Origin of the sequence: Vibrio albus (assembly GCF_003144035.1) — a bacterium.
In the GTDB taxonomy this organism is placed as follows: domain Bacteria; phylum Pseudomonadota; class Gammaproteobacteria; order Enterobacterales; family Vibrionaceae; genus Vibrio; species Vibrio albus.
The window spans coordinates 1-115,343 of sequence record NZ_QFWT01000010.1; the positions used below are offsets into that span (position 1 = coordinate 1).

Annotated in this window: 112 protein-coding genes, 1 pseudogene and 1 riboswitch (1 of these 114 running past the window's edge); of the genes and pseudogenes, 46 read left to right on the forward strand and 67 right to left on the reverse strand. The window is 43.6% G+C overall.

What is annotated here, in order from left to right:
* Nucleotides 1-284: 284 nt before the first annotated feature.
* Together DI392_RS15915 and mgrA are read left to right on the forward strand one after the other, a co-directional pair.
* Complete coding sequence (locus DI392_RS15915; RefSeq protein WP_109320692.1) at nucleotides 285-2,480, forward strand: AAA family ATPase; 2,196 nt, start codon at nucleotides 285-287, stop codon at nucleotides 2,478-2,480.
* 683 nt (nucleotides 2,481-3,163) lie between these two features.
* Entirely contained in the window at nucleotides 3,164-4,183 is a 1,020-nt protein-coding gene (mgrA, locus tag DI392_RS15920) for an L-glyceraldehyde 3-phosphate reductase (protein ID WP_109320693.1), read from the forward strand.
* A 126-nt stretch (nucleotides 4,184-4,309) separates the two neighbouring features.
* Here mgrA and DI392_RS15925 read toward each other — a convergent pair whose 3' ends face one another.
* The 6 genes from DI392_RS15925 to DI392_RS15950 all read right to left on the reverse strand — a co-directional run bounded on the left by DI392_RS15925 (nucleotide 4,310) and on the right by DI392_RS15950 (nucleotide 10,380).
* Nucleotides 4,310-4,642 (reverse strand): hypothetical protein, encoded by a 333-nt coding sequence (locus tag DI392_RS15925; protein WP_109320694.1) that lies wholly within the window; start codon nucleotides 4,640-4,642, stop codon nucleotides 4,310-4,312.
* A 245-nt stretch (nucleotides 4,643-4,887) separates the two neighbouring features.
* Nucleotides 4,888-5,277 (reverse strand): universal stress protein, encoded by a 390-nt coding sequence (locus DI392_RS15930; protein ID WP_109320695.1) that lies wholly within the window; start codon nucleotides 5,275-5,277, stop codon nucleotides 4,888-4,890.
* Between the two features lie 126 nt (nucleotides 5,278-5,403).
* Nucleotides 5,404-7,020 (reverse strand): GGDEF domain-containing protein, encoded by a 1,617-nt coding sequence (locus DI392_RS15935; RefSeq protein WP_109320696.1) that lies wholly within the window; start codon nucleotides 7,018-7,020, stop codon nucleotides 5,404-5,406.
* A 153-nt stretch (nucleotides 7,021-7,173) separates the two neighbouring features.
* The gene (locus DI392_RS15940) at nucleotides 7,174-7,899 is read right to left on the reverse strand and encodes a glycerophosphodiester phosphodiesterase family protein (protein ID WP_109320697.1); all 726 of its coding nucleotides are present in this window, start codon (nucleotides 7,897-7,899) and stop codon (nucleotides 7,174-7,176) included.
* A gap of 61 nt (nucleotides 7,900-7,960) precedes the next feature.
* Nucleotides 7,961-9,187, reverse strand: a complete 1,227-nt coding sequence (locus DI392_RS15945; RefSeq protein WP_109320698.1) for an HD-GYP domain-containing protein — start codon at nucleotides 9,185-9,187, stop codon at nucleotides 7,961-7,963.
* A 149-nt stretch (nucleotides 9,188-9,336) separates the two neighbouring features.
* Nucleotides 9,337-10,380, reverse strand: a complete 1,044-nt coding sequence (locus tag DI392_RS15950; RefSeq protein ID WP_245884118.1) for a GGDEF domain-containing protein — start codon at nucleotides 10,378-10,380, stop codon at nucleotides 9,337-9,339.
* Nucleotides 10,381-10,568: 188 nt separating this feature from the next.
* Here DI392_RS15950 and DI392_RS15955 point away from each other — a divergent pair, with 188 nt between their 5' ends.
* A complete protein-coding gene (locus tag DI392_RS15955) occupies nucleotides 10,569-11,675 on the forward strand; it encodes a methylated-DNA--[protein]-cysteine S-methyltransferase (RefSeq protein WP_109320700.1) in 1,107 nt (368 codons plus the stop codon).
* 14 nt (nucleotides 11,676-11,689) lie between these two features.
* On the opposite strand, the gene DI392_RS15960 is transcribed toward DI392_RS15955, so the two are convergent.
* Nucleotides 11,690-12,445 (reverse strand): PP2C family protein-serine/threonine phosphatase, encoded by a 756-nt coding sequence (locus DI392_RS15960; RefSeq protein ID WP_219930912.1) that lies wholly within the window; start codon nucleotides 12,443-12,445, stop codon nucleotides 11,690-11,692.
* A 155-nt stretch (nucleotides 12,446-12,600) separates the two neighbouring features.
* Here DI392_RS15960 and DI392_RS15965 point away from each other — a divergent pair, with 155 nt between their 5' ends.
* The 3 genes from DI392_RS15965 to DI392_RS15975 all read left to right on the forward strand — a co-directional run bounded on the left by DI392_RS15965 (nucleotide 12,601) and on the right by DI392_RS15975 (nucleotide 15,896).
* Nucleotides 12,601-12,789 carry a hypothetical protein gene (locus DI392_RS15965; RefSeq protein WP_109320701.1) on the forward strand — a complete coding sequence of 63 codons (189 nt, stop codon included), beginning with the start codon at nucleotides 12,601-12,603 and terminating at the stop codon, nucleotides 12,787-12,789.
* A 328-nt stretch (nucleotides 12,790-13,117) separates the two neighbouring features.
* On the forward strand, nucleotides 13,118-14,203 hold the full coding sequence (locus DI392_RS15970) for a hypothetical protein (protein WP_109320702.1): 1,086 nt from the start codon (nucleotides 13,118-13,120) through the stop codon (nucleotides 14,201-14,203).
* Nucleotides 14,204-14,576: 373 nt separating this feature from the next.
* Complete coding sequence (locus DI392_RS15975) at nucleotides 14,577-15,896, forward strand: tetratricopeptide repeat protein (RefSeq protein WP_109320703.1); 1,320 nt, start codon at nucleotides 14,577-14,579, stop codon at nucleotides 15,894-15,896.
* On the opposite strand, the gene DI392_RS15980 is transcribed toward DI392_RS15975, so the two are convergent.
* Together DI392_RS15980 and DI392_RS15985 are read right to left on the reverse strand one after the other, a co-directional pair.
* Nucleotides 15,893-17,617, reverse strand: coding sequence for an AMP-binding protein (locus tag DI392_RS15980; RefSeq protein ID WP_245884108.1), 1,725 nt, complete (start codon nucleotides 17,615-17,617; stop codon nucleotides 15,893-15,895). The two genes, DI392_RS15975 and DI392_RS15980, sit on opposite strands and share 4 nt — an antisense overlap.
* Nucleotides 17,618-17,695: 78 nt before the next feature.
* The gene (locus DI392_RS15985; protein ID WP_109320704.1) at nucleotides 17,696-19,066 is read right to left on the reverse strand and encodes an L-serine ammonia-lyase; all 1,371 of its coding nucleotides are present in this window, start codon (nucleotides 19,064-19,066) and stop codon (nucleotides 17,696-17,698) included.
* Nucleotides 19,067-19,205: 139 nt separating this feature from the next.
* Here DI392_RS15985 and DI392_RS15990 point away from each other — a divergent pair, with 139 nt between their 5' ends.
* Nucleotides 19,206-19,604, forward strand: a complete 399-nt coding sequence (locus DI392_RS15990; RefSeq protein ID WP_109320705.1) for a nitrous oxide-stimulated promoter family protein — start codon at nucleotides 19,206-19,208, stop codon at nucleotides 19,602-19,604.
* Nucleotides 19,605-19,664: 60 nt separating this feature from the next.
* On the opposite strand, the gene DI392_RS15995 is transcribed toward DI392_RS15990, so the two are convergent.
* Nucleotides 19,665-21,032: an MATE family efflux transporter gene (locus tag DI392_RS15995; protein ID WP_109320706.1), complete on the reverse strand. Its 1,368-nt coding sequence runs from the start codon at nucleotides 21,030-21,032 to the stop codon at nucleotides 19,665-19,667.
* A 53-nt stretch (nucleotides 21,033-21,085) separates the two neighbouring features.
* Here DI392_RS15995 and DI392_RS16000 point away from each other — a divergent pair, with 53 nt between their 5' ends.
* The 4 genes from DI392_RS16000 to DI392_RS16015 all read left to right on the forward strand — a co-directional run bounded on the left by DI392_RS16000 (nucleotide 21,086) and on the right by DI392_RS16015 (nucleotide 26,833).
* Entirely contained in the window at nucleotides 21,086-21,979 is an 894-nt protein-coding gene (locus DI392_RS16000; RefSeq protein WP_109320870.1) for a helix-turn-helix transcriptional regulator, read from the forward strand.
* A 201-nt stretch (nucleotides 21,980-22,180) separates the two neighbouring features.
* Nucleotides 22,181-24,235 (forward strand): TonB-dependent receptor plug domain-containing protein, encoded by a 2,055-nt coding sequence (locus DI392_RS16005; protein ID WP_109320707.1) that lies wholly within the window; start codon nucleotides 22,181-22,183, stop codon nucleotides 24,233-24,235.
* Nucleotides 24,236-24,242: 7 nt separating this feature from the next.
* Complete coding sequence (locus tag DI392_RS16010) at nucleotides 24,243-24,785, forward strand: YfiR family protein (protein WP_109320708.1); 543 nt, start codon at nucleotides 24,243-24,245, stop codon at nucleotides 24,783-24,785.
* The gene (locus DI392_RS16015) at nucleotides 24,782-26,833 is read left to right on the forward strand and encodes a bifunctional diguanylate cyclase/phosphodiesterase (protein WP_109320709.1); all 2,052 of its coding nucleotides are present in this window, start codon (nucleotides 24,782-24,784) and stop codon (nucleotides 26,831-26,833) included. Before DI392_RS16010 ends, DI392_RS16015 begins: the two co-directional genes overlap by 4 nt.
* 33 nt (nucleotides 26,834-26,866) lie before the next feature.
* Here DI392_RS16015 and DI392_RS16020 read toward each other — a convergent pair whose 3' ends face one another.
* The 3 genes from DI392_RS16020 to focA all read right to left on the reverse strand — a co-directional run bounded on the left by DI392_RS16020 (nucleotide 26,867) and on the right by focA (nucleotide 30,883).
* A complete protein-coding gene (locus DI392_RS16020) occupies nucleotides 26,867-27,505 on the reverse strand; it encodes a hypothetical protein (protein ID WP_109320710.1) in 639 nt (212 codons plus the stop codon).
* Nucleotides 27,506-27,688: 183 nt separating this feature from the next.
* Nucleotides 27,689-29,284 (reverse strand): Na(+)/H(+) antiporter NhaB, encoded by a 1,596-nt coding sequence (gene nhaB / locus DI392_RS16025; RefSeq protein WP_109320711.1) that lies wholly within the window; start codon nucleotides 29,282-29,284, stop codon nucleotides 27,689-27,691.
* A 141-nt stretch (nucleotides 29,285-29,425) separates the two neighbouring features.
* A complete protein-coding gene (gene focA, locus DI392_RS16030) occupies nucleotides 29,426-30,883 on the reverse strand; it encodes a formate transporter FocA (protein ID WP_109320712.1) in 1,458 nt (485 codons plus the stop codon).
* Between the two features lie 257 nt (nucleotides 30,884-31,140).
* On the opposite strand from focA, the gene DI392_RS16035 reads away from it, so the two are divergent.
* The gene (locus tag DI392_RS16035; RefSeq protein ID WP_109320713.1) at nucleotides 31,141-32,046 is read left to right on the forward strand and encodes a LysR substrate-binding domain-containing protein; all 906 of its coding nucleotides are present in this window, start codon (nucleotides 31,141-31,143) and stop codon (nucleotides 32,044-32,046) included.
* A 76-nt stretch (nucleotides 32,047-32,122) separates the two neighbouring features.
* On the opposite strand, the gene DI392_RS16040 is transcribed toward DI392_RS16035, so the two are convergent.
* Nucleotides 32,123-33,763, reverse strand: a complete 1,641-nt coding sequence (locus DI392_RS16040) for an ATP-dependent endonuclease (RefSeq protein WP_109320714.1) — start codon at nucleotides 33,761-33,763, stop codon at nucleotides 32,123-32,125.
* 222 nt (nucleotides 33,764-33,985) lie between these two features.
* On the opposite strand from DI392_RS16040, the gene DI392_RS16045 reads away from it, so the two are divergent.
* Together DI392_RS16045 and DI392_RS16050 are read left to right on the forward strand one after the other, a co-directional pair.
* Nucleotides 33,986-35,719 (forward strand): bifunctional metallophosphatase/5'-nucleotidase, encoded by a 1,734-nt coding sequence (locus tag DI392_RS16045; RefSeq protein ID WP_109320715.1) that lies wholly within the window; start codon nucleotides 33,986-33,988, stop codon nucleotides 35,717-35,719.
* Between the two features lie 633 nt (nucleotides 35,720-36,352).
* Complete coding sequence (locus tag DI392_RS16050) at nucleotides 36,353-36,544, forward strand: hypothetical protein (protein ID WP_109320871.1); 192 nt, start codon at nucleotides 36,353-36,355, stop codon at nucleotides 36,542-36,544.
* 75 nt (nucleotides 36,545-36,619) lie between these two features.
* On the opposite strand, the gene DI392_RS16055 is transcribed toward DI392_RS16050, so the two are convergent.
* Entirely contained in the window at nucleotides 36,620-36,823 is a 204-nt protein-coding gene (locus tag DI392_RS16055; protein WP_146194541.1) for a hypothetical protein, read from the reverse strand.
* A 367-nt stretch (nucleotides 36,824-37,190) separates the two neighbouring features.
* Here DI392_RS16055 and DI392_RS16060 point away from each other — a divergent pair, with 367 nt between their 5' ends.
* Nucleotides 37,191-37,544 carry a VOC family protein gene (locus DI392_RS16060; protein WP_109320717.1) on the forward strand — a complete coding sequence of 118 codons (354 nt, stop codon included), beginning with the start codon at nucleotides 37,191-37,193 and terminating at the stop codon, nucleotides 37,542-37,544.
* A gap of 30 nt (nucleotides 37,545-37,574) precedes the next feature.
* On the opposite strand, the pseudogene DI392_RS16065 reads toward DI392_RS16060, so the two are convergent.
* The 4 genes and pseudogenes from DI392_RS16065 to DI392_RS16080 all read right to left on the reverse strand — a co-directional run.
* Nucleotides 37,575-37,718, reverse strand: a pseudogene (locus DI392_RS16065) (alkylphosphonate utilization protein); the annotation flags it as partial.
* Between the two features lie 154 nt (nucleotides 37,719-37,872).
* Nucleotides 37,873-38,172, reverse strand: coding sequence for a HigA family addiction module antitoxin (locus DI392_RS16070; protein ID WP_109320718.1), 300 nt, complete (start codon nucleotides 38,170-38,172; stop codon nucleotides 37,873-37,875).
* Nucleotides 38,173-38,211: 39 nt separating this feature from the next.
* Nucleotides 38,212-38,520: a type II toxin-antitoxin system RelE/ParE family toxin gene (locus DI392_RS16075; protein ID WP_109320719.1), complete on the reverse strand. Its 309-nt coding sequence runs from the start codon at nucleotides 38,518-38,520 to the stop codon at nucleotides 38,212-38,214.
* Nucleotides 38,521-39,203: 683 nt separating this feature from the next.
* The gene (locus DI392_RS16080; protein WP_109320720.1) at nucleotides 39,204-39,770 is read right to left on the reverse strand and encodes a PhnA domain-containing protein; all 567 of its coding nucleotides are present in this window, start codon (nucleotides 39,768-39,770) and stop codon (nucleotides 39,204-39,206) included.
* Nucleotides 39,771-39,983: 213 nt separating this feature from the next.
* On the opposite strand from DI392_RS16080, the gene DI392_RS16085 reads away from it, so the two are divergent.
* The 3 genes from DI392_RS16085 to DI392_RS16095 all read left to right on the forward strand — a co-directional run bounded on the left by DI392_RS16085 (nucleotide 39,984) and on the right by DI392_RS16095 (nucleotide 42,406).
* Nucleotides 39,984-40,415 carry a hotdog fold thioesterase gene (locus DI392_RS16085; protein ID WP_109320721.1) on the forward strand — a complete coding sequence of 144 codons (432 nt, stop codon included), beginning with the start codon at nucleotides 39,984-39,986 and terminating at the stop codon, nucleotides 40,413-40,415.
* Complete coding sequence (locus DI392_RS19815) at nucleotides 40,415-40,645, forward strand: DUF3389 domain-containing protein (RefSeq protein ID WP_281259835.1); 231 nt, start codon at nucleotides 40,415-40,417, stop codon at nucleotides 40,643-40,645. The genes DI392_RS16085 and DI392_RS19815 overlap by 1 nt, the downstream gene beginning before the upstream one ends.
* Nucleotides 40,646-40,717: 72 nt before the next feature.
* Nucleotides 40,718-42,406: an SgrR family transcriptional regulator gene (locus DI392_RS16095; RefSeq protein ID WP_109320723.1), complete on the forward strand. Its 1,689-nt coding sequence runs from the start codon at nucleotides 40,718-40,720 to the stop codon at nucleotides 42,404-42,406.
* A 91-nt stretch (nucleotides 42,407-42,497) separates the two neighbouring features.
* Here DI392_RS16095 and DI392_RS16100 read toward each other — a convergent pair whose 3' ends face one another.
* Nucleotides 42,498-42,686 carry a hypothetical protein gene (locus DI392_RS16100; protein WP_245884110.1) on the reverse strand — a complete coding sequence of 63 codons (189 nt, stop codon included), beginning with the start codon at nucleotides 42,684-42,686 and terminating at the stop codon, nucleotides 42,498-42,500.
* A gap of 202 nt (nucleotides 42,687-42,888) precedes the next feature.
* On the opposite strand from DI392_RS16100, the gene DI392_RS16105 reads away from it, so the two are divergent.
* From DI392_RS16105 to DI392_RS16130, 6 genes are all read left to right on the forward strand, one after another.
* Complete coding sequence (locus DI392_RS16105) at nucleotides 42,889-43,626, forward strand: response regulator (protein ID WP_109320725.1); 738 nt, start codon at nucleotides 42,889-42,891, stop codon at nucleotides 43,624-43,626.
* Nucleotides 43,627-43,784: 158 nt separating this feature from the next.
* Nucleotides 43,785-45,335, forward strand: coding sequence for a sugar ABC transporter ATP-binding protein (locus DI392_RS16110; protein WP_109320726.1), 1,551 nt, complete (start codon nucleotides 43,785-43,787; stop codon nucleotides 45,333-45,335).
* 39 nt (nucleotides 45,336-45,374) lie between these two features.
* The gene (locus tag DI392_RS16115; protein ID WP_109320727.1) at nucleotides 45,375-46,370 is read left to right on the forward strand and encodes an ABC transporter permease subunit; all 996 of its coding nucleotides are present in this window, start codon (nucleotides 45,375-45,377) and stop codon (nucleotides 46,368-46,370) included.
* 128 nt (nucleotides 46,371-46,498) lie between these two features.
* Complete coding sequence (locus tag DI392_RS16120) at nucleotides 46,499-47,440, forward strand: ABC transporter substrate-binding protein (protein ID WP_109320728.1); 942 nt, start codon at nucleotides 46,499-46,501, stop codon at nucleotides 47,438-47,440.
* Nucleotides 47,441-47,613: 173 nt separating this feature from the next.
* Nucleotides 47,614-50,139 (forward strand): hybrid sensor histidine kinase/response regulator, encoded by a 2,526-nt coding sequence (locus DI392_RS16125; protein WP_109320729.1) that lies wholly within the window; start codon nucleotides 47,614-47,616, stop codon nucleotides 50,137-50,139.
* Nucleotides 50,129-51,100 (forward strand): substrate-binding domain-containing protein, encoded by a 972-nt coding sequence (locus tag DI392_RS16130; RefSeq protein WP_109320730.1) that lies wholly within the window; start codon nucleotides 50,129-50,131, stop codon nucleotides 51,098-51,100. Before DI392_RS16125 ends, DI392_RS16130 begins: the two co-directional genes overlap by 11 nt.
* Before the next feature lie 36 nt (nucleotides 51,101-51,136).
* Here DI392_RS16130 and trxC read toward each other — a convergent pair whose 3' ends face one another.
* Both trxC and DI392_RS16140 read right to left on the reverse strand, forming a co-directional pair.
* Nucleotides 51,137-51,571 carry a thioredoxin TrxC gene (gene trxC, locus DI392_RS16135; protein ID WP_109320731.1) on the reverse strand — a complete coding sequence of 145 codons (435 nt, stop codon included), beginning with the start codon at nucleotides 51,569-51,571 and terminating at the stop codon, nucleotides 51,137-51,139.
* A gap of 29 nt (nucleotides 51,572-51,600) precedes the next feature.
* On the reverse strand, nucleotides 51,601-51,789 hold the full coding sequence (locus DI392_RS16140; RefSeq protein WP_109320732.1) for a YgaP family membrane protein: 189 nt from the start codon (nucleotides 51,787-51,789) through the stop codon (nucleotides 51,601-51,603).
* A gap of 164 nt (nucleotides 51,790-51,953) precedes the next feature.
* On the opposite strand from DI392_RS16140, the gene DI392_RS16145 reads away from it, so the two are divergent.
* From DI392_RS16145 to DI392_RS16155, 3 genes are read left to right on the forward strand one after another with little or no spacing between them, the layout of a single operon-like run.
* Nucleotides 51,954-52,247 carry an ArsR/SmtB family transcription factor gene (locus DI392_RS16145; RefSeq protein ID WP_109320733.1) on the forward strand — a complete coding sequence of 98 codons (294 nt, stop codon included), beginning with the start codon at nucleotides 51,954-51,956 and terminating at the stop codon, nucleotides 52,245-52,247.
* A 26-nt stretch (nucleotides 52,248-52,273) separates the two neighbouring features.
* Nucleotides 52,274-52,693, forward strand: a complete 420-nt coding sequence (locus tag DI392_RS16150; protein WP_109320734.1) for a YeeE/YedE family protein — start codon at nucleotides 52,274-52,276, stop codon at nucleotides 52,691-52,693.
* 12 nt (nucleotides 52,694-52,705) lie between these two features.
* Nucleotides 52,706-53,179 carry a YeeE/YedE family protein gene (locus DI392_RS16155; RefSeq protein WP_109320735.1) on the forward strand — a complete coding sequence of 158 codons (474 nt, stop codon included), beginning with the start codon at nucleotides 52,706-52,708 and terminating at the stop codon, nucleotides 53,177-53,179.
* A gap of 10 nt (nucleotides 53,180-53,189) precedes the next feature.
* Here the strand turns inward: DI392_RS16155 and DI392_RS16160 are convergent, their stop codons facing one another.
* On the reverse strand, nucleotides 53,190-54,092 hold the full coding sequence (locus tag DI392_RS16160) for an endonuclease/exonuclease/phosphatase family protein (RefSeq protein WP_109320736.1): 903 nt from the start codon (nucleotides 54,090-54,092) through the stop codon (nucleotides 53,190-53,192).
* Between the two features lie 300 nt (nucleotides 54,093-54,392).
* On the opposite strand from DI392_RS16160, the gene nrdD reads away from it, so the two are divergent.
* From nrdD to DI392_RS16180, 4 genes are all read left to right on the forward strand, one after another.
* On the forward strand, nucleotides 54,393-56,513 hold the full coding sequence (gene nrdD, locus DI392_RS16165; RefSeq protein WP_109320737.1) for an anaerobic ribonucleoside-triphosphate reductase: 2,121 nt from the start codon (nucleotides 54,393-54,395) through the stop codon (nucleotides 56,511-56,513).
* Between the two features lie 91 nt (nucleotides 56,514-56,604).
* Nucleotides 56,605-57,075 (forward strand): anaerobic ribonucleoside-triphosphate reductase-activating protein, encoded by a 471-nt coding sequence (gene nrdG, locus DI392_RS16170; RefSeq protein ID WP_109320738.1) that lies wholly within the window; start codon nucleotides 56,605-56,607, stop codon nucleotides 57,073-57,075.
* A 74-nt stretch (nucleotides 57,076-57,149) separates the two neighbouring features.
* Nucleotides 57,150-58,334 (forward strand): amino acid aminotransferase, encoded by a 1,185-nt coding sequence (locus DI392_RS16175; RefSeq protein ID WP_109320739.1) that lies wholly within the window; start codon nucleotides 57,150-57,152, stop codon nucleotides 58,332-58,334.
* A 27-nt stretch (nucleotides 58,335-58,361) separates the two neighbouring features.
* Nucleotides 58,362-59,162 (forward strand): putative ATP-dependent zinc protease, encoded by an 801-nt coding sequence (locus DI392_RS16180; RefSeq protein ID WP_109320740.1) that lies wholly within the window; start codon nucleotides 58,362-58,364, stop codon nucleotides 59,160-59,162.
* 93 nt (nucleotides 59,163-59,255) lie between these two features.
* Here the strand turns inward: DI392_RS16180 and DI392_RS16185 are convergent, their stop codons facing one another.
* Nucleotides 59,256-59,882 carry a DUF2238 domain-containing protein gene (locus DI392_RS16185; protein WP_109320741.1) on the reverse strand — a complete coding sequence of 209 codons (627 nt, stop codon included), beginning with the start codon at nucleotides 59,880-59,882 and terminating at the stop codon, nucleotides 59,256-59,258.
* 208 nt (nucleotides 59,883-60,090) lie between these two features.
* Here DI392_RS16185 and DI392_RS16190 point away from each other — a divergent pair, with 208 nt between their 5' ends.
* Entirely contained in the window at nucleotides 60,091-60,723 is a 633-nt protein-coding gene (locus tag DI392_RS16190) for a DNA-J related domain-containing protein (RefSeq protein WP_109320872.1), read from the forward strand.
* A gap of 6 nt (nucleotides 60,724-60,729) precedes the next feature.
* Here the strand turns inward: DI392_RS16190 and DI392_RS16195 are convergent, their stop codons facing one another.
* Both DI392_RS16195 and DI392_RS16200 read right to left on the reverse strand, forming a co-directional pair.
* Entirely contained in the window at nucleotides 60,730-62,376 is a 1,647-nt protein-coding gene (locus DI392_RS16195) for an ABC-ATPase domain-containing protein (RefSeq protein ID WP_109320873.1), read from the reverse strand.
* Between the two features lie 110 nt (nucleotides 62,377-62,486).
* The gene (locus DI392_RS16200) at nucleotides 62,487-63,083 is read right to left on the reverse strand and encodes an arylesterase (protein WP_109320742.1); all 597 of its coding nucleotides are present in this window, start codon (nucleotides 63,081-63,083) and stop codon (nucleotides 62,487-62,489) included.
* Here DI392_RS16200 and DI392_RS16205 point away from each other — a divergent pair.
* From DI392_RS16205 to DI392_RS16225, 4 genes are all read left to right on the forward strand, one after another.
* Nucleotides 63,082-63,756, forward strand: coding sequence for an ABC transporter ATP-binding protein (locus tag DI392_RS16205; RefSeq protein ID WP_109320743.1), 675 nt, complete (start codon nucleotides 63,082-63,084; stop codon nucleotides 63,754-63,756). The genes DI392_RS16200 and DI392_RS16205 overlap by 2 nt on opposite strands.
* Complete coding sequence (locus DI392_RS16210) at nucleotides 63,753-66,209, forward strand: ABC transporter permease (RefSeq protein ID WP_109320744.1); 2,457 nt, start codon at nucleotides 63,753-63,755, stop codon at nucleotides 66,207-66,209. Before DI392_RS16205 ends, DI392_RS16210 begins: the two co-directional genes overlap by 4 nt.
* Nucleotides 66,210-66,765: 556 nt before the next feature.
* The gene (locus DI392_RS16220) at nucleotides 66,766-67,386 is read left to right on the forward strand and encodes an SPOR domain-containing protein (RefSeq protein WP_109320746.1); all 621 of its coding nucleotides are present in this window, start codon (nucleotides 66,766-66,768) and stop codon (nucleotides 67,384-67,386) included.
* Nucleotides 67,387-67,397: 11 nt separating this feature from the next.
* The gene (locus DI392_RS16225; RefSeq protein WP_109320747.1) at nucleotides 67,398-68,408 is read left to right on the forward strand and encodes a D-alanine--D-alanine ligase; all 1,011 of its coding nucleotides are present in this window, start codon (nucleotides 67,398-67,400) and stop codon (nucleotides 68,406-68,408) included.
* Here DI392_RS16225 and DI392_RS16230 read toward each other — a convergent pair.
* Nucleotides 68,392-69,354, reverse strand: a complete 963-nt coding sequence (locus tag DI392_RS16230) for a tyrosine-type recombinase/integrase (RefSeq protein WP_109320748.1) — start codon at nucleotides 69,352-69,354, stop codon at nucleotides 68,392-68,394. The two genes, DI392_RS16225 and DI392_RS16230, sit on opposite strands and share 17 nt — an antisense overlap.
* Before the next feature lie 102 nt (nucleotides 69,355-69,456).
* Between DI392_RS16230 and DI392_RS16235 the strand changes: the two genes are divergently transcribed.
* From DI392_RS16235 to DI392_RS16245, 3 genes are all read left to right on the forward strand, one after another.
* The gene (locus tag DI392_RS16235; protein WP_109320749.1) at nucleotides 69,457-69,813 is read left to right on the forward strand and encodes a DUF3319 domain-containing protein; all 357 of its coding nucleotides are present in this window, start codon (nucleotides 69,457-69,459) and stop codon (nucleotides 69,811-69,813) included.
* Nucleotides 69,810-70,121, forward strand: a complete 312-nt coding sequence (yciH, locus tag DI392_RS16240) for a stress response translation initiation inhibitor YciH (protein ID WP_109320750.1) — start codon at nucleotides 69,810-69,812, stop codon at nucleotides 70,119-70,121. The genes DI392_RS16235 and yciH overlap by 4 nt, the downstream gene beginning before the upstream one ends.
* A gap of 121 nt (nucleotides 70,122-70,242) precedes the next feature.
* The gene (locus tag DI392_RS16245) at nucleotides 70,243-70,863 is read left to right on the forward strand and encodes a TorD/DmsD family molecular chaperone (protein WP_109320751.1); all 621 of its coding nucleotides are present in this window, start codon (nucleotides 70,243-70,245) and stop codon (nucleotides 70,861-70,863) included.
* Between the two features lie 193 nt (nucleotides 70,864-71,056).
* Here the strand turns inward: DI392_RS16245 and DI392_RS16250 are convergent, their stop codons facing one another.
* The 11 genes from DI392_RS16250 to DI392_RS16300 all read right to left on the reverse strand — a co-directional run bounded on the left by DI392_RS16250 (nucleotide 71,057) and on the right by DI392_RS16300 (nucleotide 82,708).
* A complete protein-coding gene (locus DI392_RS16250; protein WP_109320752.1) occupies nucleotides 71,057-71,404 on the reverse strand; it encodes a DUF3024 domain-containing protein in 348 nt (115 codons plus the stop codon).
* A gap of 164 nt (nucleotides 71,405-71,568) precedes the next feature.
* Entirely contained in the window at nucleotides 71,569-73,449 is a 1,881-nt protein-coding gene (locus tag DI392_RS16255; RefSeq protein ID WP_109320753.1) for a methyl-accepting chemotaxis protein, read from the reverse strand.
* Between the two features lie 840 nt (nucleotides 73,450-74,289).
* The gene (locus tag DI392_RS16260) at nucleotides 74,290-74,439 is read right to left on the reverse strand and encodes a YoaH family protein (RefSeq protein ID WP_109320754.1); all 150 of its coding nucleotides are present in this window, start codon (nucleotides 74,437-74,439) and stop codon (nucleotides 74,290-74,292) included.
* A 59-nt stretch (nucleotides 74,440-74,498) separates the two neighbouring features.
* Complete coding sequence (locus DI392_RS16265) at nucleotides 74,499-75,623, reverse strand: conjugal transfer protein TraF (RefSeq protein ID WP_109320755.1); 1,125 nt, start codon at nucleotides 75,621-75,623, stop codon at nucleotides 74,499-74,501.
* A gap of 63 nt (nucleotides 75,624-75,686) precedes the next feature.
* Entirely contained in the window at nucleotides 75,687-76,496 is an 810-nt protein-coding gene (locus DI392_RS16270) for a DUF2861 family protein (RefSeq protein WP_245884112.1), read from the reverse strand.
* 56 nt (nucleotides 76,497-76,552) lie between these two features.
* Nucleotides 76,553-77,215: a response regulator transcription factor VxrB gene (vxrB, locus tag DI392_RS16275; protein WP_109320756.1), complete on the reverse strand. Its 663-nt coding sequence runs from the start codon at nucleotides 77,213-77,215 to the stop codon at nucleotides 76,553-76,555.
* Entirely contained in the window at nucleotides 77,190-78,635 is a 1,446-nt protein-coding gene (gene vxrA / locus DI392_RS16280) for a sensor histidine kinase VxrA (RefSeq protein WP_109320757.1), read from the reverse strand. The genes vxrB and vxrA overlap by 26 nt, the downstream gene beginning before the upstream one ends.
* A 167-nt stretch (nucleotides 78,636-78,802) precedes the next feature.
* The gene (pntB, locus tag DI392_RS16285; RefSeq protein WP_109320758.1) at nucleotides 78,803-80,179 is read right to left on the reverse strand and encodes a Re/Si-specific NAD(P)(+) transhydrogenase subunit beta; all 1,377 of its coding nucleotides are present in this window, start codon (nucleotides 80,177-80,179) and stop codon (nucleotides 78,803-78,805) included.
* A 10-nt stretch (nucleotides 80,180-80,189) separates the two neighbouring features.
* Nucleotides 80,190-81,725: a Re/Si-specific NAD(P)(+) transhydrogenase subunit alpha gene (gene pntA / locus DI392_RS16290; RefSeq protein WP_109320759.1), complete on the reverse strand. Its 1,536-nt coding sequence runs from the start codon at nucleotides 81,723-81,725 to the stop codon at nucleotides 80,190-80,192.
* Between the two features lie 292 nt (nucleotides 81,726-82,017).
* Complete coding sequence (locus DI392_RS16295; RefSeq protein WP_109320875.1) at nucleotides 82,018-82,296, reverse strand: HlyU family transcriptional regulator; 279 nt, start codon at nucleotides 82,294-82,296, stop codon at nucleotides 82,018-82,020.
* 43 nt (nucleotides 82,297-82,339) lie between these two features.
* Nucleotides 82,340-82,708, reverse strand: a complete 369-nt coding sequence (locus tag DI392_RS16300; protein WP_109320876.1) for a late competence development ComFB family protein — start codon at nucleotides 82,706-82,708, stop codon at nucleotides 82,340-82,342.
* A 223-nt stretch (nucleotides 82,709-82,931) separates the two neighbouring features.
* Here DI392_RS16300 and DI392_RS16305 point away from each other — a divergent pair, with 223 nt between their 5' ends.
* The 3 genes from DI392_RS16305 to DI392_RS16315 all read left to right on the forward strand — a co-directional run bounded on the left by DI392_RS16305 (nucleotide 82,932) and on the right by DI392_RS16315 (nucleotide 85,505).
* On the forward strand, nucleotides 82,932-84,158 hold the full coding sequence (locus DI392_RS16305; protein ID WP_109320760.1) for a GGDEF domain-containing protein: 1,227 nt from the start codon (nucleotides 82,932-82,934) through the stop codon (nucleotides 84,156-84,158).
* 94 nt (nucleotides 84,159-84,252) lie between these two features.
* Complete coding sequence (locus tag DI392_RS16310; RefSeq protein ID WP_109320761.1) at nucleotides 84,253-84,690, forward strand: DUF3069 domain-containing protein; 438 nt, start codon at nucleotides 84,253-84,255, stop codon at nucleotides 84,688-84,690.
* A 278-nt stretch (nucleotides 84,691-84,968) separates the two neighbouring features.
* The gene (locus DI392_RS16315) at nucleotides 84,969-85,505 is read left to right on the forward strand and encodes a hypothetical protein (protein ID WP_109320762.1); all 537 of its coding nucleotides are present in this window, start codon (nucleotides 84,969-84,971) and stop codon (nucleotides 85,503-85,505) included.
* A gap of 78 nt (nucleotides 85,506-85,583) precedes the next feature.
* Here DI392_RS16315 and DI392_RS16320 read toward each other — a convergent pair whose 3' ends face one another.
* The 19 genes from DI392_RS16320 to DI392_RS16410 form a co-directional block, all read right to left on the reverse strand.
* Nucleotides 85,584-85,979: a DUF2391 family protein gene (locus DI392_RS16320; protein WP_109320763.1), complete on the reverse strand. Its 396-nt coding sequence runs from the start codon at nucleotides 85,977-85,979 to the stop codon at nucleotides 85,584-85,586.
* Between the two features lie 38 nt (nucleotides 85,980-86,017).
* Complete coding sequence (gene cobT, locus DI392_RS16325; protein WP_109320764.1) at nucleotides 86,018-87,079, reverse strand: nicotinate-nucleotide--dimethylbenzimidazole phosphoribosyltransferase; 1,062 nt, start codon at nucleotides 87,077-87,079, stop codon at nucleotides 86,018-86,020.
* 72 nt (nucleotides 87,080-87,151) lie between these two features.
* A complete protein-coding gene (cobS, locus tag DI392_RS16330; protein ID WP_109320765.1) occupies nucleotides 87,152-87,913 on the reverse strand; it encodes an adenosylcobinamide-GDP ribazoletransferase in 762 nt (253 codons plus the stop codon).
* A 52-nt stretch (nucleotides 87,914-87,965) separates the two neighbouring features.
* Nucleotides 87,966-88,790 (reverse strand): ATP-binding cassette domain-containing protein, encoded by an 825-nt coding sequence (locus DI392_RS16335; protein WP_109320766.1) that lies wholly within the window; start codon nucleotides 88,788-88,790, stop codon nucleotides 87,966-87,968.
* Nucleotides 88,787-89,464, reverse strand: a complete 678-nt coding sequence (gene cbiQ / locus DI392_RS16340) for a cobalt ECF transporter T component CbiQ (RefSeq protein ID WP_109320767.1) — start codon at nucleotides 89,462-89,464, stop codon at nucleotides 88,787-88,789. The genes DI392_RS16335 and cbiQ overlap by 4 nt, the downstream gene beginning before the upstream one ends.
* Nucleotides 89,448-89,732, reverse strand: coding sequence for an energy-coupling factor ABC transporter substrate-binding protein (locus tag DI392_RS16345; RefSeq protein WP_109320768.1), 285 nt, complete (start codon nucleotides 89,730-89,732; stop codon nucleotides 89,448-89,450). Before DI392_RS16345 ends, cbiQ begins: the two co-directional genes overlap by 17 nt.
* On the reverse strand, nucleotides 89,729-90,409 hold the full coding sequence (locus DI392_RS16350; protein ID WP_219930913.1) for an energy-coupling factor ABC transporter permease: 681 nt from the start codon (nucleotides 90,407-90,409) through the stop codon (nucleotides 89,729-89,731). The genes DI392_RS16345 and DI392_RS16350 overlap by 4 nt, the downstream gene beginning before the upstream one ends.
* An 81-nt stretch (nucleotides 90,410-90,490) precedes the next feature.
* Complete coding sequence (locus DI392_RS16355; RefSeq protein ID WP_109320770.1) at nucleotides 90,491-91,201, reverse strand: cobalt-factor II C(20)-methyltransferase; 711 nt, start codon at nucleotides 91,199-91,201, stop codon at nucleotides 90,491-90,493.
* Complete coding sequence (gene cbiK, locus DI392_RS16360) at nucleotides 91,201-92,004, reverse strand: sirohydrochlorin cobaltochelatase (RefSeq protein ID WP_109320771.1); 804 nt, start codon at nucleotides 92,002-92,004, stop codon at nucleotides 91,201-91,203. Before cbiK ends, DI392_RS16355 begins: the two co-directional genes overlap by 1 nt.
* The gene (cobK, locus tag DI392_RS16365; protein ID WP_109320772.1) at nucleotides 92,001-92,801 is read right to left on the reverse strand and encodes a precorrin-6A reductase; all 801 of its coding nucleotides are present in this window, start codon (nucleotides 92,799-92,801) and stop codon (nucleotides 92,001-92,003) included. Before cobK ends, cbiK begins: the two co-directional genes overlap by 4 nt.
* Entirely contained in the window at nucleotides 92,798-93,523 is a 726-nt protein-coding gene (locus DI392_RS16370; protein ID WP_109320773.1) for a precorrin-3B C(17)-methyltransferase, read from the reverse strand. Before DI392_RS16370 ends, cobK begins: the two co-directional genes overlap by 4 nt.
* On the reverse strand, nucleotides 93,523-94,533 hold the full coding sequence (locus DI392_RS16375) for a cobalt-precorrin 5A hydrolase (protein WP_219930915.1): 1,011 nt from the start codon (nucleotides 94,531-94,533) through the stop codon (nucleotides 93,523-93,525). The genes DI392_RS16370 and DI392_RS16375 overlap by 1 nt, the downstream gene beginning before the upstream one ends.
* Nucleotides 94,534-94,579: 46 nt before the next feature.
* A complete protein-coding gene (locus tag DI392_RS16380) occupies nucleotides 94,580-95,344 on the reverse strand; it encodes a cobalt-precorrin-4 methyltransferase (RefSeq protein WP_109320775.1) in 765 nt (254 codons plus the stop codon).
* Between the two features lie 3 nt (nucleotides 95,345-95,347).
* Nucleotides 95,348-95,908 (reverse strand): decarboxylating cobalt-precorrin-6B (C(15))-methyltransferase, encoded by a 561-nt coding sequence (locus DI392_RS16385; protein WP_109320776.1) that lies wholly within the window; start codon nucleotides 95,906-95,908, stop codon nucleotides 95,348-95,350.
* Nucleotides 95,895-96,500 carry a precorrin-6y C5,15-methyltransferase (decarboxylating) subunit CbiE gene (gene cbiE / locus DI392_RS16390; protein WP_109320777.1) on the reverse strand — a complete coding sequence of 202 codons (606 nt, stop codon included), beginning with the start codon at nucleotides 96,498-96,500 and terminating at the stop codon, nucleotides 95,895-95,897. Before cbiE ends, DI392_RS16385 begins: the two co-directional genes overlap by 14 nt.
* A complete protein-coding gene (cbiD, locus tag DI392_RS16395; RefSeq protein ID WP_109320778.1) occupies nucleotides 96,497-97,633 on the reverse strand; it encodes a cobalt-precorrin-5B (C(1))-methyltransferase CbiD in 1,137 nt (378 codons plus the stop codon). The genes cbiE and cbiD overlap by 4 nt, the downstream gene beginning before the upstream one ends.
* Complete coding sequence (locus DI392_RS16400) at nucleotides 97,630-98,280, reverse strand: cobalt-precorrin-8 methylmutase (RefSeq protein WP_109320779.1); 651 nt, start codon at nucleotides 98,278-98,280, stop codon at nucleotides 97,630-97,632. Before DI392_RS16400 ends, cbiD begins: the two co-directional genes overlap by 4 nt.
* 9 nt (nucleotides 98,281-98,289) lie before the next feature.
* On the reverse strand, nucleotides 98,290-99,243 hold the full coding sequence (gene cbiB, locus DI392_RS16405; RefSeq protein WP_219930916.1) for an adenosylcobinamide-phosphate synthase CbiB: 954 nt from the start codon (nucleotides 99,241-99,243) through the stop codon (nucleotides 98,290-98,292).
* Nucleotides 99,240-100,601: a cobyrinic acid a,c-diamide synthase CobB gene (locus tag DI392_RS16410; protein WP_109320780.1), complete on the reverse strand. Its 1,362-nt coding sequence runs from the start codon at nucleotides 100,599-100,601 to the stop codon at nucleotides 99,240-99,242. The genes cbiB and DI392_RS16410 overlap by 4 nt, the downstream gene beginning before the upstream one ends.
* A gap of 102 nt (nucleotides 100,602-100,703) precedes the next feature.
* Nucleotides 100,704-100,880, reverse strand: a riboswitch (cobalamin riboswitch).
* Between the two features lie 327 nt (nucleotides 100,881-101,207).
* On the opposite strand from DI392_RS16410, the gene cobD reads away from it, so the two are divergent.
* Together cobD and DI392_RS16420 are read left to right on the forward strand one after the other, a co-directional pair.
* Complete coding sequence (gene cobD, locus DI392_RS16415) at nucleotides 101,208-102,287, forward strand: threonine-phosphate decarboxylase CobD (protein WP_109320781.1); 1,080 nt, start codon at nucleotides 101,208-101,210, stop codon at nucleotides 102,285-102,287.
* Nucleotides 102,280-103,143, forward strand: coding sequence for a GHMP family kinase ATP-binding protein (locus DI392_RS16420; protein ID WP_109320782.1), 864 nt, complete (start codon nucleotides 102,280-102,282; stop codon nucleotides 103,141-103,143). Before cobD ends, DI392_RS16420 begins: the two co-directional genes overlap by 8 nt.
* On the opposite strand, the gene DI392_RS16425 is transcribed toward DI392_RS16420, so the two are convergent.
* From DI392_RS16425 to DI392_RS16440, 4 genes are all read right to left on the reverse strand, one after another.
* Complete coding sequence (locus DI392_RS16425) at nucleotides 103,120-103,740, reverse strand: histidine phosphatase family protein (protein WP_109320783.1); 621 nt, start codon at nucleotides 103,738-103,740, stop codon at nucleotides 103,120-103,122. The genes DI392_RS16420 and DI392_RS16425 overlap by 24 nt on opposite strands.
* Complete coding sequence (gene cobU, locus DI392_RS16430; protein ID WP_109320784.1) at nucleotides 103,737-104,294, reverse strand: bifunctional adenosylcobinamide kinase/adenosylcobinamide-phosphate guanylyltransferase; 558 nt, start codon at nucleotides 104,292-104,294, stop codon at nucleotides 103,737-103,739. Before cobU ends, DI392_RS16425 begins: the two co-directional genes overlap by 4 nt.
* Before the next feature lie 16 nt (nucleotides 104,295-104,310).
* Nucleotides 104,311-105,264 carry an AEC family transporter gene (locus tag DI392_RS16435; RefSeq protein WP_109320785.1) on the reverse strand — a complete coding sequence of 318 codons (954 nt, stop codon included), beginning with the start codon at nucleotides 105,262-105,264 and terminating at the stop codon, nucleotides 104,311-104,313.
* Between the two features lie 224 nt (nucleotides 105,265-105,488).
* Nucleotides 105,489-106,883, reverse strand: a complete 1,395-nt coding sequence (locus DI392_RS16440; protein ID WP_109320786.1) for a peptide MFS transporter — start codon at nucleotides 106,881-106,883, stop codon at nucleotides 105,489-105,491.
* A gap of 495 nt (nucleotides 106,884-107,378) precedes the next feature.
* Between DI392_RS16440 and DI392_RS16445 the strand changes: the two genes are divergently transcribed.
* Nucleotides 107,379-107,807 (forward strand): DUF1810 domain-containing protein, encoded by a 429-nt coding sequence (locus DI392_RS16445; protein ID WP_109320787.1) that lies wholly within the window; start codon nucleotides 107,379-107,381, stop codon nucleotides 107,805-107,807.
* A 106-nt stretch (nucleotides 107,808-107,913) separates the two neighbouring features.
* The gene (locus DI392_RS16450) at nucleotides 107,914-108,630 is read left to right on the forward strand and encodes a glutamine amidotransferase (protein WP_109320878.1); all 717 of its coding nucleotides are present in this window, start codon (nucleotides 107,914-107,916) and stop codon (nucleotides 108,628-108,630) included.
* Nucleotides 108,631-108,700: 70 nt separating this feature from the next.
* On the opposite strand, the gene DI392_RS16455 is transcribed toward DI392_RS16450, so the two are convergent.
* The 6 genes from DI392_RS16455 to DI392_RS16480 all read right to left on the reverse strand — a co-directional run.
* Nucleotides 108,701-108,949, reverse strand: a complete 249-nt coding sequence (locus DI392_RS16455) for a DUF3297 family protein (protein WP_109320788.1) — start codon at nucleotides 108,947-108,949, stop codon at nucleotides 108,701-108,703.
* Between the two features lie 179 nt (nucleotides 108,950-109,128).
* Nucleotides 109,129-109,689: a NapC/NirT family cytochrome c gene (locus DI392_RS16460; protein WP_109320789.1), complete on the reverse strand. Its 561-nt coding sequence runs from the start codon at nucleotides 109,687-109,689 to the stop codon at nucleotides 109,129-109,131.
* Between the two features lie 83 nt (nucleotides 109,690-109,772).
* Entirely contained in the window at nucleotides 109,773-110,477 is a 705-nt protein-coding gene (locus DI392_RS16465) for a c-type cytochrome (RefSeq protein WP_109320790.1), read from the reverse strand.
* A 496-nt stretch (nucleotides 110,478-110,973) separates the two neighbouring features.
* Nucleotides 110,974-112,278, reverse strand: a complete 1,305-nt coding sequence (locus tag DI392_RS16470) for an FRG domain-containing protein (protein ID WP_109320791.1) — start codon at nucleotides 112,276-112,278, stop codon at nucleotides 110,974-110,976.
* Nucleotides 112,279-112,466: 188 nt separating this feature from the next.
* Nucleotides 112,467-114,236, reverse strand: coding sequence for a UvrD-helicase domain-containing protein (locus tag DI392_RS16475; RefSeq protein ID WP_109320792.1), 1,770 nt, complete (start codon nucleotides 114,234-114,236; stop codon nucleotides 112,467-112,469).
* Nucleotides 114,227-115,343: the 3' portion of an ATP-dependent nuclease gene (locus DI392_RS16480; protein WP_109320793.1), read on the reverse strand. It continues 977 nt past the right edge of the window; only the last 1,117 of its 2,094 coding nucleotides appear in the window; its start codon lies off the right edge, out of view; it ends in the stop codon at nucleotides 114,227-114,229. Before DI392_RS16480 ends, DI392_RS16475 begins: the two co-directional genes overlap by 10 nt.

The following is a 115,343-nucleotide window of genomic DNA, read 5'->3' on the forward strand; positions in this document are numbered from 1 at the left end:
GTAAGGCAAAAATGTGTCTTGAATAATTAACATCTTTGATATTCAGAACAAATGAATTAACAAAGAATATTAGGTGAGTTCAGTTCTGCATCATATAGCTAAAACTGAATTGACTCACCTTTGCCCCAAGACGTGTTTAGTTCATTGAAAAGTTAAAACTTTCGTTGTTTCTAATATCTACATATACCGCCAAAACTTATAGAACAAGATCTCCAACACATATATGTTTAATGTTTTTTGTTAGGTTTATACGTCGCTTTTAGCAATAACCAAGGATTAGGCATATGATTGAATCAATTTCTATGCAAGGAGTAGCGAGCTTTCAAAACCCTACCCCTGTATATTTAAACACAAATAAAAAAGTAGTGCTGTTTTATGGTCATAACGGCACTGGAAAATCTACAATAGCAAGATATTTGCAAGACACAACGCACAGTAATTATTTCAATTGCAGTTACGTGTTACCCAACGATCAAGACTATCAAATTCTGGTTTATAACACAGACTTTGTTGAAAAAAACTTCTCTCAAGATAGCTTTGAGGGAGTTTTTACTCTAGGTGAAACAAATATAACGGCTGAACAGGCTATAAGTGCTGCTGAAGAAGAAATAGTAAAATTAGAAGGGCAAAGAACCCAAAAGCAAACGCTTAAAAAACAGCACGAAGATAAAAAAATAGCCCAAATTAAAGCAATTAAAAATAAGTGCTTTGAGATTAAAAAAGAGCATGACAAAAAAGATCTAGACCACTGTTTAATTGGCTTTAAAGGTTCGGCTACTGCGTTTTATGATGAACTTCTAACAACAGACCTCATCGAAAAACCTGAGTACACGTTTGAAAGTTTAGCGACTGAATCTAAAGAGCTAAATAATAAAAGTGCTGTACCAAAAAGTATGATTCCTAATGTTGTTTTAAACTTGGAATCAAGTGAATCAAATACCATTTTAAATGAGGTAATTGTTGGCTCTAGTGAAAGCTATTTAGCGGAGCTAGTGAAGAAATTACAAAACTCTATTTGGGTTGATAAAGGGCGTATCTATCTCGATGATGCTGAAGGTAAATGCCCGTTTTGCCAACAAGCTCTAGATAAGGATTTAATTGAAAATATAAACAACCTTTTTGACATATCATATGAAAGAAAAAAGGATGAATTAAAGACTCTAAAAAACGGATATGAACAATCTATCGAAATTTTAAACGAAGCATTATCAGCTACTCACTATACAGCTCTTAATGATACAAAATTTGACCTGGCAAAAGAAAAACTTTTAGGTGCACTACAAGCAAACCTTACTAAACTAGGACAAAAATTAGCTGATCCTAGCATCAAAGTTAGCCTGGAATATACGTCTGATTTAGTTCAGAATCTCAATGATATTATTAATGATAAAAACGCTTCTAAAAGGGCTTTTAACGCTAAACTCAGCAGGAAAAAAGACTCTCTCGCAGCTATTAAAAAGAAGTTTTGGTCTTTGGTTCGTATAAAATACGATGAGGCTATAAAAGCTCATGATACTTTAATTGAATCTATTAAAACTGATATCGAAAAAGTTAAAGGGGAAGAAGAAGTCCTCACCGTAGCTATTCAAGCTCAAAATGACGTTATCGCTGAAAATCGCAAATTAATTACCAATATTGAAACGTCTGTAATCAGCATAAACAACCAAATAGAATCGATAGGTTTAGAAGGTTTCGAGATTAAACAGAAACCAGGAGAAAGTAACCATTATTACTTATGTCGAGGTGCTTCTTCGAGCGGTCATGACGTATATAAGTCGCTCAGTGAAGGAGAAAAAACACTTATTACTTATCTATACTTTTTAGAATTGTGCCAAGGAAGTGTAAACAGTGACTCCTCAACCCCAAAAAATAAGAAAATTATTGTTGTAGACGATCCTATATCGAGCCTTTCTCATAATTACATATATGAAATAGGCGCTCTAACACACAAAAGACTGATTAAAGGCTACCAATATGCACAAGTGATCTTACTCACTCATAGCCTCTATTACCTTCATGAAATAATCAAATATCTACCTAAAGGGAAAGATAATGCAGGTAATGACAAGTTTGATAACAAATGTAATTTGTTTAGGGTATTAAAAAATAAGAACAGTAACATTTTACCTATGGAGAAAGGTGATATAAAAAATGATTATCAATCATATTGGCAGATCATAAAAGATGCTCAAAACGGCACTACAAATAACATTGTTTTACCTAATATTATGAGAAATATTCTCGAGTATTACTTTTCTTTTGTACATAAGACAGAAGCTTTAAAAGCCGCCTTGGATGAGTTAGAAGAAACGGATGCAGAATTTTCACCTTTCTTCAGGTTCATAAATAGAGAATCTCACTCTGACTCCGTGAACATTACAGATCTTGGAGAAATCGATTCAGATAGATTTATTGCCAAATTTAAGGATGTATTTATCAAAACTGATTTTGAAGAGCATTATAACAAAATGATGCTTTGACAAAATTGTTGGCACTATAACTCTCTAAGTTCAAATAAATGAAGGCATTATTCAGATTTGTACTGTAAAGTTATTCTAACTCAGAATTGTCCAGCTCCGAGTTACGGAGCTGTCGGCTAAAGTTGTGATCTTCAGTATTGTGATCACCAAGCGATTCTGTTGGTGAAAGGGGAATTGAGGGTCATTTTTGCGTAAGAAAGTTTCTTACGCAAGTTTTTAGTCTCAACTCAACTTATCACAAAAATATCAACATATGGTTGTTTTCTCTGATATCAACATATGGTTGTTTTTTGTTTAACTCATTGAAATTTAATAAAACAGAAATATCAACTTATGGTTGTATCAACATCTTTCGTTGATATACTTTTAAAATACAGCCATACCCTGAAACTGGATAAAGCACATCGTGTTTCAACCAGACCTATGGTATGGCTATTGACTTGACTATTTCGGTAGTGCTTTTCTGCATGAAAGATGTAAACGTAACCATATTTTATAGGGGTATGGTTATTAACATAGCGATTCTCTCTAATAACACCTTTTAATTAATGTATTTTTATTTTGTAATCGTTATCACAACTCTTTGGTGTGAAAGTTTGCTCGTTCTGAAAATGCGCTATGTTGAGCTTTTGTACTGCTATCAGTTTGGATTGTAAGAGTTTACTTATGAAGATAAATGATCTGTGAAGATAAATGATCATGCTCCCATTGCGCGTTATATCGCAGATGAACAGCGTTACGAGTCAATGCCATATCGTCGGTGTGGTAACAGTGGTTTGAGTTTGCCGGTTTTGTCACTTGGGTTATGGCATAACTTTGGTCAATATGACTCGTTTGCCAATGCGCGTCATATACTTCGTGAGGGGTTTGACATAGGTATTACCCATTTTGACTTGGCGAATAACTATGGCCCGCCCTACGGAGCCGCAGAAGAAACGTTGGGCAGAATTATGGCTCATGATCTTGCTTCTTATCGCGATGAACTCATCATTTCAACCAAGGCTGGCTATGACATGTGGCCTGGGCCTTATGGGGTAGGTGGGTCACGTAAGTATTTGGTGTCAAGTTTGAATCAGTCATTAAAACGGATGAACCTCGACTATGTCGATATCTTTTATCATCATACGCCCGATCCGGATACGCCGCTGGAAGAGACAATATCCGCCTTAGATATGTTGGTTCGGCAGGGTAAGGCGCTCTATGTTGGTCTGTCGAATTATTCTCCGGAACAGACCCGACAGGCACTTGATATATTTAATCAGTTAGGGACGCCATGCCTGATCCATCAGGCGAGGTACTCGATGTTTGACCGGCACGTTGAAGAAGGGCTATTAGATACGTTAGGTCAGGCTGGGGTCGGAATGATCGCCTTTTCTCCATTATCACAAGGATTGCTAACCGAAAAGTATCTGAATGGTATTCCTCAGGGTTCCCGCGCGGATAATCAACGCTCCTACCTGGACGCTAGCCTGGTTGAACGTTATCAGCCCAAAATCCAGGCTCTTGCTGATATCGCTAATCAGCGCGGACAGTCTCTTGCACAAATGGCACTGGCCTGGTTACTTGTCGATGAACGCGTTTCTTCGGTATTAATTGGTGCCAGTTCATCGGGTCAACTGCGTGAAAATGTTGCAGCAGTAAATTGTCTGGCGTTTTCAGATGCGGAGAAAGAACAGATTCTGAAGATCCTTGATAAAGAATGATCTATATATCAAAAATTAAGTGCTAACTCTTAGGGATGCCCTGAAGTGAGAAGAGTGGTTTCTGAAATCAATTCGGGGGCTACATGTGCCCCCCGTTTAAAGGTTATTTTGAAAGAAATGACCTTATTATTTAACGTCTGGAACCCATACGCCCAGATAGCCGTCGACATCCACTGTCTCACTGCCCTTAACGTTAACAGTCAGTAGACCGTCTTTATCGGTTTTAAGACGTTCGCCATGGTAGCCCATAGCATCAACAAACCATTGGTTTCTGTGCTTCTGACCCATATCAACAACAACGGTAGTATCCAGTTCAGGGTTGTTACCGGCAACCACTGCTGTCCACGCGAAACAGAGACTAGCTTCGTCATATTTCAAAACAAGAACTGGTTTTTGGTTTGACGATAACCTGACGTTGGCCTGACAAAGGTTGAATTTTGAGATGTGAATCACATGCATATAACATCATTGCCTGTCGGGAACGAAACCGGTAACAATGGTAAGGGAGTTAAATTAACAGAAATGAAAGAGTGACAGGCACTCTGTTTCACTCAGAACTGACATTCTGCTGACAAGTGAGGTGTTGAAGAGCAACTGGGGGCGACAGGCTCGTTATCAGGGCTCGATACTTGTGGCACTTTGCCCTGATGCATATCCTTTTAGGACGAAATATGAATGTCAACACGCCCTGGCTACTGCTCATTTCATTGATCAAGGTAGATAACTAATAAATCAGCCTCAACGGCATTAGCCAGCTTAGGAACAGAAGAGAATAAACGACTCAGGAATTTATGGTGGTGACCGCATACCACCAGATCAATATCCATTTTCTTAACGATACTTGAGAGCTTGATATGGAGATCGCCGATGACGACTAAGGTCTCTGTAATTGGATATTCGCTCTGTTCAGCCAGTGCCTGTAACTTTTTCTGTAGTGCCTGTTCATCTTTAGGTGCCAGAAAAACGGTGTCAACATCTACGAAAACAAATGAAAGTTTGCTATCAGCGTCTTTGGCTAATGAAATCGCTTTATCGATTACCATCTGGCTGGATTCCGATAAGTCAACCGCGACTAAAATATGCTTATAACTCATTATTATTCTCCCAATCAGCTATTATAGGCTTATTTTAAGTCTAGCAGCGGAGAGCCTTACTTGGGTTCATAAAGCATGAAAATTGAGCCAGATTCACGTGTTTGTCTGAAGGCTTTATTGGTTACGTTATTGACGATAATCGCAGATAACCTGGTTTCGGCCATTTTCCTTTGCTTTATATAAAGCTTTATCCGCTCGGCTTAATGCGACGGTTCCATTCTCATCATGGCAGTCAAACATAGTAATACCTATGCTTATTGTTACCTGAATGGTGTTTTCACCCGTTTCTATTCGGGTGGCCTGTATCTTTTCTCTAATTCGTTCGGCAATGATATTGCCTTCTTCTCTATCAACGCCCGGGAGTAGGATTGAAAACTCCTCTCCGCCAACGCGTCCAACGGTATCAATATGGCGGACAGTCTGTTGCATGACAGAGGTGACTTCTGCTAATACAAGATCTCCGGCCGTATGGCCAAAGGTGTCATTCACGTTCTTAAAATGGTCAATATCCAGCATCATAATGGCGCAAGAAGTATGAAAACGTGTGTATCGTTGCCATTCCTGTTTTAGTATTTCCATATACTTACGGCGATTGAGCAAATTGGTGAGGCAATCTCTCTCAGCCAGTAACCGAAGCTGGCGTATTTTATCTATTGAGTCCAGAGCTCTGGTAATTACGTCAATAATCTGGGACAGAACATTAGACTCTTTTTGGCTCCAGTTGAACTCCTTATACCGGGGATTGAGAAGGCAGAGTTGGTAACAGTGCCGGTTACCATCAGATTGACTTTGGCCTATAATTTGGCTTAACCCCATATTGAGCAGCGTAGCGGAAGGGCTGAAGATATCGGAACTGTTTTCGTTGGGTTCTAATCGAGCAACTGCTTCGGCGATTTGATTGTATTGAGAGTTATCATGCTCATGGCTGTCCGGCAGGCCCCATTCACTAATAACCGCTGTGTGTTTTCCCGTTCTTTTTAAAACAAAAAAAGCATAGTCGGCTTCTGCCTTTTCTGCGATAAGATTTAATGTCCAACTGATATCTTCATCGATAGTTTCAGGAACGGGTATGAGTAGTTTTTTAGCGACCAGCGCGAGTGTATTTTCAATTTCCAGTCGTAGTATAAGCACATTCATCATCTTCCAGAGGATAAAGCCCAGTGCGGTAAGTAATATCAGAAATGCAAAAATAGTGATAAAAAAGAGCTCATGGCTTTCTTTTTGTTGTTTTTGTTGTTCTTCTTCAAGTTGGGTTATAAGCGCATTTAACCCTGTTTGATAGATTGCCTTATTTTTTTCATAGGCGGGACTAAGTAACAAAACCTGAGCTTCACTTAACCTTCCCTCATTTGCCAGGCTCATCGCTTTTTCTTCGTCTGATACCAGGCGAAGATTAGCTTCACTGATACTATTAATTATTTCTGATGCTTCAGGATAAAGGGATACGGCTTTTGCGAGTTGTTCATCGAGTCTGATGACGTGGTACTGATAACGCTCGTCCCAGTCTGTATTTCCAGTGAAAGCAGACATACGCGCGGACATGGTTAATATTTCATCGTACAGGCGAATGTTATGTGCAACAGTAATGGCCTGTAGCTGGAATTTTTCTGCATTTCCTGATTGGTTTGAAAGGTTAGTGATAAGAGCAACAATAGAGATGATGAGGATCAAAGCCAGCAAAAAGCTAAAAAATACCTGCCGGTAAATTTTCTTAGGAAGTAAATATTGCAGGTTGAAAGACATAGCTTTCCTTTTGTTGTATTTATCTTGAGATCATTGTCCCTATAACTTAATTATAATAAGCGTATACCAGATTTTTAGCTAAATATTACGTCCGTAATGAAAAGGGCAGGTGCCTGTCATACTGGTTCAGGCACCAGAAAACGATGTGTGGTATTACTCTATAAACTGCTGCGGATCATCACTGAAAATGGCATCAACTCTATGTAGCAGCGGAAAATCATCAGGCTGATTTACAGTATAACACCAGACCTGGTAACCGGCTTTGTGCAGCAGGTTGATATCATCTCCAGTCGTTTTTTTGTAGTTCAGGTGGCAACTATAAGCACCAATAGTCTGCAATTGTTCAACTGTATCACTGGTGAGTTTTTCACTGATCATGCCGAGTCTGTAGTTCTGGCAGAGATCCGCTAACTCCTTCATGACTTCTTCAGAAAAGCTGGATAATAGAATTTGGGTTTTATCGACGGCTGAGCGGGCTAAAATATTGCGCAATGTTGTTACGACCGTTTTTACCACGCCCTGGTTAATCAATATCCGATCCAGTTTCACTTCCAGATTCAGTCCCACATTGTGCGCGGTGGTAATATCGAGCAGTTCTTCCAGTGTCAGGATAGTTTCATCGGTGAATTCGGAAGCGAACCAACTGCCGAAATCGAACGTGCGCAATTCTTCAAGGGTATAACTGTCAACGCGGCCAGTTCCGTTACTGCACCTGTCTATCGTATGGTCATGAATCACAACCAGGTGATTATCTTTTGTGGGCTGAATATCTACTTCAATCCAGGTTAAACCGAGGTCAATAGCTGCCAGAATACTGCATCGGGTATTCTCGGGATAGTGTCCGGCCACCCCCCGGTGGCCGGCGATGATAGGTTTCATGTTTGTGTCCTTACTGCGAGTAATACGTTTCGCCGTTACTATCAAAATAATCCAGATTGTTTTACGATGCTATTTCATAACAATGACTCTGTTGTTTGTATACCAAGCTGACAATCGCCGGATCCAGTTTGCCTTGCTCTGTCATCTCTTTCAGTATGCTTAGTATTTTTTCTATTGGCATCCCTTCTCTGTAAGGGCGTTTCTGCGCTAGCGCCTGGAACACATCAGCCACGGCAACAATTCTGGCTTCCATCGTAATGGCGTTTTGATTTGGATGGAAAGGGTAGCCCCTACCGTTTAAACCTTCGTGGTGAAAAGAGGCCCAGTTAGCAATATCTTCCAGTCCGGTAATATGGCGCAGAATTTCATAGGTTTCATAGCTGTGTTGATTCATGATCGCGCGTTCCAGTTCATCCAAGCCGCCCGGCTTCTCCAGAATTTCATCGGGCGTTCTGAGTTTACCTAAGTCATGCAGCAATCCGGCTATTTCGATCATATCGCACTGGGTTTCTGTCATCCCATATTCAACGGCAATATACCTTGCCAGCTCCGCGACCTTAGCGGAGTGTTGTGCGGTGAACGGGCTTTTCTGGTCGACAATGTATGCCAGAATATGGGACAGCTGCTTAAGCTGTTCAAGGCTAATGATGGTGTTACTTTTTTCCTTGCTCATATCCCATACATAGCGGGTTATATGTTGATCTTCCAGCGCGATCCAGAATGACTCTGATTGTTGAATATCCAGGAAAGCCTCTATGAATTCGGGCGCAAAATAGTGGCTCCCTTTTTCGACTATTGTGTTCGTAATGTGATGTCTGGCTATCAGAATATCCTTTCCATAATGACCGGCTCCGTATGTGTCGATTCTGTCAGCCAGAAAAACCAGGTTCGCCATCATGGCATCCCGGGGTTTTATTTCTTTTTTATTCAGCTCACTCCATGGCGTATGATGGTACAGTATTGGCACTGCAAAATGAGAAAGCGGGGAAAAGTCCTTCAGTAGCTGGTAACCGATGTCGCAGTGTTCCTGCGCGTTATCCCAGGCAAAATTGGCGACGAGATTACTGTGTGTATGGTTGGAGGAAACTCCGATATCATGCAGCATGCCCAGCTCAAAGAGATATTGCAGATCCTGCTGGCTATAGCCAAGCTCATGCCCTAGTTGGCAGGCCATATAACCCACACGTTTGCCGTGATTGGTATCATCTATACCGACCAGAGAAACCGAGGTTTCGATGGCGGTAATCATTTCTCTTAAGTTCACATGAAACACGGATGCGACATTCATTTTATCTCTCCATATGATACCAATGTTCCCAGTGTAGTGTATGTGTTGAACGATAAAAGTGAGTAGTTAAGCGATTTGGAAATAATATCTTAGTTCTCGTCAGTATCAGTAGAAATGGATCATGAGTATTAGGGGAGCACCTTAGTGAACTATTTAAGACTGACCCGGTTTCGTCCGGTGTGCTTAGAAGTGTACAAAGCCTGATCGGCAATATTTATTGATACATCAGGCCTTTTGTCAAACTGAAATTCTGATACGCCAAAGCTTGCGGTGAAATAAATATTATTTTCCTTGTAAGACAGTACATTAGATTCACACTGAGATCGGATCCTTTCCGCGACCGTTAACGCGGTGTCCGTGTTCACTCCGGGTAAAAATATAATAAACTCTTCACCACCATAACGGGCGGAAATATCATAGTTCCTGATAACACCTTTGATAATAGACGAAAAGTGTCTAATAGCCTCATCACCAGCGTCGTGCCCATAACTGTCGTTGATTTTCTTGAAATAGTCGATATCTGCGATAATGATTGAAGCCGGTTGGTTTTTACGTTTTAAGTAGTCAATTTGGGCGGTGATTTTCTCGAATAATGCCCGACGGTTGAGCATATCTGTTAATTCATCTTTCGAGGCCAACCGTTCGAGCAGGATATTACTGTCCATCATATAACTAGCAAGTAAAAAGATACCAACACCGAAAATAAATGCTGGCGCAAATATAAGATTGGTAAGCATAAGTTTACTTAAAAAGTCTTGATGATCATGACTTATATGATTAGAGAGGTCAAATAACAGGACACTAAACCACATAAGGAGCGTTACAATAAGGCCAAAATCTGCTCGGTTTGGTTTCGGTTGTCGGGTAAGTATCAGCCAAATAATGAAGATGCTATTAATAATGCCAAAGATTACCGGCAATATCAGATAATACGGACCGGTCATGTGAAATATAAGGTAAAAAAATAAAAATATATAATAAACTCTTTCAATAAAATATTTCTGAAATCGGACTGCCATTCCGATGGATAAAACGGCAATATTCAGAATAAAGAAAATATCCATAATCTTGTGTTCCAGCGGAGAGTGAAACGTTGGAACGACACTGAGTAGCAGAATAATAATGGCAGAAGTAAGAAAGAAACTGACAAAAAAGGGTTTTGCTTTCCTGGGAGCATCCGGTTCACGGATCATCAAAGAGGCTACCAGGCCAAACAATGTCACCATCAGCGCTGATAGCAGCAAGAGGGGATTGAATTGGCATAGGCATCCTTATTCCCGATAAGATCTCTTTGATTAATATAAAAATAGACGTAGACTGGGGATGTGTCTACAAGGAGAGCCATCTCCGTTAAATCCTCAGAAAGCGTTAGCCTATTGATATGATTAGAACAAAACTTCGCCAATATTATGATCGGTTTAACACCCGTATCGGTCCTGTCGTTGTCTTAGGTGATGTCGACGGCCTTACACACCTGTTTATCGATAATGACACCCGCCCGGTTGTTCTCGATCCTGATGCTGAACATGCCCCTCATCGGTTTGAAGAAGTCAGGAGACAACTAAGCGAGTATTTGTGCGGTGCTCGTCAGCATTTTGAACTCAGGCTGGCGGGACAAGGAACAGACTTTCAGCAAAATGTCTGGAAAGCATTGACTCATATCCCTTATGGTCAGAGCGCGAGTTATAAAGAGATAGCAATAGCGGTAGGGAACCCGGATAGCAGCCGGGCTGTCGGAATGGCAAACAATAAAAATCCACTCCCTATTATTATTCCTTGTCACCGGGTCATAGGCTCCAACCGAAAATTGACTGGTTATGCATTTGGGTTACCGGCTAAACAACAATTACTGGAATTGGAGCTGATCAACGCCGTGTTTGACCGGCTGAAACGGTATTATGGTGAGTTTCCGTGGTGGGAAGCGGAAAGCCCGTATGAGGTAATGATTGGAGCAGTACTGACGCAAAATACGAACTGGAAAAATGTTGAGATGGCTCTGGATAACCTCAGGGGGCAGATGATACCAGAAGCCATTGAGCAAATGCCGGACAATGAACTGGCAGAGCGTATTCGTCCGAGTGGCTTTTATAATCAGAAATTGGTCCGACTAAAAGCGCTGACACATTGGTTTAAACGGTATGGATACGATATAGAGAAACTGCGCCACACAGAGAAGGGGGTTCTGAGGAAGGAATTGCTGGCTATTTCTGGTGTTGGCCCGGAAACGGCAGATTCCATTCTGGTGTACGCGATAGATAAACCTTCTTTTGTTATTGACGCTTATACCATGCGTATATTTTCCAGAATCGGGCTGGACATACCAGAGGACTATCATGTTTACCAGAAGGTTATAACAAGAGCCTTACCGGAAGACCCGAAGCTGTACGCTTATTATCATGCATTGTTAGTTGAACATGCTAAACGATTCTGTAATAAAACCCCGCAATGCAATGAGTGTCCGGTCCGTGAGATATGTCGCTACAGTTAGTGGGGTAGTGAAGGCTACGATGTAGATCTGGCTTTGATCAACAAGGTAGTCACATTATCGTGACCACCTTTAGTTAACGTCTGCTCTATAAGTCGCTGGTTCATTTCTTTTAATGAACCACCAGCAGAAAGAACTTGGGTGATTTCTGCGTCGCTCAGTTCTTTGTTTAACCCGTCGCTGCAAAGTAAGAAAAGATCGTCCGGCTCAATTTCACTATCGGCAAAATCTACATATATCTCTTCAGAAGTCCCGACTGAGTGAGTGACGAGGTTAGAAAATGGATGATGTTCCGCTTCGTCTTTGGTGAGCAGGTCTTTGTCAACCAATTGCTGCACATAACTATGATCTTTTGTCAGTTGCATTAAATGCTGCTCCCGAAAACGGTAGGCGCGACTGTCACCCGCCCAAAGTAAAATGCATTGATCATGATGAACAAACATCAGAACGGCTGTGGTTCCAATTACTCCATCCGGGCCGAATTTTCGTGCCTTAATAAGTAGCTGATAATTGACGGATTTTAGTGCAGCTTCCAAAATGTCGATTTTCCCGCTTAACGTGTCTGGCAGCTGAACGTTTGTCATTGCGTCTATCACGGCTTTACTGGCAACTTCACCTGAGTTGTGACCGCCCATTCCATCCGCGACAACCCACAGACCGCATTCCTTTCGTTCCAGAAAGGCATCCTGATTGATTTTTCGTATCCGGCCTGTATTGGTCATCGCCGACGATTCCCATGTGAAATGACTGTAATTGGATTCTGAGTTGCGCATGGTTGTATTACCGATAACAATAGAAATAACCTCTGTATTACTTAATAAGTCTAGTGTGAGTTCATGGTCTTTTCACATAGTAAAATGTGAAATTAATAACATAAATCATCGGTCTTAATCCAAAGGACTCACCTACATCGTGATGGTAATTGTTGATGCCCGTTGAAATTGAAATCTACCTGCCATGTCGCCCAGAAGCCGTTTGTGATGTGATTAACGGAGTCATTGCACTTTTGTTTGTTATTGGAGTACTTATGTTTATTCGTGTTATTTGTAAAGAATATGATCAAATTAAACATAAGAACAATATACGACAAAAGAAAAAGACTAATAGAAAAAGATAAACTTTATGGTGGAGTAAGAGTAATTAACTAAAAAAATAGTATGATAAAGTGTTGATTTGGTTTATTGGTTATTAATGATTTTGGACTATTAAAAATTAAAAGGATATCTTGTTAACTGGATTTGGTTATATGCAATATGCTATTGTTTTTTTGTTATTATATTTTAAGTTATTGATGCTAATATCTATAAAAATTAGAAAAGTAATTTATTTATATAATCATATGTTATTTTGTTTTTTTAAATAGAATAAATGATATATTAATGAATTAGACTATTTTATGGTTGTTTCTATAATATTATTGAGCCCAAAATATAATGGAGGCAATCATGGGGTGCATTATCAAGCAAATAGGTTCTTTTCTTGCAGTTATGCTGATGATTATGTCATCAGTTTATGCAGCAAAACCTATCAATGATGAAGGGATGTATTTAGGAAACGGTTTTCCTAGTGGTGAACATTTTAACTTGCTGTTTCATGGTAAAAAAGCTGATCATCAGTGCGAAACTTATATTGAAATCGCTACTATTGTGCCTTTAACTGGTGGGGATATTGAGGATGCTCCTTATTCAGTAGGTGAAAAATTTCCGGTTGGAGAGTGCCCGGCTTCAACGGAAGATTACAGCTTCACCTGTGAGTATGGCAATGTTGTCAACATGCCAAGAGGTAGTGAAAATATTCAGGTTTTGATGGAATCAGGACGAAGTGGACCAGCTAAAAAAACGGGAGATGATTCTGATCTAAATAATGATGCGCTTCAGGTAACAGATGCTTGTACGGGTTATTCTGGTAATGATCCAGCGGTTGTCCGGTTGCCAGGTAACAAAAACGGGTATGCGGTATATGGACGAGTATTAGGTAAACCGACTGACGACGGCTCTCCAGATTTTAGTATTGATGGAAGAAGTATCCCTATTATTGGTGATATGGATGAAAATGGAGACGTAGTTTGGTTAATGGGTGTTATCAGTGGTGACGGTGTATATCTTCCTGATGAATGTGGCGTTGATGGATGTATGCTTACCCGTTGGGATCCTGAGACAAAAGGAAAAGGTGCTAAAAAAGCTACTGATTTGACCGGGCTATTTACTTTTACAGGCTCTGTTTGTTATGAATCTAGCAGTGATGAAGCTTGTCTGGATGATGGCTGTACGGCGACTGAATTCTGCTGTACAGAAGTGTCAGATTACGAGTTAGGGGATATTGAGTACAACGGCACTGTGTATGACTGTGCTAGTTTAGCCTCAATCCCTGATGCAGTAGAATGTCCAGTGGATACATTACCGCTTACTTTATATTGTCATGAATTTACAGAAGACACATGGATCTTTAATATTGCCGATTTTGTTAATGTCTTGTATAGCTTATCCAGCGATGCCTATAACGTACAGTTCCGTTTCTATCCTATAAAATAAAAATGAGATTTATTTACACCCTGGTATGTGCCGGGGTGTTTTATTATGCCTAACAAAAACCGGTGAGCAGAAAAATATAAAGTATAGCGACCAGTACAAAAGAAAAATTGAATAATAAAAAAGAAAATCAAGAAATATGTGAGACCAAGCCCAATTCTCGGGAGGGTAGGAAAATAGTCAATTAATAGCACTCCTATTAATGATAAAGTTTATCAGATAAAAATACCTTAGGTCTGGCATCAACGAAAGGTTGACTCAGTGTTTTGATAAATATTGTTGGCTAATACAAGTGGTTAAACTAAGAAATATAAATGCCTTAATTGTCAGTGACTCGTTCTCAGTGACAAAAAATGCTCACCTGATTTTAAGGAGCATGGAAGTAAAGGAAGCCAGAATACATAGTGCAAACAATGGTAGAAATGCTTTGCAGCGGGCGACAGGAACCTCTTATGACATCATTATTGCCAGTGAGGTGATAGATAAGAACTGGAGTGCAAAACTTCTGTTTGAAGAACTTACCTACGGTAACTTACTACGAAAAGACGCTGTTTTTGTTGTCTGGGCTAAAGCTGATAAACCCGATACGATTCGCGATGTGCAGGATACCGGTATTGACGGAATGGTTGTTGCTGCTTGGGGCGTAACAGAAATAAGGCAAAGCATTTGTTCTCTGTTGAAGTGCAAACAAGCACTGAGCGAGCTGTACAGGTCTGATGATGAATCCCCATTGGAGGAGACCGACTCAACTTCTATGCTGTCATTATGCAATCAACTTGAGTTCACCTATCCGGATTATTTCTATTCTATACAGAAATTTCGTGGAGAACTGTTTGAAAAAGCCAGTGACTACGATGCAGCGGTGCGGCTTTACCGGTCCATGCTTAACCACCTGAGTGCTAACGATGATACTGACTGGTTGTATCTCAGACTAAGTAATGCGCTTATTGAAAATGGTCAGTTCAAACAAGCGAGAAAAACACTTCAGGAGTATCGTTTAAGGTGTGAACGCTACAGTGTTACAGCGCTGGATATCGAAGCGAAGCTGGAACTGAACCTGGGGAAAATTGAGAAAGCGGTCGATATTCTCTTTCATGCCTGCAGGTTAATCCCTGATAATTATGCCCGTCAGGAACTGCTTGCAGCCCTGTACCTTATCCAGCAAAAGTATGAGCAGTCTCAGAAAGTTTATCAGTATTGTTATCGAGCCGTAAAAAATACCTTTCGTGACTCACCACCAACGTATTTCCGATACCTGCGAAGTTTATTGTACGTGGCTCAGAGTGATGACGCATTAAGCTATATGTATCGTAAGAAGTTTGAGCTGGAGATCAAACGATGGAAAGGCGGGGCGGTTCTGTGTAAAAAAGAAATGCTGCAATTTAATCTCCTGAAAATGCACAGTAAATCTCTTTCCGGAGAGCGAACGGTGGTCATATCCAAACTTAAGCAGCTATGCCCTGAGCTTAGACAAATGAATATGGATTCACTACAGCATTATTTGTTTTTAGCTGGCAGCTATCGGTTGGATAAGGAAATGGAAGAGGCGTATGCTGTCGCGTCTGCGCAATGTCAGAAAGCGACAGCAAATTCATTAGTACAGGTAGAACCGTACCTTATCAGCCATACTTATCGTTGTTTTCAAGAGCAGGCTAAACCGGATGCCGGGACAGACTATCTGCCTGTGACGATTTAATCTCTCAGCTCCCTGCGCAGGATTTTACCGACGTTCGTTTTTGGTAATTCATCTCTGAACTCAATTACTTTGGGGACTTTATATCTGGTCAGGTGTTTGCGGCAGTGTTTCTTAATTTCGTCTGCAGTGACGGAACCATTGGTAACGACAACCAATTTAACTTTCTCTCCGGTAATATCATCAGGTACACCGATGGCGGCAGCTTCGGTTACTTTGGAATGAAGAGTAGCAACCTCTTCGACTTCGGTAGGAAAGACATTAAACCCGGAAACCAGAATCATATCTTTTTTGCGATCTTCGATGGAAATAAAGCCGTTGTCATCCATTTTTCCGATATCACCGGAACTGATCCAGCCGTCATCGTGCATCACGGCATTGCTTTCTAAATCTTGTCGCCAGTAGCCTTTCATGACCTGTGGGCCGCGGATCTGAATTTCTCCGATTTCACCGATATTGAGCTCGTTATTTTCATCATCAACAATACGAATATCCGTACTGGGCATTGGGACTCCAACGGAATGGATAAAGGACTGCTGAGTATGAACTCCGCCTGCGACGACAGGAGAGCATTCTGTCAATCCATAACCTTCAATGATCGGCATACCGGTTATTTTCTGCCACTCTTCTGCGACGTGTTTCTGAGTTGCCATACCTCCGGCGATGGTAAAGTTCGCACTGCTAAAGTCCAGCGAGCGAAACCCCTCATGGTTATTCAGAGCATTAAACAGGGTGTTAAGGCCGAAGATCATCGTAAACGGATATTTTTTCAGATCACTAACCATGCTATCGAGATCCCGTGGATTCGTGATCAGCAGGTTTGTACCGCCAAAGTACATGATCAGCATCATACTGACTGAATTTGCAAAAATGTGATACAGCGGTAGTGGCGTGACCGCATGTTCATTTTCCAGCAGTGTTCGAGGGGCAAAGTGGGCGTAGACCTGCAACACATTGGCGACAATATTACGATGCGTGAGCATCGCACCTTTAGCCGGGCCCGTTGTTCCACCGGTATACTGAAGGTAAGCAAGGTCGTCGGGACCAAGATCAGGCTCGTGGTAGGAGAGACTTTTTCCCTGGGTTAGGGCTCGTTTAAGAGAAATGGCACCCGGAAGACTATATTTAGGAACCATTTTCTTCACGTATTTAACCACAAAGTTAACCAGGGTGCGTTTGTGGGGGGCCAGTTCATCGCCAATACGAGTCAGAATAATGTGTTTAATGCTGGTTTTTGCGACGACCTGCTGCAGGTTGTTACCAAAGTTGGTGACCGCGACGATGGCGGTAGCTCCGGAATCCCTTAGCTGATGTTCCAGTTCTCTGGGTGTATAGAGAGGGTTAACGTTAACCACCACCAGTCCGGCTTTTAATGCACCTAAAATAGTGATCGGATACTGAAGCAGGTTAGGCATCATCAGCGCGATACGATCGCCTTTTTTCATATGCAGTGTATTTTGCAGATAAGCAGCAAACGCACGACTTTTTTCTTCTAAATCACGATAACTTAATGAATGCCCCATATTGATAAATGCAGCCTTGTCAGAATGAGCGGCAAAGACATTTTTGAACATTTCATTAATATTCTGATACCTGCCTGCGTCAATTGTTTCAGGCACATCGGAAGGAAAGCTGTTCAGCCATGGTTTTGCAACAGAAGGTTTCTGTGCCACCGTATTCTCGGTTGGGCTGTCTGGCTCTGAGGGTTGATAAGTCATTTTCATTATTACTTCTTAAAATGGCTGTATTCACTATTCAGCGTAGCTTATTGAGTAAAAAAACAGTAGTGGGATAAGTGATTTTTATTCACAAGGTGGGGCCAGATGAATGACTGCAAGCCCTCCGAGAGAGGTTTCACGGTATTTTTTATTCATATCTTTCCCGGTCTGATACATGGTATCTATAACTTTATCTAAAGATATTAAACATTTACTGGTTCTCTTTAAAGCCATGCGTGACGCATTGATAGCTTTAATCGCGCCCATTGCATTGCGCTCAATACAGGGAACCTGAACTAAACCTCCTATCGGATCGCAGGTCATTCCTAATGAATGTTCCATGGCGATTTCGGCTGCCATGCAAATTTGCTCATTACTGCCTCCTCTTAGAGCGGTCAGGCCGGCAGCCGCCATGGACGATGATACGCCGATTTCTCCCTGACAACCGACTTCAGCGCCCGATATCGAGGCATTCATTTTGTACAACATACCAATAGCCGCTGAGACAGCAAAAAAATCTCGCAATTGTGCCGTATCCAGCGTCCGGATAAATTCATTGTAATACATCAATACCGCTGGGATGACACCGGATGCTCCATTGGTCGGAGAGGTCACGACCTGGCCGCCAGAAGCGTTTTCTTCACTGGCAGCAAAAGCGTAGGCATTAATCCAGTCCATGATCTCCATAGGATCATTGGTAAGAGCGCGGTTAGCTTCCAGCTTTTTCAACAGAGCCGGTGCCCGGCGGGTAACATGCAGTCCGCCCTCCAATACCCCTTCGGTATGCAGACCTTTACTGACGCAGGCAGAAATAACCTGCCATATCTGGTTAACTTTATTATCAATTTCTTCATCAGTACGGAAGGCCTGCTCATTTCGCAAAACCAGTCCTCCCAGACAAAAACCGTTATTTTCTGCCTGTTGTAACAGTTCGTCAGCGGAGTGAAACGGGAATTCAACAGCTGTATTGGTAGTCAAATCTCCCTGTTTTAGCTCTTGCTCGGTCACAATAAAGCCGCCACCAACAGAGTAATAGGTTTCACTCTGAACTCGAGTACCCTTATCATCAAAAGCAGAAATAGTCATTCCATTTTCATGTAAAGGCAGGCTGGAGTTATGGAAGAGAATATCGGACTGTATATTAAACGTGACAGTGTGTGATCCGTTCAGTACCAAGTGGTTGGTATTCAGGTTTTCGATCATCAACGCGGTTGCGGGGCCGATATCGATCGAGTCGGGGCGGTGTCCAAGCAGTCCGAGAATGACAGCTTTATCGGTATGGTGCCCTTTGCCCGTCAGAGAAAGAGACCCATATAAGTCCACCTGTATCCTCGCGACTTTATCCATTTGTGTCGATAATGTTTGGCTAAAGTCATACCCGGCCAGCATCGGGCCGTTTGTGTGAGAGCTGGAAGGGCCAACTCCAATTTTGTAGATATCAAAAATAGATAACATGAAACTCACTTATTACTGCATTCTGGATAAAATGTCGTTACATTAATCACGGTAACGGGCTTATTGTAAGCGATATATCACTTGAATATTTGTTAGAATCGAAATGAGATTTTACCTTAAAGCAGTAAAGTAAATACAGATGAAACTGTTAACAAAAAAGCTCATTGCTGAATATAAAACCATTCAAGCGATGATAACCATATATTGTCGGGATCATCACCAGTCAGAAAAGAAAGGCTCTTTATGCTCTCATTGCGCAGAGCTTTTTAGTTACGCTGTCACAAAGCTGGACCGGTGTCCATATGGAGAGGAAAAGCCCGTATGTAACAAGTGCCCGATTCATTGTTATAAACCGGAACCCAAAGAAGAAATAAAGAAAGTGATGCGCTATGCCGGTCCCAGGATGCTATTGCCGCATCCTGTTCTATCTGTCCGGCATCTGATTCATGCCAGACAAGCTGTTCCGGAAAAACCGAAGCCGAATATGTCGAATCGTTATCAACGAATGCAAAGCATGAAAAATGAATCAGACGAGTAGGTAAGTGAATAAAGGCCCAAGTACAAAAGCTTGGGCCTTCTAAAATTATTCTGTCTGTGGTTAGCTGTGCTGAAGGGTGAGGTTATTCATCCATTTACGCTGTAGGTAGCGATGGAAACAGAGTGAAAATTTGACAATTTCCTCTGAAAGCATAAGCACGTAGACCCATTTAAACCCCCATTCTCCGATAAAAGCGCCATAAGTGGTCAGGGGAATACCAATTACCCACATAGCGATAAAGTCCATTCTGATACAAAACAGATTTTCACCACCGGCTCTCAGAATACCGTTAATGATGATCATATTCAGCATCCGTAACCAGATCCCACAGCATAGAATCGATATTGCCGGGAGGGCCAGTGAGTATAATTCAGGGCTGGACAAGTTCAGCCAGTCGATAAGCGTTTCTCTTCCTGCCAGTAACAGGCTGCCAAGAACAAGGCCGAATATAAGTACATAGCGAAGAAAGAGCTTAGTCATATCCTGAGCCTGTGCAAATTCGTCACGGCCTAAAGACTGGCCGAGAAGTACGGAACAGGCAACAGAAATCCCCATGAAAGCGGAGTAACAGAGCGCTTCAAAAGGCCCCAGCATACTGAATACGGCCAGTTCAGTGGTTCCGAGATGACCGAAAATCATCTGATAGGTCAGGGTTCCTATCGCCCACAGCAGAGCGTTTGCGGCATTCGTCAGAGCCAGAGAAGAATAGGACTTCCAGAGTTTGCTGCCATTGGCCAGTGTGGGGGTTACGATCAGCCAGTGTCTGCGTTGCCAAAGTGTCAGATACAGGATGGTGATCTGGATGACCCGCGAGATAGTGGTAGCTAACGCTGCACCCGAGACACCCATGGCTTCAATGCCCAGCCCACCTTTTATCAGCCAGAAGTTTAATCCGATATTAATGACGATCGTAATGGCTCCGACCAGCAGAGGCAGAACGGCATCGTTGCTGGAGCGTAGGCTGGACTCGATGACAATCACAAGGTGAGTCAGAATCAATACCGGAAAGCTATACCACAGGTATTGAGAGCCAAGGCTGATCACCTGAAGGTCTGATGTCTGAAGCAGCATAATGGAATCTGACAATAGAGTAATAAGCAGAGTCACCGGGAGGATAATAGCCGAACCTAGTTTCATTGCTTGTAATGACACTGTTTTTGCTGAACTTTTGTCTTCTCTTCCCCAGTATTGTGATACCAGCACTCCATTTGATGTGGCTAAACCTGCCATAATCATGATCGCGACAAAATGCCATTTGGAGGCAATACCGACGGCAGCCGTGGCTTCTTTACCAAAATCACTGACCATTAAGACATCCGCAAGAGCCAGAATGGCAACTAAAGCACTTTGCAAAGCGACAGGGAAGGCCAGTTTAGCCACCCTGGTTAACAGATGTGATGATGTAGTTGGTGCAGTATAGACAGTCATAATAACCCCTCATAAATATGAGCCAAATATAATAGTGAAATATGGATAAGGAAATGTTCGGAAATAACGAAAACCTGTTTGAATCTGTCATTGATGATTTTATCGCTCCAACTGAGTGGAAAGACTCTGTGTACCTTTCTGATGCGTGTAAAGAACGTTTTCTTACCATGTCTGATATACCAGAGCTTGAAGGAGGAGGCTTGTTTCATGTGGCAGGATTATCGGAACTCTACGACGGTTATCGCGTAGAGAGAAATGGCGTTGATGTCCATACTCTGTTATTCACTTTATCCGGGGAGGGGGTGTTGACGACCCCAACAAGCCAAACCCAAATAGGGCCTAATACACTCACTATTTTACCTGCCGGAACATGTTTCCGTTTTGAAATCAAAGATCCGAAGGTCGAGTGGAAAATGGTTTGGATGTTGCTGCCCGATGATGAAAACTGGGGTGATATCGGTGGAATGGGACAGGTCATTGTTCCGTTTTATCAATGTGAACTGATCTGGTCTTTAATGGCGTTGCTTCATAATGAAATTAACGGAAGAGTCAGTTATCGAAAATTGCTCATCAGTGAGCTGTTAACGTTATTAACCGGGGTTGAAACAAAGCCGATAAATTCAACCATGCGGGTTCAGACGGTTTTTAATGAAATAGAATCTCGCCTTCAGCAGCCCTGGACGGTGAAATGTATTGCTGAAAAATGCTTTTTAAGTGAAGAACAGTTAAACAGAGTATCTAAAACGTTATTTGGGTGTTCGCCCCGGTCTAAATTAATTTCACTTAGAATGGAAAAGGCGGTTGATTTATTGAAATATCAGGACTGGACGATCACGATGATTTCTCACAGGCTTGGCTATAAGGACCCTTACAATTTTACCCATAGATTCAGACGGTTCTATGGGTGCTCACCACGAGAATACCGAAAAAGATTACAGCGGGAATGAAGCCAGAAATGGTACTCAGTGGTCAAGAACGCTATTTAAATAATGTGAGTAGCGATCATTTTCGTCTCAAAGCTTAGAATCGACATATTTTGATTTAATAAATATTATAAATGATAGAATTATTTAGTATGATGTACGGCATTTTTTGAAGCATTTATATAAATATATCAATATTGCGAACATTTTAGCTAGGGGTGAACATTGCAAAGTAAGCAGTGCAGTATTTTATTTTTTTCTTTAATTTCACCTCTGGTATGGGGAAACTCAGAGCTTCCAAGCTTAGATCTCGATAAACTGATGGCAGCGGATATCCGGACAACATCAGTGATGAAGCGGGTGCAGAATGCCTCAGAAACAGCTGCTTCACTGTATGTGCTGACTAACCAAGAGCTGATTATGTCAGGGGTGACCTCTGTGCCACAGGCACTGTCTCTTGTACCAGGTGTTCAGGTCCGCAGGATAGATGCAAATCAGTATGCGATTACGACCAGAGCACCCGCCGGTCGATATTCCAGTAAAACGTTGGTGATGATTGACGGGCAAAGTATTTATAACCCAAGTTTTGCCGGGGTGTACTGGGAAGCGTTGGATATCCCCATTTATGATATCGAGCGCATCGAAGTGATTCGCGGGCAGGGCGGTTTGCTGTGGGGAAGCAATGCCACAAACGGTGTCGTTAACATCATAACCAAACATTCTGAAGATACCAGAGGCGTACTGTTTCAGGCTCGTACTGGTAGTGATATTGACAATAGTGTCGATTTCCGGCTTGGAGGTGAATTGGGTAACCGAAGTACTTTCAGGCTCTATGCGAGTTCAGAATTGGCTGATCCATCAGAGCAGGGAGTTCGCATTACGCCGACAGATAGTCACGAGAAAAAGAGTGCAGGCGGAAGAATCGATATCAGTACTGATGATTCGACATCATTACTGGTGCAGGGGCAATACAGTGATGTGAGTATTGGTCAGGGTGTCAGGTTGTCAGACCCGGATACCAATGAACGCATGGACGTTGTTGATACGAACCGGCGTAAACATGCCCAACTCATGATGCGCCTGGAGCAGCGACTGTCAGATGATGTAAACCATACCCTGCAGGCATCTTGGGCGATGCAGCAAGGAAAGCAGGTTTATTATCATGAAGACTTTAACTTTTATGATATTGACTATCATATGAACACCCTGCTGAATGGCTGGCAGTTCGACTGGGGAGTCAATTATCGCTATAACGATCTCTCATCAGAGCCCGTTCTATACACAGACAGTCTGAATGATGAAGATGAATTTTCGCTATACGGGGCCTACGTTCAGGCTCAGTTTGATCTGATTCCTGATGAACTGAAACTAGTGATTGGCAATAAATCTGAACATAACTCTTATACCGGATGGGAACATCAACCTATGGCACGCCTGACCTGGATATCGACACCGAAACATACGGCATGGGCAGCGGTCAGTCAAAGTGTTAGAATCCCTTGTTTACTGGAATATGATCTGGCTGTTGACAGTCTCGGGCCTAAAGTAGGCAACTATATAACTACCCCGGATACTATGCTTAATGAGCAACGGCTCAATGCAGAAATAAGAGGTACGACGGATGCGAAAGCTGAGCACTCTGTTTCCACTGAGCTTGGCTATCGCTACACGGGAAATGACTGGACTATGGATTTAAGTGTATTCCGCACAGAAGCAAATAATGTTCTGGCGGTTTCAAATCATCTTGATCCTGAAAATGCTCTTGAACAGGCCGGCATTGCGATGAGTGTTGGTGATTTCAATTCCGTTAACGAGATCATCAGCAACAGTACATTAGTTTATCAGTTAGGCTATACGGCTGAGCTCGAGAGTTATGGAGGCGAGGTTGTTCTGGGATGGAAAGCGGCTGACAACGTAAAGGCAGAGCTTGGATATAGTCAGACGACCTATGACTATTCACTGGCTCCCGATACTGCATCAGCCGTTGGGTTTAGCAGTGATTTACAGCAAATTTTCCTTAAAGGCAGTGTTCATTTATACGATGAGCACACCTTGTACGCTGTATTCAGGGTTGAAGATGGTGAGGCTTATAGTACCGATGACTTCTCTACTTTGGATCTGACCTGGAATTGGCAGATTGCGCAGAATTATTCCTTTACTCTGACTGGCAATAATCTGTTTTACGGCCGTCACCTTGAATATTCGAATACATCGGAGTCTTTTACTATCCCAACTTACATTGAACCAAGTGTTGTTGCCCGAATTAAAGCCGAGTTTTAGTTTTTAAATGAAAATTAAGCATTATTTCATCATCGTGCTGACTGCTCTGTGCCTGTTTGGTATAGAGCGTTGTCTTGCATCGGAGAGAGAATATGCGATTAAGTCTGGTTTTCTGTTCAATTTTGCCCGCTATAGTCATGGTCACTGGTATAGTGACCATCCGAAACAAAGTTATGTGATATGTGGCTTTTCTCCCGAGTTTGTTGATGCGGCAAAAAAGACTCTGTCAGAGCAAGAGCTGTTTGGGAAAAAGGTTATTGTCCGGTTGGTAAAAGCAAAAGAAGAAGAGTTGACCGGGTGCAATACTCTGTTTGTGTCCAGAAACGATGTCATTGAGTGGGCACATATTCTAGAAAGCAAACAGATATCGAACACGATGCTGGTGGGTGAGTTTGACCCGTTTATAGAGTCTGGAGGGCATATCAGGTTCTATGTGATTTCCGGGAAAGTACGATTTGAAATTGATCCGGAAGGGTTAAAAAAAGCAGGTATTGAGATGAGCTCAAAAGTACTTCGTATGGGGCGAATCTATAAGAGAGTGCGGAAATGAAGTTAAAGGAAATATTCCAGTCCATTAGTATTAAGTTACTAATGATGATGATGGGGATGTCAATTTTTACCGGATTTTTAACGTCATCGATCCTGACTGTTCATGAGATAAAAGAAGCGGAAAAAAGCGACCAGGAAAAAATCGTTTCGATGGCAAATATTCTTGCTCCGAACCTGACGGCTGCGGTTTTATTTAATGACGAGGATACGGCACAAGAGCTCATTAACCCTCTGAAAGGGCACAGTAATATCATACGTGTTCAGGTTTTGAATTCTGATGGTGGCGTTATAGCGGAGGTGAATAATACTGGCTTATCCATACAACGGCCAAATCACCTGTCTTTCATGAAAATGCCATTAATCATGGACAGTCAAAAATACGGAGCCCTTGTTATTCAATCCGATGACTCTGAAGTGCTCAAACGGATAGACTTTTACAGGGAGTTCTTGCTGGTTATCCTGGGTATTGTATTTATGCTTAGCCTTATACTGGCTATGCTTCTGCGTTCATACTTTATTAACCCCATTCTATATCTGGCATCTGTTGCCGACAGAGTGACAAAAACACGAAATTATAGCCTGCGTGCAAAAAAAGTTTCAGACGATGAAGTCGGGGCTTTGAGCGCAAACTTTAACTCGATGCTGGAAAAGATGGAAAGCCGAGAGCAGGATTTGGAAGCGAGGGTATTAGAACGTACGACCGAGCTAAAAATCGCTAATGAAAAACTTCATCAGCAGGCTTATTTTGACAGTTTGTCCGGGCTGCCTAACCGTCGTTACATGCGTGAGACACTACAATCTATGCTCAGGTCGCAGGCAGAAAACCATCGTCATTTTGCGCTGTTATTTATTGATCTGGACGGTTTCAAAGAAGTTAACGATACCATGGGCCATGATCATGGTGATATTTTGCTTATTCATGCCGGAGAACGAATTCAGCAGGCTGTTCGGAAAACGGACTTAGTGGCCAGAATGGGCGGGGATGAGTTTAATGTCTTATTGATGGATATTGAAAGTGCAGAAGAAGTTACCTTAATTGCCGAAAATATTCACCGGCACCTGTCCGAGAGTTTTTATCTCCACAACGAGCATGTATTTGTGACTTGCAGTATCGGGATAACTTTGTGTCCCGAACATGGTGATACCGTAGAAACATTGATCAAGTATGCGGATCTGGCCATGTATGAAGCCAAAAATGACGGCAGAAATTGTTATCAGTTCTTCTCTCAGCATATGTTAGATGCGGCGCTGGAGAAGCGGCGGATTACTGAAGATCTTCGGCACGGTATTAATAACGAAGAGTTTGAACTGTATTACCAGCCTATTGTTGATTTAACCTCCGGGCGGGTTGTTAAAGCGGAAGCCTTGATTCGCTGGAATCATCCCAGTCAGGGATTTTTGAAACCAGCTGAATTTATTGATGTGGCCGAAGAGGCTGGGTTAATAAAAGAGTTGGGCTCCTGGATAGCAACAACAGCATCAAAAAAAGTGGTGAAAATGCGCCGTCTGGTCGATCCTGATTTTAAAGTGAGTATCAACGTTTCACCTTCTCAGTTTAAAGGGAGCGGTAAATGGCTGGAAGAGTGGTTTGCTTATATGGATGAGCTCCATCTGGATAAGAGCGCCATTATTGTTGAAATAACAGAAAACCTGCTGATGGAAAGTGAAGAGTCGGTCAGAGAGAATCTGTTGAAGCTTCGTGACGAAGGGATCAGCATCGCGATTGATGATTTTGGCGTTGGCTATTCTTCTCTATCTTATTTGCAGGAAATGGACGTTGATATTCTAAAAATAGATCGTTCATTCGTTGATAACCTGGATAAAGATAGCGACAGTATTGTTCTCTGCCGTGCCATGGTAAGAATGGCGCATCACCTGAACATTTCTGTTGTGGCTGAAGGGATAAGTACTGACATTCATAAGAACAAACTAATGGCCCTTGGCTGCGATTATGGTCAGGGGTACCTGTTTGAAAAGCCAATGCCCGCTGATATTTTCTGTACAAAGTATGCCGAAGTGCAGACGGTGGAGCTGTTGAAGCAGGCTTAAGCAAAGATAAAAATAAAAGAAGCAGTCACACTGTTATTTCTGCCACTCAAGGATAGCGTATAACTGAATGTACTTTCTGACTTGTTGCTGATCAGCCGAACGGGTTAGCGGGTGGCCGAATCTCAGGTAACAAGGGCTGATCTGAAAACGGCTATCTAACTCTAGAGTCAGCTGAGAGTCGCTCTGATACAGAGTAATGCCCTGGCTGCTATATTCATCAATATTATCCGGCAGTTCTCCCATCCACCAGTACAGAAGTTCACGACTTTGTTTACTTCTTGATATCCAGTGATCGTTCAGAAGCACCAACATATCATTAGGTTGAATGCAGTACCCGTATTCGGCTTGCCATTCACTGATATCTGTAAGAAGTTTTTCTCTGCATCTGTGGCTCGCACTGACAAGGTGGTGGGTCATGACCCAAACGGTGCCAATACCGGAAGCGATTCGGTAATGGTGAGGGTGGTCCGGTTCTTTAACCATTTCTATTGGTTCAAACTGGCTTTGATAGCCAAAAGAGTCCAGTGTGCTTACCATCCGTCTGGCAAATGCCCGTCCCAGATGGTGTTCACTCATGCCACGGTTATGCACTGTTGGATAATGGTTTTCACACAGTTTCAGACAATCCTTCTGAAAATTGTGAATGCTTTGAATCACCAGATCCTTTAACAAAGGTACTCTCCCTACAAGTGATGGTATAACGAAATGTGTCATGGTTATATCGAATCATATTATTATCGGAAATAACATAGACTTAATCACTTATTAAGATCAAGGAATGGGAAATAGATGAAAAAATCCTCCACTTCTGCTTGTCCGGCAAGCCTTATAATGAAGTAGAGGATGTAGATTAAATTATAGGTGCCCGGTCGTTAAAGCATGCCCAACCGTTTTGATTGCGGCATCGTGATGATGAATGATGCCGGCTTCATACAGCGATGTCGTCATCGGATGCAGTAGAAAAGTGATACACACCAAGCTGACAACCGTAAGTACAACGGTATAAGGTAATGCCATATACACCATTCTGCCGTATGACAAACGAATAAGCGGAGCCAGTGCCGATGTCAGTAGAAACAGAAATGCAGCCTGGCCGTTCGGTGTTGCAACAGAAGGCAGGTTTGTTCCTGTATTGATGGCGACGGCAAGCATATCGAACTGATCCCGGGTGATAACGTTGTTCACAAGGGCGCTCTTAACTTCATTAATATAGACTGTGCCAACGAAGACATTATCCGAAACCATTGAAAGAATGCCGTTTGCTATATAGAACATACTTAGCTGGTGGTCACCGTCCATATGTAATACCCAGTTGATAATCGGGGCGAACAGCTGTTGATCAATAATAACAGCGACAATTGAGAAGAAAACAGCCAGAAGAGCGGTAAATGGCAGGGCTTCTTCAAAAGCTTTACCAACAGAATGTTCTTCAGTGACACCAGTAAAGGTCGTTGCCAGCACAATGACGGATAAACCAATCAGGCCCACAGATGCAAGGTGTAAGGCAAGGCCAGTGATTAACCAGACCGCAATAAGCCCCTGAGCCCAAAGTTTTGTCGTATCCAGACGAGTGCGTGTTTTGGCCTGTTCTTTGTCATAGTTAACAAGAATGTCACGAACACTTTCAGGAAGGGCAGAACCATAGCCAAACACTTTAAACTTTTCGACCAGAATACAAGTCAGTATGCCACAGATAAAAACTGGAAAAGTAACCGGGGCCATACGCATAATGAACTCACCAAATACCCAGCTGGCCTTATCGGCGATAATCAGGTTCTGAGGTTCGCCAACCAGAGTGACGACACCCCCTAAAGCAGTACCAACGCCGGCATGCATCAGAAGTGAGCGTAAAAATGAACGATAGTCTTCCAAATCCTGACGAGTGATGTCTGAAAGGTGGTCATCGTTGGTGTGATCGTGGGAAGGGTGGTTTCCTTTTCCGGATACGACTTTGTGATAGATGGCATAAAAACCTACAGCGACACTGATAATCACGGCGATGACCGTAAGAGCATCCAGAAAAGCGGACAAGAAAGCTGCAGTGAAGCAAAACGCCACAGAAAGAGTAATTTTTGAACGCACATTGAGGAGGATTTTGGTAAAAATCAGTAGCAGAAGTTGTTTCATGAAATAAATACCGGCCACCATAAACACAAGAAGCAGCAGGACTTCAAGGTTTGCTTCCAGTTCGTGCATGACCTGAGCCGGGCTCGCCATACCAATGGCAATAGCCTCGATGGCTAACAATCCCCCCGGCTGAAGCGGGTAGCATTTCAGCGCCATGGCCAGCGTAAAGATGAACTCGGCAACGAGTACCCATCCAGCTATAAAAGGATCAATTGAGAAAATAATCGGGTTGACAATCAGAAAGGCGATAATGGTTAATTTATACCAGTCTGGTGCTTTCCCGAGGAAGTTTTTTATCAATGCATTTCCATATGAAATCGACATTTGGTTATACCCCTTAAGATCTTTTTCAGTTCAACCAGCCCGTGTAATAGGTTGCTGTATGAGCTTATATGACTTGTGGTTGAACCAGACCGAATCTCAGTTTTCGTCGATGTGGCTGAGATCCGGTACTATCAAATTTAATTATGCAGTCACTTTATCTGCTTCGGCTTCAACGACATCCAGTCTTTCACCGTAAACAGAACGCAGAGCCTTAGCGACCTGAAAGCGCGAGATAATACCGACCAGCTCACCATTATCTAAAACAGGAAGGCTGTGAGGCTTGTTGATTTTCATGCTTTTAGCTCGTTCTTCAACTGACAGGTTGTTCAGGCGGATAGCGATAGCCATATCGGTTACAGGATAAAGCTGCTCTTTATCGATACACAGGAACTCGGCAACATTAACCAGGCTGTCGTTCGCATCGATCGCGATTACATCACGGTTCATAAGGTCGACAACTTTCTGCCCTTCGGCAGGAAGGTAATCCTGACACCAAAGATCGACCATAATGTCATGCATAGAGAAGAAACCGACCAGGCGACCCTGAACATCCGTTACCGGGGCTCCCTGAAGATTTCGGTCAATAAGGGCATCCAGTGCAAGTGCGGTTGGCATATCAGCACGCAGAGAGAATGCTGGCTGGATCATCATGTCTTTAACCTGAATATTGGTGCTCATAGTTGTCTCCTTGTCTGACGATGTTGTAACAGTTTGTGTAATAGGGGCTGTGGAAGAAGTTTTAAGATGTGGGCGGCTGAAAATAGCCCAGTTAGCCAGGCCGACAAGAACCCCACCACCAACAATGTTTCCAAGAGTCACAGGAATCAGGTTGGCTGTAATAAAGTGAGAGACATTGAGATCGGCGTATTGAGCCGGGGTTGCACCGACAGCCTGCCAGAATGATTCCGGAGCCGTATTCTGGATAACGATACCCAGTGGAACCATAAACATGTTGGCGACACTGTGTTCAAAACCCGTGCTGACAAACATGGCAACGGGTAATATCACCATAAAGGCTTTTGCCAGAGCATTGCCGGTACTGAATGTTAACCAGATAGCCAGACAGACAAGTAGGTTACACAATACGCCAAGCGCAAAGGCCTGAGCCGTTGTATGGTGTAATTTATGCTGGGCTATATTCAACGCATTCAACCCCCACTCACCATGACCAGACTGGTATAAAGCCGCAACACTAACGATAAACACCATAAATGATGCACCGATAAAGTTACCGACATATACCTTACCCCATATTGTCAGCATTTTTTTGAAGCTGATTTCCCGGTTAGCATAGGCGATGCTGGTTAATACGGAACTGGTAAACAGTTCTGCGCCGCACAGAACGACCAGGATCAAGCCAAGACTAAATGCAAGACCACCGGCAAAATGGCTCAGGCCCCAGCTTTCAGAACCATTACCTGTTGTGACAGTAATGTAGAACAGGAAAGCGATCCCAATAAACATCCCTGCCATTATCGCCAGGCCGATAGTCATGCTGGTTGGCTTTTCAGCTTTATACCGTGCGTACTGTTCTGCCTCAGTCATCATCTCTTTTGGTGAGAAAAACTCCCGTGCTGCTATTGAGTTAGGCGCTGACATGGGGGCTCCTTATACTCGGTTTCATGATTAACTCCTTATTTTTCGATTTACTATTTCTACATAAAGCCATATGGTTCGAACTTTTTATGCATCAAGGTTCCCATCCGTATGCTTCGGATCCAGAATAAGCTGAGTTGTATGTAGAGGTAAATTTGATATTTTTTAAATTTCTTATCAGATAAATTGATATGTTTATTTGTATCAGTACAATGCCCTGATAATCACTTAGTTGAGTAATCAGGTTTATAAGGAGAGTTATGCGTTACTCTTTAAAGCAGTTAGCGGTATTTGATGCGGTAGCTGACCTGGGAAGTGTCAGCCAGGCAGCAGATAAGCTCGCACTTACCCAATCAGCCACTAGTATGTCGCTAGCGCAGCTGGAGAAGATGCTCGGCAGGCCTTTGTTTGAGCGGCAGGGAAAAAGAATGGCCTTAACCCACTGGGGAATGTGGCTTCGCCCTAAGGCAAAGAAATTATTACAGGATGCACAGCAGATCGAGCTGGGGTTTCTGGAGCAGCACCTATTAAGCGGAGAAATTCGTCTGGGGGCAAGCCAGACGCCGGCAGAACACCTCATTCCTGACTTAATCAGCATTATTGATAACGACTTTCCGGAGATACGTATCGAACTTGGGGTTCAGAGTACCAGTGGAGTTATCGATGGCGTACTGAATTACAAATATGACCTTGGTATTATTGAAGGGCGTATTGATGATAGCCGGATTGTTCAGGAAGAGTGGTGCCGGGATCATCTAACCGTTGTGGTCTCGGCCCATCATCCGTTTGCAAAGCGGGAGCGGGTGAGTCTTGCACAACTTGAGCAGGCAAAATGGGTGCTGCGAGAAATAGGCTCAGGAACCCGAAAAATTTTTGATAGTTCCATTCACCGTCTTATTCCGGACTTGGATGTCTGGCGTGAATATGAGCATGTCCCTGTGTTGCGAACTCTAGTGTCGAACGGTCCGTACCTGACCTGTCTCCCATATCTGGATGTTGAGAAATACATCGAAGACGGAAGGTTAGTCGCTTTGAACGTTCCTGAACTGGAGATGGAGCGAACCCTTTCCTTTATCTGGCGGGCAGACATGACAGAAAACCCTCTGGCCGATTGCATTAAGCGTGAAGGTTTGAGGATGATGAAAGGCAGACCAACCGTATTATAATTTCCATGTATTGAGTCATATATATCATCAATCAGTAATTCTGATGTAAGTTATATGAGCTTGATTGATTATGTTTTTAGGTGTTTCCGTTCGCCATTGTAATCACTCTTTTTAACGTCCAGCGGAGCAGAAGGGGGACGGAATCAACCCCGTGTTCTTCACAATAAGAAACGATAGCCAGAGCCAGATCTGGCTTGGCGTTTTTTTTCAACGCTCTGGCAATGACTTTCTTAGCCGGAATACTATGGTCATAAGGAATTTTGACCAGATCTTTGAAAAACTTTTCAAACCCATTAGCGTACAAAAAGTGCTCTATGTCTCTTTCCGGTAATTCGGTTAATCGGTGTTTTTCCTGATCGTGGTCGAGTTGAGTTCGCGCTGAGTGAGCGTATTTTTTCCCTGCGGCGTCACCATCGGTCACGACATGCCAGTCTATATCAAAGGCTTTAGCCACTTTTATCAGAGATTTTAGACCAGACTGGGCAAACTCGATGATCTGTACGCCTTCTGCTGCCAGGTTGTAACCACATAACTTAGCCAATTCATTAAATAGCCAAACTTCCGTTTCTCCTTCGACCAACAGCCAGCAGCGGGCGAATAAAGCTCCGGAACGGTGAAAGCGAATATGAAAACCGATACGACGTAACTCATCTTTACTCAGTTTCTTGGGGCCTATGCTTTTAGCTACGGTTCTTTCCGACTGACGTATCAGACGCCGGATAGAGTGAAGGGGGACAGAACCAAGCAAATCCGCACTGTTTGTGGTCAGAAGTTTTTGCATCGGCACCATCTGCAGCAGGTTCCAGGCCCGGGCAAGGTGGGTCGGGTGCAGCCTGCCTTCCGGATCTTCGATTATCAGCAATGGTCGGGCACAGCGTCTTAGTTCGGTATCACCTTTGCCCTGAAGGTATGAATTAACCAGCCTTAACAGTAACAGGCGGGTTTGCCGGTTCTTAGTTTCCCGTATGTATTCCAGCAATGTAGTTGAGTTTGCAGAATGTGTGTCTACCAATAGACTGTCTCGGGGTGTTCGGGGGTTAGGCCTTTTTCGATCCTGAAAAGAGAAGTAGTGCTCAACCAGTGTTTGCATAGATTTCAGGCTGCTTTTCATTTCACCTTTATTAACGTGTCCGGGCATAGAAAGCAGACGGCGAGTGGTATTCTGAATTCGCCGTTCGATCCTGGCATTTTTAGGCTTATCGCCATTATAACTATGAGGCCGGTAAAAACGTCTTGAATCCCGAACCCTGATAACCGGATGTAAGCCCATCAACTCTTGCGCTAGCTTAAAGGAGTGATGTAAAGGGAGTTGTTTACCACTGGTATTCAGAAACAGGTATTCGGTAGATACTTTATACATGTCACGTGTTGCACTGAGGCAGTAGATTATCTGTTTTTTTCCTTTGTCATTTTCAACCCAGACAGGACGTAGTTTTCTGTATCGACCAGAGTGCTCTTCTCCTTGATAGCTTGGGGAAAATGTTAGAATAATCTGCAGGTGCTGAGTCTGGGGGTGAGATATAGCGTAATCAACGTGAAAATCTTGCATTTCGAACTGATAAGGAATACCCTCGGCAGGTAGTGCAACAGATAGCGCATCTAGCAGAGAAGATTTACCCCAGGTATTTTCCCCGATCAACGTGGTGACCGCATCGAAGGTAAGTGACAGTCTTTTGATACCGCGAAAGCCTAAAATTTCAATACGTTCTAACTGCATATATTGGCTCCTTGCAGGGTGTGATGAGAAGACAACACGCCCTAGTTACAAGCATATATCAAAAAGTTATTTGTGGTTAAACTCAGGTCACAAATTGATTTCAGGTTTCGTTCATTCAGTGAGCAACCAGGCTGACACGGTGATGTTCATCACAGCGTCATAAACCACGTATTACCATGGGGCAGAAAAGAGAACGATAAAGACAAGAGAAAAAGAGAGCTTATGAAAACAATAAATAAGCCGGTTAAAATTACACTGGCACACATTAATGACACCCATTCCTATTTTGAACCTCAGTCGTTGCAGCTTACGCTGAACATTGAGGGGCAGAAGTTAACTCCTTATGTCAGCAACGGTGGTTTTGCCCGTATTGCGACCCGGGCCCAACACCTGAAACAACAGGCTATTGAGAATGGTCGTGATTTTTTATTTCTGCATGCCGGAGACTGCTTTCAGGGGACGTTGTATTTTTCGCTGTTTAAAGGGAAGGCGAATGCCGATTTACTGAATGCGTTAAATATCGATGCCATGGCCTTAGGTAACCATGAACTCGATATGGGGAATGAACCTGTCGCCCATTTTCTGGATAGAATACAGTTTCCGTTACTGGCCGGAAACTGGGATTTGTCACAGGAAAGAGAGGATAAAGAAAACACGTTAGGTGATAAGAAAAATTTATATGGCTATCAAGCCAAAAGTGGAACCGCTCGTTGCCTGATCAGAGAAGTGTCGGGAGAGCGCATTGCTATCTTCGGGTTATCTCTTGAGAATATGGCGTCTATTGCAAACCCTGATCCTGACACTCCTTTTGTCAGTGTTGTTGAAACGGCCATCAAAACCGTTGAAAAATTACATAGTGAAGGCATAAACAAAATTATTCTGCTTAGCCACCTTGGTTACGATATGGACATAAGGCTGGCTGAGCAAGTCAGCGGTATCAGCCTGATCGTTGGCGGGCACACTCATACGCTAATGGGCGATTTCTCTTCTCTGGGGCTGGGGAGAGAAGACGAATATGGTATCAGAATAAATGATACCTATATTGTACAGTCGGGAAGTCAGGCTCAGGCTTTGGGGCACTGCCATATTAATTTTGCAGAAGACGGCTCAATTACCGAATTTTCTGGTAAAAATGAGCTGCTTATCGGGCGTCGGGTATTTATGGATGCATCGCTGGCTACTTCAGGTCGTGATGAGGTCTATGAAAAGGCGAAAAATTGCCTGCATAACCATTCTCAGGTAGTGGTATGTAGAAAATCGCCTGAAGTACAACATGTGCTGCAAAACAAATATCAGCCGCAAGTGAGAGAGCTTCAGCAAACTGTGATTGGGCAGGTAGGCGAAACGTTCCGTCATGTGAGAATTCCGGATGCGCACGGACCCAGTGATATCGCCCCAATGGTAGCAGAATCCTTCGTGCATATGATGAATAAGAATGACTTTAGTGTTGATTTTGCTATCCATAATGCAGGAGGGGTAAGAACATCCCTTTATCCGGGGAATATCTCGGTGGCAGATATTGCCGGAAACCTATTGCCCTTTGCCATCCCTGTAGGTGTTTACAAGATCAAAGGGAAACATATTGTCGAGGCTTTGGAAGGTGCCATTAATAATGCCACAAATAATGGCGTAATAGGGACGGGGGCCGGTAGTTACCCTTATACCTACAATCTGGATTTTTCTTATTATGCAGAGAAGCCATTGGGACAAAGGATTGCTGACCTTGCCATTTATCAGGAGGAAAAAGGATGGCAACCTATTGATCCTGAATCTTTTTATCTGGGAGCGTCATCAGCGTACACCATGAAAGGTAAAGAGGGGTACGATGGGCTTCTGAATATGGAAAAGCAGGGCAAAGTGACCCGATTTTCGATGGCGGATTGTTTTATTGACTTTATTACTGACTATCCGGAAAGGTTGGCTGAAAATGAGAATTCCGTACCACAACTAGGTTAAAATTGGCATATCCTTTGCTGGTTCTGTAGAGAAACTAAAACAAGGCTAAAGTTTCATCACCGTTTGCCGATATCAAGCTTAACGTCAGAGACGGTGTAAACTATATCAGCTCATGCTTAGCAGACTATGGAGGATGGTATGTGGAGTAAGGATTTACAGGATACAGCGGTGGTGCTGGCCTGGATTATTGCCTGGTCTGCTCTGGTTTATTTTGTCCCGTTGACCGGAGTATGAAGATGAAAGAGGAGCTTAGGCTCCTTTTTTGATCCCGAAAAGATGGCTATGGGCATCTATTCTTATCGGAATTCACATTAATAAAAATAACTTAAATTTGATCTTATTCTCAAACTTTCGCGTCTCTTCCATAGCGGCATGTCTGAATAATATTCAATTTATATTCAGGATAGGATATTTAATTAAATAATATTTAATAATAAATGCTATCTTTAAAAAATATTCTAATAGAATGTAGGATTCTCCAGATTAAATCATTGACCCTGTTTTGGATTAGAAAAACTAATCAATAAAAAGAATATTTGTCATTTTTCTACCTTATAAAATTATCTTAGACTTCAGCTAACCTTCTTTACAGGAAGAACGGTTGGCAATCTAATAACAATGGCAGAGGTTTTTATGGCCCAGGTAATACACGCAAACGGAATGTCAGTATCCGCCTCTACGGATAAACGAACCTATTCGGTAAATATCAAAGGATTGATTGCCCACTTTCTGGATGTGCTTTTTGTGCCGGACGCACCTGAAAAGCATTATTATTCAAACGATCTTTCTTCTCATCTTCAGCAGGACATCGGTTTAACCCGGTAGAGCTATTCTGACTGAGATGATGAAGAACAAAAGGCGCGTGAATACCGCGTCTTTGTTGTTTATTAGGGTGTCTTGCTACAGTTCGCGCTTGGTACTCTTTTTGTGCTGCGAATACAAATAGGCAAAATATACGAAAACACATAATGTGATATACAGCACCACTGACCCCAGACTGGTTGTGGTGAAATAACTAATAACTGAGTTAATAACAAAAGCGAATGCTACAGCAAGTAATGCACACAACGCCGCAATAATGATCCTCTTTATCAGAGTATTCATGCCGTCACCGTCTACTGATAATCTAATAAATAGTTTTAGCAGACACAGCGTGATAAAGCCAATCATGTTGTTGCTTATCTATTCTGATTTTTATAGTTTTGGTGTGGTGACGCTGTCACATTTGTGGGGGTATGTATTCAAATAACGAGTTTTTCCTTCATAAAGACAAATCAAATTTAGTTTGTGCCTACTGTTAAATGGAATCAGCTCACGTTTGACGAAAAAGGGTAACATGATTGCTATGATATGTGTGTACGTGAGTATTTTAAGTGATTAAAGTGTGGTCTGGTTGTGAGAGGGGCTAAGAATAAAATTTCGTGCGCACATAAAAAGGTTGTCATGAGGACAAGCAAAAAGGAGAACGGAAATGAACCAACATGAAAAGCTCAATTATGTAGAGTTTGGAGCCAAGGATCTGGAATCAACGAAATCATTCTTCTCTTCAGTTTTTGGCTGGGAGTTTGTGGATTATGGTCCTGAGTACACTGCATTTTCAAACCAAGGTTTGGATGGTGGTTTCTTTAAAGCAGAAACTTGTAACCAAACCAGTACTGGTGGCGCGCTTCTGGTGTTTTATAGCTCAGATATAGAAGCGACCTTAAACAAAGTTGTTCAAAATGGCGGTAAAATTGTTCGTCCCATCTTTGAGTTTCCCGGTGGTTGCCGTTTTCACTTTGTTGAACCAAGCGGAAATGAGTTTGCAGTTTGGTCTGAAAAATAGAGCAGAAAGGTCGGGTGTGTACTCAATAGTGATGTACATTGACTGGCCTGTTTTGATGGTGGTTACGTCGTCACCTTTCTTAAGCTCAACCCTGTTCACATCACGAGATTTTTCCTCGTCGTCATCCATGCCGATAGCAGCCCAGTTAGCCACGTCTTCTTCCAGATACATCATAAAACAAAACAGTGTGTCCTATACTTTAGCCATGTTAGGTTGGTATTGGTTACTATATCCAAAAAATGTTTAGAGTATGAAATTGAAAAAACTATCATTTATAATGAAGCCCGGCAAATAACCGGGCTTATTGGTATACAGTTAGCTGTAATTATTAAGCTACCATTTCTTTAGGAAGTTCCTTAACATTTTCAGGCATGTCCATGTTTTCTGCTTCCCAGGTATCCAGCTTAGCCTGCATGTTAATCCAGAAAGCAACGCCTGTTCCGGTTGATTCAGCTAAACGTCTTGCCATAGCGTGAGAACATTTAGCTTTTCCGTTAACAAACTCACTCATGGTTTTTCTGGTAACCCCCAAGTACTCAGCAGCTTGAGTGATAGATATGCCTCTCTCATCAAGTATGGTGTATTTGAAATATACGCCGGGATGAGATGGTCTCCTTAACATTTTCATATATATAAGCTCCAAGCTTTATAGCAATGCAGCATTTGATTACTTTTTGGCTTTAATCTGCTTGCCGTGGTAATCCAAGTAGTCCAATAAGATGGCTCCGTCATCACAAATCTCGAATGTGATACGCCAGTTGCCATTAACCTCAATACTGTAAACACCGTCTCCAGAGCCTTTCTTCTCTGCAAACTTGTTACCGTATAATGCTTTTAAGTCTACCGGGTGGTGGGATGCATCTATAGCATCCAAGATAAACCCTATTTTTACAACATGGTTAGGGTTCAGACCGGATTTGTCATCTTTATAGTAGAACTTCTTTAGTCCTTTATGAGTGAAACTTTTGATAGCCACATAGGCCTCCGGGAGTATACGTTATTGAATTTAATCTTATTCATGCTCTCTCCTGTGGTTTCCTTCATCTTTGCTTTTTCAAGCAATAGTAGTGATCAGCTACTGAAATAAATGTAACGCGCAACGTGTCAGGTGTCAATAGGTTATATGACATAAACTTTTACATGTGTATTTATACAATATGGGCGCTGGTAGCTTTCTAATTAACTTAATACATACAGGCAGCAGGCATTCTGGTCAATTTTTTGAACTGTAGATCAGTGATTCCCTTAGCCTTGAACCCGCTTTTTGTTACATCTATTAAATCAAAAGTAAGTACGTCATAGGCTTTGCTACCGTTGATAATTCCGAACACCATGCTAGTAAAAATAACTCTTCTAACATAGTGAGTTTGGTATCACACCAGGTTAATAACCTTTAGTGTCTTAAACATGAGAATAACAGGATCGAGACTCGATCTATTTGAGGTGGCTAGGTGAAGCCGAAGGAGGATGAAAACAGGGTAAGTCTAGGTCTGATTTTGGCGTGTTTTTGCGCCCAAAAAACTACTGATCAAACTACTGTATTCCTCCACAATTCCTCCACAATTAATCCACGCCCCCTGTTTTTTAGCCAAAAAACGGCATGAAAAAAGGCGCTAAACCAGCGCCTTTTTGACTTTCAATATTAGCTCAATCGGCTAATTATTTTTTACGAGTGTACTCAGCAATGATGTACATTGACTGGCCGTTCGCTTTACCTGAAACCAGTTTAGGATCGTCAGCAAGGCTAATGCCACGAACGACTGTGCCTTGTTTGATAACCTGAGAAGAACCTTTGATTGGCAGGTCTTTGATGATGGTTACGTCGTCACCTTTCTTAAGCTCAACGCCGTTCACGTCTCGAGGTTTTTCCTCGTCATCGTCCATGCCGATAGCAGCCCAGTTAGCTACGTCTTCTTCCAGATACATCATGTCCAGCAGATCCATTGCCCAGCCTTCTTTCTCAGACAGACGCTTAAGCTGACGCCATGCCAGAACTTGTACTGGTGGTACCTGGCTCCACATGCTGTCATTCAGGCAGCGCCAGTGGTTGGCATCCATTGTCTCAGGATCTTCAATTTGGCTTTTGCAGGTGTCACATAGCATTGCTGCGTGATCAACCGTTACCTGAGTGTGTGGCGCAACCACAAAAGGGGAAAGCTCAGTTTCCGCACCACAAAGTTCACATTTAGAGCCACAACGCTCAAGCATAGTTGCTTCAGTTGCCATTAGAAATTACCTTAGTTAAGTGTGTCTTGGCGTGTATTATCCACTTTCTTCTCAATTATAAAAGGGGTAATTGATTTATTGCTGAGTTCTTATGCAGAAAGAATGGGGTTATAAGTAGATTATAATAAGATTAGTGGTTGGTTTTCATGATGTATTGAATGTTTAAATCGCTTAGACTGGCAGAAAAGAATTAAGAACAAAAGAAGATAAAAAATGGCAATCTGGAAAAAAGACATCAGCTTGGAGAAGCTTAATGCAACCTCAAAGAATACACTGATAGAGCACCTCAGTATTGTTTATACCGAGTTCACGGATGATGCTTTGTCTGCCACTATGCCTGTCTGTAGTATCACGCACCAGCCTCTTGGGATGTTGCATGGTGGAGCCTCTGTAGTTTTGGCTGAAACTCTGGGTTCTGTAGCTGCAAACTTTTGTGTCGACAAAGAGCATTACTGCGTTGGGCTGGATATTAACGCTAATCATTTGCGTGCCATGCGAAAAGGGACGGTGACAGGAACGGCTTCACCGATACACCTGGGAGCAACCACGCAAGTATGGCAAATCAATATTACTGATGAGCGTGAACGTTTGGTATGTTCCAGCCGTTTGACGATTGCAGTAATGAAGAAGAAGCGGGAAAAATAGTGGTTGTTGAATGTTCCTGGGGGAAAATTATTGTGACGCCTTTTGAACTGGTGGTGCGTATGGAAGGAGCACACCGGGTTACTATGCAGGCGACAACCGATGCTGTGCAGTTGATTGGTCAGGGAGTGAATGTCATTTCTGTCAATGGTTCGGAATGCAAGTGGTCGGTCAAATTGGATAGTGAGGAGCAATTAAGGCAGATAGCTTCTGAAATGGGCTGCGACTTTTAACGTGTGAACATAGATTCTTATGCTAAAATGGGAAAATATTTGTTACGTATTATCAGGTGAGTTTTCCCCTTTATGAGCAGTCCGCGACTTCGAATTCAGTTTGAAACCCTTTTTGAGCATTTCCATGGTAAAGATACCGACACTCGCCTGGAAGATATTACTGAAGTACTGTGTTGTACGCGCCGAAACGCAAGGATAGTACTGAATAAACTGTCGGAAGAAGGATGGATTGAATGGCATCCGGCGGCTGGTCGGGGAAACCTATCCCAACTTATTTTTAAGCGAAATCAGCAGGATGTCAGTGAAAATCTGGCTCGGAGATATCTGGAAGAAGGGCGCATCGGTCAGGCATTAAATGTGTTTAACCGTGATGTGAATAAACTGACCCAGGTTATACAGAGCTACCTAGGTGTTCAGCATGTTGAAGGTCAGCAGGTGGTTCGTTTGCCCTATTACCGCCCACTGTCTATGTTGAACCCTAGAAAACCACACCGCCGTTCTGAACAGAATATCATTAGCCAGATTTTTAGTGGCCTTACCCGATTAGACGAAAATGAACTGCTGCAGCCGGATCTGGCTCACACCTGGGAGGCTATTAGCGCCACGCACTGGCGCTTTTATCTGCGTAATGGCATTCGCTTTCATAATGGTAATTTATTGCAGACCCAGCATGTTCTCGACAGTATCGCTGCTCTGAAAGATATCAGAACGTTTGAACATATTGATCAGGTTACATCGCCAAAGCCCTGTGTGGTGGATGTGACCCTAAGCCAGCCAGACTGGCATTTTCCTCTTCTGTTGAGTGAGGCGGCAGCAAAGATCCTTCCTCCGGAGCGGTGGCGAGGTGAAGACTTTGATTTACAACCAATAGGTACTGGCCCGTACCGCGTTATTCTTAATAATGATAAGCGACTTGTACTGGAGGCGAATGACAACTATTTTGGGTTCCGTCCTCTGCTTGATAAAGTTGAGGTATGGGTAATTGATGAAGCATATTCCGGAATGGTTTTTCCGAGCCTGTCGAACCCGATAATGTCTGAACGCAGAAGCCATGATGAAGTAAAACTCGATCCTGGTTGTACTTATCTTCTGCTGAACCGTAAAAGTGGGCTTGTCCGCAACCCGGAATGGGCTGAATATCTGAGCGCTGCACTCAGTAGCCTCAACCTGTATAAAACCTTGCCGGAAGATCAAATCGTAGAGTTGGGGCTTTTACCTGCACATGGTCTGAAGCCAGGGTGGCACCATTCATTGCCCGCCCGTCAACCAGAGGTTCCGAAAGGGAAAGCGGAACTGACTATTGCTTATCATGCCCATCATCCAACCTTTCCGGTGATGGCTAAATCCATTGAGACTGTGTTGAATAGGGACGGTATTAAAGTACATTTTGTAAAATATGAACACTCGATAGAGGAGCCTGATCAGGTTGATATCTGGATAAAACCAATGGGAATCGGCTCGTACCGTGAAGAAGCATTTGTTGGCTGGTTGCTTGGCTATAGCGATATCGCGTTAATGAGTGAGGAAGATAGTTTTCGACAATGGGCTGATTTTGTTAAACGCTGGCGTTCAGTAAAAGATGACCCATTTCCAGGCCGGGAATTGGGTAAAAGCCTGGTGGAAAGCCATCAGATTATTCCAATGTTTCATTGTTGGCTGGGTGTCAGTAAAGATCACTGTGGTGCATTGCAGAATGCAAAATGCAATGCATTAGGCTGGTTTGATTTTAGTCAGGTCTGGCTAAAACCTACGATTGACTAAGGCGTGTTGACATTGAAACGTCAACACATCCTAAAGCGGGTAAAAAAATGACGCCAGTAGAATAAGCGTCATTTTTGCTAATCATGAATTATTAATCCGAGGACTCTTCATTTTCTTTGATAAACTGCTTAATAAAGCGTCTCACTTCCCGGGCTGCGGAAGTGTCCATATCATCACATAAAGAGGTAAATCGATCTCTTTGCTCCCGGTTAATCCGAATGATTAACTGGCTGTCTTTTTTGTTAGCGTCACTTTTCTTTTTGGAGTTTGAGTCCGTCACAGTGCAAAATTTCATCTGGTATATACAATGGCTATATGTTTTAGTGGAATGTACTCAAGGAGTCAAGAAGAACTGTAAAAAAAACGGAAGTATTCAGCATATGAATTATGTGCGCAAACGCTTATACCTCATGTCAATTTATTGATTGCGGCCGGTAAGCTTGCTAGATTTTCGGCAACATAAGTAATTCATAGTGACTGCAATGGAAGACAGAAGCCAGACCCCAATTCTTGTTATTGATGATGAGATGGATATAAGAGAATTGATTGCGGATGTACTCGAGCAAGCCGGATATCCTTGTGTCGCGGTTGCGGACGGTAAAAGTGCCCGGTCAGAAATGGAAAACACAGCGTTCAGCCTCCTTATTATTGACCTGCGCCTGAAAGGGGAAGATGGCTTAGAACTCGCGCGTAGGATCCGGGCGAACAGTACCGTGCCTATTTTAATGTTAACGGGAAAGGGGACAGAGTCAGACCGTATTATCAGCCTGGAACTGGCTGCGGATGACTTCCTGATGAAGCCGTTTAATATCCGGGAATTGATTGCCCGGGTGAATGCCCTGTTACGACGCTCTTCTATGTTAAACCAACACCATCAGTCTCATGTTACGGAGCAGTATGAATGCCTGAAGTTTGGGGATTGGGTTCTGAATCTGACCACGCGGCAACTGGAGTCATCTTCCGGTGAATCGGTAGCGCTGACCTTTGGTGAGTTTACTTTGCTGGAGGTGCTGGCGAAACATCCGAAGAGAGTGATGTCTCGGGAGCAATTATTAACAGGGCTAAGAGGTGTTGAGTCGGAAGTTTTCGATCGTACTGTTGATGTGCTTATTTCCCGCCTTCGTAATAAACTGGAGATCAACCCGAGAAGTCCGCGTTATATACGTACAGAAAGAGGTGTCGGCTACAGCTTCTCCGAACCTGTGTCGCATCTGATGTGATCAATCACTCAATTTATTTATTAATCCAGAAAAATCCCGCCTTCGTTAATACTTCATTAACAATTGAGATAGTCCATTAATACTCGTTTTCTAGAGTAGTTTCATACAAACGGTGAATGAAGGTTCACCGGCCATCAACTCAGTTTGGTAAAACAATAATGGACATCTCAATGGAACAACAAGGCAATGTAACCCCGATTCAGCCCGCGGTGTTACAGATGAAAAATGTGTCTAAGACCTTTCCTGGGGTTAAGGCACTGCAAAATGTCGAGCTGACTGTATACCCGCATGAGGTTCACTCATTGATGGGCGAAAACGGAGCAGGCAAATCCACTCTGATGAAAATCCTTTCCGGTGCTTATTCTGCAGATAAGGGAAGCCAGATTTATGTTAATGGTAAGCTGGCGAATATTACGGACCCACTATCGGCTAAGAAGCAGGGTATTGCGGTTATCTATCAGGAACTTTCTTTATCTCCTAACCTGACGATTGCAGAGAACATCTTTCTGGGAAGTGAAATCTCTATGAATGGGATTGCTGACCGTCGGACAATGGTCGAGGAGTCACAGAAAACGCTGGATCGCTTGGGTGTCACTTTTTCTCCGTCTACTCTGGTCTCTGCACTTTCTATTGCGGAACAGCAGATGATCGAAATTGCGCGTGCTGTTCACTCTGATGCAAAAATTTTAGTGATGGATGAACCTACGACAGCGCTGTCTACCCGGGAAACGAATCATCTGTTTGAACTGATTCACAGACTCAGAGAAGAAGGGTTGGCGATCATCTATATTTCTCACCGTATGTCTGAAATATACGAACTCTCCGACCGGTGTTCTGTGTTGCGTGACGGGTGTTACGTCGGGACACTCAACCGGGATGAGCTTTCGTCAGAAGCTCTGGTGAAGATGATGGTCGGGCGCGATATTTCCGGTTTCTATAAAAAAGATACCGACACCGTGTGTCATCGAGGGGAAAAGTTGCTGGAAGTGAAAAATCTGACCGATGAGAATGGTGTGCTTAAGCCCGCGTCATTCAGTCTCTACAAAGGGGAAGTCTTAGCGCTTGCCGGCCTGGTGGGATCTGGTCGCTCAGAGCTGGCCCGATTGATCTTTGGGGCGGATAAAAAACAGAGTGGTGATGTTTATCTGAAAGGTCATAAGGTCAATATAGACAGCCCTAAAAAAGCGATTGATAAAGGCATCCTTTATTTAACAGAGGATCGTAAATCTCAGGGATTGTTCCTAGATATGGATGTGTGCAACAACGTCAATTTGCTTGCCTTCTCGAAAGATTGCTCTCCATCCAAATTACTGGATCTTCAGAAAAGAGATAAACGAGCAGAACAGTCGATTAAATCTCTAAACATACGGGTTCCGCACTCAAAAGTCTCGGTTGGCTCCCTGTCTGGCGGAAATCAGCAAAAAGTACTGTTATCGCGACTGCTCGAAGTCTCTCCTAAGGTACTGATTCTTGATGAACCCACCCGGGGCGTCGATATCGGTGCAAAATCCGAAATCTACAAGATCATTAATGATTTAGTTAAGCAGGGAGTGGGTGTGCTGGTGATTTCCAGTGAACTCCCGGAAGTGATTGGCATTGCTGATCGGGTTTTGGTTATGCATGAAGGCAAGATAGCCGGAGAGCTGGAACACAATAGCGAAGACGAATTAAATCAGAACAACATTATGAAGCTGGCGGCGGGTGCGTAAGCGGCCTTTACGGATGAAATATATTCAGAGAGAAACGTTATGAATACAACAACAAAAGCGGTTGATACGGCTCCTGTCGAACAGCCAAAGATTTCCCTTCAGTCTATGCTCAGATCGGTAGGTATGCTTCCGGTACTTGTGGTGTTATGTATCGGATTCGAAGTAATGAGCGGACGGTTCATGTCACTGGATAACTTGTCTATCGTCGCTCAGCAGGCGTCAATCAATACCGTACTGGCTGCAGGTATGACCTTTGTTATCCTAACCGGCGGTATTGACCTGTCTGTTGGTTCCATACTTGCGGCGGCGGCAATGATCGCGGTGATCGTCTCCAAATTCCCGGCGATAGGGATGATGGGGCTTCCGGCTGCGATGTTAGTCGGGACCATATTTGGTCTGATAAACGGCGGATTGATTGCGTTTCTGCGACTTCCTCCGTTTATCGTGACGCTAGGTGGGTTAACCGCCATTCGGGGTATTGCCCGTTTAATGGGGAATGACACCACGGTCTTTAACCCAGAGATGCCATTCGACTTTATCGGTAATGGATCGCTGTTCGGCGTACCCTGGCTGGTGATTATTGCGGCTATTGTGATCGTTGCTTCCTGGTTTATCCTGCGTCGCACGGTATTGGGTATACATATTTACTCAGTCGGTGGTAACGAAAGTGCCGCTCGTCTTTCCGGTATTAAAGTCGCAGGTATCCTTTTGTTTGTGTATGGCGTGTCTGGTTTCCTTTCCGGGCTTGGTGGCGCAATGTCTGCTGCACGGCTATACGCAGCAAATGGTACTCAGTTAGGTGTGGCGTATGAGCTTGATGCGATTGCGGCCGTTATTTTGGGTGGAACCAGTTTTGTCGGAGGCATTGGGACCATTTGGGGAACTCTGATTGGTGCTTTGATTATTGCGGTCTTGACCAATGGCCTGATTTTGACTGGTGTGCCAGATGTATGGCAGTACATTATCAAAGGCCTGATTATCATTGGTGCGGTTGCTCTGGACCGTTACCGCCTGCAAGGTAATGCGAGAACCTGATACTGACAGAACAGTATTATCCACAATCATTATTATCTATAACTGGCAGCTTAAATCTGGTATCAGATAAATCGGAATGGCTGCCGTATAAACCACGTGAAACAAAACAACAATACATGGAGTACATCATGAAACCATTTAAAACTCTGGCACTGGCAGCAGCTGTTATGGCGGGAATGAGTTCAACGGCGCAATCAGCAGAGCTCAATAAAATTGGTATTTCTCTGGGTTCTATGGGTAACCCGTTCTTTGTTGCTCTGGCAAACGGTGCAGAGGCTAAAGCAAAGCAAATTAATCCAGACGTTGAAGTACTATCTATGGGTTACGATTACGATTTGGGTAAACAGTTTAACCAGATTGATAACTTTATTGCCGCGGGCGTGGACATGATCCTGCTTAACCCAGGTGACCCGAATGCGATTGAGCCTGCGATTAAGCGTGCACAAAAAGCGGGTATTGTGGTGGTATCTGTTGATACAGCAGCGAAAGGCTCAGATGCCACAGTGACAACGGACAATGTCAGTGCAGGTGCGGTAGCTTGTGAATATATCGTCGAGAAACTGGGCGGTAAAGGTAATGTGATTATCCAGAACGGACCTCAGGTATCAGCTGTTATCGATAGGGTGACAGGTTGTAAACAAGAGCTGTCTAAAGCACCGGATATTAAGATTCTTTCGGATGATCAGGATGGTAAAGGCTCTCGTGATGGTGGTATGTCCGTGATGCTTGGTCACCTGACCCGTTACCCGCAAATCGATGCTGTGTTTGCCATCAACGACCCTCAGGCGATTGGTACTAACCTAGCGGCAAAACAGCTGAAACGAAACGATATTATTATTACTTCCGTTGATGGCGCACCGGATATTGTTGCTGCACTGAAAGATAAATCAAGCCCTATGATTCAGGCTTCTGGTAGTCAGAATCCATATCATATGGCAGAAGAAGCGGTTTCAGTTGGTTATAAGATTCTGTCAGGTACTAAGCCAGAGAAAACCGTAACGCTGCTTCCTTCTAAGTTGGTAGATCGTAGCAATGTTGATCAATATGTCGGTTGGGATGCTGTCCGATAAGCTAGTGATAAAAACAACATCAGTTGGTGAATCATTACTCTAAGTGATGCTAACTTTAATTTGAATTAGCCGGGACGTGACTTCGATTGCTTCCCGGCTCTTTTTATTCCGGTATAAAGATCTGGGTATAACAGATTTAGCCAGGCCTTCTAAATTAAACGGGATGTAAACAGGTGTTGAAGAAAACAATAAAAAACCGGGAGCTGACGGCCATGATCATGGCTGTCATTATGTCCCTGGCGTTAGTCATGGTTGCAGCTATCGGGTTAAGTCAGACCAACAAAGTCATCACTCGCCTGGAGTCCGAGTCACTTCCCGACATGCGTATTGCACTAGGGCTGGCTGAAGGTGTTGCTCAACTTGCGGCTTTTGCTCCCTATGTGGCATCTTCCGATCAGCCATCACTTCTTCAGCAGCAGAAAGCCCGGTTTGAAAAAAGATTCAGCCATTTATTTACTATTATCGATACTATCTCAGATAAGGATTTTCGCGATAATCTGGTTAAAAAGCTACGGCAGATAGAACAGAGTGCAGATCAGTTAAGCAGGGTGGTTGCCGACAGCCTTTTACGATCAGAGGAGCTTCTGGGGCGTCATTACCAACTGAAATTTTTCCTGGATACTCAAAAACGAATCAGACCGGATTTATTGATATCAGAGTTGAATAGTATGGAGTTTCTTAGTGATCCGGATAAAGAGCGGGCTCGCCTGATTGAAAAGCTTCTGCAGCAGTTAAAGAGTGGTCACTATACCGATCTGGAACCTTTACAGGACTTTTTGACTTTTGCTCAACACAATGACCAACAGATCGCTACTAATAATAAAAGAAAACAATTTCTTCTGATTTCCATGCGTATTCAATCTGAGCAGTTGAGTGAGTATGTGAATAACTTTGCTAATCAGATTGAGCACAAAGTCTATCAGCAACAGGTGATGGTAAAGTCTTTAAACAATCAGGTTTTTTGGGGCATGGTCTTTGTCATGATTTTACTGATTGTTACGGTGATTACTAACTATGGTCGTAATATGCGTGTCATTCAGGAGCTAACGTCCGTTACCGATGATATGGTGCGCTTGTCTACCGGAAAACAGACTGAAGAGAAAAGCTTACAGGTTCGAGATGATGAAGTGGGTGAACTATTAAGCGCCTACCTGACTTTCCGGACCCACACCGAGCAGATAGAGAGTGTACGAGATGATCTGGAACAACAAAAATTGCTGCTGGAAACTATCTTTAACGGTATGTACGACGGACTAAGTGTATTTTCGGCAAAGAACTGTTTACTCGCCTGGAATAAACAGTATCTGACAAGTCTGAATCTGAAAGAAGGTGACGTGTATCGGGGGATGCCTTTGGAAGCGGTCCTGAAACTGATCAGCAGCCATGGGGAGGTATATAAAGACATCAGCGGTCAGCCAGTTAATTTTTCTGACTGGATTAATATTCGTCATACACAGGATAAATGCGTAGAGCGACACGATGAATCCGGTGGCATCATTGAGTTCCGTAGTCAGCCGATGCCGAATGGAGGCTTTATCACCCTCACACAGGATCTGACCTATCGCCGAGAGACTGAACTTCAACTGCAACAGGCAAAGAAAATGGAAGTTCTGGGGCAGTTAACAGGTGGTGTCTCTCATGATTTTAACAACTTCCTTACGTCGATTTCCGGAAACCTGCAATTGCTGGAAATTCAGTCTGAACTGTCTGAACGTTCACAAAAGTATGTTACGAGAGCGCTAAGAGCGACGGAAAACGGCAGTCACCTGATAAGAAAATTGCTCGCATTCAGTCGAAAACAGGTACTGGAGCCAGAGTCTGTGCTAGTGGAAGAATTGATCAGTGAGACACAGGATTTGCTTGAATACAGCGTATCTGACGGTGTCGCTCTGATTTACGATCTTTCCGTGCATCATTACCGGATAAAAATTGATAAGGCCCAGCTACAAAATGCACTGCTTAATCTGATCTTAAATGCGAATGGTTCGATAACAGGATCGGGACAAATCATGCTCGCTACGGAGCTGGTGGAACATCAGGCGAAACCCTGGCTGGAAGTTTCCGTCTCTGATACAGGGAAAGGTATTCCGAAGGCGATTCAGGACAGGGTGTTTGAAGCTTTCTTTACCACTAAGCCTGTTGGTGAGGGGAGTGGGTTGGGCTTAAGTTCGGTTCACGGTTATGTGCAACAGTCTGGCGGGGAGATTGGTATCGAATCTGAACCGAACCAGGGTACAAGGGTCTGGATGCGCTGGCCTATTGAAAATGACGATCTCTTATTGGTCAGTGAATATGAAGATGAGTCCGTTTCGGAACTATTTACTAATAGCATTCTTCTGTTGATAGAAGATGATCGTCAGGTCGCTTCTACAATGACGGATTTGCTGAGTAGGTATTGCAAACGGGTAGTCCATTTCCTGAGTGCTGATAATGCGTGGGAATGGCTAAAGGATTATCACGGTAAAGTTGCCTGTGTTCTGAGTGATATTCACCTGTCCCGGTCTATTTCCGGTATTGAGTTTCGTAATCAGGCCAATCTTTACTATCCGGAACTCCCCGTATTTTTGTATTCGGGCATGGTTAAGGAACTGATAGAGCAACAGTTCAATTGTGTACTTGATGATAATTTTATTGCTAAACCAATGACGAAAGAAGACATCCGCAAAGTCGTAAGGGCAGGACAAGAAAATGAAAAATAAACTGTTTTATATGGTCACATTGCTTTTTGCATGCTTTAGCCTGCCGGTTCACAGCGTTATGACACCGGGTGATAACATCGTATCGGAAGAGAAAAAGTTACAAGTCGGGATCAGTCTGGTGGATCTTTCTAATCCTTTCTTTTCCATTCTGGCGAAAGAAATTTCTAATGAAATGAAAAAAGATGTCGCCGGCAATGTTGATGTCTTTATTCGGTCCAGTGCTTACGACTTGACCCGACAGGTTGCTCAGTTGAATAAGTTTATCAAAGATGGTGTCGATATTTTGTTTATTGCTGCATCAGAAACAGAAGCCATTGCACCCGTTATAAAAATGGCCAGGGAACAAGGGGTCATTGTGGCGGCGGTGGATATCGAAGCGGTCGGGACTGATATTAGCGTTTCTTCTGATAATTTTCAGGCGGGTAGTATGGCATGCGGGTATCTTGCAGAGCAGCTGTCTGGTCAGGGGAAAGTTGCCATTATCAATGGGTCACCGATTTCCTCTGTTATTCACCGGGTCGAAGGGTGCAGGGACAATTTAAAGCATTACCCTCAAATTCAGCTGGTTTCTTATCAACATAATAGCAGTGGTACGTTTAGTGGTGGCCTTGAAAGTATGACGTATTTGTTGCTGGAATATCCAGATCTCGATGGTGTATTCGCCATCAACGATCCTTCGGCTCTGGGAGCGGAAGAAGCGACCAGACAGATGAACAATCGGCGTGCACTTATCACTTCTGTCGACGCATCGCCACAGGTACTGGAGAGGTTAATATCAGATGACACCAATCTGATTGCATCGGTTGCGCAATTTCCCAGAGCGATGGCCAGAAATGCGGTCAAGCTGGCGCTTGAGCGCCTGAGTGGTCAATTTCAGGAGCAAAAGACAACACTGATACCGACTAAGCTGGTCACAAAAGGAAATGCTGATAAATTCAGTCAGTGGCAGGAGTTGAAGTAGGGCTTTCTTAAAAGCCCTATTCTGTTGGCTATTTGGCTATTTGGCTATGGCGTTATTTAACCAGCTTTCAAACTGAGACTTTGGCAGGGCACCGGATAAAAAATCAACTCTCTGACCCCCTTTAAATACCATCAATGTCGGAATGCTGCGGATCCGATACTGTCCGGCGAGTTCCGGGTTAGACTCTGTATCTACTTTGACAAAACGTATCTCGTTTTGCCGTTGTTGGGCGACTTCTTTAAAGATAGGTGCGAAGCTCTGGCATGGCCCACACCAGGGGGCCCAGAAATCAACGACAACAGGAATGTTGCTAGTCAGTAGTGCATCCAGATTTTTCGGGGTACCTTCAATGGGGGCACCATCCAGCAGGGGCGCTTTACATTTTCCACAAACGGCCTGTTCTGAAATCCGACTGACAGGCAGTTTATTCAGCCCGTTACAGGACGGGCATCGAGTCGTAATCGTAGACATAATCTCTTCTCACAGAATAACTACAGACTTTATTCACGTAAGCCGAGCTTCTTAAGGAAAAATACCGCCGGACATATACCTGTAAAAGCACTTTGTATCAGGTTAAGGCCAACGAAGACGGTAAGCCAGACAAAACCAGGGTGAACAGTAACCGTTAAAATGACAGATAACAGAACCATACTGCCAGCCAAAACACGGACGCCATTGTCGATAGTCATAGTTTCTCTCCAATCAGTATTCCTGATGAACACAAGATAAACATACTAGTCTAATTTAGATTTGTCTAATATTATTTTTGCCTATATAATTTATTTTACTAAACAAGTGTTGACTAATGTATGTGTATTAGTAATATCTAAATAAAAAGGTTGCCGAGGTGTTTATGGACATTCAAAAAATGCAAAGTAATGCTAATGATGTGTCTGAATTACTAAAGACCATGGCACATCCGGAACGGTTAATGGTTCTTTGCCAACTTACGCAAGGCGAGGTTGGAGCCGGGAAGCTGCAAGAAGGCTCATCATTAAGTCAGTCTGCATTTTCTCAGCATCTGACGGTACTGAAAAAGCACGGCCTGGTAAAAGTTCGCAAAGAGTCACAACAAGTTTTTTATTCTTTGGCAGATCCTAGGGTAGCTTTGCTGCTCCAGAATCTACAAGCAACTTTTTGCACATAAATTTTTAACTTTTATCTGAGGTACAAATGAGCTTTGAAATTCCCTGGGAATCACTGTTTGGAGGTGTGTTATTGGGGATATCAGCAACATTACTGCTGTTAATGAATGGCAAGATTGCTGGTATCAGTGGCGTATTAACCGGGTTATTGACTCCGAAGTCAAAAGACTACTCTTGGCGGTTATTATTCTTTGTCGGCATGATTTCCGGAGGTATGTTGGGCGCAACAGCGTTTGGTGCTCATATACCAACAGAGTTCGCAGCCAGTACAGGAATGGTCGCTTTAGCCGGATTATTGGTCGGTATAGGCACTAAATTGGGCAACGGATGTACCAGCGGGCATGGGATCTGCGGTATTGGCCGTCTGTCTGTCCGTTCTATCGTCGCGACCTGTGTATTTATGCTGGTGGCTGCGTTGACTGTTTTTGTTCGTCTTTATCTGCTGTAATCCGGAGTATTTATGTCACAATTTGTTTTGTTTCGTATGGTAGCACTGGCTGCAGGGCTGCTATTTGGTCTGGGGATGGCTGTGTCTGGCATGGTGGATCCCGCGAATGTTATTGCGTTTCTGGATGTCGCCGGTCATTGGGCTCCGGATCTAGCGTTTGTAATGGGGGGGGCCCTGGCGGTGTTTATGCCCGCTTATTTTCTGGTTATCAGGAAAAGAAAGGCACCGGTTGCTGCTGAAGAGTTTTGCCTGGCAAACAAAAAGACGCTTGATTTGCGTTTGATCAGCGGTGCTGCCATTTTTGGTATCGGCTGGGGGCTGGTCGGCATTTGTCCCGGACCTGCGGTATCTTCGCTTGCAGCCGGAAATGGGGGCATCGTAATCTTTTTCGCTACTATGATGGTTGGGCTTGGTGGAACGAATATCCTGCTGAATATTAAGGGTAATCGTGTTCAGCAGGAAGAAGAAGCAACATCCAGTAGCTAATAAACACACCCTAGTTATTAACTTGTATAGTCAGGGGACAGTGATCACTTAGATGGTAATTCACTACTTGCTCAACCGGAAATACATACTGCTTCGGTTGAGCAAACATTAGGTCCCCGCTGACCACGATATGATCAATCAGGTTATGATATTGATAGGTACGCTTTGGACTTTGTTTTGAGCGTACCAGGCATTCGGATTCGGTACCTTTTGTTGCCAGCAGGATGTTTTCTTTAATCGGGCTGTTGGTTTTTTTCGTTAGTACCTGCCATAACCAGTCCCCGGAATAAGCCAGATTATGATTGAAGTCTCCCAGTATTATAAAGCTTTGTCCCTGGGCCTGTCGGTCGATAATCCATTCGTTTAATTTCTCGCCTTGCTTTTTCAGCATGGTGCAGGAACGGCTGTTTTTATATTTCCCTCTGCAACCTGCTTTCAGATGGACCGAAAGCAGGTGAATAGCATGCTTTCCATCAAAATATATAATCACGTAACTGGCGAACCTCAGTTTATGTCTGGGGGATAAGGGAAGGTCTGCGGGATCGGTAACCTGCCATTTTGGTGCTATAGCGAATCCGGTAAATTGATTGATATCTTCAAATTGTAATTTACTGTTTATTATTTTGTTACGGTCTGAAAGGTATATTTTGTATTTATTGTTAATAATGCTTTTTATCGCTGAAATATTATTAACTTCTTGAAACGCTAATATATCCGGCTGAATGAAATCAATGTGCTCGGCTAATTTAGTCAAGTCTTCCCGGCTTCTTTTACTTTCGGAAATGTTTTCCACAGGATTATTTGTTAACCACTCCAAATTCCAGGTTGTGAGTGAAATGACTTCCGAGCGGGTAAAATTTGGCCATGCTAGTGCAAGCATAAAAAGTGATATAAAGCACGTAAATTTTTTCATTAATTTACCCCCACAAAAGTGAATCAGCCTCTAGCTACCATGGTATCAGGGAATCAGAAATTTCAAGCTAGTAATTCTCAAATTTTAATGATTTTTTTCTTTCTTTCAGTAGTGAGATCACATGCAGAAAGATCGGGTTGTTCTTGTCCGGCATGCTATGTTTATTGATCTGGATCATTACTTTTAATTGGTGCTTTTCGTTAAATACGCCACAATATCTTGTGTCAGTTAAATAATAAGAAGCCCTATATGGTGTGTTTGTGGGTAAACCTGTGGATATGCTAAGGGTAAGGAGAAAAGGTGAAACCTGTTGTCATTAAGCGAGATGGCTCTCGCGCCCCATTTACTCGGGATCGCATTACCGCTGCAGTAGAAAGCGCATCAGATCATATTGACAGTGAAGTGTCAGCTTACGCAGAAAAAGTGGCAGAAGCCGTGGAGCTTCAGCTTGCTGACAGCGAAAATGTTGACATTCAGGAAATCCAGACATTAGTTGAAAATGAACTGATGCAAGGGCCATATAAAGGACTGGCTCGTTCTTATATTGAATATCGCCATGACCGCGATATTGCCCGTGAGAAAAAAAGCGCATTAAGCAAAGAGATTCAGGGCTTAATAGAGCAAAGCAATGCTGATCTATTGAATGAAAATGCGAACAAAGATGGCAAGGTAATACCAACCCAGCGTGATTTACTTGCCGGTATTGTCGCAAAACATTATGCGAAAACTCATATTTTACCGAGAGATATTGTTAAAGCTCATGAGAGTGGTGATATTCACTACCATGACCTTGATTACGCGCCTTTCTTCCCGATGTTTAACTGCATGCTTATCGATTTGAAAGGCATGCTTACGCATGGATTCAAAATGGGTAATGCGGAAATTGATACGCCTAAATCAATTTCTACCGCGACAGCGGTTACCGCTCAAATCATCGCTCAGGTGGCATCTCATATATACGGTGGTACGACTATAAACGGTATTGATGAAATTCTGGAGCCTTATGTTCTTTCCAGCTATGACAAGCATCTTGAAATTGCTCAAGAGTGGGATATTCATGATCCTAAGGCCTTTGCTCTTTCCCGCACAGAAAAAGAGTGTTTTGATGCGTTTCAGTCTCTGGAATATGAAGTGAATACTCTGCACACGGCAAATGGACAGACTCCGTTTGTTACATTTGGTTTCGGGTTGGGTACAAGCTGGGCTGCTAAGCTTATTCAGAAATCTATTTTACGAAACCGTATTGCTGGTCTGGGTAAAAATCATAAAACAGCCGTTTTCCCTAAGCTGGTATTTGCGATTCGTGATGGCCTGAACCATAAGCCTTCCGATCCAAACTATGATGTGAAGCAACTGGCGTTGGAATGTGCTTCTAAGCGAATGTATCCGGATATTCTTAACTACGATAAAGTCGTTGAGGTAACAGGTTCCTTTAAAACGCCTATGGGGTGCCGTAGTTTCCTTAATCCTTATGAAGAGAACGGTGAACTGATACATGATGGCCGGAATAACCTGGGTGTGGTGAGTCTTAACCTGCCACGTATTGCTCTTCAGGCGCAGGGCAGTGAATCCCAATTCTTCAAATTGCTGGATGAAAAGCTGTTGTTAGCGCGTAAGGCGCTGGAAACCCGTATCAGTCGTCTTGAAACAGTCAAAGCTCGTGTTGCTCCTATTCTGTATATGGAAGGAGCTTGTGGTGTTCGCCTTAAAGCTGATGATTCTGTGGCAGAAATTTTCAAAAATGGCCGGGCGTCTATTTCTCTTGGATACATCGGTGTCCACGAAACCATCAATGCGTTGTATGACAACGCGTCGCACGTCTATGATTCTGGTAAATTAAGTGAGAAAGCGGTCGAGATTATTGGCCGCCTGAAAAAAGCGGTCGATCAGTGGGCAGAAGAAACCGGTTATGCTTTCAGCCTGTATGGTACGCCTAGTGAAAACCTGTGTAACCGTTTCTGTCGTATTGATGCGAAAGATTTTGGTGTCATTGATGGTGTCACGGACAAAGGCTATTACACCAACAGTTTCCACCTGGACGTTGAAAAGAAAGTGAACCCTTATGATAAAATTGATTTCGAGATGCCTTATCCGAAATTGTCCAGTGGTGGCTTTATCTGTTACGGTGAATTCCCCAATATGCAGCGTAATATTGAAGCTCTGGAAAATGTCTGGGATTACAGTTACAGCCGGGTACCGTACTACGGAACGAATACGCCAATAGATGAATGTTACGATTGTGGATATACCGGTGAGTTCGAATGTACCAGCAAGGGCTTTACTTGTCCGAAATGTGGTAATCATGATTCAACAAGAGTATCGGTTACCCGTCGTGTCTGTGGTTACTTAGGCAGTCCTGATGCAAGACCATTCAACCTTGGCAAGCAGGAAGAAGTGAAGCGCCGCATTAAGCACCTTTAACGTTTCCAGTAGTGATGAAATACTCCTCCGAACACGGGGGAGTATAGCCTCACTTTCATATTGTACCTCCTTGATTTCACATGTGAATGTTATGAATTATAGCCAGTACTATCCAATTGACGTTGTTAATGGCCCGGGAACTCGTTGTGCCCTGTTTGTGTCAGGATGTATTCACCAGTGCCGTGGCTGCTATAACAAATCGACCTGGTCTCCGACATCCGGCCTTACTTTTACGCAGGAAATGGAAGATCAAATCATCAGTGATTTGAACGACTCCAGAATCAAGCGAAGGGGACTGAGCCTGTCCGGTGGTGATCCTCTTCACCCGGCTAATATTTCTGCTATTCTTAAGCTATGTCAGCGAGTACGTTCAGAGTGCCCGGGCAAAGATATCTGGATGTGGACCGGATATCTATTCTCAGAACTTACGTCTGAACAGAACGAGGTTGTTCAGTATATTGATGTGCTTATTGATGGAAAATTCGAACAAGATCTGGCAGACCCAAGTCTTGATTGGAGAGGAAGCTCTAACCAGGTGATCCACTATCTGACAGCAGAATAATAAACTGCTTTGGATTTTTATATACTAGTGATAACGTGACAATATCTCCGTATTTTCAAAGGATTGTCACGTTAATGTTCTCCCACTTACCAACCCCTCACACTGATCCGATTCTGTCTCTTTCCGCTCTATACCGGGATGACCCACGTAAAGAAAAAGTGGATTTAGGTATCGGCGTATACCGCAATAGCCAAGGGGTGACCCCGATTATGCGGGCTGTTAAAGCCGCTCAGGTTCAACAGACCGAAACCCAGGATACCAAAGTGTATATCGGGCTTTCTGGCCGGGAAGAGTTTAACCAGAACATGGTTAAACTTGTGCTTGAAGGTACATCGGCGATGGATCGTGTTTCTGCCATACAGACCCCGGGTGCCAGTGGTGCTCTGAGAATGCTCGGCGATCTTATTAAAGTGGCTCAACCTGATACCACAGTATGGCTGAGTAATCCTAGTTATGTTAACCATAGGCCGGTAATGGAAGCAGCAGGACTTAAGGTCAGACTTTACCGGTACTTCAGTACGGAGACCAAGCAAGTTGATACGGCTGCAATGCTGGACGATCTTGCTAAAGCCGGGCCTAACGATGTTGTCTTGTTGCACGGCTGTTGTCATAACCCTACAGGGGCTGATATTGATTTTCCTGCATGGAAGGCGATCACCGAACTGGCTCAAAAAAATGGATTTATTCCTTTTATAGATATCGCTTATCAAGGCTTTGGTGACGGGCTTGAGGAAGATGCCAAAGGAGTAAGGCATATGGCTGATAACCTCGATGAGGTCATGATTACGACGTCATGCTCTAAAAATTTTGGCCTATATCGTGAAAGAACTGGTGCCGCGATTGTTGTGGGTAAAAACACGAAAGATGTGACGAATGCAAAAGGTAAGTTACTTCAGTTAGCTCGTGCGACCTACACCATGCCACCTGATCACGGGGCTGCGTTAGTTCAGACCGTTCTTGACGACGCTAATCTAACAGCCATGTGGAAAGAAGAATTAAACGAAATGCGGATGCGTCTGGTGGGTCTTCGTCATACATTGTGTGCGGAATTGCGTTCAGTTCACAAAAGCCAACAATTTGATTTTATTGAAAGTCACAAAGGTATGTTTACTGTGCTAGGATTTTCTGAGAGTCAGATGATTCAGCTGCGGGAACAATTTGGTGTTTATGGCGTAGGGGATGGCAGGATTAACATCGCCGGATTAAAAGAATCAGATATCCTATATGTTGCTAATGCAATCAGTACCATCGCAGGCTGATCATTATTGCATTTATCAGGGGGCCAAGTGGGGCATTTAAAATCGCTTTTGTCTGTTTTTTGTATAACAGGGTTGGTTGCCTGTGGGTCGCCAACCACTCTTTCCGACAATAATTCAGAAATAGATAATAAAGAGCCTTTAGAAGGCCCGCTGACCGCCAGTGAACTTGCGGAAGTGGCTGATCTCCAGATGGTTGAGCAAAAGCATCCGGACGTTCAGGAGCCTGTGGTTGAGGTTACTCCAAAAAGAGCAGAGACTGATCCCGGTATCAATAATCAGGAAGTCACACGGCTCGATGAGCCGGTAGCAGAGTTAATCTCAGACACTCAAGATGTTGAAAAAGCTGAGATGGCTGAGTCAGTTCAGCAGACTATTGTGTCTCAGCCACTTTCAGATGCTGAGGAATCTGCCCCCTCTGTTGTCGTCAGTGTCCAAGATAATCAATATCTGTTTGGCTCACAGGAGTGGGCCTATTTACCGGGTGTCAGTAAGAGCTTTGTCGCGGAAGTTAACCCGGATATTGACCTGTCCCTCATTCACGTGACGGACATGAATATTTTTGAGCGTAATGGCAAGGAATGGGTAACGTTTAGCCTGGGCAATGAGACGGGTGATAAACAAAGCGAGATGAATTTGCCTGTCACTGTCTGGTTAGAAAAAAGACCCGTTGTGGCGACCTGGGTTCAGGTTGGTGAGTTAACAGACCGCATTAATTTTGTTTTAATGAAAAAGCTGTCGGCAGAAGAAGTTCTGGTGCTTGGGAAAAACTTTTTTAATGACAAGGTCGTCGTCGATCCCGGCAGGCAGTATATTCAGACCAAAAAGTAATCTTTCCGGGGAAGGAAGGGCATGTATAAAGCGGACTGTTTGTCCGCTTTATTGTTTGGCTGTAAATAGTATTCTCTGAGGCTATAAATAGTATTACGGACGCCTGTTTTGGTAGTGAAATAAGAGCAGTGAAGTTATTGCTCCCAAAGTGTCACAAAGCATGTCTTTTTGCGCATCCCAGATGTCACCCTGCGAACCTAAAAAGGCAATCCCTTCTTCACCACCGGCAAGCTCGGCATACCACCATTCAATAATCTCATACCCGGCAGCAAGACTCATGATAGCGAATAACCCAAACAGCGTAGCAATAGTTTTACCGCTATCGCATTTCCGGAAAAGAAATTCAGCAATAGGGTAAGCATAAAATCCGATAGAATAGTGAGCAACACGGTCATATTGATTCCGTTCAGAGCCTATAAGATGGTTAAACCAGTCAAAAGGGACCTCAGCGAAGGTATATTTCGCGCCAATGGTATGCATCAATAACCAGACAAACATCAGTGCATAAGCGGTACGACTGAACGAAAAGTGACGGGAAATTAAAATAATACATAGGATCCCGATTAACACGGGTATGATTTCGGCCACCCACACTGCCCAGGAGTGCGGGTCAATAGTTGAAAAGATAAATACACCGATAAAAAGACAAAACAGGCTTTTGAAGGTTTTGTTATTGAATGCATGATACGCATTTAGATAAGTAATAAGGCTTGGTGACATGGATACAGATACCTCCGAAGAATGGCTATGTTTTCAGCTGGTTGTATAATCACATATAATTGAACGCCGTTCAATTGTTGGCAGATACATCACTTTGTACATTCATGATCTTAGTCCACTTACCGAAAGAAATAGAGTTGAATCAGTCAAATATTCGAGTAGAGTATTAATAACTAAACAGAAGATAATGAAGCTGACGCGACGCTCAATGAGTTCATCCACTAATCTTGCAGAACAACAATTCACCGATATAGAGAATCCTCTTCTCTGGCCTATTCTGGATATCCTGCGCAAGCAGAATATTGGCTGGAAAGTTCATACTCTTGCTTCCCGCCTGTCTGAACTGAATATATTGCCCACTCTGGATATCTCACCGGACAAGGATTTATTTAAACGCAACTTTTTGATTATGAATGCGTTATATCAATTGCAGGACACGTTATCTCCGAATAGCTGGATACAGGTTCAGGCAATGGATATACGGCTGTTGGGGCGTGTAAATAATGCCGGTTTCGCCATAGATCTTGAGGATCCTCTCAGAGAATATTATACCGACTGGACAAACTACGAAGCAGAAGAAGGGGAAGTGAAACGTTTGCTGAACGAGTTCTGGACCCGCTACCGCAATTTTGTCGGAGATATTCAGGGGGACATAAGCCGGAAACAGGCATTACGTTTGTTTGAACTGCCTGCTGACGCTACTCAAAAAGACATTCGTAAGCGCTGGCGTAAACTGGCTCTGAAATGGCATCCAGACAGAGATAATGGTAACGCCGATAAATTCAGGGTGTTATGTAAGGCGTGGAATGTTCTCAGAGAGAAAGACTTTACCACGCCTTAAATCGGTTTATTTAAACTGTGCCTTTCTCATTCGGTTCAGTGCGGCTATTACATCCAGGCTTCTTGGGCACGCCAAATCACCGTAATTTGGCATCGGTTTGTGCCATTCACCATCAAGCAAAGCTTCTATTTCTTTCGGTAGCATGGTTGTCCACCCCTGAACCTGCGCTAGTTGGAACCAGGTCCAGCCAATCGCATTAATTTCGTTAGCGGTACTTAACTGTTCCAGCGCTGAAATATCAATGTATTCTTTGCCAAAGCGTAGTGACTGATCTCCTTTAGCTGATACCCTGAACTTACCGTCGGCCAGGATAGTTTGCAGACTACTGCGGTTGAGGGAGCGCGGAGCAAACAAACTCAGTTCACTCTCAACTTCAGTTTCTCGCTGAGTTGGATGAAGTTTAATAACTTCCTGGGCTTTTTGGGTCACGTCCACAGGCTGATAATCGTGCATCTGAATAACCGTATCTGCAACGTCCAGGTAATCGCCGGAGCCGCCCATCACAACCACGGTTGAAATATCAAGATCCGTCTTTAGCTGACCGATACGATCCACCAATGGTGTAATAGGTTCATCTCCCTTATTGACCAGAGCTTGCATTCGTTCGTCACGAATCATGAAGTTAGTCGCTGAGGTATCTTCATCGATAAGGATCACTGAAGCGCCTGATTCAACGGATTCTTGCAGCCATGCCGCCTGAGAGGTCGAGCCGGATGCATCCTGAGTTGAAAAGTTTTCTGTATCTTTTCCCATCGGAAGGTGGTTAATATAATTGGAAAGGTTCAGGTTATGGACACAACGCCCGTCTTCAGCACGGATCTTCATCGCATTTGCGTCGGTAACGATACCTTCACGTCCGTCTCCGGGAATATGGTTGTACACCGACAGTTCAACCGCATTGAGTAGCGTCGATTTTCCATGGAAGCCACCCCCGACAATCAGAGTGATTCCTTTAGGGATACCCAGTCCCTTAATAGGTCCCTGATTCGGTGCTTCCAGCTCAACTTCCAGAGATTCGGGAGACCGGAATGCAACGGCGTCTTTCATCGGTAAATCACAGTTACCAGCGACGCGGGGAAGAATACTACCATTCGCAACGAAAGCGGCCAGTTGCCTTTCTTTTAGTTGTTCACGCATGGCGTGCTGGTCTTCGATCACAGAACAGTGATGAAGCAGAGCATCTTTATTCAGTTCTCTTTCCAGAGTTGCCCGCCGGATGTATTTCGGCATATGGAACGTCAGGATATTATTCGCTTTTTTAGCCAGAATTTGTCTTCCTTCGGCAGGAAGGTTGATCCTGAATCTAAGCTCGATACCTTCATCAGTAAACAGAACGGCAGTGTTATCCAATACCACCTGTCCGGTTGTTGCGACGGAAAAGCTATTTTCTGCTTTGCCAAATTCAGCAAAACTGCGGGCGATGAAATCACGAGCGGCAATTTGGTAAGTGGCCGATTTTTCTTTTAACCACTCGAGCCCTGTCAGAGACCAGGGACGTACAGCGCGCAGGCGTGACGCAGATGCATACGGATCAGCCTGTATATAATCGATATATAAAGTGAAATCAGTAAAATCGTAACTGCCTTTTATTTTCTGATAGGCGCGATAGTTTTGTTTTTCGAGTTTTTTGAGTGTTGCGTTTAGCTGATCCATTGTCTGCCTGGTTTGCCGGTAAATACCGTTGTCTGTTAACAGTGAGGCGCGATTATAGGTAACCATGCTCTGAGAAGCAAAATTAAACTAGGGCATGCCCTAAATATCCCTTAAAGGTATGGGGCAATATTATCGGCCATAAAATCTGCAATCCAAGGCTGGGCAACAGCCTTAGGATGAAGGCCATCACTCATCATCCATTCCTGTTTAAGGATCACATGTTCAAGAAAAAACGGAAGCAGTGGTATCTGATGTTGTTCTGCTAATTTTGGGTAGAGGCTTTCAATAGCCTGTGCGTATCGCTTTCCGTAGTTAGGCGGAATAAGGATTTGCATTAACGCGACTTTTGTACCATTTTCCTGGCTTAACCGGATTATTTTCTCGAGATTTTTTTCTACAATATTAGGATTAAAGCCTCTTAAACCATCGTTTGCCCCAAGCTCTACCAGTATCCAGTCTGGGGTGTGCTGTTTAAGCAAGTCAGGCAGTCTGTCCAAGCCATTTCCTGTGGTGTCACCGGAAATGCTCCCATTGATGACGTTGACTATAAGACCATGTTTTTTCAACGATTCGGGAAGGATATTCGGCCAGCTATTCTCAATAGGCATCCGATAGCCGGCACTTAAACTATCACCTAATACCAATAATGTGGTACTACTGGCTGAGAAGGAAATAATCAAAAGCAGAAAGGATATGAATCGCACCATGTCTGAGTCCATTATTAAAGCTAAATCTGTTAGTAAAATAGTCTCTACTAATCAGGAACATTTAACAATCCTTGAGAAAGTAAATTTGGAGATTAAAACCGGAGAAAGTGTCGCTATTGTAGGTTCGTCCGGAGCCGGAAAATCAACATTGATGACTCTGCTTGCCGGGCTGGATACACCTACGCAAGGTGATATTCACCTGATGCAGAGGACGATTTCGAAGATGAACGACGAAGAGCGGGCTGCTTTGAGGTGTGATTCTGTCGGTTTTGTATTTCAGAGCTTTCTTTTAGTCCCTAGTTTATCTGCGCTGGAGAACGTGACTCTGCCTGGATTATTAAAGGGAGAAAGAGAAAATACAGAAAGGGCTGAAATGTTGCTGAACTCTGTCGGACTGGCTAATCGTATTCATCATTTGCCTTCGCAGCTATCTGGAGGCGAGCAGCAGAGGGTTGCGCTGGCTCGGGCCTTTATGACTGAGCCGGATATTCTGTTTGCCGATGAGCCTACAGGTAATCTTGATCAGCATACTGCAGCCAATATTATTGAATTGTTATTTGAGCTGAACAAACAGCATGGTACGACGTTAGTTTTGGTGACACACGATAGTGAGCTGGCTTCGCGGTGTGATCGAGTACTCCATATGCAGGCAGGGTTACTGGAGGAAAAATGACAAAGTTCGGTAACTCGTCAGGTGACAATGTCACAAAAAAGGGTCTTTCTGCTAATCGTCGAATGCTGCGATGGAGTATTGAAGAAATTAAACATGGTCAGCTATGGCCAATCTCTATCGCTTTGACTCTGATTATTGCTTGTGTGTTTGCTTTGTCTGCCTTAGGTGAGCGAATGGAGCAGGTGATAACCAAGCAGGGACGGGATGCTCTGACGGCTGATCTGGTATTCTCATCTTCAAATCCGGTACCACAGACATTATTTAGAGCGGTAAATGAGACGGAGCTACTAAGCGCGTCACGTGTGCGTTTTAGCAGTATGGCTTTTAGTGATACAGAGATGCAACTGGTGGAAGTGAAAGCTGTCAATTCACAATACCCTCTGGTTGGAAGCCTTCAGCTTAAGAGCCCGGGTGGTGTTGTTTCCCATGTCAGTCCGGGTGAACTCTGGCTGGATGAACGTTTGTTTCCTCTTTTGGGAGTTAGTTCTGGTGACGTTGTCACTATCGGTGATGCCGAACTCACAATCAGTGGTTCAATTATTCAGGAACCAGGGTTGAGTTTTAACCCATTCAGACAAATGCCGGCGGTGTATATCCATGAAACGGATATTAATAAAACCGGCGCAATGCGCCCTGGGGGAAGAGTCCGGTTTAACCTATATCTGACCGGGGACAGCGAGGTACTTGAACACCTGAAAGAGTCCGTGACCCTGACGCCTAGTGATCGCTGGCGTGATCAGGAAAGTACCAGCCGGCGTAACGATATGTTTGAAAAGACGCAACAGTATCTGTCTTTAACCGTGGCGATTGTCATTATCATGGCCGCCATTACTCTGGTTCTGACCAGTCAGCATTATGTTTTCGGACGAAGACAGACCATCGCGATGCTTAAAAGTATGGGAGCCAGCAAAAAATGGCTGTCCCGCTGGTTGTTGATACAAGTTTCTCTGTTATTTATTGTAGGAACCGTATTTGGGACCATTGGAGGGATCGGCCTTGAGTATCTTTTGAGAATTCCTCTGACCGATTTACTTCCTGATCCGCTTCCCGGATATGGTGGAACCCCCGCATTAATTTCAGTCATTACCTGCTTGCTGATAGGCGTTCCTGCACTGGGTATTCCATTAATAACTTTGCTGAATACTTCGGCTCTTAACGTCATGCAGAAAGGAAGTGATAAACGAAATATAAGGGTTTATAGCCTGATATTGGTTCCGCTTATTCCATTGTTTCTCGTTTATTGGAACAATTCGTTTGTATGGATTGTTCTGACAGGCATGTTAGGCGTACTTATCTTCTTAGCGGGTCTGAGTATCATTATTATAAAAGCAATAAAATACTTTTCAGTTTCTGCACCCATGAAGTTAGCCATCAGCCGTATAAGTCGATCTCCATTGACCTCTGGTATTCAGTTTAGTGCGCTTTCACTTTCTCTTATGCTGTTATCGGTTATTTGGCTGGTGAGAACGGATTTGCTGGACGATTGGCAAAGGGTTATTCCCGATGATGCCCCAAATGTTTTTTCCATTAATATAGCGCCATATGAAATAGCAGACTATATGCAGGCATTGGATAGTTATCGGTTATTGCGGTCACAAGCTTATCCCATGATTCGTGGTCGTCTGACCTCAATAAATGGCGATGATGTTAATACCCTATACGATAATCCAAGGGACATTGATTCATTAAGCCGGGAGCTGAACCTGACTTATGGTACGTCCATACCAGAGCGGAATACTGTTTTAAGGGGGAACTGGACTGAATCTGACGGTGTTTCTGTTGAAGAAGGTGTTGCTGACGAACTGGGACTCAGTGTCGGAGACAGGCTTGGGTTTACTATCAACAGTCAGTTAGTCAGTGCGACAATTAATTCGGTTCGCCATGTAGAGTGGCGAGAAATGCGGCCTAATTTCTATTTTCAGTTTACACCGGACGTATTAGATACGTTGCCATCGACCTGGCTTGTTAGCTTTCGGGTTGAGAATGATAAAAGGGGACTGATGAAACAGCTGTCCCGTCGTTTTCCGACAGTCAGTCAACTCGATGTAAGAGTGATGGGAGATAAAATTCAGACCCTGTTGGGACAGATTATCTGGTCGGTCACTGTTCTGGCTGCATTAGGTGTTATAGCCGGACTGTTACTCATATTCACACTGCTGCGTCTTAGTCTCTCCCAGAGACAAGAGGAAATTCGCTTATATCGCACGTTAGGAGCCAGTAAAAAACGTATTACCTATACAATATGGAGTGAATATGGCTTGATGGCTTTGATTGCAGGTGTTATTGCCAGCGTAGGGGCCGATCTATGTGTCGCCGCGATAATGAGTCTGGGGTTTGATCTGGAGTGGAGTCTGCACCCCTTAATGTGGGTTCTCTTACCTTTATTAGCCTTTGTTATTTTATGGGGCGCATTGAATAGCTTGTTTAGTCAATTACTGTATCCGGTTCGATAATAGGAGCATGATGAATATAAAGGCTCATTTCGACCTTATCCCACAAAAAAGGAGACTTATCCACAAAATCGGTGGATAAGCTTTTGGATAACTTTAATGAAAAAGGCGTGGTTTTTTTCAGAGGCCGCGTCTCCTCTTTCATCAGCAAAAGTTCTTATTCACAAAGGAAAATTTCTTGGGAAATGCGTTGGCTACGTCAAGTTTTTCGAGAAAAATATTTAAATTTTTTGACAGCTTTTAACAGATGATTTCACTGTCTCTCATTTTTGGCTACTTCTGCACGTGTATGGCTAAAAATATGCTACTGTTACTTGCAAATTTTGTTACTTGCAAATTTGACTTGACGGGAATGGATATGGAATTGGTGCTGATTATCACTTTTATTATTGTTGCTGTTGTTATGTTGTCTAAAGAAAAGAAGCAAGATCGGTGACCCTGAAAGAAGTTTGTGCCTGATATCACATCCTTTTAGCGATTGAGGACAATAGGTGCTTGATTATCAGCGGCACCGAAGGCATCATCATCTATGATTCTGTTTTTATTCTAGTAAGTTATCATGAAAAAAATTTCAATATTAGCTCTTTCCGTATTACTGGCGGCTTGTTCGTCGGGAACTTACACAACTGATGTAAATTCTGATACATATAAAGAAGACTACAATACTGCGAAACTCAGCACTGCGTCCGTGCCAGCTGAACAGCTGGAAGTATCAGTCGTAGAAAGCGCTCCGGAAGTACAACAAGCGGCCATAGCGCCGGAACCTCAAATTGCTACGCCTGTACAGGCTGAAATAAAACCAGCACCGGTACAAAAGCGAGTGGTGAAGATCAGCCCGGCCAATAGCGCAAAAAAAGTCAGAATAGTTCCGCCAACCCAAAAACAGTTAGAAAGAACCCAACGGTTTGGGTATACATTACAGGTTATAGCACTTGATAGCCCTTACAAATCGAGAACCTATGCGGACCAGTTGCCATCTGGTAATCCGGTATGGGAACATTTTAAACGTGTAAACGGGACTGACTGGTACGCAATTTTATATGGCGACTATGCCACGAAGTCTGAAGCGAAAGCTGCGATTCAAACATTGCCAGAGTTTTTCCGTTCTAAAAATCCATTCGTAAAAAGTCTGGATAAAATTAAGAACTCCGCATATCCGAAACTGAACAAGCTAAGATAGAACAGGGTTCCATGTGTAATACAAATATTCTCCTTGTGTGCGGTGGCGGTTCTGCCGAACACGAGGTTTCGTTAGTGTCTGCGTCTTATTTACAACAGCAGCTGCAGAAAGAGTCTAACTTTAATGTTATTCGTGTTGAAATCCACGCGGATGATGCAAGTTGGCTGCTGGATGATGGCAGTCAGGTTACTTTTGATATTCATGATAAAGGGTTGCGAACAGAGAACGGTGTTATTTCCATTGATTATATCGTTCCTTGTGTCCACGGATTCCCAGGTGAAACCGGGGATTTACAGTCTATGTTTGAATTAGCCGGTATCCCATATCTGGGGTGTGGGCCGGAAGCAAGCCGCAATAGTTTTAATAAAATCACCTCGAAGCTTTGGTATGATGCGTTAGGTATACCTAATACACCTTATCTGTTTCTGTCGGATGATTCTGACGAATCAATCGTTAAGGGTGAAGAAGCGTTTGAACGCTGGGGTAAGGTATTTGTTAAAGCAGCCTCACAAGGGTCTTCGGTTGGTTGTTACAGTGTCACTGAAAAGAGTCAGCTTGCTGAATCTATTCGCTCTGCTTTCATGTTTTCAGATCAGGTTCTGGTTGAGAAATCTGTTGAGCCCAGAGAGCTGGAAGTCGCTGCATACGAATTTGGCGGTGAGTTATTTATTAGTAAGCCAGGTGAAGTAATTTCTCCTGAAGGTGGGTTTTACTCATATGACGAAAAATATAGCTCAGACAGCCACTCCGTTACTGAAATAGAAGCTAAAGGGCTATCTGAAAGGCAAATCAGCGATATCAGAGCATATTCTCATAAAGTATTTAAGCAAATGCAGCTTAAAGATCTTGCCCGAATCGATTTTTTCCTTACCAGAGATAACAATATTTATCTTAATGAGGTCAATACGTTCCCGGGGATGACGCCTATATCTATGTTTCCGAAGATGCTAGAAAATAATGGCCATCGTTTTAGCGAATTTTTAACTTCCGCTATTAAGGAATCATTTACTCCCAAGGTTTGATAATTTTAAATTTGGCTTTCTCCAACTCCGCTGTGCTTTCCTTGCCCAAGTATTGGGCTGGCATAGCGGGGCTAAGCCATCGACCAAATTTCTGGATTGAACGTAAATCGTATCCTTGTTTTTCTAATTCCTTTGCCGCTCCGACTCGTGCTGACTGTCCTGTAAACCGAAGATTTTGAGAAAGTCCCAGTAAATCACTTGCCTGCCTGGATATCCGGTAGATAGAAGAGTCATTCAATGGCTCAGAGCCAATATTGCTATGGCGATCTATTCTCCTGAAGACAAAACCTAAACGTTCCGGTAGATAAGCGAGCCATTTGTCTACAGCTAGGGTAGCCTGTGAACTTAATTGATAGTGGGTGTCTTTGATAGAGATAGTGACACTGTCACTATCTTTGCTGATACTTGAGAATTGCAAATCCCTAAGTTCCGAGCGCTTCATAGCACATTCAAACATAATATAATAAACAGCTAAATCCCGGCAGGACTTTACTGTTGGTTCTTTGCTCATTATTCGATCAAGCTGAACAAGGTGACGGTGAGTAAATGCATTGGCTTGTCTGGCATCACCATGTTTGTTTAACCTTAGATGTTGTAACGTCAGGCGTATTTGTCGGTGTGCCGTCGGATCGGTAAGAGAATGTAGTTGATGAACAACACCAATTGTGATGCTGTAACGTCTTAAGCTGGCAAACTTTCTCTTTTTTGCTTCTGTTTCCAGAAATAATCTGATAGCCGTAAGGGAGGCCGGAAGAGGTGTTACATGCCTTGTTTTACAAAACGAAACAAAAAGATTCCAGTCTGAAGTCATTGCTAACACAGAACTTTTAGCGTAGCTGTTATGTGTTAACTGAATAATATCGTCAGCTAAAATTGCCTTGGAAAACTTACGGATACTTGCTTTCTGTAATTTAGGATCTTTTAAACAGGGAATCTTTTTTTTCATTTTAATGCACTATAACTAAATGTATTAATCTAATTTTACTCTTGAATAACAACAAAATACAATTATTATTAGAACTAACAAGCTACCAGAAAGAGTACAGCTATGCCTACAACATCTCACAGAGGGTTCGTACTTCAGTCTAAACCAGAATCACCGGATGTCTGGAGTGTTCAAATTAAAAATAGGGTCTTGTCAGGACACCTCGCCGCCGTAAAAAAATCTATTGATTGGTGGTGTGATACCGCTTCTTTAATCGATCCTAAAGAATTTGCGTCACTTGCTCGGAAAAAAGAAGAGAAACCAGCAGAACAACAAGAATCGTTTAATGGATTTCTTCTCAAGAACGATACAGGAAGTAAGAACGGTTGGTACTGTTTCTTTAATGGACGGCTTATCAAAGGTAGTAAAGAAGCACTGAAAAAATACATTAATGCCAATATGACGGCGAGAAAGAAATGACATTAGTATATTCAACGGAAACTGGCCGTATAAAACCAGAAAAAGAAAAAGAGCAACGCCCAAAGGGTGATGGTATTGTTCGGATTCAGCGCCAGACAAAAGGACGCAAAGGTAAGGGTGTATGTATTGTTACTGGTCTGGATTTAGATGATGCGCCGTTAAAGCTTTTAGCTGCTGAGTTAAAAAAGGTTTGTGGTTGCGGTGGTTCCGTTAAAGACGGAACAATAGAAATACAGGGTGATAACCGTGAAAAGCTAAAAGTACACCTGGAGAAAAAAGGCTATACCGTTAAGCTTGCCGGCGGATAATCGCTATTACTGACACCTTATCGAAGATAAAACCGGGTAGCAGTTGTCCCGGTTTTTACTTATCTGTTATATTCTAACATTGTCTATTATCAAGTCATAAACGGATTTAAAAGGCTGTACTGTGCAATTAAACGATCTCTCTCAATCTGATTTATCTATCGTATGTAAACTATTTGGCTCCTTGTTCTATTATCAACCAAAAGAATATGAGCAACTTCCTATTGGGGCATACTTCAGCCATGACGATGTGACGACGCCTATTGATGAAATAAACCAAATATTGAATGCGTTCAAGTATGCAGACCAGGGGGCTCTACAGGTTGAGCACGAGCAACTCTTTACCATGCAAGAAATGATGCCTGCGCCACCTTGGTCGTCAATGTATCTGGACAGAGAGTCCATTGTGTTTGGGAAGGCAAATAACGACTATTCAGAGTTTGTGGAGCATTGTGGCTTAAGCTTGCGTGAAGGCGCTTCAGATCCGGAAGATCACATTGGTTTAATGTTAATCGTTTTAGGTATGCTTATTGACGACAAGCAAGACCAACATGCTAAAGAGATGATTGGTGAGTATCTTGCGACATGGTCTGGTTTCTATTTTTCACGCCTGAAAGAAGTGACAGAAGAAGAAAGCCCATACAGTAAACTGGCTGACTACACGGCCAGTTTGTTAGAAGTACTACGTAAACAGTATTCAGTTCAGGTCTTAATTAAAAACAATTTCTTTCAGCCACCTCATTAATCAACGCATCCGGATACGCCAGCATATGCTGCCGTATCCAATTATCTGCCGAATGTGCCAAATGATTACTTTGGTGTATATAGGGGGAATAGTTTTAAAGCTTAGTTTGTTGGTTGTGATTAATCTATTTAACATAAGATAGATAATGCGCACTTTAATTGATCGTTGATATAGGCTCAAAACGATAATCTCTTTATCCCCAGAAACACCCAAATTCATCGGTATCAAGGATTTTAATGAACTGTTCCAGTGTGTTAACAGTCTGGTCTGGTTCATAGCCGTGCCACTTTAAATCAGCCCTCATCCAATAAATTTTCCAGTTATTCGCAGTTTTGACATAAGTCGTTTTTGCTATTGGATGTTCATGAATAATAGATGGATCTTTCCAATCTGGCCTAATTTCAAAAATTTCTACACTTTGTCCTGAAATCCGATAATTAATATCGAGCTTGTTTCTTATCTTTTCTTCCGGACGGCGAGTTTCTATGTATGTGCTAATAATTCGATCAAAGCGTTTTTGTTCAAACTCTGAAAATGCCATAACCACCTCAATTTGTTACTTGCTGATAAGTTTACCAAATTATAGCGGTACTCTGTCAAGAACACCGCGTTACAGTGTCATCGTCTGTTGGTGACAAAAAATAGGCCCTTAAAATTACTCATCTTAAGGGCCTATTTTTTCCTGGATCGGGTGGTTTCTATACGTTAATCCAGTTTAAAAGCCGCTACTCTGGAATGTAACTCTGAAGCTTGATGCTTTAGTTCTTGTGATTGTCCCAGACTTTCTTCTGAACCGCTGGCCAGTTGCTCTGATACATCACGAATTGCCGTTACATTTTGTGTAATTTCATTAGTCACATGAGTCTGCTCTTCAGCAGCTGTCGCAATTTGTGCTGACATATCACTAATCTGCGTTACTGACTGATTTATTTCTTCCAGCGCTGCCGTTGCCTTATCGGCATACTCTACAGAGTCCGATGCAAGACCTACGCTGCTTTCAGTCAATGTTACAGCTTTCTTCGTCGTATCTTGCAAAATATCGATCGTTGCTTTGATTTCTTCGGTCGAGTCATGAGTACGTTGAGATAGTACTCTTACCTCGTCTGCAACAACAGCAAACCCTCGGCCGTGTTCGCCAGCTCGCGCAGCTTCAATCGCTGCATTGAGGGCCAACAGGTTAGTTTGATCTGCAATACCCTGGATGGTAGATAACACAGTTGTAATCTCTTGTGCATGCTGATCCAGATCAGAAATTACCGATTTTGCTTCATCAATCCTCTCGGCAAGGCCTGTAATAGAGCTTTTTGTATCAAGGACCAGTTGCTGCCCGTCATGAGTGCTGGTTGCCGAGTCCTGCGCTGAACGTGCAGTGTGGTCCGCATGCTGGGCAATTTCCTGAGTGGCAGAGGACATTTCTGTCACTGCGGTAGCGACCATATTAATTTCACTTTGCTGTGTACCCAATTCTGACGCTGTTGTATTCGCTAGTCTCTCACTCGCTTCTGACTGTACTGTCAGTTCCTCAGATTGATGACGAACATGTTTAATCAGGTTCTGCAGGCTCTCTACAAAGGTGTTGAAATTGTTTGCCAGACTCCCTACTTCATCATTGCTTTCGATACGGATTCGTTGTGTCAGATCACCATCACCACTTGCTATCTGATCCAGCGCATTCGATACATTCATCAGCGGACGGAACAGTACGCTACAAATCCAGTTAAATAAGCCGACACACACAGCAACCAAAAGAAGAATAACCAAAGACTGTTTCCAGATAGCGCTGTATAAAGGAGCAGTCAGCTTAGAATAATCAATAGTGGCAACAGAGATAAGTCTAGTGCCTGAAATTTCCTGCGCAAACACCTGATACCTATCACCGCCAATTTCCACGTCGATTTTCCTGCCCCCAGAAATCGCTTTCTGAATATTCGGGAAATTCAGTCCCAGTTTCGACACGCTTTCGTTTAGCAGATCGGTATTCGGGTGCGTAAAGATATTTCCTTCGTCGTTGACGATGAATAGGCTGCCATCGGCTGGTAGTTTTACGTGCTTTAGACTGTTGAGTATGTCTGTAATTTCGACATCAGCACCTAACACCAGAGACTGGCCTTGTACCGTAATGCTTTTGCCCAAAGATACAACATTAGCACCTGTAGCAGAGGCAACCGTTGGATTATCCATAAAGACTTTGGACGGTTGTGCCGAAGCATTTTTGTACCAACCCCAGATTCTTGGGTCATTATTGTCAGGTGGTAGTACTACACCATTTGCATTCTTCTGAGAACCATCAGGAAATGCCAGAAATACATTATCGAATGACGCGGCATTTTTGATCTGCTTTAAGTGCGTCACAATATCTTCAAGTTGTGTTTCTTCTGCCAGTGAGGTTAAAGCGTTTTCCTTAGCCCCAATCCAATCTGTTACATACTGATTGTATGACGCTAAAGCGCTATCCAGACGGACACTAACATCTTCATTCAATTTTGTTATGGAAGAATTAAACGATAACAGTTCAACCAAAACACAGCTTATGACGATCGAAACACTGGCTAATATGGCCAGTTTATTTTTTAACGATACATTCATTGGCGAAATATCTCCGAAATTTATGGGTGACTTATAAAGGACTCGACACTTACAAAATAAGCTCACCTTTTTAATAAAAATTACATAAGCAAACGATTTAACAAAAATAAATCCTTTATAATCAGTAAGTAAAAATGAACTACTCCGCTTAAATTTTGATTTTTCTAAAAAGTTTGTATCACAAGTAGCTCATGACAAATGGTAACTTATAGAGCTCATATTTTCTAACTGAACGGGAATACAATCGCCTTAAAAACCATTGTTTGCGTCAAAATGGGCATAAGATCACTTTGGAAGCAATCTCTCTTTTCTAAGAACATAAATAATGTTTCTAGGTTTATCCCTCTTTGTATATCAACTATTAGCATAAAAGTAAGTGCCAACTTTACTGTTGTCACTTTTGCCTCCCATCACAGGATAATCCACTACAATAATCTTTCGCCTGTAATGACTTACAACAAAGATGAAATAAAATTACAAAAATAAAATTCAAGAGGATCCTCAGCATATTTTAGGAGAAATAGCCTGTTTTTATCTAAAATCCAGGCCAACACACCACACAGCTAATATACTGATTTTATTATTATTTACCGATAGGGACAAAAGAAAACATCGAGATATCAGAAAGGAATTTTCGGATTAGCTCACAGATCAAGACCACGATCTTTATTTCTGGAAGGCTTGTTGAGATGATACCTATGACTATTTGATTGATGGTATTGAGTAGTATTTAATAAATATTTAGTTATAGTGCGTTATAGATTTGCTTTATCTACCCCTCTCTATGAGGTCAACGCTTATGATTAGGTGATTAAAGTTGGGCCAAGAAACGGTCGGTAGTTAGTCTTCTTTGATAGCGTCTTTACGAATTTCAGCCGCAACGCGTTGTATCGCTTCCGCTGTGCTCACCCCTTTCGCCATCAATGCCTGGATTTTTTCAACAGCCTGTTGCTGTTCCTGGTGGGTTAAAGTTGGTAGGTCGTCAAACATATTCAGCCTCTCTGATTTGAGAGGCTGAATATAGAGGTTTTATCCTGATCTGTCGAGAATTAATAGGTAGTCAGAAAGTTAATATAACCACCCATAGCATCCGGGTTTGTATAGCTCACCGTTACGTCCATTTCGAATAACCCTAACGGTGATAAACCAACACCTGCTGTTATCGTATCTTCGCTATCACTGTATGCCATATTGCGTTTGTATCCGCCACGAATCTGTAACTGACGCATGATATCAAGTTCAAACCCCGCTCTTAACCACTGGGTGTTATCTTCAAAATCATCAAAGCGAGTATCTTCTGTTAAATCATAATCGGCACTGATAGTGAAGTAGTCAAATACCAGTCCAGCGCCAACCGTGTACTGAGGTTGAATCTTATAGGTGAAAGTTTTGGTTGTACTGCCAGTTGTTGTCACGCTTTCACTTTCAATATCTCTCGAGATTAAATTCGTTCCAGAAACACCGATACGAACCGGACCATAAAACCACATGGTACCGGCGTCTATATTGAACGTTGTTTCTGCATTATCATTTTCCAAAATATTATATATATCAAAATTTTGAGCGTTAGCTGCATAAGCGTATGAATAGACTCGCTGTAATTTAGGCGATATGCCGAAAGACATATGTTGACCAAGAACAGTTTGATATTTGGCTATAGAGAGCCCGGCCTCTGTAACGGCTACAGAAGCGACTTCAAAATAACTAGCAGCTGCGTTGGCAAGCCCAGAGCCCTCTCCTGTCGCAACATTTGGGGCAACAAAAGCCTCCATATAAGACTTACCAAAAATGTTCATTGCTAAATAAGGGTTTGGAATACCAAAAGCAACTGCGCCACCAAACTCCAGCCTGGCATCATCGCCAGCCATACTATCTAACGCAGCTTGTGCCTCAGCATCGCTACTAATACTAGTCAGAGCATCAATAGAATCAATTAGCTTATCTTCATCGTTATAGACAAGACCAATACTTGGCAGCAACATACCAGCATCATCATTTCGACGATAGATAGCCGTTAAAGCGGGGTTATAAAAAGGAGCAGTAAGATAAGTGGCGGCAACAACACCAGTTCCGCCCATAGCGGAGCCGCGGGCTTCTACACCATAACTACCGGCAACGGAAAAGGTGGATGAAAGGGCTAACGCTGCCGCAATAGATAAACGAAGTTTGTTCATAATAAGGCCAAAGAAAAGAGTTCGTTAACTGTTTATCGGCCATTATTGCACATTCTTTACCGGTTATTCTTCAGATATATCGTAAGTTTTGCTGATAACCTGCTGGTTTTCGATAATAATAGAGCCTTGCCAGTGCTGGTGAGCAATGGATACTGCCAAAACGTAACGATTTGGAATTAAATCCTGAATAGGAATCGTCGTTGGATAATCCGCTTCGTATTTTTGTTGCCATACTTTGATGTATTGATCATCAATATAATCATATAAAGAAACATCAAGTACCGGTAACGGGCAATATGAATTCAGTAGTGCTTTTTTATCAACGACCCAGTGATCTTTTGATTCCCAACGAACAACCTGCTTCATCGCTGATGTGCTGATGATTACCCAGGAGTTCCATACTTTATTGTCTGCCGCCTCAACCCGAACCTGATACAGCCCTGGTTCAAGTTTTCGATTCAGAGCGTATTGTCTCTGATAAATAACATTTCCCGGTTGCTCTATGATCGATTCGAAATCAGAGCTTCTGGATACTTTAGTTTCGGGCCATCGCGTGAATTCAATATCCTCAAGCCCTTCCAACGCGGTGACTTCTACCGTCACTCGCTCAGTTCGCCTTCCCGGGCTTTGAACAGACTGATTCCTAATCACCACTCTTGTAATCCACGGAGCAAATTCTTCGCTATGCAGAGTCTTACCACAATCTTTATCTAAAGATTTAAGCAGCAGTTGATTGAGGTGCTCCTTTACATAAGGAGCGCGTTCCTTCTGCCACACTTCAACCATGGCAGAAAAAGCAGCTGGCAAATCATCTTCCAGTATCGCCTGATGAGCCTGAGTTAAAGAAGTTTGTTCTTCGAACCACGCAGCCAAAACGGACTGCGTGAACAAGAACAAACTCATAGCGATCAAAAACCTCTGTTTCAGCATTATGCTTTCATCTTATAACCAACGCCACGTAAGGTTTCTATATCAATGCCCGGTAACTTTTGACGCAACTGTAATACATGGGTATCAACCGTCCTTGTTGTCGGAAAGTGGTTATAACCCCATACATGATCCAATAATTCATCACGAGTAAATACTCTTCCAATATTACTGGCTAGAAAAAGCAACAAATCGAACTCGGTTCTGGTTAAAGTAACCAGCTCGTTATTGAGTATGACTTCACGTGTTGCTTTGTCTATTACCAGATTATTAACGGTAACCTTTGAATCATCTACCTGGACATCATCGCTGTGTATACGTAACTGGGCACGGATTCTGGCAAACAGCTCTGCCTCTGCAAATGGCTTCGTCAGATAGTCATTAGCCCCTGCATCCAGGCCGGAAACTTTATCTTTAATGGTCACCAGAGCGGTAAGCAATATAACCGGAATTGAACTGATTTCTTTCCACTTTTTAAGATGTTCAACCGAGTCACCATCTGGCAACTGTCGATCCAATATCACAAGATCGGCTTTTTCCCAAAGGGATGAGACCTCTGAAATTCGTTCAGCATGCAGGCAATGATATCCAGCCTGTTCCAGACTCACTAACAAACCATCAGCCAGATTCTTATCGTCTTCAACGAGTAGCAATGTCTGTTTCACAAGGTATCTCCATAATAAATGTTGTTGGCGGACCCGCGAGTGTCATTTTTCCACCCATTTTACCAACCATTGATTCTACAATGGTCAGCCCTAAACCAAGTCCAGCCTTACTTACAAAAGGTTTTTTAAGCTTTTTCCAGTCTTTATGTGTCAGTTGTCCCTGGTCTATAACACTAAAAATAACTCCATTTTTCTGGAGATTGAATCTTATTTTAATCGGACTAACGCCATACTTTGCGGCGTTATTGACCAGATTATCGAGGCATGTCCCTAACCAGTAAACACTGGCCTTTATCGCCGCGTCTTCACCAACAATGATTTCAACATCGGTCTCATTTTCTTCATAACGTAGTGTAAGCCAATCGAGTACTGAGGGTATCCAATCAGTCCCTATTGCCTCACTGTCAGACTGCAAATAGTCTTTACTGGCTTCTGCCAGTTGCCGTAGCCTTCGCGTATCCTGACACAACCGCGTGAACTCTCGATATACTGATTCCGGAAGTTTCTCAAACTCTCTTCGGAAGCCTTCTACAGTAAGGGAAAGACTCGCAATCGGTGTCCGTAACTCATGTGTCAGGATCTGCAATACCAACATTCTGTTTCTTAGTTCTTGTTTCTTAACGTTCCACCGATATAGCATCCAGCCAATAATAAGTACCAGGTTCAGAATAACTAAGCCAATCATACTTTTGACAAGCAGGTCGGAGTCATCTTCAACTTCCCAGCATACATTACCACGCCTTAATGGACAGTAACTGTTATCGCTGGCAATACTGTAGGTGAGTCCAACGTTTGAACTGTTGATGCGCCATATTTCAAAAGGAAACAGATAATACCGGTCACCCTTTCTAAGCCATAACTCTTGGTTTTCCATAAACATTTCCGCACCAGAAATCAATGACTCTAATGCGGAATAGGACATTCTCTGCAATTGGCCTAACAATACATTTGATGCTGCTAAAGGGCGTTCCTTTATGTGCATATAATTTTTAAGTGTTTCGAAAGTCTCAGGATAGACCGCAGCATATCGAGCCGCGTAACTTCCCCCACCGGGATGAATCATACCAGAGCGAGAAAACCACTTTTCCGGTAGGGGTGTTCCCCGACATAACGCCCTGACAAATATCAAGGGCTCTGTGACCAATGGACTAAGCGGTAGCTTTCCGCTACAGGTCTGAGCCAGGTGAAAAAGTCGCTGGATATCTTTAAGAGGATACTGCGCAGTTTGCGGCAGCATAGTTTCGGGAGTGATCAATTTCGTTGGAAAGTCAGCCTGTAGAATACGAATATCGTATACGTGGCTTGCCTGATTATAGTCAAATAAGTCAACAAACTGACTGACTCTCTGTGGAAGAGACTCTTCAGCTCTGCTTCCCAGAGATAATAAACAGAAAAAAATAAATACTATCCGCAAAAACAAGTCAACTACCCTAACCTATGCAACTTATTCAGTGTAAAGATCTAACTATATCCGATTCACACGATAAAAAATATTGTCTGCTCATTAAATATATCCGGAAAACAAAAAACCAGCCTAATATATAGGCTGGTTTTGTTTTTGTGTCAGTGTTCTGTTAAAGCCGAATATTATAAGGCTTTGAAAATAGATTCCACACTCTCTTTAGCATCACCAAAGAGCATCTGAGTATTTTCTTTAAAGAACAGTGGGTTCTGAACGCCAGCATAACCGGTGTTCATTGAACGTTTAAATACTACCACGTTCTGTGCGTTCCACACTTCAAGAACTGGCATACCAGCAATCGGGCTGCCTGGATCTTCTTGTGCAGCAGGGTTAACCGTATCGTTCGCACCAATAACCAGTACCGTATCTGTTTCAGAGAAATCATCATTGATTTCATCCATTTCCAGTACGATATCGTATGGTACTTTCGCTTCAGCAAGAAGAACGTTCATGTGACCCGGTAACCTTCCCGCAACCGGGTGGATACCAAAGCGAACATCAATGCCTTTTGAACGTAGCTTTTCAGTAATTTCATACACTGGGTACTGAGCCTGAGCAACCGCCATACCGTATCCCGGAGTGATGATAACCGACTTAGAGTTCTTCAGCATCTCAGCCACTTCTTCAGCCGAAGTTTCACGGTGCTCACCATATTCAGTATCACTGCTTACAGACACTTCCTGACCAAAGCCACCCGCGATAACCGAAATAAAGGAACGGTTCATCGCCTTACACATAATGTAAGAAAGGATCGCACCCGAAGAACCAACCAGAGCACCAGTTACGATAAGCAAGTCGTTGGCCAGCATAAAGCCAGCTGCCGCTGCCGCCCATCCTGAGTAGGAGTTCAGCATGGAAACCACAACCGGCATATCAGCACCACCGATAGAAGCAACCAAGTGATAACCAAATACGAAAGCAATCAGCGTCATTATCACCAATGCCATCATGCTGCCTTCGGCTTTTACGAAGTAGATCATTAGCAATGTTGAAGACACAATCGCCAGAAGGTTCAGCTTATGCTTATGCGGAATGTTCAGTGGTGATGATGAAATCACACCACGCAGCTTGCCAAACGCTACGATCGAACCGGTAAATGTAACAGCACCGATAAACACACCCAGGAATACTTCCACAAGGTGGATGTTCAGCATTGCTTCATCCAGGATCACACCGTGATCCAGATAGCTGTTGTAACCAACCAAAACAGCCGCCATACCTACAAAGCTGTGCAGAATCGCAACCAGTTCAGGCATTTCAGTCATTTCTACTTTCTTAGCATAATAGATACCGATGCTGCCACCGATAGCCATTGCCAGAATAACCCAGCCAAAACCAGAAGATTCCGGGCCAAAGATAGTCGCAATAAGCGCTATTGTCATACCGATAATACCGTAAGTATTACCGGAACGGGCTGATTCCTGTTTAGACAGGCCCGCCAGACTCATGATGAATAGAACCGCAGCAACAATGTATGCGGCTTGTACTAATCCTGCAGACATTTGTTACTCCTTAGTCTTTACGGAACATTTCAAGCATACGTTTGGTGACGGTAAAACCACCAAAGATATTGATGCTTGCAATTAACACAGCGATAAATGCAAGGACAGATACAGCTGTATTTCCCTGCCCGATTTGCAATAAAGCACCAACGACAATAATACCCGAAATAGCATTCGTTACGGACATCAGCGGAGTATGCAGTGCATGCGTAACATTCCAGACAACGTAGTAACCTACCACACACGCCAGAACAAATACGGTAAAGTGGGACAAGAATGCTGCTGGTGCAACACTTGCCACCCAACCAAACGCTGCAACCCCAAGAGCAAGACCAGCAAACTTCTTAGCAGGAGAGACAGGTTTTTCTTCTTTTTTCTCTTGCGGAGCAACAGGAGCTGGCTCAGCTTTTGGCTGCGCTGATACCTGAATTGGTGGCGCAGGCCAGGTCACTTCACCTTCTTTTACTACAGTCACACCTCGTAGTACGACATCTTCAAAGTTGATGTCGATGTTGCCGTCTTTCTCTTTGCATAGCAATTTCAGAAGGTTAACAAGGTTTGTACCATAAAGCTGAGAAGATTGAGTCGGCAGACGACCAACCATATCAGTGTAACCTACGACCTTAACACCGTTTGCTGTTGTAATGACTTTATCAGCTTCAGTATATTCACAGTTACCGCCGTTCGCTGCCGCAAGGTCGACAATAACGCTACCAGCTTTCATGCTGTCTACCATTTCTTTGGTAATCAGCTTAGGAGCCGGGCGTCCTGGGATCAGCGCTGTGGTAACGATGATATCAACGTCTTTCGCCTGAGCTGCGTAAAGTTCTTCCGCTTTCTTATTGAACTCGTCAGACATTTCTTTCGCATAGCCATCACCAGCGCCAGTATCTTCTTCAAAGTCAACTTCAAGAAACTCTGCGCCCATAGACTGGACTTGCTCTTTTACTTCAGGACGAACATCAAAAGCACGAACAACCGCACCCAGACTACCCGCAGCACCGATAGCCGCCAGACCAGCAACACCAGCACCGGCAACCAGCACCTTAGCGGGTGGAACCTTACCTGCAGCCGTAATCTGACCAGTAAAGAAGCGGCCGAATTCATGAGCGGCTTCAACGACTGCACGATAGCCTGCAATATTGGCCATAGAACTTAACGCATCAAGAGACTGAGCTCTTGAAATACGAGGAACACAGTCCATCGCCATCACATTAATATTCTTAGAGGAAAGCTTTTCCATCAGCTCTGCATGTTGAGCAGGCCAAATAAAACTGATCAGGCTTGCACCGTCTTTAATCAGCTCGATTTCGCTATCTGAAGGCGCATTCACCTTCAAAATTAAATCCGCATTCCATACTTCTTCAGTCGTAACAACTGAAGCACCTGCAGCTTCAAAAGCTGCATCATCAAAGCTGGCATGAATACCCGCTTTGCTTTCAACTGAGACATCAAATCCCAGCTTTAATAACTGCTCAACCGTTTTAGGTGTTGCAGCAACCCGTGTTTCACCTGCGAGTATCTCTCTAGGCACACCAATTTGCATCGTTATTCCCTACTTATTGGCACAATGAATGTTCTGTTTTTATCTGACGATGACGCTGACTTCAAGCATTTTATGGTAAAAAAAAATCAATCAGTGCCATTCTATACCGAAACCGTTCAATTCTCTCTTTTAGGTGACAAAAGTTCAACGAAAACAGCACTAAACAGAGGTCAAACCAGAATAGTGGTTATGATAATTAAAAAGAGTCATCCAACGTAAGCAGATGACTCTTTGAAAAAACAATACATAGCAAGAAGTTTAATAAATTTCAAACCATTAAAAACCCGACAAGTCAGTTGAATATACTATCACCCATCTGATCAATAAACATTTTTGCTTTATTTAGCATTAATTCATTCGCATCTTGCTCTGAAGTCACCAAATCAGAGCGGATAAATCTGTGAGATTTTATCTCACCATCTTTCTCTTTGGTTATTCTTCCAGCAATCCGGTACTGGCCCCCCTCTTTTACCGCCTCCTGATAGATAAGAAAGCCCTTATATTCGACAGGCTCAACTTCCGTTGTTTGTTCGCTGCTTTTGGAACCAAACAACTTCGAAAATAGACCCACTTGCATTACTCCTCTGTCATTTGCGACTGATTAGATGACTGAATCACTTCTGACTCTTTAATGGAACAATTGGCTCCTCGTACCATTGGAGCTCTTCATCATCACTATGTTCTGGAATAATAACAGGAATATCATCATGATTCCGATCTTTACGCTGGTCATCCTCAATCAACGTTTCTGCCGCTTTTAAAGCCGCAATAGCTTGCTCCTGCAACTTAAGCAACTTCTCTTCAGGAAGCCCAGACAGAAAATCAATATCATGTCGGATATAAACTGGCCGTAGTTGATTCAACGCAATACAGGCAAGGTCGGCTAACTGCTCATTAGTGTATTTATTGGTATACTCTAGTTTTGCCAACTTTGCTCCTATGAGCGTTTCCATATAGTTATGCACATCAACACTTATTTGCATTTTCTTCTCCGGTTTTTGCGAACCTCTGTCATTAATCTTAAAACAACGCTGTGGAAAAGGAAAAATCGGAACGATTTCATTCACTATTTTTGTCAATAATGTTGCCTCAGCCACAGTTTGGATCACAAAATTAATGAGAATTGTTGTAAACACCTGTATCCTATCAGAGTAATCAAATAATAAGCGAACTGTTGTATTTCAGTCTGCCGTATATGAATTCGTAATGTCCTTTATTCATTCAAATTTTTTCAGATTTGCTTTTCCTATTCTTCTAGTCGTCATTCTGCAGGCGGGTAACCATAATGTTCTTCTGTTGATTGAGTCGAACCCTGGTGTCGCTGATACACTGCCCTATGTGTTGTTTGCCATTGCACTGCTGCTGTGTCAGGGTTTTAATCAAGGAAGAATGGGAATGATCGCGGTAGCAATGGCCATAACCTACTACGTTATCCAGGAGCGGCTGCAAACCCCTCTATCTGTTGGTACCACAAAATTAGAATTCTCACTTTTGGCATTTATACTGCCGGTCGCCTGCATCATTGTTTACGCATTCCCTGAGAAACGCTTTTTTTCGAGAACGGGAGTACTTTATACCGCAGTACTTGGGTTCATGTGTGGCTGGAGTATTTTCACTGTGCATTATTATCAGGATACCGGTCTGCAATCGCTTTGGGACGGGTGGCTTTTTTCTGTACCGGAAATATCAAAACTCCCTCTTCTTGTCGTGCTATATAGCTTTTTTATTGTCTGTGCTACCGGCATTGCGGTATTAAAAGCCAACCGGGCATTAGATGTGGCGGTATACAGCTGTCTTTTGTTGTCTTCTTTAACATTTTCCATGTTTGATCAGCCTTATATTTCCAGCATACTTTTCTCTTTGGCCGGAATTTTACTGATCACCGGAGTAGTAACCACCAGCCATGAACTCGCATACGTGGATCAACTAACCGGCATTCCCGGCCGAAGAGCTTTGGAAACCGAATTAACTCACCTTGGCAAAAAATACTCCATCGCCATGCTGGATGTGGATCATTTTAAGAAGTTTAATGATACTCACGGACACGATACCGGGGATGACGTACTAAAACTGGTTGCAAGCAAAATGATGCAGGTTCGTGGAAAAGCAAAAGTCTATCGCTATGGTGGTGAAGAATTTACGGTACTCTTTAAAGGTAAAAATGCAGAGGAAGCCGCTGATTACCTGGAAGAGCTACGAGAAAGTATCGCCGACTATAAGATGATACTGCGCAACCAGAGCAGCCGGCCTAAAAACGATAAAGAAGGGACCAGAAACAGAGGAAACGCTCCCACAACGACATCTGTTAGCGTAACAATTAGCATCGGAGTATCCGACAGTACCGAAATAAAGACGCCTCAGAAAGTCATTAAAGCCGCAGATGAAGCGCTATACCGGGCCAAAAAAGGCGGACGCAACAAAGTATCCATGTAACAGGAAAACGGCTAAACCGGCTTTTTTTACATCCCCTGCTTGTATTCACACTATATTCTTCTTACGATTGCATTTTTATCATTGAGTACTATTTATGTCTGACCAAAATAATGAAACCGTTACTGATATTGATCTGGAAACAGTATCTCCTGAGCTACGAACTGTCATTGAGTATGACGAAGTTCCGGAGCAGATGCTTGGTATGGTTGTTTCTATTCATGAGGCTTCTGAAGAAACAGTAAGAGAAGCATGGGATCAGATGCCAGCCAGTGCACAGAACATCCTGGACAATTTTGAGCAGTTTCACGCATTAATCTCTGTTAGTCAGGCATTTGCCGGAGTTAACTTTATGCAGGAAGCACAAAACCTGAATATGTCACAGGAGATGACCGACGAGCAGCAGGAAGCCTACCGGGCCCAGCTTCTTGATCAGGTACTTTACAACTGCGTTAAAGATATGACCAAACAAGTGAAGAAAGCCCGCCGGGATCCTATCCTTAAGCGTGATTTTCAGAATGTCTTTAAAAAATAAGTAAGTACAGGCGTGACAATGTCACGCCCAACCCTTATATAGCCAATGTACCTCGTCTCTGACAGCCACTTTCGCTTATCTAAACCGGCATGAACCTGCCACGTTCAATAGCTTATATTGTCCCCGCCGTATAAATACTCTGCTGAAACCGAAACAAGAATAGCCAAAAGCATGAATATAAGTGCTTTATTCCGAATTATACTGATAATTAATTCTTCTATGGCCTGTTTTTTGCTACGATTCTACAAGTGTCAGAATTTTATGTATATGGAGCATTCATGTCAGTTCGGTCCCGTTCTCTTTTGATATTTGGCTTGGCCTCATTTTTTTCCACTAATTTGTATGCCAATAATTTTAGTTATAACAGCATCGACTTCCGTGTGGGTGGCAGCCCGACAACCGTAGGCGGTGAATTTACCACTCAATTTACCGAAAATGCTCATTTTGCTGGTAAAGTAGACAGTGAATTTGAAGGTGACTGGGATATTGCGGCGGGGGTCGGTTTTAACGGTCCAATGGGACAGTTTATGGATATCCACGGACAGATGTTCCTCCATAACGTAAAAACGTCTTCGGGCGATCTTGTCGGTGAAAATTTCATGATCGAGTTCAATATGGGCCCACGTATCTGGCTATATGATAATATTGAATTACACGGAAAAGTAGGTCAATTGGTAGAAGATGACGATACGCATGCTGTATTTGAAATTGGCGGTCGTTTCCATTCGACTCAACAATTAGTGCTTGGTGCCAGTATCAGAAGCAATGGCATTTATGGCACACAGTTCTTAATGACGACACGTTTCCAGTATTAAGCTTTATATACACAGCCCTGAACACCTTTATTATTGAGTGAAAATTTTCAGGGCTGTTTTCATTTTATTCTCAAAAAATCACTCTTTATCAAAACTGTCTACAACGATAGCCCCCATCGAGGCAGGCATAGTAATAATCACGATCCTCTTCAAAGCAATGACCGGCTCGGTAAGCAAAGGGAGCTTATCCAGACTGAACAAAATTAATGCCACAATAATTGCAGTAAAAAAATAGGCGATAAACATCCGGGCAATAAAAACAAATACCCGGTTACGTATATTTTCCTGAAATACGGAATAGTAGGTATAAAAACCAAGAAAAAAGATCGAAAGCAGCCACAACATACCCAAATTTAGCAGTGGTAATGTCTGTCCCATTTTCCAGGCTTCTTCTGAAAATGAAACAGGTACGGCTAAAGCAAACGCTCCAACAAATATCTGACTCGCATCCTCTAGATTAAAGCTAATTTTCATACCACTCCCCGTATTAAGCTTCCGGCACCGTTAGATTGTTATACAGGATCCGGTAAGTTAATTCCGGTAGCCTGTAATGTTCCCATACGATAATACATTGCATGTGCCGCATCCAGAAACGGCATGGCCAAAGCTGCGCCGCTGCCTTCCCCTAGTCGTAACCCCATATGGATAAACGGCTCTAATTTCAGGTGTTCCAGTGCCAGTACTGCGCCTTTTTCTGCAGACTGGTGAGACGGAATGAAATACCCGGCGACATTCGGCTCAATAAGACAGGCTACCAATGCTGACGCATAGGAAAGAAAACCATCCAGGACAACTGGTGTTTTCATCGCCGCCGCTCCCAACATAGCGCCAGTCATAGCCGCCAGATCAAATCCACCAACCTTCGCCATAATATCCACTCCGTCTTGCGAGTTTGGACAATGTAACGCGATAGCCTCTGTGACGACATTCACTTTATGCTTGAGTCTGCACTCGGGCAAATTAGCTCCCAACCCAACCACGCTCTCTGGCTCATGACCGGTGACCACACTAACAATCGCGGCGGCAGGAGTCGTATTGGCAATCCCAAGCTCACCTACACCAATGACTCCAAGTTGGTCATGGTCAATCGATTGTTTAACATGATTAGCCACATCCAGAATCAGCTGCTCTGTCTGCGCATAAGTCATCGCCGGCTCTTTAAGAATGTTTCCGCATCCACGCGCAACTTTCATGTTGGTGATGCCTTCAATAGGGTCACAATCAATGCCAACATCGATCATCTCAACTTCCACGCCGTTAGACTGACTCAACACAGACACACCGGTCAGCCCCCTGACATTGTTACCTGCCTGAATTGCGGTCACTTCCTGAGGTGAAACCGCGACCCCTTCATCATACACACCGTGGTCACCAGCCATGACAAAGATCTTTTTAGGGCCAACCTTCCAGTTGGTCGTGCGGTAAATTGCCGCAAGCTGACAGGCCAGTTGTTCCAGAAGTCCAAGGCTGCCTAAAGGTTTAATCAACTGATCAACATGGTTCCTGGCGTGCTGTCTGCTCTTTTCATCTACAGGCAGAATAGCAGCTGCCAGTTCAGCTAATAAAGGGTTCATCATTTTTCTCCTTTCAGAAATAATGGTCTGCGGGTGTCATTTTATTCATATATAACTTATGCAGATCTGCCGTTATACCTTGAATACACTCACCATAACTATTAAAAAACATAATTCAAACAACTCATTACCGGCACCTAAGGTATCGCCGGTCTGACCGCCAATCACCCGGTTGATATAGCTCCGGTACACAAAACAAAACAGGCTGGTAACAAGCAATCCCACTCCCCCTTTCCAGCCGAGGGTAAACAATGACAACAGCGTTCCTGTAGCCAGTGTCAGGCCCAGCCGTGCTGAAGAAATACGATTAATATAGATATGTCCGAGTCCTGACTCCCGAGCGTAATGCTGTCTGTACATCAGGAGTGACATCAGAGTCCGGCCAGCTAAGGGAGAAGCCACTAATATCCAAAGCGCTGATTCAGGGAACTGCCGTAAAATTTGTGACACCACCAGTACCTTGAGCAGTAATACAAAAAACAACGCCAATGCACCGTGTGTGCCCAGACGACTGTCTTTCATTATTTCCAGCATTCGCTCCGGAGTCCGGGCTGAAAAGATACCGTCGGCGGTATCCGCTAGTCCGTCAAGATGAAAGCCACCGGTTAACAGCGCCATCATAAATACATAAACCGCGGCACCTAGCAGGCTGTCCCAGCCCAGAAATCGCGTTGCGCCCATAGTGATAACCGCAGCAATACCTCCGAGAATAAGCCCCACCCAAGGAAAGGCAACAATACCTTTATAAGTATCATCAAAGTCAAAATCATGAGTCCAACTTTGAGGTACCGGCAGACGAGTCATAAACTGTAGGGTTACGAAAAATGCTTTCATTGCTGACGTCCTGCTGCTGGGTGAACAGGGAAATCATCCATAATGGCCCGACTCATAGGCACTCCTTTTCAACATTTTTTAAAGGGCTCGCTTCTGATAAATCATGTTCACTCCTGAACAGAGGCATTCCCAACTCCTGATGTATGCGCACCAGCCAGGGCTGTTCCAGGCCTACTTTTTCGATCAGAGCCTTATCTAAAAAGACCTGCTCAGGTACGCCCTGTGATTCTATACCGCCATCATTCATCACATAGACATAATCACATACGTCATAAATCAGATTAATATCATGACTGGACATGACCACATGCTTTCCGGATAGGGAGATAGAGCGGATCAGAGCTTTCATCTGTCGCGTACCAAGCGGATCAAGCCCGGCAGCGGGTTCATCCAGAAGCAGATATTTCGTTCCTAAAACCAGAGAACCAGCAAGAGCAACTCTCTTTTTCTGACCAAAACTCAGGTACTGTATTGGCTTATCAGCAAACTGTTGCCCGTCCACCATCGATATAGCCTTCTCGACCCGTTGAAAGACTTCAGCTTCATCTATACCCAGATTTCTTAAACTAAACGCAATATCACTAAACACATCGGTATAGAATATTTGCTGTTCGGGCTCCTGAAACATTAAGGTGACGTTCTTACGGTGTTCAATCAAACTACGCTTATCATAACGAACTGCCTTATCTCGCCACCGGACTTCCCCAGCCGTCGGGGTATGTAAGCCAAGCAATAGTTTAAACAGCGTTGATTTTCCGCAACCATTTGCTCCGACAACACCAATAACAGGATGAGCAGAAAAGTCCATGTTCAGATTCTGCAGAACGGGTTGCCCCTTCTCATACTCAAAACTCATCTCATGTACGGCTAATGTCATAGATGAAACTCTCCCTGATACAACTTAACCGAAAGCGCATTCTGCATCTGCTGATGCCGTGCCAGAACACGTTGCAATAACACACCGCTCAACATTGCAAGAGACTTCAAACTTCGTCTGCGATTCACATAGCCAAAGCGCAACGTCTGTGCACAATAAAGGCTGTGTGCTTCTTCGATAAAAATAAAAATAAACCGATAAGTCAGCGCCACCTGTTCTACAAGCACTGAAGGTAATCTGGCGCTTTTTAATAGCTGAACACACTGGTTAAATGGTGTGGTCACGACAAAACACAGGGTCGCAGCTATTGAACATGCGCATCGTGACAATGTCACATAACTTCTGTTCAGCGTTTCGGTTGTGACCCCTATATAACCACCCATAAACGGTAGGCCTGCTAGCAACTCACCTCTGTTTGTCACATAGACAATCATTGCTGTAAGCAGACTCAGAAAGAGAAAACCGGCCGGTATTGTTAGCCATTGAATATATTGCCTGACTGAAAGACGCCCTCCATAACAGGCCATAAACATCAACAGCAGAAATAGCCCCCACTGTAGAAGCGGAGGGAGGATCAATGCGGAAACCAAAGCCATGACATAAAACCACCACTTGTAACCAGGTGATACCTTTGCCCACCGGCTTTGGTAAGCAAACTTATCGATGATCAGCATGGCGACTTCTGCGGCCCTGGTAATAGCCAAAAATATAAAAGATCACAGCAGCACCTAACAAGCCCTGAAGAGTAAAGAGTAAGCTCTCTATTTCACCGCTAGCGGGCTCAAACCACGGCTCAAACCACGGCTTATAGTCCGGCGCAACCTGCGTGATCAATTCTTCCGCCTGCCCGTCGGCTCCTTCATAGCTTCCATTTTCATTAACGATAAAAGGCAGCACCGTAAGTACACAAATCATGCATATAATAAGAATACTTTTTCTCATTGCAGGGATCCTTGTATATTAATAATGGAACGTTTAGCCAGTTGCTCATAAATAAGCACGGTTAGCAGACCTTCTGCTATCGCAATCGGCACCTGAGTAAACATAAAGATCCCAACGAACTTAGTGATTGAAGCCATCATGCCAAGTTCAGGATCCGGAAAGGCGAAGCCAAGTTGGACAGAGGTGACAAAATAGGTAGAAATATCAGCGGCAAAGGCACACAGAAAAACCGCGACATCTTTTCTGAGGCGAATACGACCGGCTGCTACCCATACCAGATAGCCAACAAAAGGACCGATGACAGCCATCGACATACCATTAGCGCCCAGTGTGGTAATACCACCATGAGCAAGTAACAGAGCCTGAAACAACAAAGCAATCCCGCCAAGTACAGGGACCACCATAAAACCAAACAGAATCACCGCCAGTCCGACACCTGTAGGATGGGAGCAGCTCCCGGTAACCGATGGCAGCTTCAATGCCGACAATACGAAAATGAAAGCACCGCAAAGCGCAAGTAATACCTTCCTGCTGCTGTCTTCTTTTACTAACTGTTTGATATTATTAACACTCATTACAATAAATGGCACAAATAACACCCACCAGCCAACGGCCCACACCGGAGGAAGGAACCCTTCCATGATATGCATAGCATTCGCCTGTAATGGCATTAACATAACGGCCCCTCCCGATAATATCAGGGTTAACCGTCTTGAGTTTGTATTAACCGACATACACAACGTTCCTTACATCCCTGGCTAATTTAGTGCCCAGGTTCTGTTGACTAAAATAGTTGAAAAATAGGGTAAGTCTTCACCTGATTCGATAAGACGCAGATCGGGGTAACAGATTTCACTGCCCATAGACGCGTTGGCCATGAGAATCGCATGATCCAGTAAATCAAGCTCTTCCAGCAATTGACGTATTTGTGTAAAACGCCCGTACACTTTCATCAGCACTACACATTCATGACTATTCAGTGCAGCACGAAGTGCATCAGCGTCAGCGGTGCATGACATCACTGCCAGTGATTGTTTTTCCATACATAAAGGAAATTGTGCCTGTGAAGCAATGGCAGAAAATGACGTTATGCCCGGAATAACATCGATGTCGATCTTGTCTGACAGACGTTCCAGCAAAAATACCCAAGTGCTGAACAGCATGCTGTCACCTAAGGTAATAAATCCGACCTGCTTGCCTTGTTTCACATCTTGTTCGATATCAGCGGCAACCGCGTCCCAGGCCTGCTGCTTCTGGGTGGCGTCTGCTGTCATTGGAAAATGGCGTTCTTTAATCTGAACCGCTTCACCGAGGTATTCCTGCACAATCGACAGAGCCAGACTGCGCCCTCCTTTACGTCCGGCGGGGGCATACAACACATCCAGCTTGTCCAGCAGCCTTGCTGCGCGAACCGTAATTAAATCACTAGCCCCCGGCCCCGTTCCTATTGCATACAACTTTCCTTGCATCACGCTACCTTCTCCTCTGGCATATCGCCTTGATCAGAAACGGCCTTAAGATGCTCTGCAAACATCGCTCGGATCATGGGGTTCTCACCCAGTCCCCGAACAATAGGTTCAGCCTCAATCCCTGTGTTCTGGATCAGCACTTTCCATGAATCCGGTTCATCAGAGGCCATATCATTGATTGCGTGATCTCCGGCCACCAGCATCAGTGGCATCAGATACACTTTGCTCACCCCTTCATGATGAAGCCGGTTAATAACCGTATCGATCTCCGGGTAACTCTCCACAGCCCCAACGATAAAAGGCAGCCCTTTGTTTTTCATAAGATGGTCCAGACAGGCATAAGCAGAGAAAGCATGATGAGTCGCGCCGTGTCCCATTAGCACCAGACGTTCGTCCGCCTGCAGTACCGGTGATTGATACTGGATGGCTTCAATGAGTTGCTCGTAATCTTCCATACAGCTTAACAACGGAAGCCCGAGCTGAAGGTTATCGAATTCGCCGCGGTAACTGTCGACCTGACGGGAAATTTTTTCGTATTCATCCCCATTAATGATATGCAGAGACTGAATGAGTACGTCGCGATACCCTTCATTCTTTAAACGCTCTAACGCCTGCCCCGGATTATCTATTTCCAGCCCATCACGATGGGATAGTTTTCGGATGATCATGGACGATGTAAACGCTCGGAAACAATCGCGGTCAGGGTAAGACTGGGCCAGATCTCTTTCACACGCTTCGATATTTCGTATCCTTGCCTGCGGATAACTGGTACCGAAGCTGATAACGAGTAATGCTTTTTTCATAGAATATATTCCTGCTGTTTCCAGTGGCTGAACAGCGCCACGCATTCTTCAACATTGGTCAGATAATCCGCATACTGGTTTATCTGCGCTTTCATCGGACGTTCAATAACAATGCATTCAATTCCAAGCTCAATACACGGAAAGACTTTCTCAGTGAAACCACCCACCTGACCGGACTCTTTTGTAATCACCACATCAGGCTGGAGCATCTGATACAAAGCGTGATTCATTGCCTGACTGAACGGGCCTTTCATCGCGATAATATTCTCAATGCCAAGTCCGGCTTCCTCGCATTCAGCAATGACACCGGAGGTTGGTAATACTCTGGCGTATAAGGTGGTATCCGGTAGCTGGCAACAAAAGGCTCTCAGATCTTTACTTCCTGTCGTCAGCAGAACCTTTTTCTGATCCCCTCTTATTTTTTTGCACGCTTGCGCAACATCAGACACACGATGAATTAAAGGGTGATCTATCGATTCAATAGTGCTGGGACGTTCATAACGGATCACCGGACACTCAAGCGGACGGCATGCATCCAGAATGGTCTGCCGTAGTACCTGTGCATAAGGATGAGCCGCATCAATAACCATCTCGACGCCATGGCTGGTAATCCATTCCTTCATGGCCCGTTCTGACAGGCGTCCGTCAATCACCGGTGCATTCAGGCACTGAGCGGTATGCCTGCCTTCAGGCGTTGCAACAGAGAGGGTGTAACGAACATCACATGCCTCCAGTGCCTGGCAAATCTCCACCGCGTCAGAAGTACCGCCAAAGACGAGAACGTGTTCCGGCTTCACAGCTGATACCCTCTTGGAGTCACCATAAGTCCCTGTTCAACATAAGTAGACTGATTTCCGACGATAACCAGAGTACGCATGTCGACCAGCTCAAAGTCCATGTCACCGAATGTGGTAATCCACTTGGCTTCTTTACGGCGTCCGGCTTCTTTAACGATCCCGACCGGCGTCTGAGGATCCTTGTAGGGCGACATCAGCTCAAAGGCCTGTTTAAGATGCCCTTCACGCCCTCTGCTTCGAGGGTTATAGAAGCAAGTGACAAAATCAGCCTCAGCCGCGACAATGATGCGTTTTTCAATCACTTCCCATGGCGTCAGCAGATCGCTCAGACTGATATGACAAAAGTCATGCATCAGAGGCGCGCCCAGAACCGATCCTGCAGCAATACTCGCCGTCATACCGGGAATCACTTTCACTTCAACATGCCAGGAGTGCTTAGTGACCATTTCAAGGATCAGCCCGGCCATTCCGTATATCCCGGAATCACCACTACTGATCAATGCCACTGTTTTTCCGGACTGAGCCATTTCAAGAGCGGCCTGACAACGCTCGATTTCTTTACACATCCCGGTTTTCAGCACCGGTTTATCGCCCACTAATGCTTTAACCAGATGGGTATAGGTTTTATATCCGACAATAACGTCGGCCTCTTCAATGGCTGCCCTTGCCTGATACGTCATCATATCCAGACCACCCGGTCCAATTCCTACGACATATAACATTACTTCATAACTCCATAGGTGATGGTGATACCCTGCTGTTTAACCGTCTCCCCCAACAAAAGACCATTGCTTAACAACCAGGCCGCAGGCTGGGAAACACTCCCTATGCCTACAGTCCGAATCACAAACTCTGATTTGGGGAACAACTCAGAACACGCTCTTAACTCTTCCGCACTGAATACTTTAAAAGGAACGTTTTTACCTGAGGCGAGCTTTAGAATAGCTGGCTCATCTTTCTTCACATCGATGCTTCCGATAACCGCCAGAGACATAGAGTGAAGTCCCCGATTCATCAGTTGCTCACTAAACAGCGCAGCAAGATCGCCCGGAGACGTATCTTTACGGCAGCCAATACCGGCAACCACGCGCTTTGGAATTAGCTGATAGCTTTTCACCGGCCATTCGGGTCTCTTCAATTGCATAGAAACGTCTATCAGCGCAGACAAATCATGCTTGTCGACATCCTCCTCTGACACAAACGTCAATCCACGGGTATCAAAGCTGTCAATATCAAACCCAAGATGCTCAACCAGCCACGGATCCACAAATAATCCAATATTCTCTCCGCTAACCAGTCGTTGATTGATGGTTTTCGCGACGGTCCGGAAATCTTCAGCCACGGCACACATCTGTTTAGCCAGAAGATCAAATGAACATTTCTGATTTACATCCGTGGATGTTGTTATCACTGGTTTCGCACCGATAATACCGGAGACATAACGGGCCAGTGCATTCGCGCCCCCCATGTGCCCGGAAAGCAGGCTGATGACATGTTCACCTTTTTCATCCACGACAAGCACAGCAGGATCAGACAGTTTGTCCTCAAGCAGCGGTGCAATAACACGTACCGTTATCCCACATGCACCCACAACGATAATGGCGCTGTCTCGCGAAAAGGACTCTGCGACTGTGTTCTGAAAGCTACCATTGAACGGAATGAATCCGTCCTGAACATATTTTTCTGCGCAGTAACAGGTTATGGGTAAAGAATCGCGCAGCTTGTTGGCCACGGTTTGTCCACCAGGTGTTAATGTGAATAGAGATATTGATTCACACCTAACGGTATTCATGGCTGAACTCCGCATCATAAAGTTTTGAATAATGGTATTCGTCACCCAGGAAGCGTCCTACCAGGATAAGCGCCGTTTTATAGATACCTGCATCTTCAACCTGCTGAGCGATGTCTTCCAGCGTTCCTTTAAGGATCTGACAGTCCGGCCAGGTTGCTTTATACACAACAGAGACTGGCGTATCTAACGGGTAACCACCGGCTACCAGTCTCTCTGCTACCTCGGAAATGCCCTGAACGGACAAAAAGATGGCCATCGATGTCTGATGCTGAGCGAAACGCTCCAGAGATTCCAGTTCAGGCGTCGGGGTACGCCCGGCCATACGGGTGATAATCAGACTCTGGGACACTTCCGGTACGGTATACTCGGCCCCCAATTCAGCGGCAGCCCCCAAAAATGACGACACACCGGCGACACAGCGAAAACCAATACCCCGTTTTGCCAGCTCTTCTCCCTGCTCGCGGACAGATCCGTACAGAGCGAGATCGCCTGTCTGCAACCTGACCACCAGTTTATTGCTTCGTACCCCTTCTTCCATCAGTGAAAGAATCTGCTCTAAGTTCAGATAGGCGCTATCATGACACTCAGCCCCGGCCTTACAGTAATTCAGCAGATCATGGTTGATCAGAGAGCCGGCATAAATCACGACGTCTGCCTGCTTGAGCAGGTTATAGCCTTTCAGTGTGATCAGTTCAGGGTCACCCGGACCCGCTCCGACAAAATAGACTTTTGTTTTATCAATACCTTCCATCGGTTAATTCCCCTTAATGCACGAAACAATAAATGTCGGATTGTTTGGCTTAAAATAGTAACTGTTTCCCAGCGACGTCATGGACGAAGCCAGTATCTGGACACAGTCCAGTTGTTCAACCGGACAGCTTTTCAGGCAAGTCAGAGCCTGGTTCAGGTTGTCATGCAGAATAAAGGTCATTACCAACCGTCCTCCTACAACCATCTTCTCTAATGCCCATTGGATAATCTCTTCCAGATTGCCGCCGGTGCCACCGATGAAAACGGCATCCAGCTCCCCCTCTAACTCACAAGGGGCCTCGTCGCGGATCAGCTTTATCTGCTGACACTTTAACTGCTGCATATTTTCCAGCATGATGTCGACAGCCTCAGCTTTTCTTTCAACTGCCGTAACCTCTAACTGCGGAACGCGAAGTGCCACTTCAATAGCAACACTGCCGGTACCAGCGCCAATATCGACAAACCGTCGGGCTTCTTTCAGCTCAAGCCTGTCCAGCACCACGGCACGCACTTCTTGTTTCGTCATAGGGACTTTATCGGTACGCAGAAATTCACTGTCTTTCATTAAGTATCACCACTACGTTCATGTCGTAATCCTGCTGAACCTGCTCTGGTTTCAAGACGGAAATACGTTGCTCTTCATACCCCAGGTTTTCGCCGACAATAAAGGTACAAGCCGGGTTATGTTTCAGCGCTTCCTGAGCCAGCTGATAAGGGCCAATCACTTTATCGGTAACCAGTGCCACTTTGCGGTGAGCAAATAAAAAACCGAAGTCCGGCTGTTTGCCGTGGCTGCTGGTGATATAAAGATCGTTCATATCCAACCCGACCTCAGAAAACAGCATCTGTACCGCGCTGATCCCCGGCACACAGCGTCTTTCATCGGGTTTAAAATGTTCGCAAATACGCTTACCGATTCCGAAAAGCATCGGATCGCCTGACGCCAGAACGACAACATCCCGGGGTAAGTATCCAGACAGCAGTTCCATTGTGGCTTCCATACTTCCCGACAGCTCTACCCGTTCCCCTGAAAAATCAGGGTATAAGCTGAGTAATCGAGGCCAGCCAACCAGAACTTCCGCTTTATCGATCAGTCGTTGCGCTGCCAGTGTCTGTAAATTAGGGTCTCCCGGACCTGTTCCGACTACGTAAATCATCGGAAATCCCTCATAATGTCTTCAATCGGACGACTGGCACCAAGCACTGAATTGTCATAAGAAAACAGGACAGCGTCACACTCAAAATGGTGCCTGGCATACTTCAGCATTCCGCTGACACGGGAGATAATCTGACCGGCAATATTTTGATACACCTGCTGATATCCGCTCTGGTCAATTAATTCCATTGCTTCTTCTGTCGTCAGGCATTGGTACACCTGATGAAGTAATTTATGGGGGGCATTCAGCAGAGCCAGATGAGTGATCAGAGTTTCCAGACGTGCGTCAGCAATATGCGAATGGGTATGAAACACCCCGGAAGCCACTTTGATCAGCTTGCCGATGTGGCCTGCCAGCAATACCCGCTGAAAACCAAGACGGTTCGCCTCCTGCAACATGTAACCAACAAAGTTACTCATGGTGACCACAATATCCTGCTCAATATGCAGTTGCTGTCGGACAAAGCGTTCACCATGGTTTCCGGGCACCAGAACCACCTGTTCATGCCCCTGCGCTCTTTTCTGTTCCAGCTCTATCGCAAGCGAGCGTTTCCAGCTTTCCTCAGACATCGGCGTTACGATGCCGGTTGTTCCGATAATAGAGATCCCACCTTCAATCCCCAGACGGGCGTTATAAGTACGCTGAGCCCGCTCACACCCTTCAGGGGCAAAGATTTCTACAACAGCGCCTTTGTTTGGGCCGATCGCTTCACGCACTTCCTGTTCAATGGTGTGCCGGGGCGTTTTATTGATTGCCGCAACGCCGACGGGAAGCCCGACACCTTTACGGGTTACAGTACCGACCCCTTCACCACCGATTATCTCTATAGCAGGGCCATCTGTTACCGTAACTCTGGCAAAGATCAGCATACCGTGCGTGGCATCCACATCGTCTCCGCCATCTTTACGCACGGCAGCGACGGCCTCAGTAGCGTTTAACGAAGCGTTTTCAATGCTCAGGTTAAGTGCGACACCTGACGGGGTCACAATGGAGGTCTGGTGGATCAGTTGCTGACGCATCACCATTAATGCCGCTACTTTTGCTGCTGCCGTGGCACACGACCCGGTCGTATAGCCTTTACGATAAGCTTTACCCCGGTGCCAGACATAGTCCTGTTCAGCCGCCTGATTCATAGCGTTTCTCGCGTGTAGTAATCTCGCATATGGTAGAGCACAGCATTGACGATAGCCGCCGCCACATTACTGCCGCCCTTACGCCCTAACGCTGTAATATAGGGAAAATCACTCTCGTACAGTGCCTGTTTGGACTCAGCGGCACCAACAAACCCGACAGGAACCCCAATAGTCACGGGGCGCTCTTCGCCGCAACGTTCCATCAGGCGGAAAAGCGCGGTGGGAGCGTTACCAAAAACAAACACTTTCTTGCCGGTCTGATCTAACGCTTTATCTACCGCTGCCATCGAGCGCGTTATAGACTGAGATTTCGCTTCCTCAGCGACCTGAGGATCGGCGATATAGCACCGGATATCACAGCCAAACTGCTTCAGTAATGACTTATTAATACCGGAAAGTGCCATCGTCGTATCAGTGTAAAAAGTGCATCCTTCGCTGATCATTGTTTGCAGCTGCTCCAGTACCGCCGGAGAAAACTTCAAAATATTCAACCAGTCAAAATCAGCGGTGGTATGAACCGCCCGCGTGATCACTTTTTTCTCAAGCGGATTCTGAAAACGGTAATCCGGGTGCTCATCCGCGATAATTTGATCGATAATTTCGAAGCTTGTCGACTCGATACGTTGTGGTTGTTGTATAAAATTCATTTTTCTTCCCTACAGAGTGACAACGTAACCCAGCACAAAGATAACCAGGGCACAAGTTGACGAGACATACATTAAACGAGTGGAGAAACAGATATCCTGTGGTTCAATTTCCCTGATAGCATCACCGATCCAAGGCTTTTCAACCCTTTCCCCGAAATACTGATTCGGGCCCCCTAACCGGATACCCAAAGCCCCGGCTATGGAGGCTTCTGACCAGGCACTATTTGGACTTTTATGCTGGTAACGGTCACGCCAGCCAATAATTAACGCTGACCGACTATTTTTGCCTGATAACAAGGCTGCTAAAGCAAACAGCGGTAATGACAGCCTTGCCGGGATATAGTTGGCAAGATCATCCAATTTTGCCGATACATACCCAACCTCCCGGTAGCGTTCATTGTTGTAACCCACCATGGAGTCGAGAGTATTCACGGCCTTATAAGCCATAGCCAGTGGCACCCCTCCCAAAAAGAGATACAGAAGCGGCGCAATCACCCCATCCACGGTATTCTCGGCCACCGTTTCAACCGTCGCCCGGGTGATCTGTTGTTCATCCAGTTCACTGGTATCGCGCCCGACGATATAAGAAAGCTGCTTCCTCGCTTCACTGATATCGCCAGCCCGTAAAGGAGCTAACACAGCATCCGCACAATCCTTCAGACAACGAGTTGCCAGAACAGTCGTCGCCAGCCAAAGCTGTACAGCCATGCCCAGCGCCCAGTGAATATGAAAAGCTGAGGTGATCGCCGCCCAGGTAATCACCCAGGTCATCCCCACAATAACCAGCCACAATACGCCTCCGGAAACATAGAGCGAGAAGCGGCTATTGCACCACCGACGGATCTGTTTCTCGCCCCGGCTGATAACCGAACCAATCCAGCGAATGGGATGTGGCCAGTCCGGTGGATCGCCGATCAACAGGTCCAGGGAAAATGCCGCAATATAGGTCAGCAGTGACATCATTGGCGTGCCCTCCTGAACCACTGCTTCAGAATCTCCGGAGACTGGGCAAAGTGAACATGCAGGTACATTGCCAGCGTATTACCGACCTGATATCCCCCCTGCCATTCTTTGACAATTTCACCTTCCCGCTGCTTATTCAGGGTAAACACCGGTGGCAAATCAGTAATAAAATCAGAGTAGTGGAATTCATGACCGCGTAACACACCACCCATTTTGCACAGCAGAGTATCCTGCTCAGCCCTAGCAGTGCTGTAACCAAACCGCTGCAGTTTTGACGTCATTCTGCTTTCCCCCTCAAGTATCCCCACCATGGGGTATAACTCTCCGTTAAGGTCAGAAAGCATCGAGCCTAAATACATCAGTCCTCCGCACTCAGCATAGATTGCAACACCGTTCTGATGTGCCTGAAGGATGGATGATTTCATTGAGGTATTATTGGAAAGTTCTTTGGCGTACAGCTCTGGATAGCCACCGCCTAAGTACACCATGTCACACACAGGAAGCTCTCTATCCTTCAGCGGACTGAAGTAGCAGACTCGAGCGCCACTCATTGTCAGAAGGTCCAGATTAGCCTGGTAGTAAAAATTAAATGCGTTATCCATGGCAACGGCCACCGTTAGCCCCTCGCCGGGCAAAGAAGCAAAGGCATCGAATTTTCCGGTGTATTCAGGGGGCGGCATTTGTGCCAGTTTAATCAGCGCATCCAGATCAATGTTCTTTTCTATAGCATCAGCCAGTGTATCCCAGTGACTATCGAGCAGTTCCGAGTCCTGCACGGTCATCAGCCCCAGATGTCGTGACGGTAGTTCAACGGCAGGTAGCCGGGGTAAACGTCCTAATACCGGAATGTGACAGTACTGCTCGACGGCATGCTTAAGCAGCTGATAGTGATGGTCTGAATTAACATGATTAAAGATAACACCCGCGATATTGATGTCAGACGCAAACTGCTGAAATCCCATCACAATAGCGGCAGCAGAGGTGGATATCGCTTTGCCGTCAACAACAAGCACCACAGGACATTTAAGCGTTCTGGCAACGCCTGCACTGCTGCAGTAATAAGGATCCGTTCCATAACCATCATAGAACCCCATCACACCTTCAATCACTGCAATATCAGTCTGTTGAGTTTGCTGGTGAAACAGATCGCGCAGATGGTCTTCATCCAGCATGAATGGATCTAAATTATGTGACGAGACTTGAGAAACCCGGGTATGCCAGGCCGTATCAATATAATCCGGCCCGACTTTAAACGGTTGTACCTGAAGAGCACGGCGGGTTAAGGCCCGAAGTAAGCCTAACGTTATCGTTGTTTTACCGCTGCCGCTGTTTGTCCCCGCAATTAAAATCGCTTGCATAGTCCACTTATACACAGGTTAAGTCGGACGGGGAGCGAATAGAAAGCAGCCACCCCTGAATTGATACAGAGGCGGCTCCCCTCACTCACTTCCCACCGAAGGAGTATTGAGATCATTCTGACTCGTCTTCTGGCTTAGCCTCATCCTTCCTGATCCCTTCCCGTATACAACAGTGGATTGATCAAGTCGTCAGCATTACAGCAGCGGGGGCTGCGGAGGATTTTCACCTCACTTCCGATATCCTTAACAGGATATAACGTCAAAATGACAAATGTTGTCTTAGCTAGAAAGCTGTCCTAAAACCGTTTACTGGTTTGACTATAAACTTTCTATTAATCAATTCTGGCTTATTTACTGGTGATATTCTGCCTGTTTTATTCTTTGAATAGTAAAAATTGCCATTCATTATAGGGAAGCCTTATTAATCATCAAGTTAATGTATGATATGACTTTTTGGATATTGTAAATTCTTGTTCTTGATCAAATGCCGCTTTGTTCACTCAGACAAATAAAACAATATATCAGCAATACATTTACAACGACTTTTCAAGAGCTTATCGAGTCCGTAGAATTAGCCGTCTTACAGCGAGGCAGAGTACAGCATTAATGGCAAAGAGCGGACAGCACGGAGGCAACGTCCTTCAGATGGCGGAGAAACACGGTCTTCACCCGGATCAGGTAATCGATTTTAGCGCCAATATTAACCCGGCCGGTATGCCTGACAAGTTACGGCAACAAATTATCGATAATCTATCCTGTCTTGAGCAGTATCCGGATATTGAATACACACAGCTGCATGAGGCTATCGCAAGACATCACGACTGTTCAGCAAATACCGTGTTAGCCGGGAACGGCGCGACAGAGCTTATTTTCCTCTGGGCGCATTATGTTCAGCCAAAAAAAGCGCTGCTTGTTGAACCCGGATTTGCCGAGTACCGACGGGCCCTGCTTCGCACAGAGTGCACAATAGCCGACTTTATTCTTCGGGAAGAAGAGGGTTTTCAGATTACAGAACGCCTGTTATCCGCACTGACACCCGATCTCGACTGTCTGTTTCTGTGCACACCCAACAATCCAACCGGTCTGATACCGGATCAGCACCTGCTGTCAGAAATCATCGAGCGGTGTCATCACCTGAATATCCGGTTATTTATTGACGAATCGTTTCTGGATTTTACGCCAGAGTATCAAAGCGCCACACGCTATCTTAAGCAATACCCGAATCTGTATATTTTGCGTTCGCTGACCAAATTTTATGCCCTTCCCGGTTTGCGTTTAGGTTATTTGTTGTCTTCAGATGAGCAACTGCTAGAGACGATTCGGGAACAGCGGGAACCCTGGACCATCAACGCACTGGCGGCATTGGCAGGCGAAACTCTCTTTGATGATACCCAATACCATCAGACCACCTATGCATGGCTTAACAGTGAGCAGGATTATCTTTTCACAGCCCTAAGCCGGTTCTCCTCATTAAAGTGCTTTGCACCGACAGCAAACTATCTGTTTTTCAAACATCTCAGAAAAAATTCTGATTTACAATTCCAACTGATGCAGCAAGGCATCCTTATACGCAGCTGTGCCAACTATACCGGCCTGGATAAGCGTTTTTATCGGGTTGCGATTAAATCGCGAGAAGATAACCAAAAGCTTGTTCGTACTCTGGAACAGGTACTGCGTCATGACTGAAGCAACGTGCCCGGCCTCGTGCGGAGAACTGATTCAGGGTTGGATAGCAGGAAGCGAAAAACTGGTCTCGTGTCCGATTAACTGGTTCAGTACGGTCGCGGTCACATCCGGTAATGCCAACGCCAGCCGGGAACGCCCTCTGATGCGGAGGGCTTTAATTCTGGCACTGGAAACTCTGGGCATCCCCGCGACAGAATCCCTGCACCTGAAAATAGACTACGACTCAGATATTCCCGTCGCAAAAGGAATGGCAAGCAGTACCGCAGATATTGCCGCCACCATTGCAGCAACTTACCGGCACTTTAAATCAAGTATATCCGAGCATAAGATCGCCCGAATGTGCGTCCAGCTGGAACCCAGTGACAGTACGATGTTCGGAGACCTCACTCTGTTTGATCATCACACAGGTGCCGTTACCGAGCGGTATGGGGAGTTCGGAGACCTCGATATTCTGGTTCTGGAAAGCCCGGTGACGATCGATACTTCGGCTTATCATGAAATAGTGCGGGAACATAAACTCATTCAGTCTGCCGATGCTCTGTCGAAAGCGGCTCAGCAACTGGCCCTGGCAATTAAAAGACGCCAGAATACCACGTTAGGCATTGCAGCTACCGCAAGCGCAATTGAAAGTCAGGCTATTCTGCCCAAGCCTTATTTCACAGAGTTATTAGAATTAGTAGAAAAGTACGACTTGTACGGGCTTAATGTCGCCCATAGCGGAAGTGCGGTTGGTCTGTTCTACCATACTGCGGTACATGATATCGAGCGGGTTATCTACGATATTACACACTCGCCAGTACATGACGCTTATACTCAGGCCCACCAGCGACAATTAATTGCCGGAGGTATCCGTTAACGAAGTAGCAATCGAACAGACGCTAAAATATGGCTTCCCCTGATAGCGGTTGATTTGGATATGACTGATACTTTGATTACCGATAGCCAGTGCGGTATACCAGCGAGGGTTCTTCCAATCGAGTCCTAATACATGGGCGAGGATATAACGGATCGGGCCACCGTGTGCAATTATCACGGTATCCTGCTGACACTCTTCAACTAACTGCTCCCAGGCCTCAATAACCCTTCGATACCCCTCTTCCAGCGGCTCGGCCTCCGGCAGGGTGGTCTCTCCGGGTGCAGACCAGAACGCCTCCAGCGTTGCCCATTCATCATTAAGCTCATCAAACGGAATACCGTCAAGTTGTCCGAAACTCTGTTCCCGCAACCGGTTATCATACCGGATATCAAGAGAAGGGTTATATTCAGCCAATAATTCAGCCACTCGTTTACAGCGGATCAACGGAGAAGTATAAACCGCCTGGAAATCATAATTGTTCAGCAATGCCTGTGCGATACTCTTCTGTACGGATTCTTTCACACCAACATCGGTATGTCCGTTGAGAGCGGGCTTCCCAAGCGTTTTCCCATGCCTGAGCAAATACAGGTTTATCATCCTTCACCCTTCAGAACCATAGGCAAACCAGCCGCAACCATGACCACACGATCAGCCACGGCGGCAACCGCCTGATTCATCCACCCGGCATGGTCAACATAAAACCGAGACAGTGCGTTCATCGGAATAATACCCAGCCCCACTTCTGTTGACACGCACAACACCTTACATTCAACCTCGCGTAGTGTCTCTGCCAGCTCCTCTATCTGAGCCCGGAGAAAGGCACTGTCGACCGTATCGCCCTTATAGTGAATCACATTATTCAGCCACACGCTCAAACAATCTACAAACACAATGTCATGAGGAGAAAACTGCCTCAGAGCCTCGGTGAGTTTAAGCGGATGCTCATGATTAACCCACTGCCCGTCTCTTCGTTCCTGATGGAGCCGGATCCGTTCCTTCATGCCGTCATCAAAAGGCTCTCCTGTTGCGACATAATGTAAACGGGTATCTGGTTCAGTGAGACGTCGCTTATGATAGAGTTCAATAGCCTGCTGTTCTGCATACCCTGACTTACCACTGCGTGCCCCACCCAAATACAACTGAACCGTCATCGCCTATATCCTATTATTATCCAAGCACAGTAACGTACAATAACATTAAAGGGATAACAGCAGCGGATACCCCATAACTTGCTATCCAGCCGGTGTTCGCGACATCGTTATCCAGATCGTAAAGCACTGAAGGCAATGTCGACATAAACGCCGTAGGCATAACAGCCAGAATCAGACATACAGAAGAAACCAGTCGATCATCCACCTGCCATAATCCAAATACCGTCAGAAGCACAATAACAACCGTGACTGCAGCGATATTTCGCCCCAAAGCAGTCGCGATAGCCAAATTGCGCCAGATTTTTCCCCCTTTCAGGTTGAACGTCAGCCCCACGGAAAAAACCAGCAGAAAAGTGCCTAGTGGGATCATCCAGTAAGTAAAAGAGTACAGAAACTGAGGACGTTCGATCCCGGCCAGATTCAGAAGCAGACCAGAAGAAACTGCGGTTAAAGCAATTAAAAAAATCGGATCTTTCCAGACTCGTTTGTTTTGGGTTGCTCTCATTTCAGCGTCTTGAGATTTGGACTTAGCGTAAGGGAAAATCCCGCCAAAATAGATCAACTCCTCAAATAATTTAAACAGCGCCAGTACCGCCACGCCATCTTCCCCGAGGATGCTGAACACAATTAAGTTTCCCAGTGCCCCTAAATTGTACATAGAGGCAACCGGCACTATCGCCGCCGCTTGTTTGTCCGTGAGGGATAGTTTTGCTGATACGATTTTTCCGACTAAAGCACCGGACAAGATAACCGAAGCACCGATTACAGGCAGGTAAAACAGCTCCATTCGCATTTGTTCAAGCTGCCAGAGAGAGATAAACACGCTAAACGGAATAAGCGACATTAAAGCAATTTTTGTGGCGGCCAGGCTTAATTTAGAAGCGAATTGATTAAAGTAACGCTGAAAGAAAAGCCCAAGGATAAAACCGGTAATGATGATCCCGAAGGTAAAAAGAAACGCTTGATTCATACCGCTATGCTCTGATTCGCCTATTGAATCTGCTACGTTATCTCAATATCCATCTAAGATCACAGCTTTTTTGTTGTTTGTTAACGGTTTTTTCGCTAAAGAGTAATACCTTAATTCGTATCAATCTGTTGATGTTATTGCCGAAGACAAAAAAGGCCACAATACTTTGTCATTAACAAACCTGACGGTATAAATGACAAACATTGTGGCCTGATAGAAAACGATTACGCTTCCTGAACGGTCAGTTCCTCGTCTGCGTTTCCGCTGTCGGATACCGCTACTTGCTCAGCGCCATGCATCCAGAGCACTAATTTATTAGAAAACAGCAGAAGAATGATACCTGACACGGTTGCGGTTATCGCAATACCACTGAAAATAGCCATTGGTCCATACTCGCCGACATGTGCACCAATCAGACCGGCGACATAGTTAGCAACAGCATTAAAGCCAAACCATACTCCCATCATCAGAGACGCCAGTCTTAGCGGTGCCAGTTTGGTTACCATAGACAATCCAATTGGAGACAAGCACAGTTCACCAACTGTATGGAAGAAAAATGCACCAACCAGCCAGAGCATTGAGGTTTTGACTGTCATATCTCCACCCTGCTCCAGAACGGCACCGACCATAAATACAAAGCCAATGGCCAGGAAGAATAGTCCCATTGCGAATTTCACCGGGGAGTTCGGTTCTTTACTGGCTAGTTTTACCCAGATAGCGGCAATAATCGGCGCACAAGTAATAATAAAGAATGGATTCAGTGACTGGAACCACGCTGTAGGAACTTCAAAACCACCCAACATCCGGTCTGTATATTGCTGGGTATACAGGTTCATCAGTCCGCCAGCTTGCTCGAACCCGGCCCAGAAGATGATCACAAACAACCCCATAATCATAATCACTTTCAGACGGTCGACTTCTTCTTTGGTCAAAGGCTTCGATTTATCATTTGCCTGACTTCCCTTATCGGTTACCGCAGCAGGCACCCGTCCAATATCTCCCAGCCAGCGTTGCGCCAGAGTCATTTGCATCACCAGACTGATCAGCATTCCGATTCCTGCTACAGCAAACCCAGCTTTCCAGCCATATTCACTGGTTACCGATCCGGCAATAATACCGGCAAGCAAAGCACCAATATTGATCCCCATATAGAAAATCGTAAACGCTCCGTCACGGCGATGGTCACCCTCTTCATACAGATCGCCAACCATGGTTGAGATATTTGGCTTGAACAAGCCATTACCTGCTATCAGGAAGCCCAGACCCAAAACAAACGCATGCATAGCACTTATACTTAAATATTGATGAGGCATTGCTAAGGTAAACTGTCCAATAGCCATTAGGGCACCACCAATCAAAATTGATCTGCGCTGTCCTAAATAGTTATCAGCCAGCCAGCCACCAACTAAAGGAGTGATATAAACCAAACCGGTATAAATACCATAAAGATCCAATGCGTCTTTCTGAGTCCAGCCAAGTCCCCCATTTAAGGTGGTATCTGTCAGATAGAGAACTAATATTGCTCTCATAGCATAGTAGGAAAAACGTTCCCACAGTTCTGTTCCGAAAAGAAGAAAGAGGCCACGTGGATGACCAAATATCTGTTGTTTGTTTGCCATAATTCTTAATAAGTTACGAATAAAGGTATTATATTCTACACAATTAAATCATTACAGTAACTTGATCTACATTAACCACTTTATTGGATATAATTACCTATGAATAATTATATCCACAGAGGTTTGTAAGGAAAGATAAAGGGAAATAGCATAACACAATAAATATCAATCACTTATAACAACCCCTCACTTCTCATAGAAATTCATACACACACGCCAATCAGAATAATAACCACTTTTTATTCAAAATTTTTTAGTTAATTAATCTGATTAACTACAATTTTCTCAGCATATACAACTAGCCCACAACCAATTTTGTATGATTTTCACCCAACTTTTTTGAGTTTTACGATTCATCATAGAACACGCCGAACAATAAGAGCCTTACCTCGTCATGCTCAGACTTTTTCCAAATCGAGTACGGAATACTTAAGTGTGTCCTAAGATAAAAGTGATCAGGCGATAGCCTGACTCTTGGAAAGAAGGGAAATTGATATGGAAAAATACCTGGATAAATTCGTTAAAGCTCAGGAAGAAACTTATAGCAATGCCTTAATAGAGATAAAAAATGGGCACAAAATAGGACACTGGATGTGGTTTATTTTTCCTCAAATAAAAGGGCTGGGAAACAGTCCGACCAGTATTTACTATGCTATTCAAAATCTGGATGAAGCCAGAGCGTACTTGGATCATCCCCTCCTCGGCCAGAGATTGATTCAATGTACAAAAACCTTACTCTCTCTGAAAACCCTCACTGCAGAAGAGATTTTCGGATATCCTGATGTCCTTAAACTGTGCTCTTCACTCACCCTTTTTGAACAAGCCGCAGGGGAAAGCAGCCTATTTTCTGAGGCAATAGATAAATTTTATAACGGACAGAGAGACCCGCTAACACTTAAGATACTTGATAATAAAAAGTGTTAGAGAATTATTGCCCCTGTACACAATGAAAACTGACCGGCCTCTATTGCGTTTCGCCATTCCACTCCTTATATTAATCAAATTGCTTAAATCGGTAACACAGGATGTTATGAAACCGCTATTAATTGTGAACGTTGGCTCGGCTCCGGAAAAGCAGTTGAGTAAGTTTGGTGATTTCGAATTATGGGCTAAGCTGGCAATTGGTGAAACCTCTCTGGATGTCGCCTTTCACGACGGGATCCATACTCCTATTCCTGACAATGAAATGCTTGCTGGTGTCGTTATTATGGGGTCACTCTCTATGGTCACCGAAGAAGCCGACTGGATGAAAAGACTTGCCAGCGAAATCCGTCAGCTCTGCAAGAACAACATTCCTGTACTGGGTATTTGTTTTGGTCACCAGCTTCTTGCTTATGCTTTTGGTGGACAAGCCGGATTTAACCCAAATGGTCTGGAAGTTGGTACCGTAGAAATTACCCGCAACAAGGAAAGCGAAAATGACCCGATATTTTCTACTTTACCAAAGCAGTTCCTCGCTCAGACCATACATTTTCAATCTGTACTAACGCTACCAGAAAACGCAGTTTGCCTGGCGGAAAGTGTCCTGGATAATCACCACTCATTTCGCATTGGTAGTTGTGTATGGGGCGTACAGTTTCACCCGGAATTTTCTGCCGAGATTATGGAGGAGATGCTGAACAATGTAGCAGAGACCTTGGGCCAAGACCGCCTTACCGAGAAAAAGCAACAGATCAGGGCGACAGATAACGCCCGACAAATACTGGTGCAGTTTGCTCGTCTGTGTGCGGACAGACTAAACGGGTGAGGCCATAACTTCGCTATCGCCCTCCCGAAATATTATTATCTGCCACATTAAATCGGCAACTTAAATAAACTTATTTGTAGAATGCCTCTACTTCACCTTTTAGCGTAATGAGCATTGGATTACCGTAACGGTCTTTTGCTCTGGGTGAAGGGATTTTTACCCAGCCTTCACTAATACAATATTCTTCAACGTCTGTACGTTCTTTACCATTGAGACGAATACCGATGGGATGTTCAAAACACTCTTCTACAAAGTACGGGCTACGAGAGTTACCCGATAAGTGATCTGGCAGGGTTGGTTTGGAGTTAGTGTCGCTCATGTTTATGACCTGAAATAAAAATATGGTGCACTATTCTAGACAATACAGAGCTATGCCTCAATAGAGCGCTCACCACCGAGAAAATTTAGTACAATGCTACTCAAATCGACGCAGCTCCTATCCTGCCCGAGTCCGACGTTTATCTCATCAGGTCAAGTCGGAATTACACATCTAAATGACTAATCATCAAATTCGTCCTCAGAATATGGCTTATTATGTGCGATACCTTTATGGCACTCGATACAGGTTTTATTTTCTAGCATGGCTTCCTCCATTTGTTCACGCGACCTTTGTCGCTGGTTTGGGAAATCCATTGCATGATAATCATGGCAATTTCTACATTCACGAGAGTCGTTTTCTATCATTTCACCCCAAACTCGTTCAGCCATCTCTAAACGGTGCTCTTCAAATTTTTCTGGCGTATCTATCGTTCCTATTAATGTATGGTAGAGTTCCTTTGAAGCTTTAACCTTACGCCAAACCTTAGCAAAAAACTCTTTAGGTACATGACAGTCTGAGCAGGTTGCACGAACTCCTGATGGATTTTTATAGTGAATTGATTCTAGATATTCCTGATAGACCGTCTGTTCCATCTCGTGACATGAAACACAAAACTCTAGTGTGCTTGTTTTTTCCAACACACTATGAAAGCTTCCAAGTAGCAATATACCAAAAACAATACCGCTAATTAAAATTATGCCCCAAACAAACCTACTGGCTTGCCAAAACGATTTCGACATACGTTTAATCCCTGCTTTGCTTTCACTTCATGATAAAGACCCTGAAATATGATTCAGGGTCTATTTACCTTACATTAGGAGAATTACTTCTGGGGTAATGTCATCATATAAGAAAGAATATCAGTTGAAACGTCGATTGGCAGAGCCCTCATGGCCGGCATGGACTCTTTAGGTTGACCATTTAATATCTTGAACAGACCTTCCCAAGGATTGCTGCTGACTATTTTGCCCAATGGCGCAGCTAAGTCTCTAGGAAGCTTTCCATCTTTACCATGGCATCCAGCACAGATGGTGTTGTAGTATGCCTCTCCTTTAGCAACATCGCCATTTACCGATTTGTCTGGGTTAATAATGCTGCTCATATCCACCTGACCTTTGCTTACAAACAAGGCCAGATCATGGTAATCCTGCTCGTTCATCATACCCTCCATACCGTGGGTATCATCTTTCATTACAGTAATAATTTCTTCTAACGGAGCTCCTGCCACTCCTTGCAATCCTTTTATTCCTGTCTTATATGAACCTTTTGAGTAAGCTCCATCCTTGCCACGTAAATCCCATCCATGACAAGATTTACAGCGCCATGTAACATCACCTTTTTTTTTCGTATTAGATGCAGGCCAGGCTTTATGTGTATCAGCAGGCTTTGGAGCATCAATTACTTTGAACCATTTGTCATAAAGTTGTCCACCACGGGCAATTACAGATGCTTCTTCAGCTTGAACTATAGTTGACATTGATGCAGAAAATATAATGACAGTTGCAATCCTTGTTAGTAGCTTCTTCATAATCTTTTCTCTTAGGTGGCTTCAATTATCGATATTCCCTACTAACTATAGGTGAATAATTTGTTTCCATCCTTCCGACCTTAATTGGGGCGCATGAAAGTGCGATTGAGCGATTATTTTTTGATGTAGACAAAAAGCACTTCGCTTGTGAAGCTATTGAGCGAGGCTTCTGTTGCCTCAAGAGTCCAGAGTCTGTGACTTCAGCTATCTTTTAAAAAAGGCCGCAACGAAATCAAGCATAGTTAACGATCATGGCGCTGAGCCCGCTGGTTTATGCCGGCCTAGAGCACTAAATCCGTGTGCAGCAGTATTCGAACTCTCGCCTGGGTGTCAAAGCAGATAATCCTGACTCGTCGTTGGACAGAATCCACTTAGAGTATTTACTTAATTTAGCAAACCACGAATTACTTCATGTAGGGAAAACTCGATACTCGTGGCGAACTTGGATAAGCCATTACGTAATTGGTTATTTCATGGTTCATGTATACTTTTCCCCTTACAACGTTAAAAGATCTTCAGCGATGTGCAGTGCAGAAATATTACGATTATGTATATTTTCGTTACCACAGTCGCATTCATATTCATGATATTCCCGTTCCCATAAACCACTCGACTTTCTACGATAGAACCAGCCTTGACTAAATCCAGCATTGGTCATTTCAATACCAGGATGCATAACGACTAAGGCGCAAACTTCAAAAAGTTCCGATGAGTGAGAAATTATACCAACCCCTTTTTGATAAATAGTGTTATCTCCCACATTAGGATGTTTAACAATTTCATCTATTTCAAATGCTAGGTAGTTATTCCCTTCAAGCTTTTTTTCGATTTTAGGAAAATTCAATGGTGTGTTTGTATCAGCACTTCCGAAAAGAATTAATTCTGATGCAGAAATAATTTCACCACCAGTCAGTAAACCATAGCGAGACTCTAATGAATCGAACATTTCACTTATCGTTTGACCTCGGTAAAAAGCAGTTGTAGGTGAGGCGATTTTTTCGAAACTGTTTTGATATTCTGGCAATTCAAGTGCTCGCTGAAAGACTGGAACCGAAAACTCTGGATCACGGAGCGACTTTATTTCTCGCCACGGCAACTCTAATAGTGCTTTCAAAATTGGATCTTTTGAAGCTGGCGGAAACAAAGAATCAGTGTTTGTTAAATCGTGTAAGCTTGCATAGTCCCGAAAGATGCTCCTACTCGCTGTAATATGAGCAACAAAACACTCCTTGGGTATCGGTTTCCCTAAAGTCGGTCCTAACAGCCATGCTTTTTGCGCATCTGTTCGGAGAAAAGTTCCACTAAGTGTTAATGTAGACAAATCTACAAGTCCTACTTCTTTTGCAATTGATTTATCAATTATATAAAGATGCCCGTCACCCTCTTCAAAATTATACTGCGCAAACTTCTTGCGCTCCCAGAGAAAGTTTTCACCACAATCTTCACACATATCGATGCCTAGTGACTCAGTGTACTTATGACTAGCAAACCATGCGCTCACGGCTGGGCTGGATGAGCAATCAATATAAAATGATCTCCATCCATAATGCTGTAAAAGTGCTTGTACATAACTAATATCCTTAACATGGTCACCAATAAGGGCCTCAAGAACTTTACTGGCATAACTCATCCATTTTACGGCTTCAGAAGGAACGCAAACTCTGCGGTCAAATGAGGCTATAATAGAAGGATGACTAGGCTCACCGTAATGTTCAAGCTGCCCCCTGAAAAGTACCTCCTCGCCATACGTGGCAATTAACTCTTGCAGCTCATGAAGCGTGTTTACTTTTAACTGTTTCACTTTGTCTCCATATACAAAATAATTGGACTTACCGTTTCTTAATCGAGCTACAACTTCATATCAAACTAAGTACATAATCATCCACTAGAAAAAGTTAGTCAATTTATGACAAAAGAAATTTGTCCTAAATCTTTGGTTGGCAAGCTTTGGTGCAAAGATATGGAGTCAATAGTCTTCTGTATGTTGGTTTATAAATCAACTATCTTGAACAAAGATGTTAATTTTTCTTTATCTTTTCTCTTTAGAGTCGGAACTGATATAAACAATCCATCCTTTGCTCGACTTACAGCTACGTAATAAACCCTATGTTCTTCATTGTTTTCTAGATCTGGATTTATTAAAAAATCAAGGCTCTTTTCATCTGGTAAGTGGACTAACACATTATCAAAATCATCGCCTTTAGTTTTATGTATGGTTTTTATATCCCCCATCTCTCCGCTAGTACATAATTGATTTATAATATCTTTGTACAAGATACGTTCATATACAGGTTTTTGCTTTCCTCTATCAGTGAGTTTTGAAATAGAGCTGTGTATATTTTCCTTAATAAAAACAAAAAATTCGTAAATATTTTTTTCTTCAAATTCACTTCGATTCGCCGTAAGTGTAAAAAGACTATCTAACGCTTTTTTCCTTTTTATATCTTCATCTAAAATTTCACGGAAATTTTTTTCAATTTCGGCGACTGCATCTTTAAACCTAAAGTTATTAGCGAAAAATAACGCCGTAATACAGTTTATTATTTTATTTTTACGTTCTGTATTTGAGTCAATATTTCTAATCTCATCTATCGGATTTACATCTGATACTCCGCCATTAAAAATTCTATTTAAATTGTATACTGAAATATTATTTCTTGATATTATTTGAATTTCGCCGCCACCAAGATTTCCCTTTAAATACTCATAAGCGCCGTAAATAGGTCCAACTAGTAACTGTGGCAATGCCCCATTTTCTAGCCTATATGGGGTTTGCTCAATATCTTCTCTTATATGATTTAAAACATCAATAATTGAACTTGTACTACGTCTGTTTTGAGAAATAGTGTATTGGGTTGTTCTAGGTGAAATAAAGTTATCAAAATCGTTTGGTGTAGCACCTTGAAAACCATAAATTGACTGTGCTTTATCTCCAATAACGCCAACTATAACACCTATTTCTTTAATTCTACTTATTATTTTAGACTGAATAGGGTTTGTGTCTTGAAATTCGTCGATGAATATATAGGGAAATTTAGATTTTATTACAGTTATAATAAATGGATTTTCTTCTATTAGTTTATAGCTAAAGTAAAGTATATCATCATGGTGTAATACCCCTTTTCTCCAGAAAATCTTTTTGTATGTAATTAAGTCTTCTGATAAAGCATCTATGATTTTATTTGATATATACTTACGCTTCCCTGACTCACTATAATATGCTTCTTTGCTTTTGCACTTTAGTTCAAGGTTTGATTCCTGATCCATCGACCAATAAATTGTTCTTATCCAATTACTTAAGGCACCTTGATTGTTCTTTAGTTTTTGAAGCTGATTTATTGTATAAGGGTGTTTAAACTTAGCCTTACTTTTATGATTACTTAACCAATCATTGATTCTTTTAAGGCTAACGTAATGATCATCATGGCCATCTATTTTTTCGAAGCTAAGTTCATACTCAGATGGCAAGAAGGATGCGTAGGGCTTAATTATGTGTCTGTATAGGAAGCTATGAAGCGTACTTACTTCCGTATGTTGTGATGAGTTACCTAATCTACTATTGATTGTGTCAGCGGCAATGTTTGTATAAGTAATACATGCAACTTTACCAAATTTACCTAAACGAGTTGAATTGGATACTACATTACTAATATGACTTATTAACCAATGAGTTTTTCCAGCTCCTGGACCTGCTGAAATCCTAAATTCATCATCAATGGCTTTAATGACTGATTCAGATGTTATCGTATTTATGCACATAGAAAGTCAATCCCATCCTTAATATATTGAGGTACTACAAATTCTTGGTATTCATCCGTACCTATTTTCTCAAGGTTTCTTTCTAATACGTCAGATAGTAATAGTGCATTTTCACCTTTACCCACGGAGTTCAAGTATCTGGATGCTAATATAGCTTTCTTTTTACTATCTTCATCCCATGAACAGTGCTGAATGGACTCGATGATTCGATTGTTTTCTGCATGTGGTTTTTTCTCAGTTCCCTTATTCAATAGCTCAATGAACTCTTCAACTGGTAGTTCGTCAATTGAGTCCATTAATTTTTCCAATTCTTTTTTATTACTAATGGAATCAGTTAACAGAAGTTTAAGTTTTGGGTTTTCTAAAACAATCTCATATTCAAAGGTTTTACTCTTCTCTCCTTGGCTAAAGTATCTAATGTTTTTATGACTTTTATATTTATCAATCAATTGTGATGAGTTGTTAGAATAATCATAAGTTTCGTTATCGGTTCCTAACTCAAAGGGATAACACTTCTCATAATTACCGCTTTCTACTTTTCTTACAGGATCTCTATCAGTTAGACATACAACCTTTTTAGGAATAGCATTTTCATCATTTGTATCGAAAATTTTCAAGAAATGCTCGAAGTATCGACCACCAACATTAATTACGGAAATATGGTTGTCTTCTAAGCATTTGGAAAGATCTGGCTGTGTTTTTTTGACTTCATTGTCATAATATTTTGCAAAGGTCGATATTAGTAACTGTTCAGCAATCCCTTCAACAAAGATAACTTTTTGAGCAAACAGCATGTCGGATTTAGTTGCATCTAAGAATCGCTGAACATACCTTTTACTATCATTATTCCCTAATGCTTTTGAAGGGTAGGAAACTGTATATTCTTCATCATCTGAATACAGATTGATTATATTGTCCAATTTACATGATGACGTTATGTGTGTTGAGTGAGTCGTGATAAAAACTTGTCTAGCTTTATTATTATTGTCACTTAAGAACTTCAATAGTTTGTGTTGCATAGATGGATGAAGGTGTGACTCTGGTTCTTCGATTGCTAACATTGGGAATATCTTAGCGTTACTTCCCATATAGCTACCATCAGAATTA

What these genes read in the sequence shown, in the direction of transcription:
- DI392_RS15915 (WP_109320692.1), top strand. Translation starts at nt 285, where the DNA reads ATGATTGAATCAATTTCTATGCAAGGAGTAGCGAGCTTTCAAAACCCT.
- DI392_RS15925 (WP_109320694.1), bottom strand. Translation starts at nt 4,642, where the DNA reads ATGCATGTGATTCACATCTCAAAATTCAACCTTTGTCAGGCCAACGTC.
- DI392_RS15930 (WP_109320695.1), bottom strand. Translation starts at nt 5,277, where the DNA reads ATGAGTTATAAGCATATTTTAGTCGCGGTTGACTTATCGGAATCCAGC.
- DI392_RS15935 (WP_109320696.1), bottom strand. Translation starts at nt 7,020, where the DNA reads ATGTCTTTCAACCTGCAATATTTACTTCCTAAGAAAATTTACCGGCAG.
- DI392_RS15940 (WP_109320697.1), bottom strand. Translation starts at nt 7,899, where the DNA reads ATGAAACCTATCATCGCCGGCCACCGGGGGGTGGCCGGACACTATCCC.
- DI392_RS15945 (WP_109320698.1), bottom strand. Translation starts at nt 9,187, where the DNA reads ATGAATGTCGCATCCGTGTTTCATGTGAACTTAAGAGAAATGATTACC.
- DI392_RS15950 (WP_245884118.1), bottom strand. Translation starts at nt 10,380, where the DNA reads ATGATCCGTGAACCGGATGCTCCCAGGAAAGCAAAACCCTTTTTTGTC.
- DI392_RS15955 (WP_109320700.1), top strand. Translation starts at nt 10,569, where the DNA reads ATGATTAGAACAAAACTTCGCCAATATTATGATCGGTTTAACACCCGT.
- DI392_RS15960 (WP_219930912.1), bottom strand. Translation starts at nt 12,445, where the DNA reads ATGCGCAACTCAGAATCCAATTACAGTCATTTCACATGGGAATCGTCG.
- DI392_RS15965 (WP_109320701.1), top strand. Translation starts at nt 12,601, where the DNA reads ATGCCCGTTGAAATTGAAATCTACCTGCCATGTCGCCCAGAAGCCGTT.
- DI392_RS15970 (WP_109320702.1), top strand. Translation starts at nt 13,118, where the DNA reads ATGGGGTGCATTATCAAGCAAATAGGTTCTTTTCTTGCAGTTATGCTG.
- DI392_RS15975 (WP_109320703.1), top strand. Translation starts at nt 14,577, where the DNA reads ATGGAAGTAAAGGAAGCCAGAATACATAGTGCAAACAATGGTAGAAAT.
- DI392_RS15980 (WP_245884108.1), bottom strand. Translation starts at nt 17,617, where the DNA reads ATGAAAATGACTTATCAACCCTCAGAGCCAGACAGCCCAACCGAGAAT.
- DI392_RS15985 (WP_109320704.1), bottom strand. Translation starts at nt 19,066, where the DNA reads ATGTTATCTATTTTTGATATCTACAAAATTGGAGTTGGCCCTTCCAGC.
- DI392_RS15990 (WP_109320705.1), top strand. Translation starts at nt 19,206, where the DNA reads ATGAAACTGTTAACAAAAAAGCTCATTGCTGAATATAAAACCATTCAA.
- DI392_RS15995 (WP_109320706.1), bottom strand. Translation starts at nt 21,032, where the DNA reads ATGACTGTCTATACTGCACCAACTACATCATCACATCTGTTAACCAGG.
- DI392_RS16000 (WP_109320870.1), top strand. Translation starts at nt 21,086, where the DNA reads ATGTTCGGAAATAACGAAAACCTGTTTGAATCTGTCATTGATGATTTT.
- DI392_RS16010 (WP_109320708.1), top strand. Translation starts at nt 24,243, where the DNA reads ATGAAAATTAAGCATTATTTCATCATCGTGCTGACTGCTCTGTGCCTG.
- DI392_RS16015 (WP_109320709.1), top strand. Translation starts at nt 24,782, where the DNA reads ATGAAGTTAAAGGAAATATTCCAGTCCATTAGTATTAAGTTACTAATG.
- nhaB (WP_109320711.1), bottom strand. Translation starts at nt 29,284, where the DNA reads ATGTCGATTTCATATGGAAATGCATTGATAAAAAACTTCCTCGGGAAA.
- focA (WP_109320712.1), bottom strand. Translation starts at nt 30,883, where the DNA reads ATGTCAGCGCCTAACTCAATAGCAGCACGGGAGTTTTTCTCACCAAAA.
- DI392_RS16035 (WP_109320713.1), top strand. Translation starts at nt 31,141, where the DNA reads ATGCGTTACTCTTTAAAGCAGTTAGCGGTATTTGATGCGGTAGCTGAC.
- DI392_RS16040 (WP_109320714.1), bottom strand. Translation starts at nt 33,763, where the DNA reads ATGCAGTTAGAACGTATTGAAATTTTAGGCTTTCGCGGTATCAAAAGA.
- DI392_RS16045 (WP_109320715.1), top strand. Translation starts at nt 33,986, where the DNA reads ATGAAAACAATAAATAAGCCGGTTAAAATTACACTGGCACACATTAAT.
- DI392_RS16050 (WP_109320871.1), top strand. Translation starts at nt 36,353, where the DNA reads ATGGCCCAGGTAATACACGCAAACGGAATGTCAGTATCCGCCTCTACG.
- DI392_RS16055 (WP_146194541.1), bottom strand. Translation starts at nt 36,823, where the DNA reads ATGAATACTCTGATAAAGAGGATCATTATTGCGGCGTTGTGTGCATTA.
- DI392_RS16060 (WP_109320717.1), top strand. Translation starts at nt 37,191, where the DNA reads ATGAACCAACATGAAAAGCTCAATTATGTAGAGTTTGGAGCCAAGGAT.
- DI392_RS16070 (WP_109320718.1), bottom strand. Translation starts at nt 38,172, where the DNA reads ATGAAAATGTTAAGGAGACCATCTCATCCCGGCGTATATTTCAAATAC.
- DI392_RS16080 (WP_109320720.1), bottom strand. Translation starts at nt 39,770, where the DNA reads ATGGCAACTGAAGCAACTATGCTTGAGCGTTGTGGCTCTAAATGTGAA.
- DI392_RS16085 (WP_109320721.1), top strand. Translation starts at nt 39,984, where the DNA reads ATGGCAATCTGGAAAAAAGACATCAGCTTGGAGAAGCTTAATGCAACC.
- DI392_RS16095 (WP_109320723.1), top strand. Translation starts at nt 40,718, where the DNA reads ATGAGCAGTCCGCGACTTCGAATTCAGTTTGAAACCCTTTTTGAGCAT.
- DI392_RS16105 (WP_109320725.1), top strand. Translation starts at nt 42,889, where the DNA reads ATGGAAGACAGAAGCCAGACCCCAATTCTTGTTATTGATGATGAGATG.
- DI392_RS16110 (WP_109320726.1), top strand. Translation starts at nt 43,785, where the DNA reads ATGGACATCTCAATGGAACAACAAGGCAATGTAACCCCGATTCAGCCC.
- DI392_RS16115 (WP_109320727.1), top strand. Translation starts at nt 45,375, where the DNA reads ATGAATACAACAACAAAAGCGGTTGATACGGCTCCTGTCGAACAGCCA.
- DI392_RS16120 (WP_109320728.1), top strand. Translation starts at nt 46,499, where the DNA reads ATGAAACCATTTAAAACTCTGGCACTGGCAGCAGCTGTTATGGCGGGA.
- DI392_RS16130 (WP_109320730.1), top strand. Translation starts at nt 50,129, where the DNA reads ATGAAAAATAAACTGTTTTATATGGTCACATTGCTTTTTGCATGCTTT.
- trxC (WP_109320731.1), bottom strand. Translation starts at nt 51,571, where the DNA reads ATGTCTACGATTACGACTCGATGCCCGTCCTGTAACGGGCTGAATAAA.
- DI392_RS16140 (WP_109320732.1), bottom strand. Translation starts at nt 51,789, where the DNA reads ATGACTATCGACAATGGCGTCCGTGTTTTGGCTGGCAGTATGGTTCTG.
- DI392_RS16145 (WP_109320733.1), top strand. Translation starts at nt 51,954, where the DNA reads ATGGACATTCAAAAAATGCAAAGTAATGCTAATGATGTGTCTGAATTA.
- DI392_RS16150 (WP_109320734.1), top strand. Translation starts at nt 52,274, where the DNA reads ATGAGCTTTGAAATTCCCTGGGAATCACTGTTTGGAGGTGTGTTATTG.
- DI392_RS16155 (WP_109320735.1), top strand. Translation starts at nt 52,706, where the DNA reads ATGTCACAATTTGTTTTGTTTCGTATGGTAGCACTGGCTGCAGGGCTG.
- DI392_RS16160 (WP_109320736.1), bottom strand. Translation starts at nt 54,092, where the DNA reads ATGAAAAAATTTACGTGCTTTATATCACTTTTTATGCTTGCACTAGCA.
- nrdG (WP_109320738.1), top strand. Translation starts at nt 56,605, where the DNA reads ATGAATTATAGCCAGTACTATCCAATTGACGTTGTTAATGGCCCGGGA.
- DI392_RS16175 (WP_109320739.1), top strand. Translation starts at nt 57,150, where the DNA reads ATGTTCTCCCACTTACCAACCCCTCACACTGATCCGATTCTGTCTCTT.
- DI392_RS16185 (WP_109320741.1), bottom strand. Translation starts at nt 59,882, where the DNA reads ATGTCACCAAGCCTTATTACTTATCTAAATGCGTATCATGCATTCAAT.
- DI392_RS16190 (WP_109320872.1), top strand. Translation starts at nt 60,091, where the DNA reads ATGAGTTCATCCACTAATCTTGCAGAACAACAATTCACCGATATAGAG.
- DI392_RS16195 (WP_109320873.1), bottom strand. Translation starts at nt 62,376, where the DNA reads ATGGATCAGCTAAACGCAACACTCAAAAAACTCGAAAAACAAAACTAT.
- DI392_RS16205 (WP_109320743.1), top strand. Translation starts at nt 63,082, where the DNA reads ATGTCTGAGTCCATTATTAAAGCTAAATCTGTTAGTAAAATAGTCTCT.
- DI392_RS16200 (WP_109320742.1), bottom strand. Translation starts at nt 63,083, where the DNA reads ATGGTGCGATTCATATCCTTTCTGCTTTTGATTATTTCCTTCTCAGCC.
- DI392_RS16210 (WP_109320744.1), top strand. Translation starts at nt 63,753, where the DNA reads ATGACAAAGTTCGGTAACTCGTCAGGTGACAATGTCACAAAAAAGGGT.
- DI392_RS16220 (WP_109320746.1), top strand. Translation starts at nt 66,766, where the DNA reads ATGAAAAAAATTTCAATATTAGCTCTTTCCGTATTACTGGCGGCTTGT.
- DI392_RS16225 (WP_109320747.1), top strand. Translation starts at nt 67,398, where the DNA reads ATGTGTAATACAAATATTCTCCTTGTGTGCGGTGGCGGTTCTGCCGAA.
- DI392_RS16230 (WP_109320748.1), bottom strand. Translation starts at nt 69,354, where the DNA reads ATGAAAAAAAAGATTCCCTGTTTAAAAGATCCTAAATTACAGAAAGCA.
- DI392_RS16235 (WP_109320749.1), top strand. Translation starts at nt 69,457, where the DNA reads ATGCCTACAACATCTCACAGAGGGTTCGTACTTCAGTCTAAACCAGAA.
- yciH (WP_109320750.1), top strand. Translation starts at nt 69,810, where the DNA reads ATGACATTAGTATATTCAACGGAAACTGGCCGTATAAAACCAGAAAAA.
- DI392_RS16250 (WP_109320752.1), bottom strand. Translation starts at nt 71,404, where the DNA reads ATGGCATTTTCAGAGTTTGAACAAAAACGCTTTGATCGAATTATTAGC.
- DI392_RS16255 (WP_109320753.1), bottom strand. Translation starts at nt 73,449, where the DNA reads ATGAATGTATCGTTAAAAAATAAACTGGCCATATTAGCCAGTGTTTCG.
- DI392_RS16260 (WP_109320754.1), bottom strand. Translation starts at nt 74,439, where the DNA reads ATGTTTGACGACCTACCAACTTTAACCCACCAGGAACAGCAACAGGCT.
- DI392_RS16265 (WP_109320755.1), bottom strand. Translation starts at nt 75,623, where the DNA reads ATGAACAAACTTCGTTTATCTATTGCGGCAGCGTTAGCCCTTTCATCC.
- pntB (WP_109320758.1), bottom strand. Translation starts at nt 80,179, where the DNA reads ATGTCTGCAGGATTAGTACAAGCCGCATACATTGTTGCTGCGGTTCTA.
- pntA (WP_109320759.1), bottom strand. Translation starts at nt 81,725, where the DNA reads ATGCAAATTGGTGTGCCTAGAGAGATACTCGCAGGTGAAACACGGGTT.
- DI392_RS16300 (WP_109320876.1), bottom strand. Translation starts at nt 82,708, where the DNA reads ATGCAAATAAGTGTTGATGTGCATAACTATATGGAAACGCTCATAGGA.
- DI392_RS16305 (WP_109320760.1), top strand. Translation starts at nt 82,932, where the DNA reads ATGTCCTTTATTCATTCAAATTTTTTCAGATTTGCTTTTCCTATTCTT.
- DI392_RS16310 (WP_109320761.1), top strand. Translation starts at nt 84,253, where the DNA reads ATGTCTGACCAAAATAATGAAACCGTTACTGATATTGATCTGGAAACA.
- DI392_RS16315 (WP_109320762.1), top strand. Translation starts at nt 84,969, where the DNA reads ATGTCAGTTCGGTCCCGTTCTCTTTTGATATTTGGCTTGGCCTCATTT.
- DI392_RS16320 (WP_109320763.1), bottom strand. Translation starts at nt 85,979, where the DNA reads ATGAAAATTAGCTTTAATCTAGAGGATGCGAGTCAGATATTTGTTGGA.
- cobT (WP_109320764.1), bottom strand. Translation starts at nt 87,079, where the DNA reads ATGAACCCTTTATTAGCTGAACTGGCAGCTGCTATTCTGCCTGTAGAT.
- cobS (WP_109320765.1), bottom strand. Translation starts at nt 87,913, where the DNA reads ATGAAAGCATTTTTCGTAACCCTACAGTTTATGACTCGTCTGCCGGTA.
- DI392_RS16335 (WP_109320766.1), bottom strand. Translation starts at nt 88,790, where the DNA reads ATGACATTAGCCGTACATGAGATGAGTTTTGAGTATGAGAAGGGGCAA.
- cbiQ (WP_109320767.1), bottom strand. Translation starts at nt 89,464, where the DNA reads ATGCTGATCATCGATAAGTTTGCTTACCAAAGCCGGTGGGCAAAGGTA.
- DI392_RS16345 (WP_109320768.1), bottom strand. Translation starts at nt 89,732, where the DNA reads ATGAGAAAAAGTATTCTTATTATATGCATGATTTGTGTACTTACGGTG.
- DI392_RS16350 (WP_219930913.1), bottom strand. Translation starts at nt 90,409, where the DNA reads ATGTTAATGCCATTACAGGCGAATGCTATGCATATCATGGAAGGGTTC.
- DI392_RS16355 (WP_109320770.1), bottom strand. Translation starts at nt 91,201, where the DNA reads ATGCAAGGAAAGTTGTATGCAATAGGAACGGGGCCGGGGGCTAGTGAT.
- cbiK (WP_109320771.1), bottom strand. Translation starts at nt 92,004, where the DNA reads ATGAAAAAAGCATTACTCGTTATCAGCTTCGGTACCAGTTATCCGCAG.
- DI392_RS16370 (WP_109320773.1), bottom strand. Translation starts at nt 93,523, where the DNA reads ATGTTATATGTCGTAGGAATTGGACCGGGTGGTCTGGATATGATGACG.
- DI392_RS16380 (WP_109320775.1), bottom strand. Translation starts at nt 95,344, where the DNA reads ATGGAAGGTATTGATAAAACAAAAGTCTATTTTGTCGGAGCGGGTCCG.
- DI392_RS16385 (WP_109320776.1), bottom strand. Translation starts at nt 95,908, where the DNA reads ATGAAAGACAGTGAATTTCTGCGTACCGATAAAGTCCCTATGACGAAA.
- cbiE (WP_109320777.1), bottom strand. Translation starts at nt 96,500, where the DNA reads ATGATTTACGTAGTCGGAACAGGTCCGGGAGACCCTAATTTACAGACA.
- cbiD (WP_109320778.1), bottom strand. Translation starts at nt 97,633, where the DNA reads ATGAATCAGGCGGCTGAACAGGACTATGTCTGGCACCGGGGTAAAGCT.
- DI392_RS16400 (WP_109320779.1), bottom strand. Translation starts at nt 98,280, where the DNA reads ATGAATTTTATACAACAACCACAACGTATCGAGTCGACAAGCTTCGAA.
- cbiB (WP_219930916.1), bottom strand. Translation starts at nt 99,243, where the DNA reads ATGATGTCACTGCTGACCTATATTGCGGCATTTTCCCTGGACCTGTTG.
- DI392_RS16410 (WP_109320780.1), bottom strand. Translation starts at nt 100,601, where the DNA reads ATGCAAGCGATTTTAATTGCGGGGACAAACAGCGGCAGCGGTAAAACA.
- cobD (WP_109320781.1), top strand. Translation starts at nt 101,208, where the DNA reads ATGGCAAAGAGCGGACAGCACGGAGGCAACGTCCTTCAGATGGCGGAG.
- DI392_RS16420 (WP_109320782.1), top strand. Translation starts at nt 102,280, where the DNA reads ATGACTGAAGCAACGTGCCCGGCCTCGTGCGGAGAACTGATTCAGGGT.
- DI392_RS16425 (WP_109320783.1), bottom strand. Translation starts at nt 103,740, where the DNA reads ATGATAAACCTGTATTTGCTCAGGCATGGGAAAACGCTTGGGAAGCCC.
- cobU (WP_109320784.1), bottom strand. Translation starts at nt 104,294, where the DNA reads ATGACGGTTCAGTTGTATTTGGGTGGGGCACGCAGTGGTAAGTCAGGG.
- DI392_RS16435 (WP_109320785.1), bottom strand. Translation starts at nt 105,264, where the DNA reads ATGAATCAAGCGTTTCTTTTTACCTTCGGGATCATCATTACCGGTTTT.
- DI392_RS16440 (WP_109320786.1), bottom strand. Translation starts at nt 106,883, where the DNA reads ATGGCAAACAAACAACAGATATTTGGTCATCCACGTGGCCTCTTTCTT.
- DI392_RS16445 (WP_109320787.1), top strand. Translation starts at nt 107,379, where the DNA reads ATGGAAAAATACCTGGATAAATTCGTTAAAGCTCAGGAAGAAACTTAT.
- DI392_RS16450 (WP_109320878.1), top strand. Translation starts at nt 107,914, where the DNA reads ATGAAACCGCTATTAATTGTGAACGTTGGCTCGGCTCCGGAAAAGCAG.
- DI392_RS16455 (WP_109320788.1), bottom strand. Translation starts at nt 108,949, where the DNA reads ATGAGCGACACTAACTCCAAACCAACCCTGCCAGATCACTTATCGGGT.
- DI392_RS16460 (WP_109320789.1), bottom strand. Translation starts at nt 109,689, where the DNA reads ATGTCGAAATCGTTTTGGCAAGCCAGTAGGTTTGTTTGGGGCATAATT.
- DI392_RS16465 (WP_109320790.1), bottom strand. Translation starts at nt 110,477, where the DNA reads ATGAAGAAGCTACTAACAAGGATTGCAACTGTCATTATATTTTCTGCA.
- DI392_RS16475 (WP_109320792.1), bottom strand. Translation starts at nt 114,236, where the DNA reads ATGTGCATAAATACGATAACATCTGAATCAGTCATTAAAGCCATTGAT.